At 63.1% G+C, this 112,811-nt stretch carries 108 protein-coding genes, 1 tRNA gene and 2 pseudogenes (1 of these 111 only partly in view); 60 read left to right on the top strand and 51 right to left on the bottom strand.

The genetic code is table 11. The annotated features are described in order from the left end of the window. From GKZ68_RS00960 to GKZ68_RS00935, 6 genes are all read left to right on the top strand, one after another. A protein-coding gene (locus GKZ68_RS00960) for a cupin domain-containing protein (protein ID WP_173109879.1) crosses the window boundary here: on the top strand, positions 1 to 79 show its 3' end. It extends 305 nt beyond the left edge of the window; the window shows 79 of its 384 coding nt (coding positions 306-384); its start codon lies off the left edge, out of view; its stop codon occupies positions 77 to 79. A 7-nt stretch (positions 80 to 86) separates the two neighbouring features. Beyond that, positions 87 to 878, top strand: coding sequence for an SDR family oxidoreductase (locus tag GKZ68_RS00955; RefSeq protein ID WP_173109877.1), 792 nt, complete (start codon positions 87 to 89; stop codon positions 876 to 878). A 152-nt stretch (positions 879 to 1,030) separates the two neighbouring features. After that, entirely contained in the window at positions 1,031 to 1,558 is a 528-nt protein-coding gene (locus GKZ68_RS00950) for an NADPH-dependent FMN reductase (RefSeq protein ID WP_173109875.1), read from the top strand. 147 nt (positions 1,559 to 1,705) lie between these two features. Beyond that, positions 1,706 to 2,452 (top strand): MbnP family protein, encoded by a 747-nt coding sequence (locus GKZ68_RS00945; protein ID WP_367949240.1) that lies wholly within the window; start codon positions 1,706 to 1,708, stop codon positions 2,450 to 2,452. 9 nt (positions 2,453 to 2,461) lie between these two features. After that, on the top strand, positions 2,462 to 3,553 hold the full coding sequence (locus GKZ68_RS00940; protein ID WP_173109871.1) for a cytochrome-c peroxidase: 1,092 nt from the start codon (positions 2,462 to 2,464) through the stop codon (positions 3,551 to 3,553). Between the two features lie 90 nt (positions 3,554 to 3,643). Then, entirely contained in the window at positions 3,644 to 4,774 is a 1,131-nt protein-coding gene (locus GKZ68_RS00935) for a cytochrome-c peroxidase (RefSeq protein WP_173109869.1), read from the top strand. Between the two features lie 142 nt (positions 4,775 to 4,916). Here the strand turns inward: GKZ68_RS00935 and ftsZ are convergent, their stop codons facing one another. The 13 genes from ftsZ to mraZ form a co-directional block, all read right to left on the bottom strand. Beyond that, entirely contained in the window at positions 4,917 to 6,443 is a 1,527-nt protein-coding gene (gene ftsZ, locus GKZ68_RS00930; RefSeq protein ID WP_173109867.1) for a cell division protein FtsZ, read from the bottom strand. A gap of 118 nt (positions 6,444 to 6,561) precedes the next feature. Beyond that, on the bottom strand, positions 6,562 to 7,983 hold the full coding sequence (ftsA, locus tag GKZ68_RS00925) for a cell division protein FtsA (RefSeq protein ID WP_173109865.1): 1,422 nt from the start codon (positions 7,981 to 7,983) through the stop codon (positions 6,562 to 6,564). Between the two features lie 85 nt (positions 7,984 to 8,068). Beyond that, positions 8,069 to 8,827 carry a cell division protein FtsQ/DivIB gene (locus GKZ68_RS00920; RefSeq protein ID WP_173109864.1) on the bottom strand — a complete coding sequence of 253 codons (759 nt, stop codon included), beginning with the start codon at positions 8,825 to 8,827 and terminating at the stop codon, positions 8,069 to 8,071. 75 nt (positions 8,828 to 8,902) lie between these two features. Then, entirely contained in the window at positions 8,903 to 10,306 is a 1,404-nt protein-coding gene (gene murC, locus GKZ68_RS00915; protein WP_173109862.1) for a UDP-N-acetylmuramate--L-alanine ligase, read from the bottom strand. A 39-nt stretch (positions 10,307 to 10,345) separates the two neighbouring features. After that, on the bottom strand, positions 10,346 to 11,434 hold the full coding sequence (gene murG, locus GKZ68_RS00910; RefSeq protein ID WP_173109860.1) for an undecaprenyldiphospho-muramoylpentapeptide beta-N-acetylglucosaminyltransferase: 1,089 nt from the start codon (positions 11,432 to 11,434) through the stop codon (positions 10,346 to 10,348). A 58-nt stretch (positions 11,435 to 11,492) separates the two neighbouring features. Further along, positions 11,493 to 12,689: an FtsW/RodA/SpoVE family cell cycle protein gene (locus GKZ68_RS00905; RefSeq protein ID WP_173109858.1), complete on the bottom strand. Its 1,197-nt coding sequence runs from the start codon at positions 12,687 to 12,689 to the stop codon at positions 11,493 to 11,495. A 19-nt stretch (positions 12,690 to 12,708) separates the two neighbouring features. After that, on the bottom strand, positions 12,709 to 14,100 hold the full coding sequence (gene murD, locus GKZ68_RS00900) for a UDP-N-acetylmuramoyl-L-alanine--D-glutamate ligase (RefSeq protein ID WP_173109856.1): 1,392 nt from the start codon (positions 14,098 to 14,100) through the stop codon (positions 12,709 to 12,711). A 3-nt stretch (positions 14,101 to 14,103) separates the two neighbouring features. After that, positions 14,104 to 15,324, bottom strand: coding sequence for a phospho-N-acetylmuramoyl-pentapeptide-transferase (mraY, locus tag GKZ68_RS00895; protein WP_173109854.1), 1,221 nt, complete (start codon positions 15,322 to 15,324; stop codon positions 14,104 to 14,106). A gap of 110 nt (positions 15,325 to 15,434) precedes the next feature. Continuing rightward, the gene (locus GKZ68_RS00890) at positions 15,435 to 16,955 is read right to left on the bottom strand and encodes a UDP-N-acetylmuramoyl-L-alanyl-D-glutamate--2,6-diaminopimelate ligase (protein WP_173109852.1); all 1,521 of its coding nucleotides are present in this window, start codon (positions 16,953 to 16,955) and stop codon (positions 15,435 to 15,437) included. Further along, complete coding sequence (locus GKZ68_RS00885; RefSeq protein WP_173109850.1) at positions 16,955 to 19,480, bottom strand: penicillin-binding protein; 2,526 nt, start codon at positions 19,478 to 19,480, stop codon at positions 16,955 to 16,957. The genes GKZ68_RS00890 and GKZ68_RS00885 overlap by 1 nt, the downstream gene beginning before the upstream one ends. Continuing rightward, a complete protein-coding gene (locus tag GKZ68_RS21630) occupies positions 19,464 to 20,174 on the bottom strand; it encodes an FtsL-like putative cell division protein (RefSeq protein ID WP_217275291.1) in 711 nt (236 codons plus the stop codon). Before GKZ68_RS21630 ends, GKZ68_RS00885 begins: the two co-directional genes overlap by 17 nt. 264 nt (positions 20,175 to 20,438) lie before the next feature. Then, a complete protein-coding gene (gene rsmH / locus GKZ68_RS00875) occupies positions 20,439 to 21,380 on the bottom strand; it encodes a 16S rRNA (cytosine(1402)-N(4))-methyltransferase RsmH (protein ID WP_254244108.1) in 942 nt (313 codons plus the stop codon). Continuing rightward, positions 21,377 to 21,847: a division/cell wall cluster transcriptional repressor MraZ gene (gene mraZ / locus GKZ68_RS00870; protein ID WP_173109848.1), complete on the bottom strand. Its 471-nt coding sequence runs from the start codon at positions 21,845 to 21,847 to the stop codon at positions 21,377 to 21,379. Before mraZ ends, rsmH begins: the two co-directional genes overlap by 4 nt. Positions 21,848 to 22,315: 468 nt before the next feature. Between mraZ and GKZ68_RS00865 the strand changes: the two genes are divergently transcribed. Then, positions 22,316 to 22,870, top strand: a complete 555-nt coding sequence (locus GKZ68_RS00865; RefSeq protein WP_173109846.1) for an RNA polymerase sigma-70 factor — start codon at positions 22,316 to 22,318, stop codon at positions 22,868 to 22,870. Between the two features lie 244 nt (positions 22,871 to 23,114). On the opposite strand, the gene GKZ68_RS00860 is transcribed toward GKZ68_RS00865, so the two are convergent. Continuing rightward, complete coding sequence (locus tag GKZ68_RS00860; RefSeq protein WP_173109844.1) at positions 23,115 to 25,286, bottom strand: family 43 glycosylhydrolase; 2,172 nt, start codon at positions 25,284 to 25,286, stop codon at positions 23,115 to 23,117. 125 nt (positions 25,287 to 25,411) lie between these two features. Then, positions 25,412 to 27,061, bottom strand: a complete 1,650-nt coding sequence (locus tag GKZ68_RS00855) for an alpha-L-fucosidase (protein WP_173109842.1) — start codon at positions 27,059 to 27,061, stop codon at positions 25,412 to 25,414. Positions 27,062 to 27,662: 601 nt separating this feature from the next. Here GKZ68_RS00855 and GKZ68_RS00850 point away from each other — a divergent pair. The 16 genes from GKZ68_RS00850 (at position 27,663) to rlmF (ending at position 50,241) form a co-directional block, all read left to right on the top strand. Then, positions 27,663 to 29,048 carry a GDSL-type esterase/lipase family protein gene (locus GKZ68_RS00850; protein ID WP_173109840.1) on the top strand — a complete coding sequence of 462 codons (1,386 nt, stop codon included), beginning with the start codon at positions 27,663 to 27,665 and terminating at the stop codon, positions 29,046 to 29,048. 128 nt (positions 29,049 to 29,176) lie between these two features. Further along, positions 29,177 to 30,181, top strand: coding sequence for a FecR family protein (locus GKZ68_RS00845; protein ID WP_173109838.1), 1,005 nt, complete (start codon positions 29,177 to 29,179; stop codon positions 30,179 to 30,181). Positions 30,182 to 30,209: 28 nt separating this feature from the next. Continuing rightward, entirely contained in the window at positions 30,210 to 33,668 is a 3,459-nt protein-coding gene (locus tag GKZ68_RS00840; protein WP_173109836.1) for a TonB-dependent receptor, read from the top strand. Between the two features lie 23 nt (positions 33,669 to 33,691). Beyond that, positions 33,692 to 35,191 (top strand): RagB/SusD family nutrient uptake outer membrane protein, encoded by a 1,500-nt coding sequence (locus GKZ68_RS00835; protein WP_173109834.1) that lies wholly within the window; start codon positions 33,692 to 33,694, stop codon positions 35,189 to 35,191. 219 nt (positions 35,192 to 35,410) lie between these two features. After that, a complete protein-coding gene (locus GKZ68_RS00830) occupies positions 35,411 to 36,832 on the top strand; it encodes a glycoside hydrolase family 30 beta sandwich domain-containing protein (RefSeq protein WP_173109832.1) in 1,422 nt (473 codons plus the stop codon). A gap of 53 nt (positions 36,833 to 36,885) precedes the next feature. After that, positions 36,886 to 38,004 carry a T9SS type A sorting domain-containing protein gene (locus GKZ68_RS00825; protein WP_173109831.1) on the top strand — a complete coding sequence of 373 codons (1,119 nt, stop codon included), beginning with the start codon at positions 36,886 to 36,888 and terminating at the stop codon, positions 38,002 to 38,004. A 127-nt stretch (positions 38,005 to 38,131) separates the two neighbouring features. Further along, positions 38,132 to 39,628 carry a glycoside hydrolase family 30 beta sandwich domain-containing protein gene (locus tag GKZ68_RS00820; RefSeq protein ID WP_173109829.1) on the top strand — a complete coding sequence of 499 codons (1,497 nt, stop codon included), beginning with the start codon at positions 38,132 to 38,134 and terminating at the stop codon, positions 39,626 to 39,628. Positions 39,629 to 39,675: 47 nt separating this feature from the next. After that, the gene (locus GKZ68_RS00815) at positions 39,676 to 41,130 is read left to right on the top strand and encodes a glycoside hydrolase family 30 beta sandwich domain-containing protein (protein ID WP_173109827.1); all 1,455 of its coding nucleotides are present in this window, start codon (positions 39,676 to 39,678) and stop codon (positions 41,128 to 41,130) included. Positions 41,131 to 41,244: 114 nt separating this feature from the next. Further along, positions 41,245 to 42,540 (top strand): glycoside hydrolase family 5 protein, encoded by a 1,296-nt coding sequence (locus GKZ68_RS00810; protein WP_173109825.1) that lies wholly within the window; start codon positions 41,245 to 41,247, stop codon positions 42,538 to 42,540. A 26-nt stretch (positions 42,541 to 42,566) separates the two neighbouring features. Then, positions 42,567 to 43,616, top strand: coding sequence for an esterase family protein (locus GKZ68_RS00805; RefSeq protein WP_173109823.1), 1,050 nt, complete (start codon positions 42,567 to 42,569; stop codon positions 43,614 to 43,616). A gap of 46 nt (positions 43,617 to 43,662) precedes the next feature. Beyond that, a complete protein-coding gene (locus tag GKZ68_RS00800; protein ID WP_173109822.1) occupies positions 43,663 to 44,610 on the top strand; it encodes an SGNH/GDSL hydrolase family protein in 948 nt (315 codons plus the stop codon). 114 nt (positions 44,611 to 44,724) lie between these two features. Next, the gene (locus tag GKZ68_RS00795) at positions 44,725 to 45,741 is read left to right on the top strand and encodes an NAD(P)-dependent alcohol dehydrogenase (RefSeq protein ID WP_173109820.1); all 1,017 of its coding nucleotides are present in this window, start codon (positions 44,725 to 44,727) and stop codon (positions 45,739 to 45,741) included. Between the two features lie 120 nt (positions 45,742 to 45,861). Next, entirely contained in the window at positions 45,862 to 46,350 is a 489-nt protein-coding gene (locus tag GKZ68_RS00790) for a hypothetical protein (RefSeq protein ID WP_173109818.1), read from the top strand. Positions 46,351 to 46,471: 121 nt separating this feature from the next. Continuing rightward, the gene (locus GKZ68_RS00785) at positions 46,472 to 48,748 is read left to right on the top strand and encodes a TonB-dependent receptor (RefSeq protein WP_254244107.1); all 2,277 of its coding nucleotides are present in this window, start codon (positions 46,472 to 46,474) and stop codon (positions 48,746 to 48,748) included. 159 nt (positions 48,749 to 48,907) lie between these two features. Further along, a complete protein-coding gene (locus GKZ68_RS00780) occupies positions 48,908 to 49,174 on the top strand; it encodes a heavy-metal-associated domain-containing protein (RefSeq protein ID WP_173109814.1) in 267 nt (88 codons plus the stop codon). Between the two features lie 107 nt (positions 49,175 to 49,281). Continuing rightward, positions 49,282 to 50,241, top strand: a complete 960-nt coding sequence (rlmF, locus tag GKZ68_RS00775; protein ID WP_173109813.1) for a 23S rRNA (adenine(1618)-N(6))-methyltransferase RlmF — start codon at positions 49,282 to 49,284, stop codon at positions 50,239 to 50,241. Between the two features lie 19 nt (positions 50,242 to 50,260). On the opposite strand, the gene GKZ68_RS00770 is transcribed toward rlmF, so the two are convergent. The 12 genes from GKZ68_RS00770 to GKZ68_RS00715 all read right to left on the bottom strand — a co-directional run bounded on the left by GKZ68_RS00770 (position 50,261) and on the right by GKZ68_RS00715 (position 62,795). Further along, complete coding sequence (locus GKZ68_RS00770; protein ID WP_254244308.1) at positions 50,261 to 50,938, bottom strand: fatty acid desaturase; 678 nt, start codon at positions 50,936 to 50,938, stop codon at positions 50,261 to 50,263. 188 nt (positions 50,939 to 51,126) lie between these two features. Beyond that, a complete protein-coding gene (locus GKZ68_RS00765; protein WP_173109811.1) occupies positions 51,127 to 51,981 on the bottom strand; it encodes a 4-hydroxy-3-methylbut-2-enyl diphosphate reductase in 855 nt (284 codons plus the stop codon). Between the two features lie 79 nt (positions 51,982 to 52,060). Next, positions 52,061 to 52,528, bottom strand: coding sequence for a hypothetical protein (locus GKZ68_RS00760; RefSeq protein WP_173109809.1), 468 nt, complete (start codon positions 52,526 to 52,528; stop codon positions 52,061 to 52,063). 174 nt (positions 52,529 to 52,702) lie between these two features. Next, positions 52,703 to 53,545, bottom strand: coding sequence for a phytoene/squalene synthase family protein (locus tag GKZ68_RS00755; protein WP_173109807.1), 843 nt, complete (start codon positions 53,543 to 53,545; stop codon positions 52,703 to 52,705). Then, complete coding sequence (locus GKZ68_RS00750; protein WP_173109805.1) at positions 53,545 to 55,035, bottom strand: NAD(P)/FAD-dependent oxidoreductase; 1,491 nt, start codon at positions 55,033 to 55,035, stop codon at positions 53,545 to 53,547. Before GKZ68_RS00750 ends, GKZ68_RS00755 begins: the two co-directional genes overlap by 1 nt. Before the next feature lie 255 nt (positions 55,036 to 55,290). Then, positions 55,291 to 55,845, bottom strand: a complete 555-nt coding sequence (locus tag GKZ68_RS00745) for an RNA polymerase sigma factor (RefSeq protein ID WP_173109803.1) — start codon at positions 55,843 to 55,845, stop codon at positions 55,291 to 55,293. A 163-nt stretch (positions 55,846 to 56,008) separates the two neighbouring features. After that, positions 56,009 to 56,929 carry a MerR family transcriptional regulator gene (locus tag GKZ68_RS00740; protein ID WP_302052002.1) on the bottom strand — a complete coding sequence of 307 codons (921 nt, stop codon included), beginning with the start codon at positions 56,927 to 56,929 and terminating at the stop codon, positions 56,009 to 56,011. Between the two features lie 169 nt (positions 56,930 to 57,098). Next, positions 57,099 to 57,575 (bottom strand): sterol desaturase family protein, encoded by a 477-nt coding sequence (locus tag GKZ68_RS00735; protein ID WP_173109799.1) that lies wholly within the window; start codon positions 57,573 to 57,575, stop codon positions 57,099 to 57,101. Between the two features lie 135 nt (positions 57,576 to 57,710). After that, complete coding sequence (locus GKZ68_RS00730) at positions 57,711 to 58,517, bottom strand: enoyl-CoA hydratase/isomerase family protein (RefSeq protein WP_173109797.1); 807 nt, start codon at positions 58,515 to 58,517, stop codon at positions 57,711 to 57,713. Positions 58,518 to 58,695: 178 nt separating this feature from the next. Further along, complete coding sequence (locus tag GKZ68_RS00725) at positions 58,696 to 60,999, bottom strand: ComEC/Rec2 family competence protein (RefSeq protein ID WP_173109795.1); 2,304 nt, start codon at positions 60,997 to 60,999, stop codon at positions 58,696 to 58,698. Between the two features lie 128 nt (positions 61,000 to 61,127). Further along, positions 61,128 to 61,562 (bottom strand): GNAT family N-acetyltransferase, encoded by a 435-nt coding sequence (locus tag GKZ68_RS00720; RefSeq protein WP_173109794.1) that lies wholly within the window; start codon positions 61,560 to 61,562, stop codon positions 61,128 to 61,130. 159 nt (positions 61,563 to 61,721) lie between these two features. Continuing rightward, positions 61,722 to 62,795, bottom strand: coding sequence for a PhoH family protein (locus tag GKZ68_RS00715; RefSeq protein WP_173109792.1), 1,074 nt, complete (start codon positions 62,793 to 62,795; stop codon positions 61,722 to 61,724). A 209-nt stretch (positions 62,796 to 63,004) separates the two neighbouring features. Here GKZ68_RS00715 and GKZ68_RS00710 point away from each other — a divergent pair, with 209 nt between their 5' ends. Then, entirely contained in the window at positions 63,005 to 63,838 is an 834-nt protein-coding gene (locus GKZ68_RS00710; RefSeq protein WP_173109790.1) for an S-adenosyl-l-methionine hydroxide adenosyltransferase family protein, read from the top strand. An 88-nt stretch (positions 63,839 to 63,926) separates the two neighbouring features. On the opposite strand, the gene GKZ68_RS00705 is transcribed toward GKZ68_RS00710, so the two are convergent. Beyond that, the gene (locus tag GKZ68_RS00705; RefSeq protein ID WP_173109788.1) at positions 63,927 to 64,118 is read right to left on the bottom strand and encodes a hypothetical protein; all 192 of its coding nucleotides are present in this window, start codon (positions 64,116 to 64,118) and stop codon (positions 63,927 to 63,929) included. 126 nt (positions 64,119 to 64,244) lie between these two features. Between GKZ68_RS00705 and GKZ68_RS00700 the strand changes: the two genes are divergently transcribed. The 4 genes from GKZ68_RS00700 (at position 64,245) to GKZ68_RS00685 (ending at position 66,761) form a co-directional block, all read left to right on the top strand. After that, complete coding sequence (locus tag GKZ68_RS00700; protein ID WP_173118078.1) at positions 64,245 to 64,541, top strand: putative quinol monooxygenase; 297 nt, start codon at positions 64,245 to 64,247, stop codon at positions 64,539 to 64,541. Between the two features lie 80 nt (positions 64,542 to 64,621). Continuing rightward, positions 64,622 to 65,170, top strand: coding sequence for a Fe-S protein assembly co-chaperone HscB (gene hscB, locus GKZ68_RS00695; protein ID WP_173109786.1), 549 nt, complete (start codon positions 64,622 to 64,624; stop codon positions 65,168 to 65,170). Positions 65,171 to 65,193: 23 nt separating this feature from the next. Continuing rightward, positions 65,194 to 65,275 (top strand) — tRNA-Leu (locus tag GKZ68_RS00690). 193 nt (positions 65,276 to 65,468) lie between these two features. Continuing rightward, positions 65,469 to 66,761, top strand: a complete 1,293-nt coding sequence (locus GKZ68_RS00685) for a site-specific integrase (RefSeq protein WP_173109666.1) — start codon at positions 65,469 to 65,471, stop codon at positions 66,759 to 66,761. 115 nt (positions 66,762 to 66,876) lie between these two features. Here GKZ68_RS00685 and GKZ68_RS00680 read toward each other — a convergent pair whose 3' ends face one another. Then, positions 66,877 to 67,071, bottom strand: coding sequence for a hypothetical protein (locus GKZ68_RS00680; protein ID WP_173109664.1), 195 nt, complete (start codon positions 67,069 to 67,071; stop codon positions 66,877 to 66,879). 75 nt (positions 67,072 to 67,146) lie between these two features. On the opposite strand from GKZ68_RS00680, the gene GKZ68_RS00675 reads away from it, so the two are divergent. From GKZ68_RS00675 to GKZ68_RS00650, 6 genes are all read left to right on the top strand, one after another. Beyond that, positions 67,147 to 67,800: a thermonuclease family protein gene (locus tag GKZ68_RS00675; RefSeq protein ID WP_254244096.1), complete on the top strand. Its 654-nt coding sequence runs from the start codon at positions 67,147 to 67,149 to the stop codon at positions 67,798 to 67,800. A 59-nt stretch (positions 67,801 to 67,859) separates the two neighbouring features. Beyond that, positions 67,860 to 68,606, top strand: a complete 747-nt coding sequence (locus GKZ68_RS00670) for a hypothetical protein (protein ID WP_173109662.1) — start codon at positions 67,860 to 67,862, stop codon at positions 68,604 to 68,606. A 90-nt stretch (positions 68,607 to 68,696) separates the two neighbouring features. After that, the gene (locus tag GKZ68_RS00665; RefSeq protein WP_173109784.1) at positions 68,697 to 69,365 is read left to right on the top strand and encodes a hypothetical protein; all 669 of its coding nucleotides are present in this window, start codon (positions 68,697 to 68,699) and stop codon (positions 69,363 to 69,365) included. A gap of 87 nt (positions 69,366 to 69,452) precedes the next feature. Beyond that, positions 69,453 to 69,968 (top strand): hypothetical protein, encoded by a 516-nt coding sequence (locus GKZ68_RS00660; protein ID WP_173109782.1) that lies wholly within the window; start codon positions 69,453 to 69,455, stop codon positions 69,966 to 69,968. A gap of 30 nt (positions 69,969 to 69,998) precedes the next feature. Continuing rightward, the gene (locus tag GKZ68_RS00655) at positions 69,999 to 70,241 is read left to right on the top strand and encodes an integrase core domain-containing protein (RefSeq protein WP_173109656.1); all 243 of its coding nucleotides are present in this window, start codon (positions 69,999 to 70,001) and stop codon (positions 70,239 to 70,241) included. Positions 70,242 to 70,253: 12 nt separating this feature from the next. Next, positions 70,254 to 70,391 (top strand): hypothetical protein, encoded by a 138-nt coding sequence (locus tag GKZ68_RS00650; protein ID WP_173109654.1) that lies wholly within the window; start codon positions 70,254 to 70,256, stop codon positions 70,389 to 70,391. A gap of 131 nt (positions 70,392 to 70,522) precedes the next feature. Here the strand turns inward: GKZ68_RS00650 and GKZ68_RS00645 are convergent, their stop codons facing one another. The 6 genes from GKZ68_RS00645 to GKZ68_RS00620 all read right to left on the bottom strand — a co-directional run bounded on the left by GKZ68_RS00645 (position 70,523) and on the right by GKZ68_RS00620 (position 74,315). Next, positions 70,523 to 70,750 (bottom strand): hypothetical protein, encoded by a 228-nt coding sequence (locus GKZ68_RS00645; protein WP_254244106.1) that lies wholly within the window; start codon positions 70,748 to 70,750, stop codon positions 70,523 to 70,525. Positions 70,751 to 70,805: 55 nt separating this feature from the next. Then, positions 70,806 to 71,039 carry a universal stress protein gene (locus GKZ68_RS00640; protein ID WP_173109780.1) on the bottom strand — a complete coding sequence of 78 codons (234 nt, stop codon included), beginning with the start codon at positions 71,037 to 71,039 and terminating at the stop codon, positions 70,806 to 70,808. Further along, entirely contained in the window at positions 70,958 to 71,731 is a 774-nt protein-coding gene (locus GKZ68_RS00635; protein WP_173109779.1) for a hypothetical protein, read from the bottom strand. Before GKZ68_RS00635 ends, GKZ68_RS00640 begins: the two co-directional genes overlap by 82 nt. A gap of 155 nt (positions 71,732 to 71,886) precedes the next feature. Beyond that, positions 71,887 to 72,717, bottom strand: a complete 831-nt coding sequence (locus GKZ68_RS00630) for a universal stress protein (RefSeq protein WP_173109648.1) — start codon at positions 72,715 to 72,717, stop codon at positions 71,887 to 71,889. Positions 72,718 to 72,780: 63 nt separating this feature from the next. Further along, the gene (locus GKZ68_RS00625; RefSeq protein ID WP_173109777.1) at positions 72,781 to 73,407 is read right to left on the bottom strand and encodes an amidohydrolase family protein; all 627 of its coding nucleotides are present in this window, start codon (positions 73,405 to 73,407) and stop codon (positions 72,781 to 72,783) included. A gap of 98 nt (positions 73,408 to 73,505) precedes the next feature. Next, a complete protein-coding gene (locus GKZ68_RS00620) occupies positions 73,506 to 74,315 on the bottom strand; it encodes a hypothetical protein (RefSeq protein WP_173109775.1) in 810 nt (269 codons plus the stop codon). Between the two features lie 220 nt (positions 74,316 to 74,535). Here GKZ68_RS00620 and GKZ68_RS00615 point away from each other — a divergent pair, with 220 nt between their 5' ends. The 3 genes from GKZ68_RS00615 (at position 74,536) to GKZ68_RS00605 (ending at position 77,242) form a co-directional block, all read left to right on the top strand. Next, positions 74,536 to 74,808: a UBP-type zinc finger domain-containing protein gene (locus tag GKZ68_RS00615; RefSeq protein WP_173109642.1), complete on the top strand. Its 273-nt coding sequence runs from the start codon at positions 74,536 to 74,538 to the stop codon at positions 74,806 to 74,808. 392 nt (positions 74,809 to 75,200) lie between these two features. Continuing rightward, positions 75,201 to 76,253, top strand: coding sequence for a response regulator (locus GKZ68_RS00610; protein WP_173109773.1), 1,053 nt, complete (start codon positions 75,201 to 75,203; stop codon positions 76,251 to 76,253). A 152-nt stretch (positions 76,254 to 76,405) separates the two neighbouring features. Beyond that, positions 76,406 to 77,242 (top strand): universal stress protein, encoded by an 837-nt coding sequence (locus GKZ68_RS00605; protein WP_173109771.1) that lies wholly within the window; start codon positions 76,406 to 76,408, stop codon positions 77,240 to 77,242. A gap of 52 nt (positions 77,243 to 77,294) precedes the next feature. On the opposite strand, the gene GKZ68_RS00600 is transcribed toward GKZ68_RS00605, so the two are convergent. Continuing rightward, positions 77,295 to 77,621, bottom strand: a complete 327-nt coding sequence (locus GKZ68_RS00600) for a hypothetical protein (RefSeq protein WP_173109769.1) — start codon at positions 77,619 to 77,621, stop codon at positions 77,295 to 77,297. A gap of 250 nt (positions 77,622 to 77,871) precedes the next feature. Here GKZ68_RS00600 and GKZ68_RS00595 point away from each other — a divergent pair, with 250 nt between their 5' ends. The 7 genes and pseudogenes from GKZ68_RS00595 (at position 77,872) to GKZ68_RS00560 (ending at position 85,639) form a co-directional block, all read left to right on the top strand. Then, entirely contained in the window at positions 77,872 to 78,858 is a 987-nt protein-coding gene (locus GKZ68_RS00595; protein WP_173109767.1) for a 2-hydroxyacid dehydrogenase, read from the top strand. A gap of 54 nt (positions 78,859 to 78,912) precedes the next feature. Further along, positions 78,913 to 80,379: a L,D-transpeptidase family protein gene (locus GKZ68_RS00590; RefSeq protein ID WP_173109765.1), complete on the top strand. Its 1,467-nt coding sequence runs from the start codon at positions 78,913 to 78,915 to the stop codon at positions 80,377 to 80,379. A gap of 206 nt (positions 80,380 to 80,585) precedes the next feature. Beyond that, a pseudogene (locus tag GKZ68_RS00580) lies at positions 80,586 to 82,516 on the top strand (Na+/H+ antiporter). A gap of 212 nt (positions 82,517 to 82,728) precedes the next feature. Beyond that, a complete protein-coding gene (locus GKZ68_RS00575; RefSeq protein ID WP_173109759.1) occupies positions 82,729 to 84,168 on the top strand; it encodes a BON domain-containing protein in 1,440 nt (479 codons plus the stop codon). A gap of 249 nt (positions 84,169 to 84,417) precedes the next feature. Next, complete coding sequence (locus tag GKZ68_RS00570) at positions 84,418 to 84,630, top strand: hypothetical protein (RefSeq protein WP_173109618.1); 213 nt, start codon at positions 84,418 to 84,420, stop codon at positions 84,628 to 84,630. A 179-nt stretch (positions 84,631 to 84,809) separates the two neighbouring features. Continuing rightward, on the top strand, positions 84,810 to 85,424 hold the full coding sequence (locus GKZ68_RS00565) for a universal stress protein (RefSeq protein ID WP_173109757.1): 615 nt from the start codon (positions 84,810 to 84,812) through the stop codon (positions 85,422 to 85,424). Then, complete coding sequence (locus GKZ68_RS00560; RefSeq protein WP_173109755.1) at positions 85,337 to 85,639, top strand: universal stress protein; 303 nt, start codon at positions 85,337 to 85,339, stop codon at positions 85,637 to 85,639. Before GKZ68_RS00565 ends, GKZ68_RS00560 begins: the two co-directional genes overlap by 88 nt. A gap of 144 nt (positions 85,640 to 85,783) precedes the next feature. On the opposite strand, the gene GKZ68_RS00555 is transcribed toward GKZ68_RS00560, so the two are convergent. The 4 genes from GKZ68_RS00555 to GKZ68_RS00540 all read right to left on the bottom strand — a co-directional run bounded on the left by GKZ68_RS00555 (position 85,784) and on the right by GKZ68_RS00540 (position 89,990). Continuing rightward, positions 85,784 to 86,623 carry a universal stress protein gene (locus GKZ68_RS00555; protein WP_173109753.1) on the bottom strand — a complete coding sequence of 280 codons (840 nt, stop codon included), beginning with the start codon at positions 86,621 to 86,623 and terminating at the stop codon, positions 85,784 to 85,786. 327 nt (positions 86,624 to 86,950) lie between these two features. Continuing rightward, positions 86,951 to 87,157, bottom strand: coding sequence for a hypothetical protein (locus GKZ68_RS00550; protein WP_173109751.1), 207 nt, complete (start codon positions 87,155 to 87,157; stop codon positions 86,951 to 86,953). A gap of 192 nt (positions 87,158 to 87,349) precedes the next feature. Further along, entirely contained in the window at positions 87,350 to 88,402 is a 1,053-nt protein-coding gene (locus tag GKZ68_RS00545; protein WP_173109749.1) for a response regulator, read from the bottom strand. Beyond that, positions 88,380 to 89,990, bottom strand: a complete 1,611-nt coding sequence (locus GKZ68_RS00540) for a PAS domain-containing sensor histidine kinase (RefSeq protein WP_173109748.1) — start codon at positions 89,988 to 89,990, stop codon at positions 88,380 to 88,382. Before GKZ68_RS00540 ends, GKZ68_RS00545 begins: the two co-directional genes overlap by 23 nt. A 188-nt stretch (positions 89,991 to 90,178) precedes the next feature. On the opposite strand from GKZ68_RS00540, the gene GKZ68_RS00535 reads away from it, so the two are divergent. From GKZ68_RS00535 to GKZ68_RS21825, 7 genes are all read left to right on the top strand, one after another. Then, positions 90,179 to 90,937 carry an ABC transporter permease gene (locus GKZ68_RS00535; protein ID WP_254244105.1) on the top strand — a complete coding sequence of 253 codons (759 nt, stop codon included), beginning with the start codon at positions 90,179 to 90,181 and terminating at the stop codon, positions 90,935 to 90,937. Positions 90,938 to 90,952: 15 nt separating this feature from the next. Beyond that, positions 90,953 to 91,729, top strand: a complete 777-nt coding sequence (locus GKZ68_RS00530) for an ABC transporter ATP-binding protein (RefSeq protein ID WP_173109746.1) — start codon at positions 90,953 to 90,955, stop codon at positions 91,727 to 91,729. A 101-nt stretch (positions 91,730 to 91,830) separates the two neighbouring features. Continuing rightward, positions 91,831 to 92,823, top strand: a complete 993-nt coding sequence (locus GKZ68_RS00525; RefSeq protein ID WP_173109744.1) for an MlaD family protein — start codon at positions 91,831 to 91,833, stop codon at positions 92,821 to 92,823. Between the two features lie 149 nt (positions 92,824 to 92,972). Beyond that, a complete protein-coding gene (locus tag GKZ68_RS00520) occupies positions 92,973 to 93,326 on the top strand; it encodes a thioredoxin (protein ID WP_217275289.1) in 354 nt (117 codons plus the stop codon). 140 nt (positions 93,327 to 93,466) lie between these two features. Then, a complete protein-coding gene (locus GKZ68_RS00515; RefSeq protein WP_173109742.1) occupies positions 93,467 to 93,859 on the top strand; it encodes a BLUF domain-containing protein in 393 nt (130 codons plus the stop codon). Between the two features lie 226 nt (positions 93,860 to 94,085). After that, on the top strand, positions 94,086 to 94,340 hold the full coding sequence (locus GKZ68_RS21830; RefSeq protein ID WP_254244104.1) for a general stress protein: 255 nt from the start codon (positions 94,086 to 94,088) through the stop codon (positions 94,338 to 94,340). Between the two features lie 26 nt (positions 94,341 to 94,366). After that, on the top strand, positions 94,367 to 94,585 hold the full coding sequence (locus GKZ68_RS21825) for a general stress protein (RefSeq protein WP_254244103.1): 219 nt from the start codon (positions 94,367 to 94,369) through the stop codon (positions 94,583 to 94,585). Between the two features lie 43 nt (positions 94,586 to 94,628). On the opposite strand, the gene GKZ68_RS00505 is transcribed toward GKZ68_RS21825, so the two are convergent. The 4 genes from GKZ68_RS00505 to GKZ68_RS00490 form a co-directional block, all read right to left on the bottom strand. Continuing rightward, positions 94,629 to 95,537 carry a nitroreductase gene (locus GKZ68_RS00505; RefSeq protein ID WP_173109740.1) on the bottom strand — a complete coding sequence of 303 codons (909 nt, stop codon included), beginning with the start codon at positions 95,535 to 95,537 and terminating at the stop codon, positions 94,629 to 94,631. Beyond that, positions 95,525 to 95,755, bottom strand: coding sequence for a hypothetical protein (locus tag GKZ68_RS00500; protein WP_173109738.1), 231 nt, complete (start codon positions 95,753 to 95,755; stop codon positions 95,525 to 95,527). Before GKZ68_RS00500 ends, GKZ68_RS00505 begins: the two co-directional genes overlap by 13 nt. Before the next feature lie 11 nt (positions 95,756 to 95,766). Next, positions 95,767 to 95,973, bottom strand: a complete 207-nt coding sequence (locus tag GKZ68_RS00495; protein WP_173109736.1) for a hypothetical protein — start codon at positions 95,971 to 95,973, stop codon at positions 95,767 to 95,769. An 84-nt stretch (positions 95,974 to 96,057) separates the two neighbouring features. Beyond that, positions 96,058 to 96,369 carry a hypothetical protein gene (locus GKZ68_RS00490; protein ID WP_173109735.1) on the bottom strand — a complete coding sequence of 104 codons (312 nt, stop codon included), beginning with the start codon at positions 96,367 to 96,369 and terminating at the stop codon, positions 96,058 to 96,060. A gap of 261 nt (positions 96,370 to 96,630) precedes the next feature. Here GKZ68_RS00490 and GKZ68_RS21820 point away from each other — a divergent pair, with 261 nt between their 5' ends. Next, positions 96,631 to 96,960, top strand: coding sequence for a hypothetical protein (locus GKZ68_RS21820; RefSeq protein ID WP_254244102.1), 330 nt, complete (start codon positions 96,631 to 96,633; stop codon positions 96,958 to 96,960). A 132-nt stretch (positions 96,961 to 97,092) separates the two neighbouring features. Here the strand turns inward: GKZ68_RS21820 and GKZ68_RS21815 are convergent, their stop codons facing one another. The 6 genes and pseudogenes from GKZ68_RS21815 to GKZ68_RS00460 all read right to left on the bottom strand — a co-directional run bounded on the left by GKZ68_RS21815 (position 97,093) and on the right by GKZ68_RS00460 (position 102,393). After that, on the bottom strand, positions 97,093 to 97,716 hold the full coding sequence (locus GKZ68_RS21815; protein WP_254244307.1) for a hypothetical protein: 624 nt from the start codon (positions 97,714 to 97,716) through the stop codon (positions 97,093 to 97,095). Between the two features lie 81 nt (positions 97,717 to 97,797). Further along, positions 97,798 to 99,494, bottom strand: a pseudogene (locus GKZ68_RS00480) (phosphoketolase); the annotation flags it as partial. Positions 99,495 to 99,502: 8 nt separating this feature from the next. Further along, a complete protein-coding gene (locus tag GKZ68_RS00475; RefSeq protein WP_254244101.1) occupies positions 99,503 to 100,759 on the bottom strand; it encodes an acetate/propionate family kinase in 1,257 nt (418 codons plus the stop codon). Beyond that, positions 100,756 to 101,052, bottom strand: a complete 297-nt coding sequence (locus GKZ68_RS00470) for a hypothetical protein (protein WP_173109733.1) — start codon at positions 101,050 to 101,052, stop codon at positions 100,756 to 100,758. Before GKZ68_RS00470 ends, GKZ68_RS00475 begins: the two co-directional genes overlap by 4 nt. Before the next feature lie 31 nt (positions 101,053 to 101,083). Further along, a complete protein-coding gene (locus GKZ68_RS00465) occupies positions 101,084 to 101,566 on the bottom strand; it encodes an SDR family NAD(P)-dependent oxidoreductase (RefSeq protein ID WP_254244100.1) in 483 nt (160 codons plus the stop codon). A gap of 443 nt (positions 101,567 to 102,009) precedes the next feature. Further along, complete coding sequence (locus GKZ68_RS00460; protein ID WP_173109731.1) at positions 102,010 to 102,393, bottom strand: hypothetical protein; 384 nt, start codon at positions 102,391 to 102,393, stop codon at positions 102,010 to 102,012. 645 nt (positions 102,394 to 103,038) lie between these two features. On the opposite strand from GKZ68_RS00460, the gene GKZ68_RS00455 reads away from it, so the two are divergent. After that, positions 103,039 to 103,854, top strand: coding sequence for a universal stress protein (locus GKZ68_RS00455; RefSeq protein WP_173109729.1), 816 nt, complete (start codon positions 103,039 to 103,041; stop codon positions 103,852 to 103,854). A gap of 255 nt (positions 103,855 to 104,109) precedes the next feature. Then, positions 104,110 to 105,384 (top strand): transposase, encoded by a 1,275-nt coding sequence (locus tag GKZ68_RS00450; protein WP_302052022.1) that lies wholly within the window; start codon positions 104,110 to 104,112, stop codon positions 105,382 to 105,384. 182 nt (positions 105,385 to 105,566) lie between these two features. Here GKZ68_RS00450 and GKZ68_RS00445 read toward each other — a convergent pair whose 3' ends face one another. After that, on the bottom strand, positions 105,567 to 106,676 hold the full coding sequence (locus GKZ68_RS00445; RefSeq protein WP_173109725.1) for a Fic family protein: 1,110 nt from the start codon (positions 106,674 to 106,676) through the stop codon (positions 105,567 to 105,569). Positions 106,677 to 107,181: 505 nt separating this feature from the next. Here GKZ68_RS00445 and GKZ68_RS00440 point away from each other — a divergent pair. The 6 genes from GKZ68_RS00440 (at position 107,182) to GKZ68_RS00415 (ending at position 112,614) form a co-directional block, all read left to right on the top strand. Beyond that, entirely contained in the window at positions 107,182 to 107,580 is a 399-nt protein-coding gene (locus GKZ68_RS00440; protein WP_173109723.1) for a hypothetical protein, read from the top strand. A gap of 436 nt (positions 107,581 to 108,016) precedes the next feature. Further along, on the top strand, positions 108,017 to 109,651 hold the full coding sequence (locus tag GKZ68_RS00435) for an ATP-binding protein (RefSeq protein WP_173109721.1): 1,635 nt from the start codon (positions 108,017 to 108,019) through the stop codon (positions 109,649 to 109,651). Between the two features lie 15 nt (positions 109,652 to 109,666). Then, positions 109,667 to 110,077 carry a response regulator gene (locus tag GKZ68_RS00430; protein WP_173109719.1) on the top strand — a complete coding sequence of 137 codons (411 nt, stop codon included), beginning with the start codon at positions 109,667 to 109,669 and terminating at the stop codon, positions 110,075 to 110,077. A 516-nt stretch (positions 110,078 to 110,593) separates the two neighbouring features. After that, positions 110,594 to 111,112: a VIT family protein gene (locus GKZ68_RS00425; protein WP_173109717.1), complete on the top strand. Its 519-nt coding sequence runs from the start codon at positions 110,594 to 110,596 to the stop codon at positions 111,110 to 111,112. 303 nt (positions 111,113 to 111,415) lie between these two features. Next, a complete protein-coding gene (locus tag GKZ68_RS00420) occupies positions 111,416 to 112,081 on the top strand; it encodes a DUF1345 domain-containing protein (RefSeq protein ID WP_173109715.1) in 666 nt (221 codons plus the stop codon). Between the two features lie 155 nt (positions 112,082 to 112,236). Beyond that, positions 112,237 to 112,614, top strand: a complete 378-nt coding sequence (locus GKZ68_RS00415) for a hypothetical protein (RefSeq protein ID WP_173109713.1) — start codon at positions 112,237 to 112,239, stop codon at positions 112,612 to 112,614. Positions 112,615 to 112,811 lie beyond the last annotated feature (197 nt).

Here is a 112,811-nt window from a genome sequence, read left to right as displayed (position 1 = left end):
CGACGTGGACGTATTCAGCCCGCCGCGCCAAGACTGGCTCGACGGCAGCGACAACTACCTGCGTCAAAACCCAAAATAGCGCCGCGATGGACCTCGGACTAAAAGGAAAAGTAGCCCTGGTGGCGGCGGCCAGCAAGGGCCTGGGCCGCGCCACCGCCGAAGAGCTGGCCGCTGAAGGCGCCAGCCTCATCCTGTGCGCCCGCACCGACGCCACCCTGCAGCAAGCCTGCGCCGCCATTCGGGCGGCCACCGGCGCGCGGGTGCTGGGCGTGGCCGCCGACGTGGCCAACCCCGCCGACGTGGCCCGCCTGGTGCAGGCCGGGCTAGCCGAGTTCGGGCAGATTGACATTCTGGTGACCAACGCCGGCGGGCCGCCGGCCGGCACCTTTGCCCAGCACGACGCCGCCACCTGGGATGCCGCCACCCGCCTGCTGCTCACGAGCGTGGTCGAGCTGACGCGCGCCGTGCTGCCCGGCATGAAGGCGCGCGGCTGGGGCCGCATTCTCAACGTCACGTCCATTGCCGTGAAGCAGCCCATCGACGGGCTTTTGCTGTCGAATAGCCTGCGGGCGGCCGTTACGGGCCTGGCCCGCACGCTGGCCAACGAGGTGGCCGCTGATGGCATCACGGTCAATAATATCCTGCCCGGCTACACCCGCACCGAGCGCGTCGAGCGCCTGGCCAGCGCCGCCGCCACCCGCGAGGGCATCACGCCCGCGCAAGCCAGCGAGCGCTGGACCAGCGAGATACCCATGCGCCGCCTCGGCGAGCCCCGCGAGTTTGCGGCGCTGGCGGCCTTTCTGTGCTCCGAGCGGGCTAGCTACATCACCGGCACCTCCACGGCCGTGGATGGCGGCTGGCTCAAAGGACTTTTTTAGTAGTTACTGGTTACTAGTTAATCAACTCTGTCATTGCGAGCCCGCGAAGCAATGGCACCCGGACGACTCGCTAGGGTGTTGTTCTGATGCGATTGCTTCGCCGGCTCGCAATGACAAGAAGTCTTATAGTCGCAATTTTATTTCGTAGCTTCTTGATTACCATTATTGTCGGCACCAACCGCCCCCAGTCGCGCGCGCGCATCGTGGCCGACTTCTACGCCACACTGCTTACCGAGCTGGGCGCCCCGTATCAGTTGTTGGATTTGACGGAGCTGCCGGTCGATTTTCTCAACGTGGCCCTCTACCACAACGCCGGCCAGCACCCTGATTTCAATCGCTTTATTGCCCCGCTCGACCACTCCGATAAGCTCGTTATTATCGCGCCCGAGTACAACTGCTCCATTCCCGGCGCCCTCAAAGCGTTTATCGATGCGCTGCCCTACCCCGGCGGCATTCGGGGCAAAAAAGCCGCGCTCATCAGCCTGAGCAGCGGCGGCATGGGCGGCGCACTGGCCCTGAGCCACCTCACCGACATTCTGTTCTACTTGGGCACCAGCGTATTGCCGCAGCGCGTGCGCCTGCCCGGTATCAGCCAGCACCTCTCGGCCGAGGGCGAGCTGGCTAGTCCCCTTTTCCGGCAGCTGCTGCGCGAGCAGGCCGAGGCGCTGCTAGCGGCCTAGCGGCAGAAAAGCCCCCAACCAGCGGTTAAACCAGCCCATTGAGCGTTTTCCTCATCGGCCGCTAACCTAGGCAGTGCTACCTTTAGAAGAGTACGGCTACTTTTTTCTCTGCTCATGATGCGCCGCCCCCTTCTGCCTTTTCTTTTGGTGTTGACCACCGCTATTTTACTGCTCAGCGGCTGCAAAAAAGACCCGGACAGCCAGCCCACGGTGGGCACCGTGGCGTTTGAGCTGGCAAACGTGGTGGGTACCAAGCTCCTCGCGCTCGATGGCACGGCCTACACCACCGCCAGCGGCGAAACCTTCACGGTGAGCACGTTTAAGTATTATATCTCCAACATCAAGTTTGCCAAAGCCGACGGCAGCACCTACGCCGCTCCCGGCGAGTACCACCTGATAGACGCTTCCAAAGCCAGCACTACCAGCTTCACTATCAGCAATGTGCCTGGCGGCAGCTACACCGGCGTGAGCTTCGTGGTGGGCGTCGATTCGACCACTACCAAAGCCGACCCGCTCGCGCTCGCCGGCGACCTGAACCCGGCCAATGCCATGTACTGGGTCTGGGCCACGGGCCATATTTTTCTGAAGTTGGAAGGCACCGTGACCTCGGCTAGCCCCAGCAAGGCCCTGACCTGCCACATCGGCGGCTACCGGCAGCCCTACAGCGCCATCGTCACGGCCACGCCCTCGCTCAATGGCAACCCGCTGCGGGTGAGCGCCGGGCAGGCCCCCAAAATCAGCTTCTCGGCCGATGTGCTGAAAATGTTTGACGGCCCTACGCACTTCACGCTCAGCACCTTCCCCACTACCATGATGCCGAGCGCGTCCTCGGTGCAAGTGGCCCAGAACTACGCAGCCGGCATGTTTTCGGTCACGGGTATTCAGGCTAACTGACGAGCGGCTATGCGCACCACGCCCCAGCTGCGCGCCCGGCACCGGCCGCTGGCCCACTGGCGGCTGGCGGCCCTGCTGGCGCTGGGCGGCGCGGTGGTGGCCAGTGCCAGTTGCAGCCAGGTAGCGGGCCTGGCGCTGGCCGTGCCCGGCACCGAGCAGCCCGCCAACTTCCCCGCGATGGTGTACGGGCTAGCGAAGAATCAGCCCGATGCGGCCGCTTTTGAGCTGGGCAAAACGCTGTTTTATGATGCCCGGCTGTCGCGCGACGGCACGGTATCGTGCGGGTCGTGCCACCAGTCGTTCGCGGCGTTTGCGCACCCCGGCCGCCGCTTCAGCCCCGGCGTGGGGGGCCAGCCCGGCGCCCGCAACGCCCCGGCCCTGCAAAACCTGCGCTGGCGCCAGCATTTTATGGCCGACGGCGGCGTGCTGGGCCTGGAGCTGCAAGCGCTGGCCCCGCTCACCGACGCGCACGAAATGAACACGCCGCTGGCCGATGCCCTGGCCCGGCTCAATGCCGACCCGGCGTACCAGCGGCGCTTCGCGGCTGTTTACGGGCCCGGCAAGATTGATACGCCGCAGTTTCTGCGGGCGCTGGCCCAGTTCACGGCTAGCCTCACCTCGGCCAATGCGCGCTACGACAAGTACGTGCGCCACGAGGCGGGCGGCGCACTCAACGAACAGGAGGTAAGTGGCTTAGCCGTGTTTAAAGCCAAGTGCAGCGGCTGCCACGCCACTGACTTATTCACTGACGAGAGCTTTCGCAACAACGGCCTCGACCGCGCATTTGCGCGCGATTCGGGCCGGGCGCACGTCACCGGCCGGGCCGCCGACCGGGGCCGCTTTAAGGTGCCGAGCCTGCGCAACGTGGCCGTAACGGCGCCCTACATGCACGATGGGCGCTTTGCCACGCTGGCCCAGGTGCTGGCCCATTACGACCACGGCGTGCAGCCCTCGGCCACCCTCGACCCACTGCTGCGCCAGGCCGGTGGCCGGCTCGGCATCCCGCTCACCGCCCCGGAGCAGGCCAGTCTGCTAGCCTTTTTGCATACCCTGACTGACCAGGAGTTTCTGACTGACCGCCGGCTGCTGCCACCTCATTAGGCCTTTACCTGGTGGCTGGCCCCCAGAAACTAACCTGACTATCTTCGTCGTTGTCGGCCCAGCGCTCTTGCTTTTTACCTGCTTGCTTCCATGGCTTTTCGTGTTACTTCTGCTTCGTGGTTGGGAATGACGCTGAGCGCGGCGGCGCTGCTGCTGGCGGCTAGCTGCGGCAAAGGGGGCGCGGGCGGCGAAGACCCTACTCCCACGCCGGCCAAGCCCACGGCCTACGCGCTCACGGTGCCGGCGGGCTTTCCCACGCCCGTTATTCCGGCCGCTAACCCGCTCACCAACGAGGGCGTGGCGCTGGGCCGGCAGCTGTTTTACGAAAAAACCCTGTCGCGCACCGGCACCATGAGCTGCGGCTCGTGCCACCAACAAAGCAAGGCCTTCACCGATGGCCTGCCGCTGGCCGTGGGCGTCGATGGCGTGGCCAACCCACGCGGCACCATGTCGCTCACCAACGTGCTCTGGAGCACCCAGCTCACCTGGGATGGCGCCTTCACCACCCTCGAAACCCAGGCCCAGAAGCCGCTCGAAAATACTATTGAGCTGCACCAGCCGCTCGCCACCAGCGTGGCGAAGCTTCAGGCTACCACCAACTACCCGCCGCTGTTTCTGGCGGCGTTTGGCACCCAGACGATTACGACCGACCTCGTGCTCAAGGCGCTGGCGCAGTTTGAGCGCACGCTCATTTCGGGTAATTCGCGCTATGACAAGTATATGCAGACGCGCGCCGGCTTCTCGGCCGATGAGCTGGCCGGCTTGCAGCTCTACACCACGCACATCGCGCCGGGCTCGGTGCGCGGGGCCGAGTGCTTTCACTGCCACTCGCAGCCGCTGATGTCGTCGGGCTACGTCGGCACTTTTTTCAATAATGGCCTCGACCTCACTTTTGCCGACCCCGGCCGGGGCGGCCTCACCAAGCTAGCCGTAGACCAGGGCAAGTTTCTCGCGCCCACGCTGCGCAACATCACCCTCACCGCGCCCTACATGCACGACGGCCGCTTTAAAACCCTGGAAGAAGTGCTCGACCACTACTCCGACCACGTGCAGATGGCTAGCCCCAATCTGGATAATAACCTCATTCAGGGCATCAACGACCCACCCTTCGGCACGCACATGGACCTCACAGCCACGGAAAAGAAACAGGTTATCGCCTTTCTGAAAACACTAACCGACTCGACGTTTATCGCCGACAAGCGGTTTTCGAATCCTAATTAATCCTATACCAAGGACTTATCAGATTTTGTGGACGATTGATTGCCGGCTAGGGTCCAAAAAGAAAGGCCACCCAATGGGTGGCCTTTTTATCGCCTACAAAATTTTAGTAATCCGATGAATCCACTAAAGTCCTGGTTCAGACTTAGTCCACATTGTCGTGCAAAAACCGGTTATCGCCCAGCAGCTCATTATCATCGCTCAGGTTAAAGCGCGAGATATTCTGGGCGCTGCTCGGCGTCACGGGTTCCAGCTTCTGGCCGCGGCGCAGATAGGCGGGCGTGTCGAGGTGCGTAGTCGCCTCGGGCGACAGTCCCTGGTTCTGACTCAACTGCTGCAGGCGGCGGCGGCGCTCCTCGGCTTGAGCTTCCAGCATAGCCGGACGCGGACGGGGTGCGGGCGCGGGCTGGCTAGCCCCCGGCGTCTGGCCCTGGCCGGTCACCAGCACCGGGTCGCCGGGCGCGGTGATGGGCGCACCGGCTAGCCCCGTCTGGGTTACGGGCGTGGCCGGGCCGTTTAGCTCGTAGGTTACGCGGGCCGGCTCGGGCGAGGCAGGCGTGGTAAAAGTGGGGACTACCGGCGCGGCGGGCGCCGAATGGCTCGGCCGGTCCTGAGCAAAGCTGGAAGCAGCCGTCGGCTCAGGTGCGCTAGCGGCCGGCTCGGGCGTGGTTTCGGCGGGGCGGCTATTGGTCGAGATGGTGTGCGCCTCGCGGGCAAAACCGGTGGCAATAACCGTGACCCGGATGCTCTGGCCCAGCGTGTCGTCGGTGCCGTGACCGAAAATCATCTCGGCATCCTCGCCGGCCTTGTCCTGGATGTACTCGGTAATTTCCGACAGCTCATCCATTTCCAGCTCGGCCTGGTCGCCCGACATAATGCTGAGCAAAATGCGCTGGGCGCCTTTAATGTCGGTGTTGTTGAGCAGCGGCGAGTTGAGGGCCTCCTCGGCGGCGCGGCGGGCGCGGTTCTCGCCCTCCGTGATGGACGAACCCATCACGGCGGCGCCCGAGTCCTTCATCACCGTTTTCACGTCTTCAAAGTCCACGTTCACGTCGCTGGTTACCGTAATGATTTCGGCAATCGACTTGGCGGCCGTCGTCAACACGGTGTCGGCTTTGGCGAAAGCCTGGCCCATGGTGAGGTTGCCGTAGAGTTGGCGCAGCTTGTCGTTGAGAATCACGAGCACCGTATCGCAGTGCTCGCTCAGCTCCTTGATACCCTGCTCGGCCTGGTCGCGCTTCTTCTTGCCCTCAAAAAGGAAAGGCGCCGTCACGATACCCACCGTCAGAATATTCAGTTCCTGGGCCACCTGCGCAATAACCGGCGCCGCGCCCGTGCCCGTGCCGCCGCCCATGCCGGCCGTAATAAACAGCATTTTGGTGCCGTTGCTCAGCAGCTCGCGGATTTGCTCGCGACTTTCCAGGGCCGCCTGGCGGCCGCGCTCGGGCTTAGCACCCGCCCCTAGCCCCTCGGTCAGGTCAACCCCAATCTGAAGCTTGTTGGGCACCGTGGAGCTCTCCAGCGCCTGCCGGTCGGTGTTGCAGATAATAAACTCCACATCCTTGATGCCCTGCTTGTGCATGTGCTTCACGGCGTTGGAGCCCCCGCCCCCTACCCCAATCACCTTAATGATGGAGCGGCTCTGGGCAGGAATGTCGAAGGTAAAATTCATAATAGTAACCTGTCATGCTGAGCGCAGCGAAGCATCTTATCACGTCCGCGCCGCCTGAGTTAGTAATTCTGACGAGAGGGCGTGATAGGATGCTTCCTTCGTCAGCATGACAACTTAATTAATACTGTTTATCGTCAAAATCATCAATCAGAATTCCCTTCAGCTTGCGGGTGATGTCACCCAAAAACTTCAGGCCCTTCTGCTCTTTTGGGGGCTTGGGCGTCTCAGGGGTGCTAGCGGCCGGCGCCACCGGGGCGGCGGGAGCCGCCGCCGGAGCAGGCACAAAGCTGGGCACTACCGGCGCCGGGGCGTGCGCGGCGGGCTGGTAGCTGTAGGGAGCTGCGGCCATTTCCTCTTCCCCGTAGCCGGGGCGGGCCAGGCGCTCGTCCTGGGCCTGGTAGCCGGCCAGCACGAGGCCCACGCCGGTGGCGTGCATCGGTGACTTTACGGCTTCGATTTTGCCCTTGCCCAGGTGCTGGTTGGGGTAGCCGATGCGCGTGTCGAGGCCGGTGAGGTACTCGGTAAGCTGCTCCAGGTTCTGGAGCTGCGAGCCGCCGCCCGTCAGCACAATGCCGGCCGAAAGGTGGTCCTGCAAGCCCATGCGGTAGATTTCGGCATATACCAGCTCGATAATTTCCGACATGCGGGCTTCGATGATGTACGCCAAGTTTTTGAGCGACACCTCCTTGGGCGGGCGGTTGGGCAGGCCGGGAATGCTCACGATTTCGTAGTCGCTAGCCTCCTCGGCAATGGCTTTGCCAAACTTCACCTTCAGCTGCTCGGCCTGGTTAGGCGTCACGTTACAGCCCTGCTTGATGTCCTGGGTAATAATATTGCCCCCAAATGGCAGCACCGCCGCGTGGCGAATAATGCCATCCTTAAACACGGCCAGGTCGGTAGTGCCGCCGCCAATGTCAATCAGCGCCACGCCGGCTTCCTTCTCCTCGTCGCTCAGCACCGATACGCTCGACGCCAGCGGCTCCAGAATGAGGTCGGCAATGGCTAGCCCGGCCTTGGTTACGCACTTGTTAATATTATTGATAGCTGCGCTTTGCGCCGTGATAATGTGGAAGTTGCCTTCCAGGCGCACGCCGGCCATGCCAATGGGGTCCGTCACGCCACCTTCAAAGTCAACTTTGTAGTCCTGCGGCATCACGTGGATAATCTGCGAGCCGGGCGGGGTTACTAAGCGGTACATGTCGGCCGTGAGGCGGTTCACGTCGTCCTGGGTAATCTCGTTGTCGCCGCTAGGCCGCGTGATGGAGCCGTTGTGCTGCAAGGACTTAATGTGTTGCCCGGCAATGCCCACGTTTACCACGCCAATATCGATGCCCGATTGCTCTTCAGCCTGCCGGATGGCCCGCTTGATGGCGTCCACGGTTTTGTCGATATTGAGCACGACGCCGCGCTGCACGCCTTCCGACACGGCTTTGCCCATGCCCAGAATTTCGAGCTTGCCATACTCGTTTTTACGGCCCACCAAGGCGCAGATTTTCGTGGTGCCAATGTCGAGACCGACGACGATTTTATCTTGTTGCATAAGAGCGGAGTGGGCAGTGAAAGAGCAGTAGCTAAACTAATTAGCAAAAGGTGTGAAAATCAGATTTTTGATTGCCAAGCAGTTACTACTCGCAAATTATTTGGTTTTGGTATTCTACGTTGACGCGATGGTACGTATCCCAGCCAAGCACCGAAGGAATTTGTCGGTAAAATACCATCAATTTCGCGAATTTTTCTGAAATATTCTCCGGTGTGCCAAACTCGATACGTTGGTCGCCCACTTGCTGAGTAAAGCTGAGCTTGCCACCGGGCTCCACAAAAACCTCGGCTACCTGCGCCTTCCAAAAGGGGTGCTCATCGACGTAGCGCAGAAAGTCAAGGTAGCCGCGACTGGTGCTATCCTGAAAAAAAGTGGTGGGCAGCGTGCCGCCACCGGCCCGGCTCACCGTGGCTACCCTGGCCGTGTAGAGCGGCGAGAGGGGCAGGCGCTGGCCATTAGCATCAACGTAGCTGTCGAGGCGGTCGTCGGGGTGCACGAGGCGGGCAATGGGGCGGTTCTGATGCACATCGGCGTGCAGGTTGCCGGCCAGGTCGCGGTATACCTGCGCATCGCGCACAAAGGGATGCTTTTTAAGGCGGTTTTCCAGCTCGCGCAGGCGCGGCCCCTCGGGCACGGTGCCGATTACGGGCTCCTTGCCGCCGTTGGTAAGTAGCGCCGTGACGCCGCGCTCGCTAATAAAATAATTATCAAACTCGTTGGCCACGTTCACCACAATATTCTGCACCGGGCGATGCGCCTGCCGCAGGGCCGCAAACGTAGCCATCCCCCCTAGCCCAAGCAGGCAGGCAAGCGCGACCAGCAAATTGCGAACAGACTTATCCATTTTTTAAGCGACTCAATAATTTGGGGCAGAAAGTAATGTATAAAAGGCAATTACAGTCTTCATACTCCCTCATTTTCATTTCTTTACACCCTCATGTTCTAAAATCTTTCTCAACTGCGGCACCAGCGTATCAATATCACCGGCTCCTACGGTGGCTAAGATGTCAAATGTAGAATTATTTTTGGTATTTTCCAATACTTGCTCCTTGGTTTGCAAGGATTTAGCTGGCGACGTAATAGCATCGAGCAGCATCGCGGCCGCAACGCCGGGTAACGGTAGCTCGCGGGCCGGATAAATATCCAGCAGCACCACTTCATCGGCTAAGCTTAAACTGCGCGAAAAGCCCTCGGCAAAGTCACGAGTGCGGGAAAATAAATGGGGCTGAAAAATAACGCGCAACTTCTTGTCCGGATACAGCGCCCGCAGCGAGCGCAGGAAAGCCTCAATTTCGCGCGGGTGGTGAGCGTAATCGTCTACGTACACCTTAGCGGGGCCGGTTACGATAAATTCGAAGCGTCTTTTCACGCCCTGATAGGCCGCCACGGCCTCAGACAGTTGCGTTTCAGTCACGCCGAATAATTGCGCGGCGGCCGCGGCCGCCAGCATATTTTCGACGTTGTGAAAACCCGGCACCGCCAGTTTCAAGCCCGGCATCACCCCTAGCGGGCCGTGCAAATCGAAGTGAAACTGGTGGCCTTCGGCGGTAATATTCGCGGCAAATAAATCGGGACCCTGCGCGGCCGTGAGGCCATAGCGCAGCACCCGCGTGCCGGGCGGCACGGCGGCAGCCACGCGCGGGTCGGCAGTGTGGTTGAGCAGCAGCGTGCCGCCCGGCTTTATCTGGCTAACGAACTGACAGAAAGAGTCTACCAGCGCGCTTTGCTCGCCGTAGATGTCGAGGTGGTCGGCATCGGTGCTCGTGACGATGGCCACATCGGGGTACAGGGTCAGAAAGCTACGGTCGTACTCGTCGGCCTCCACCACCACGGGCGAGCCGGGGCTTTGGGGCAATAATAAATTCGACCCCAAATTTACGGAAATACCACCTAAAAAGGCACCGGCGTCGAGGCCGACGTGGTGTAGCAAATGAGCCACCATGCTGCTGGTAGTGGTTTTGCCGTGGGTGCCGGCTACCGCAATAGTGGGCCGTCCTTGCGTGAGCACGCCCAGTACCTGGCTGCGCTTGCGAATATCGTAACCCTGCTCGCGCAGCCACGCCCACTCCAGGCTGGTGGCCGGAATGGCGGGCGTGAGCACCACCAAAGTGAGGGCTTTATTTTCCCGAATTTCCAGCGGAATATTTTCGACGGCATCGGCATAATGCACAGCAATTCCCTCGGCCCGCAAGGCTAGTGTAAGGGGCGTTTCGGTTTTGTCGTAGCCACTGACCTGGTGACCATTAGCCTTAAACCAACGCGCCAGTGCCGACATGCCAATGCCACCGATACCGAGAAAAAATATGTAAGGAAATTGCTGCATCTTTTATTAGTAGAACATCGCGCTTGCTTGACGTTTCTTTTATTTTTTTATTAGCTTAAATAATTCGTTTACAATAGCTGTGGTGGCATCGGGGCGGGCCAGCTCGCGCACGCGCTCGCTGAGCTGCTGCTGGCGGTCGGGGGCGGCCAGCAGGCGCAGGGCTTCGTCGTAGAGGCGGGTGGGCGCGTGCTCGTCGGTAATAAGCACGGCGGCGCCTTTGCCCACCAGGGCCAGCGCATTTTTGGTTTGGTGGTCTTCGGCCACGTTGGGCGAAGGCACCAGGATGCTCGCCTTACCAGTAAGGCAAAGCTCTGATACTGAGAGGGCACCGGCACGGCTAATAACCACATCAGCCGCCGCGTAGGCCAAGTCCATACGCTGGATGAACTCCAGGGCTTGCAGGCGGTCGGCGGCGTAGGACTGGGCTTGCTGCCGGGCCTCGGGAAAATAAATTTTGCCGGTTTGCCAGAGCAGCTGCACGCCGGCCTCCCGCAGGCGCGGCAGCGCGACAGCGGTAGCCAGGTTGAGCGTGCGGGCGCCCAGGCTGCCGCCGATGACGAGCAGCGTTTTCTTGCTGGGGTCAAGGTTAAAAAATTGCAACGCTTCGGCGCGACTGCCGTGCGCAATTTCGGTACGCACGGGGTTGCCGGTGAGCACAATTTTATCGGTCGGAAAAAATTTCTCCATGCCGTCGTAGGCCACGCATATTTTACTTACGCGGCGGCCCAGCAATTTATTTACCAGGCCCGCGTAAGAATTCTGCTCCTGAATCAGGCTCGGAATGCCGCGCGAAGTAGCCGCTAGTAATACTGGTGCCGAGGCGTAGCCCCCCACGCCCACCACCGCGTTGGGCCGAAATTCCTGAATTAATTTTCCCGCCTTGCGCACCGAGCGAAATACCCGCACCGGAAATAAAATATTCTGCGGCGTGAGGCGGCGCTGCAAGCCGGTAATATCCAGCCCCACAATTTTATAGCCGGCCTCCGGCACGCGCGTCATTTCCATGCGGCCGTTGGCCCCGACGAATAAAATTTCGGCGTCGGGCTGGCGCCGCCGAATTTCATTCGCAATTGCCACCGCCGGGAAAATATGCCCGCCTGTGCCGCCGCCGGAAATAATGAATTTCATTTTTTAGTCGATTAAAATAGTTCGGCATTGCGCGCCTGCGCCGCAACGATAAGTAGCATTAAGCATACTGTACCCGCTTGCTTGTGATGCGCGCGGTGTCGGCGGGCTCACCGGTCATGGGGCGGGTTTCGCGCTCGCCCCGGCTCACGGCCAATACAATACCCACGCTTAAGCCAGTGAAAATGAGGGAGGTGCCACCCATGCTCAGCATCGGCAGCGGCAGGCCGGTAACCGGGCCTAGCCCCACGGCCACGCCCATATTTACCATTGCCTGCAACACCAAACTGAAACACAGCCCCGCCGAGAGCAGGCCGCCGAAAGCGCCCTGGCTATTCATCACGGTTTTTAATCCTCGATATAAAAAAGCCAGGTAGAGAAACAGCACCAATAGGCCGCCAATCATGCCGTATTCTTCGATAATAATGGCGTAGATAAAGTCGGAATACGGGTGCGGCATGATATTGCGCTCGGTGCTTTTGCCGGGGCCTTTGCCGGTAAGGCCGCCCGTGGCAATAGCAATGCGGGCGTGCTCCGACTGAAACGAGAGCTTTTTATTGGGGTCGGTGAAGGTGGACAAGCGCGATATTACCGTGCCCAGGCGCTGGCCAGCCGCTAGCCCGGCACCACCTAATACAGCCCCGATGGCTACCATCACCAGCATCTGCTTGATGGGCACGCGACCAATAAACATGAGCAGCAGGCAGGTGAGAAACAGTAGCAGTGCCGTGGAGGCGTTGGAGAGCACAATGAGTCCGCAAATAACTCCTACCCAGAGCATTACCGGAAACAGGGTACTCCAGAAATCGTGCAGGTGCTGCTGGCGGCGGCTCAGCATGCTAGCCAGGTGCGTAATGAGCGCCAACTTGGCCAGGTCGGAGGGCTGAAAGGTCTGATTGATAACCGGAATGGTGAGCCAGCGCGAGGCGCCGTTGAGCTCGCCGCCCATGAAATAGGTGAATAGCAGCAGCGGCACCGAGAGCAGCAGCGCGTAGAGCGACAGGCGCGAATAGTGCCGGTAGTCGATGCGGTGGGCTAGCCACATCAGGCCCAGACCAATAAATATTAAGCTGCTGTGCTTAAGCACGATAAGCTCGACCGAGCCGGTGCGGCCATGCAGCTCGTTGCGGTAAGCCAGCGTGCCGGTGGCCGAGTACACTACCGCAATGCTGATAAGCGAAAACAGGATGACGATGGCCCACAAAATCGGGTCGCCCTTGAGGTTGCGCTGGAGCCAAGTGAGGCGGTGGGTTTCCATAAATCGCAGAGTTGGAAGATTAAACTGATGGCGCAGATTCGGTCGGGGCTAGGGCCTGCACGGCGGCGGCAAATTGCCGGCCCCGGTCCTCATAGTTTTTAAATAAATCGAAGCTGGCGCAGCAGGGCGAAAGCAGCACCACGTCGCCGGGGCTAGCCAGGGCGGCGGCGCGCTGCACAGCGTCGGCCATACTTTGGGTTTCTGCCACGTGCGGCACCTTGCCATCAAACGCGGCGCGCAGCTTGGCATTATCCACGCCGAGGCAAATAAGGGCTTTTACTTTTTGCTCGGCCAGGGGCTGAATCGTGGTGTAATCGTTGCCCTTGTCGGTGCCGCCCGCAATCCAGACGATGGGCCGCTTGATGCCGTCGAGCGCATACCAAGCGGCTTCCACGTTGGTAGCCTTGCTGTCGTCAACAAATTGAACGTCATTCAATTCACGCACCAGCTGCAGGCGGTGGTCGGCGTTCTTGAACGTGCGCAGCGCGGCTTCAATCTGGGCGGGCGAGACCCCGGCCACGCGCGCGGCCAGGATGGCGGCGGCCATATTCTGGTGGTTGTGCTGGCCGATGAGCGGCGAGCTTTTGATACTCACTTTATCGGGGTGCCGGTCTTCGATGGGCAAGTGTAAGCGCAGCGTGCAATCATCTTCGTAGTAGGCCGCCAGGTGGTAATCGGGCCGGTGGTGCAGGCTGAACGGCAGCGTGAACGCTGTCATAAACGCCGTTTTCAAAAAGCGCTCTATGTTCTCATCATCCGCGTTGTAGATGAGGTAGTCGTCGGTAACCAGGTTTTCGGCGATGCGCAGCTTGGCCTCGGCGTACTTTTCGAGCGAGTACTCGTAGCGGTCGAGGTGGTCGGGCGTAATGTTGAGCAGCAGCGCAATCCAAGGGTGAAAATCCTTGATATCGTCGAGTTGGAAGCTACTCAATTCCAGCACGTAATACTTGTGCTTGTCTTCGATTACCTGCTCGGCCAGCGAATAGCCGATGTTGCCGGCTAGCCCTACGGGCAGCCCGGCGCTTTTCAGCAGGTGGTAAGTGAGCAGCGTAGTAGTGGTTTTGCCGTTGGTGCCGGTGATGGCGATGAAGCGCGCCTTGGTGTAGCGGCTAGCAAACTCGATTTCGGAGTAAATCGGGATGTTCTTCTCGCGCAGTGCCTTAACAACGGGCGCTTTCTCCGGAATGCCGGGACTTTTGATAACCTCGCTAGCCTGCAAAATACGGTCGAGCGAGTGCTGATTTTCCTCAAACTCGATGCCGGCTTGCGTCAGCTTATCCTTGTATTGGGGCTGAATGGCGCTCCGGTCCGACACGAACACGCCGAAGCCCTTGGCCTGGGCTAGCAGGGCGGCGCCCACGCCACTTTCGGCGGCCCCCAGAATGACGATATGTTGAGCGTGCTCGGTCATTTTTTAACGCAATTTCAAAGTAACCAACGTAATGACGGCCAGCATAATACCCACAATCCAGAAGCGCGACACGATTTTGGATTCGTGGTAGCCGAGCTTCTGGTAGTGGTGGTGCAGCGGCGACATGCGCAGCAGGCGGCGGCCCTCGCCGTACTTGCGCCTGGTGTATTTAAACCAGCTCACCTGCACGATAACCGACAGGTTTTCAATCAGAAACACCCCGCACAGCACCGGAATCAGCAACTCCTTGCGCACAATGAGGGCTAGCACCGCGATGATGCCGCCCAGCGCCAGTGAGCCGGTATCGCCCATGAAAACCTGCGCCGGGTAGGAGTTATACCAGAGAAAGCCGATGCAGGCGCCCACGAAAGCCGTACAGAAAATAACTAATTCTCCAGAATCAGGAATGAACATAACATCCAGGTAATCAGCCAACAAGGCATTACCACTCACAAAGGCAAAAATGGCCAGCGTGAGGCCGATAATGGCCGAGGTACCGGCGGCCAGCCCATCGAGGCCATCGGTAATATTGGCCCCATTACTCACGGCCGTGATAATGACGATAACCAGCGGGATGTAGAGCAGGCCGTAGAAGTCCTTGAACACGAGCTGCGCATTCGAGAAGAAGTCACCGTAGTTCAGCTCGTTGTTTTTCATAAATGGCACGGTGGTCAGGGTCAGGTGCACGTCTTTCCAGATTTTGGTGGCATCGATGGCCGAGTACTGGCCGTTGGGCAGCAGGTATTCGCGCACCGTCACCTCGTTGCTGTAGTAGAGCACCCAACCCACCGTCAGGCCCAAACCAATCTGGCCCAGCACCTTAAAGCGGCCACTCAGTCCTTCTTTGTTTTTGCGAAAGACCTTGATGTAGTCGTCGAGAAAACCGATGAGCCCCAGCCACACGGTGCTGAGCAGCATGAGAATGATGTAGATATTGCGCAGCCGGGCGAATAGTAATACCGGCACCAGAATAGCCAGCAGAATAATGAGGCCACCCATCGTGGGCGTCCCTTTTTTCTCGTTCTGGCCTTGCAGGCCCAGGTCGCGGATAGTTTCCCCGACCTGCTTCTTTTGCAGCACACGAATGAGGCGCGCACCAAAAAACTGCGCAATAAGCAGCGACACAATAACCGAGAGCGCGGCGCGAAAAGTAGTGTACTGAAACACGCCCGCGCCGGGGAGGTGAAGGTGTTCGTGCAGGTAGCGAAAGAGATAGTAGAGCATACGGTAAACCTCACCCCTAGCCCCTTCTTCAAAAGAGAGGGGGGACTAGTTTCTAGTTTTTAGGCCAGCTAGGTTGTGAAAGATGAAGTTGTGAAAGACAAAAATTAAGGCTAAAGGCTAGGCCCTCCCCTCTTTTGGAGCGGGGCTAGCCCCGGAGGGGTTCCGTGAGGTGCCGCTAGCAACGCGGCGCGCAGCTCTTCGCGGTCGTTGAAGTGGGTTTTGACGCCTTTTATTTCCTGGTAGGTTTCGTGGCCTTTGCCGGCCACCAGCACGAGGTCGCCGGGGCGGGCCAGGGCCACGGCGGCCCGGATGGCGGCCCGGCGGTCGGCGATGGTTTGGGTGTGGGCATCGACGGGCGGCGTGAGGCCGGCCTGCATCTGCTGGAGGATGGCTAGCGGGTCTTCGTCGCGCGGGTTGTCAGAAGTCAGGATGACTTCATCGGAGAGCTGGGCGGCCAGCCGCGCCATGATGGGGCGCTTGGCAGCGTCGCGGTTGCCACCGCAGCCCACCACCGTGATGATGCGCTGCTCGGGGCGGCGCGTCTGGTGCAGGGTTTGGAGCACGTTTTCGAGGGCGTCGGGCGTATGAGCGTAGTCCACCAGCCCCGAAACTGGCTGGCCGGGCACTGTCACTGGCTCGAAGCGGCCGGGCGCGGTAGTCAGGCCCGAGAGGATGGTGAGCACCTCGGTCGGGTCTTCGCCCAGCAGCACGGCGGCGCCGTACACGGCCAGCAGGTTGTAGGCATTGAACACGCCAATGAGGCGGAAATGCACCTCGCGGCCATCCAGTTCGAGCAGCAGGCCGTGCATCTCATTGGCTACCAGCCGGGCGCGGAAGTCGGCGGCCGAGCGCAGCGAGTAGGTAGCGCGGCGGGCTAGGGTATTTTGCAGCATCACCGGGCCGCGCTTGTCGTCGGCGTTAGTGAGGGCAAACGCGGTGCGGGGCAGCGCATCGAAAAAGCCTTTCTTAGCTTTCAGGTAATTATCGAAGGTGCCGTGGTAGTCGAGGTGGTCGTGGGTGAGATTGGTAAACATCCCGCCCGCAAAGCGCAGCCCCCCTACCCGGTGCTGGGCCACGGCGTGGCTGCTCACTTCCATGCAGGCGTGGGTGCAGCCGGCAGCCACCATCCGGGCCAGCAGCTCGTTGAGCCGGATGGCGTCGGGCGTGGTGTGGGTGCTCGGGATAACGGTTTCGTCAATCTGATTTTGCACCGTGCTCAGCAGGCCGGCGTGGTAGCCCAGCTCGCGCAACAGCTTGTGCAAGAGCGTAGCGCAGGTGGTTTTGCCGTTGGTGCCGGTCACGCCCACCAGCTTGAGCCGGCGCGAGGGGTGGCCGTAGAAGGCGCTGGCAATCGGCCCGAGCGCGGCGGCGCTGTCGGCCACCTGCACGTAGGTGGTGGCGGGGTTCAGCTCGGCCGGCAGCTCTTCGCAGATGATAACGGCCGCCCCCTGCCCGACCGCTTTGTCGATAAACTTATGCCCATCGGTGGCCGTGCCGCGCAGGGCGCAAAACAGCAGGCCCGGCCCAGCCTGGCGCGAATCGAGCGTGAGACCGGTTACGGGCGCGTCGGGGCGGCCGTGCTGGGCTAGCACGGGCGTGTCGGCGAGCAGGGAGAAAAGGGGCAGGTTCATCAGGCGCGCTTGGATGGTTTGGCAACGATTTTTCCCGCAGAGGGCGCTGAGGTTGGCGCTGAGGTGCGCTGAGTCGTTCGGCTGTCGGCCTTGTTGTCGGTGGCCGGTTTTTTGGGCTTGGCTGATTTTTCTTTGGCAGAAGGGCTAGCCGGCTTTTTAACTGCTTTGGCGGAAGCCTTGGCCAGCGCTGCTGGTGCGGGCTTGGCGGCTGGGGTAGCGGGCTTGGCGGTAGCAGCTTTGACTTTGGCAGTAGTCGGCTTTGCCACCGACTTGACGGGCGCGCTCGGCTTCGTCGCTTTCACGTGGCTAGGCATCTCGGCCGGGATGAGCAGTGTGTTTTCTGCCACCTCCGTGTGCACGGGTGCGGGCAGGGCTAGCGGCGCGGCCGTGGGCGCGGCGGTGGGCGCCAGCACCAGCCCTACCAAGAGGCCGCGCTTGGCAAAGTCGCCAGGCGCCACCGACTGCTCGCGCACCCGGCCCGAGCCGCTGGCTTGCACCTTCAGGCCCCGGTTTTCGAGCAAAAACAGCGCGTCGCGCAGCGTGAGGCCGCGCACGTCGGGCATGCGGCCGGGGTGGGCCACGCTGGCATCGGGACGCAGCGACACGGTGCGAGCTACGAAGGCCGTATCGGCGGCGGCGGTGGCGCGCACCCATTCCTCGCCGCCGGTGGCGTGCGTCTGGCCGGGCAGGCCGATGCGGTCGCACACCAGCGCGATTTCCTGCTGCAAGCCGGCGCGCACCAGCGGCACGGGCGTGCGGCGGGCGGGCACCCTGGCCAGCATGGGCCGCTGGCTAGCCTGGTCGCGGGCCATGCAGCGGTCGGCCACGTCGCGGAAAACCGGCGCGGCCACGTCGCCGCCGTAGATGCGGCCTTTGCTCGGCGAGTCAATCACCACGATGCAGCTGTACTTGGGCTTATCGGCCGGAAAAAATCCGCAGAAGCTGGTCGAGTACGTCTTGGTGTAGCGGCCGTTTTTGAACTTCCAGGCCGTGCCCGTCTTGCCCGCGATGCTGTAGTCCTTGGGCCGAATGGCTTTGGCCGTGCCTTCCAGCACCACGCCTTCGAGCATGGCGTGCAGCTTGCGCAGGGTGGCATCGGAGCAGATTTTGGGGTTCAGCACCTGCGTATCGAAGTGCTCTACCACCTGGTCGGCCTGCTTGATTTCCTTCACAATCATGGGCGCCACCTTCACGCCGCCGTTGGCCACGGCGTTGTAGAAAGCCAGCGTTTGCAAAGGCGCCAGCTTCAACTCGTAGCCGATGGCCATGGTCGAGAGCGAGGTGCGGCTCCAGCTGCGGTCTTTAGGGTCCTTCACGTAGGGCAGCGCCTCGCCGCTCATCTGAAAGCCCAGCGGCTTATCCAGCCCAAATTTCTTGAGGTAGTCGGTATACTGAGTGGGGTTGCCGGCAAAGTGCTCCTGCACCAGCCGCGCCACCCCGATGTTGCTCGACTTCTCAAACACCTGCTGCACCGTGATGCGGCCGTTGGCGTGCGAGTCGGTTTTCACGGCCCCACCGATGAACATCCGGCCGGGGCCGGTATCCACCTTGTCATCGAGCTGCAGGTTAGGGTCGGCTTCAAACACCGCCGTCATGGAGGCCAGCTTGAAAGTCGAGCCCGGCTCGGTACGGCCCTGGTCGGCAAAGGCGTAGTTATAATCCTCCTTATACGTGCCGTCCTCGGCCTTGCCCAGGTTGGCCACGGCCTTGATTTCGCCGGTTTTCACCTCCATCAAAATCACGCAGCCGTACTTGGCGTCGTTGGCCACGAGAGCTTTGTAAAGCGCATCCTCGGCCCCGTCTTGCAGGTTGATGTCGAGGGTGGTTTTCACGTCGTAGCCCGGCTGGGGCTTGATTTCGGTGCCGTCGTACACGGGCTTGAAGCCGCCCGGCACGCGCTCAAACAGCGCCTCGCCCGGCTTGCCCGCCAGCTTTTGCTGGAAGGTAACTTCCAGGCCCGCGCCGTTCTTATCCTCGTTCACGAAGCCTACCGTGCGCTGGGCTAGCCCCCCAAAAGGCCGGAAGCGCTTATCAACCTTCTCGAAAATGACGCCGCCCTTGCGCTTGGCCCGGAAGATGGGCCAAGTGGCTAACTCCTTCTTTTCCTGGAAGTTAATCTGCCGCGAATTCAGCCGGATGTAGCGCGCGCCGTCTTTGCGGGCGTCCTGAAGCTTGCGGCTGTACTCGCCCACGCTACGGTCCTGGAAGAAGTGCGCCAAGTGCCAGGCCAGCGAATCCACGTTAGCCTTGAATACCTGGTCGTCAACCACCGCCGGGTCCCAGGCCACCCGATAGAAGGGCAGCGAGGTAGCCATAATACTCTCATTATCAGAGTAAATATTGCCCCGCGTGGCCGGCACCGGCTGGTAGCTGATGCGGCGCTCCTGCTCCAGGGCTCGCCACTTGGCGCCTTCCTGATACTGGATGTGCGAGATTTTCCAGGCGACGGCGCCGGAAAACAGCGTCACCCCCAGAAACGCGAGCCGCACCCGCGTGACGATGGATTTCTTAACGCTGCCTTTCATGGGACGACTTTTTAGAAGCGGTAGCTTTGGCCTTCTGACCGCCTACGCCTTGAACTGGTTTGTACTTTTTTGTACTATTAGATTTACTTTCTGCCTTGCCAGCGCCAGATTTCCTGTTTGTAGTCAGTGACTTACCTACGCCAGCAGTAGCGCTAGCCGAATCTTCGGGCGACAAGCCAGGCGGTGGCGCGCCAAGCTCCAGCGCCTCATCATCAACGGGCAGGCCGAGCTGCTGGCGGCGGGCCCGGCCCTGAATAGAATCGGCTTTGGCCGAGGCGACCGAGTCGCGGGCGGCGCGGGCGGCCAGGGTGTCGGCCGTGAGCACGGGCATGGTTTCGAGCTGCGCCTCGTCGAGCCGACCGGCGGGCACCGCGATGCGGAAGGGGGGCGACGAGCTTTCAATCAGCCCAATGGCGGCCACCTTGCGGGCCACTTCGCTCTGCTTGCTCGCCTCCATGTAGTCCGATTTCAGCGTCGTGTAGTCGGCGCGCAAATCCTCCGTTTCTTGCTTGAGCCGCTGAATGTTACGGTTCATGCGGTTGCCGTAGTGGGTGTTGCCGATATAAAGCAGCACCAGCAGCATCCCAAAGAGCAGCTTGGGCAGGTAGCGCACCGGCAGCCCCTCCCGAAACAACCCATCGAGCCCGGTGAAGCGGTCGAGTAGCGAGAACAGACTCCACCCGGTGGCCGTCACGCCCTCGTGGCGGTCCCAGGCCGGCGCCGTAAAATCGGCGGTCGTGGGGGCCGGCTTGCGGGCTTTGGGAGGCGCAGCCGGCTTAGGTTCCGCAACTGGCGCGGGGGGGGAACGGGCGTAGCTACGGGCACCGCCGCTACGGGCGCCGGCTCGGCTACCGCCGCCAGGGCCTCGTTTACGGGCTCGGGTGCCCGCGGGGGGCGCACGGTGTTGGCGCGGGGCGGACCAGCCGCAACGGGACGTATCGTATTACCGGCCATAGCGTTATGCAGGATTATCGGTTCGGACGCCAATGCGCAGCTTGGCACTGCGGGCGCGGCTGTTTTCAGCTGTTTCCTCGGCCGAAGCCTCGGTGGGCTTGCGCGTGAGCGCTTCAAAAGGCAGGCTGACGCGGCCGTACAAGTCCTTCTCGGCCTGGCCAAAGAACTTGCCCTGACTCAGAAAATTCTTCACCAGCCGGTCTTCCAATGAGTGGTAGCTCATCACTACCAGCCGGCCGCCGGGGCGTAGCACCTGGGCCGTTTGCACCAGCATCTCCTGCAAGGCAGTCAGCTCATCGTTCACTTCAATACGCAGGGCCTGAAATACTTGCGCCAGGTATTTATTTTCCTTGCCGCGCGCCACTACCGGCTGAATAGCCTGCTTCAGCTCCTGAATAGTGCGCAGCGGGCGCTGGCGGCGGGCCTGCACCACGGTGGCCGCCAGGGTGCGCGCATTGGTGACCTCGCCGTACATGCCGAAGATGCGGTGCAGCGCGGCCTCGTCGTAGTCGTTGAGCACGTCGGCGGCGGTGGCCACGGTGCTATCGTGCGGGTCCATGCGCATATCGAGCGGGCCGTCGAAGCGGGTGCTGAAGCCCCGCGCGGCGGTGTCGAACTGGTGCGACGACACGCCCAAATCGGCCAGCAGGCCATCGGCGAGCAGCGCGTCGCGCCGGGCCAGCTCGGCCGTCAGGTGTCGGAAATTAGCCCGAATAAAAGTAAACTGCGGGCTAGCCAGCTCGCTGGCCTGGCGCTCGGCGGCCTCGTCCTGGTCGAAGCTGTACAGGTGGCCATCAGTCAACCGCTCCAGAATGCGGGCCGAGTGGCCGCCGCCGCCGAAGGTCACGTCGACGTAGCGGCCGCCGGGCACGAGGGCTAGCCCGGCCAAGCACTCAGCCAGCATCACCGGGCGGTGGTAGGCAATATCGTTGGGGCGGGTGCTCATGCGGCCAGGGGCGTTTCGGGGGTGGCCGATAAGAACTTCTGGGCCAGCTTCGAGAAGGTGGGCTGGTCCTTGATGAGGTATTCGTCGTAGCGGGTGGGGTCCCACACCTCGCAGCGGTTGCCGAGGCCCACGATGACGGCCTCCTTTTCGAGGCCAGCGTAGCGGCGCATGGAGCCCGGCAGGCCAAAGCGCCCGATACTGTCGAGCTCCACTTCGGTCATGCCCCGAAAAAAATTGCGCTGAAACTGCCGGTACTCTTCGTTGAATTCGTCCAGGGCCATCACTTTAGCGTGAATCAGCTCCCAGGCCGAGCGCGGGTAGAGCACCAGGCAGGGCTCGAAGCCGCGCACCAGCACCAGCTGGTTGGCGTAGGCATCGGGCAGGCTAGCCTTCACCTTGGCAGGCAGCACCAGCCGACCTTTAGGGTCGAGCTTGCAGTCATATTCGCCAGATAAAAGCTGATGCATGAGGGAAAGAAACCTGCCCGGCAGCAGCGCAGGCTAGGATAACAAAAGTACGAGTGGTTTCAAAAAACTCACCACTTTCTACCACTTTCTACCACAAGCCGAAAAATGCCTTTGCGAGCCAGAATCAAGGATTTATCATTTTATGCAGCGTTGTTGCATAGGTGAATTAGTCTTTTAGAGCGGGGTTTGGGTTAGAAATCGGTGCCTACAACCAGGACGATAATTTTTTATTTTTTGCGAAACATTGTTGCATATAACCCTGCTTCAGGTAGCCTCCGACTGCTGCGGCAGGCTAGCACCGCCGTTTTCGCCGAGCGGCTAATTCGTAGAGGCGGAGTATTTGGCAGGGCCGGTTGCCGCGCAAACGCCCGGCGCGAACAAGGTCTGTCATTTTTCTGTTAATTTTCGGCGTAATCCCATCAGCTCTCTGTTTTGCCCGCCTCACCCGCCTTTTCGGAACCGGACTGCTTGCGCCGCCTGAAGCAGGATGACGAACGGGCATTTGATGCGCTGTTTCGGCACTACAGCGCGCTGGTGTACCGCTTCGCGTATAGCTACCTGAAGTCGCGCCCAGCGGCCGAGGAGATTGTGCAGGAGTGCTTCATTAAAATCTGGGAAAAGCGCGAGCAGCTGCGCGACGACGTGCCGCTAAAAGGCTATCTCTTTACCACGGCGCACCACGCGGTGCTCAACGAGCTGCGGCGCGACCAGCACCACCTGCGCCTACATGGGCAGGTGGCGGCCGCCGGCCCCGCCAGCGTGGCTAATGAGGCCGAATACCAGGAAATGGAAGCGCTGTACCTGGCTGCCCTCGACCGACTGCCGCCCAAGCAGCGCGAGGTATTTGTGCTAAGCCGGCAGCAGGGCCTCTCTTACCCCGAAATTGCCGAGCGCCAAGGCGTGTCGGTAAAAACAGTAGAGGCGCATATTATGCAGGCGCTTAAGACCTTGCGAAAATATTTCAACCTGCACGGTGGCGGTGTGCTTGGTCTACTACTGCTCCTGGCGCTGCGTAAGCATTGATTTCTTAGCGCACTTTTGGCTACGCTCTCGCCGGGTTTATCCGCCTGTTTTGACCCGCTCACCAATTACCCACCCGGCGCTTGTCAGCCCTTTTACAGCCACCGCGCCAAGCGTATTGCCCATCTATGGGCACGCCTGGTGTCCGGAAAGCCGCCCGGCCCGGCTCATCCCAAAGCTGCCGCTGGCTAGCCCACCTTATTCGGCAGGGGGCTAGCCAGCGGCAGTTTAGTTTCTTAACAGGATGCTACTTTACCCGCACCGGCTGAATGCCGGCGTGGGTCGGCTTCACGGGCTGGATTCTGCCGTCGGGATTAAACGCCAGCTTATCGATGCACACCTCGCGGTGAAAGCCCGCGTCGCCGCCCATCTTGATGCCCTGAGGGTAGGTAAAGCGGTGATACACAATATACCACTCGTCGCGGCCCGGCACCTGAATGACCGAGTTGTGGCCCGTGCCGTAGATGCCCGCCGCAGGGTCTTTGGCGATAACCGAGTTGCTGGCCGGCACCGTAATGGGGCCCAGCGGCGCGTTGGTGGTGCCGTAGCGCACTTGGTAATTGGGGCTGCGCGTGTCGTCCTCGCTCCACATGAAGTAGTAGGTGCCGTTGCGGAAAAACACGTAGGCGCCCTCGCGAAACGTCTGGTCGGGCGTCAGCACCCGCGTGGTGCCGGGCTTGAGGCTCGTGAGGTCGTCATTAAGCTCGGCGCCCGCCAGATAGCCGTTGCCCCAGTAGAGGTAAAGCTTGCCGGTTTTGGGGTCGCGGAAGGCGGCCGGGTCAATCTGCTGGCCGCCCTTCACGCCCTCGGGCAGCTTGTCGAGCAGGGGCTGGCCCGAGTCTTTGAACGGCCCGGTGGGGCTGTCCGACAAGGCCACGCCAATCTTGGCGCCCGCGCAGAAATAGTAGGCGTAGCGGTAGCCCGTGGCCATTTTTTGCTCGATGATGGTGGGCGCCCAGGCGCTTTTCTTGGCCCAGCTCACGTCTTTGGGCAAGTCCAGAATCACGCCCTCGTCCTGCCAGCTCACCAAATCGGGCGACGAAAAGGCCTTGAAATACGTGCCCGACCAGCTCGTGAAGCCGTCGCTCGTGGGATAGAGGTAAAACTTGCCCGTCTTCTGCGAATACAGAATGTCCGGGTCGGCGTAGTAGCCGGGCAGCGCGGGGTTGTGGGTTTCGGTCACGCTTACTTTGTAAGTACGCTTGGCCGCGCCCTGGCCCACGGTGTAGGTGACGGGGCCGGCCGCGAAGTTTTGCGGGCCGCTGGGCGTCACGAGCAGCGCCGGATTGCTGAGTTGAAGGTCAAACGCCTGCACGTTGGCACCCGGCAGCGCCAGGAAGGCCACCTTACCGGCGGCGCTGTCCACCACCGTATTCAGCTTGCGCAGGGCCGGGTTGGCGGCCGTCAGCAGCACATCGGCGGTCGTCATCCAGCGCTGGGCCAGCCGGCTGGCCTCGGCCGCCGTGATGGGCAGCACGGTGCCGTGGCGCGGGTGAAAATTCATGCTCACCTCGCCATCCACCACCGCAAAATGCTCGAGGTCGTGGGTGCGGGTAAACTGGTACTTGCCGCTGGTGTACATGTCGTACATCAGAATGTAATCGTCTGAATTATTGAGCTTAAACGTGCCCGCGCCCTCCACCGGGCTGGTGGTTTGCTGCACGTAGGGCGCGCGCAGCACGTAGCCGCCGGTAAGCTGGTCCGACACCGCGACTTTGATGCCGTTGCCCTGGCCTTCGGTCTTGAAAAACAGGTAGTACTTGCCGCCCTTGGCCACGATGTCGCCGTCGATGCACGAGCCGTTGGTGGGCGAAAAAAACAGCTGCTTGGGTTCGCCTTCCAGGTCAGTAAAGTCCTTGTTGGCGTAGGCGTAGTAGATTTTGTCGGGCTGCTTGTCGTACTGCAACGAGAAGTACACTAGGTATTTGCCGGCCTTGGCGTCGTAGATGGTTTGCGGCGCCCACACCCGCTTCAGCATCTCCTGCCCCGCATAGCGCGTGGGGAAATGGATGGCGCTGTGCGTCCAGTTTATCAAATCCGTGGATTTGAGCAGCACCAGCCCCCGATTCGAGTCCCAGCCCTTGGCCGACACCATGTCGGTGGCAGCCATGTAAAACGTTTTGCCATCGGCTCCGCGCAAAATGTGCGGGTCGCGCACGCCCCCGGTCTGGCTGATGGCGGCCGAGCTGATAACCGGCCGGTTGCCGTTGAGGGCCGTGTAGTGGTAGCCATCGGGACTGAGGGCGAAGCGGATAGCCTCCTCGGCTTTGTCGTTGCCGGTGAAGTACACAAACAGGTAGGCGCTAGGCTTGGCCGGCGGGGCAGCGGCGGCCGGCGCGGCTAGCCCCAGCAGAAGCAAACAGGCCTGGCCGCTGCGCTGCAAGGCCGTGAAAAAAGAACACAATCGATTGTGAATCATAAATAAGTGTGAGGGTAAGGCCCCCGCCTGCCACAAACTGCTGCTGAGCAGCTTCCGGCAGGCGGGCCAGTTAGCCGGGTAAGTTAACGCAAGCAGCCAGCAGCTACCGCGCTTTAGCCCTGCCGCTAGGCCGGCATAATCCTGAGGGCGTAGGCAATGGCGTTAGGCTTTTGGGCGGGCAGCACCACGGCTAGCCCGTCCTGGGTGTGCTCAAACTGGAGCTTGCCCGGCGCCCCCAGCAGCTCCACTTGCCTGACCTTGCCGGCAAAGTGGGGTCCGCCCACGGCCAGCGCCTTGAGCAGCAGGCGGCCACTGGCGGGCCAGCCCAGAGCGGTGGCGTAGAGGGTTTTCTTCTTCGTCACGTAGCGAATATCCTCGGCCCCAAACGGCTTGCCCTTGCCTTCGTTGAAGCCCTGCGCGCTGAGGGCGGCAGCGGCTTGCTGGGCCGGGCCTTCGCCAAAAATCTTCCAGGGCCGGGTGCCGTAGATACTCTCGCCATTCACCTGCATCCAGGCGGCGATGCCCTCCACGATGGCGCGCTCCTGGTCGTCGATAGTACCGTTGCCGCGCACGGGCACGCTCACCAGCAGGTTGCCGTTTTTGCTCACCACGTCCACGAGGGTGTGGATGACCGTCTGGGCGCTTTTGTAGCCGCGATTAGCATAGATGCGACGGTCGTAGTGCCACTGGCCCAGGCAGGTATCGGTTTGCCAGGGCAGGGGCTCAATCTCGTTGCTTTGGCCGCGCTCGATGTCCCACACCAGGCACTTGCGCTGGTCGGGCGTCAAGATTTTACCGGTAATCACGGCCTCGTTGCGGCCGCCGTGGCGCTGGGTGCTGGCGTTGTACATGTGCGCCGCAATGCGCAAACCCGCGTCGCTCACCGGCCACAGCGGCAGGGCCGTATCGTCGAAGTACACCAGGTCGGGCTCGTACTTGTCCAGCAGTTCAATAGTGCGGTTGTAAAACTTTTCGCAGTACTCCCGGCTGGGCGGCGTCACGCCGTTGCCCCAGTCCCACTGCCGGTGTATCATGCCATTATCCAGGCTGTTCTGGCTCAGCGGGTGGTTTTGGGCGTAGAGCGCCTGCGGGTCGTAGCCCTGCCACCATTTGCCCTGGCCGGCTTCGGCGGTCACGTTGCCGTCGTAGGGCACGCCGGCCAGCGGGCCGTTTTTGTCGGCGCGCTGGGCTACCTCCAGCCAGCTCCAGGTGTGGGCGGCGTGCACACTCACCCCAAAGCGCAGGCCCTGCTTTTTGGCCGCCTTGGCCCAGCCGCCCACCAGGTCTTTCTTGGGGCCCAGCCGGGTCGAGTTCCAGGGCTGATGCGTGCTGTTGTAGAGGTCGAAGTTGTCGTGGTGGTTGGCCAGGCACACGAAATACCTGGCACCGGCTTTCTTGTACAAAGCCAGCAGCTCATCGGGGTTCCACTCCTCGGCCTTCCACTCGTTTAGCACGTCCTTGAAGCCAAACTTGGACGGGTGGCCGTATTTCTCGCAGTGAAACTTATACTGGTCGCTGCCCTCCTGGTACATGCCGCGGGCGTACCAGTCGCCGCGCTCGGGCTGGCACTGCGGCCCCCAGTGTGCCCACAGGCCAAACTTGGCATCGCGAAACCACTCGGGCGTCTGGTACCGGGCCAGCGAATTCCAGGTGGGCTGAAAGGGGCCGGCGGCCGCAGGGGCCAGCGGGCTCCAGTTGAGGCCGGCCACCACGCTGGGCAGCCAGGCGGCCGGCGTAGCCAGGGCCAGGTTTTTTAGGAGGGCTCTTCTATTCATAAGTCAAAGGAGAGGGGGGCAAAACAAAATTGGGGCGTGACGACGTGAATCTACTTGGGGAAGCGATTGATGCGCTGGCTGAAAGTCGTTCAATGCCCTTACAACAATACTGAACCAGCTGGCTTTGCGCGCCGTTTGCTGGGGGCTGGCCGTGGCCTCCTGGCGCTGGCCCAGCCGCTAATTACCCTCGAAGAAACGGGCCGCCGCGGGACGGATGAGGGTGAGCCACCCATCGCGCAGGCAGTAGCCTTGTTCTCAATCAGAGGAAACCCGGAAAATCGCCGGTCCTGCTGAGCTTGTCGAAGCAGGACGTTTTTTGACGGGAAGTTTACTTCCGGAACAAGGCTAGTATATTGCGGCGGGCTGTTTGTGCAGGGTCCGCAAGGGCAGAGGGCCTAAACCTAGCATGTTCACACCAAACATAGCCTTTGCATTCTTCCATTGCGTGCGCCGCGGGTTGAATTAGGCTATGCTTTGGCAGCGGCCTACGGCAGCCCCGTCTAAATATGCTGCCCCACTCCCGCTACCACTAAGGTGCGGGGTGGCCGGCGGCATCCGTAGCCAGGCAGCCGGCATAATTTCTCTTTCCGACGTTAGGTTTATGCTTCGTTCTTCCTTGCTGAGCCTGGCCTTGGCCGGGCTGGTGGCCGCCACTGGCTTTGCCACCGTGGCCCGGCGGCCGGCGTTTGGCACTGGCTCACGGGCTAGCCAGCCCCTCGCCCCGGTGCCCGCCGACACGCTGCCTAACGACCTCAAAATTGTATTCTTCGGCTCTTCGGTGCCATTTGGGCAGGGCGCCACCAACAAGTATGGCTACCCGGCGCGCTACGCGGCACTGCTGGCTCAGCGCGCGGCCCGCGGCCAGGGCGCCGCCTGGACGGTAGCCAACATCTCGGTGCCGGGCGACAATACGGTCAAAGTAGCCGCCCGCTGGCCGCGCGACCTGCGGCCCCAGCACGGCCGCTACGTGGTGCTGGCGCTCTCGCTGGGCAATGAGGGCATTCACGGCGGCGGCCAGCGGGTGTTCGAGCAATTCAACACCAACCTGGCGCAGCTGGTGCAGCGGGCGCGCGCCGAGGGCCTGGTGCCGGTAGTGGCCAACTGCTACACCCGCAACGACTACACGCCCGAAGACTACGCCTTCATCCGGCAAATGAACCTGCTGCTGCACGCCTGGGCCGTGCCTAGCCTCAACCTGCTCGGGGCCGTGGACGATGGCGCCGGCCACTGGGCGCCCGGCTACTGGGACGACGCCCTGCACCCCAACGACCGTGGCCACGCCGAGCTGGCCCACGCCCTGGTGCCCTCGCTGTTTGATGCGCTGCGGGCGGGCAAACCCATTCCGCATAAAACAGCGACTTCCTACGTGCGGCTCGGCCCCGGCCCGCGCGGGGCGACCGGCCTGGCGCTGCGGCCCGAGGCGCTATTGCACCCGTTTACCCAGGTTGTGAGCTTTCGCACGGCGGGCACGGGGCAGCTGGTGGCGCTGCAAGACAGCACGGCCACGGGCAGCCTCGCCATCGGGGCTAGCGGCGGCCTCACCTACACCTCGGCCCAGGGCGGCCACCTGGCTAGCCTACGGCGGGTAAATGACAACCGCTGGCACCAGCTGGCCCTTACCCATTACTACGCCTGGGGCCAAACGGTGCTCTACCTCGACGGGGCCGAGGTGGGCCGCCTGCCCGAACGGCTGCTGACCCGGCAGCTCAGCCTGGGCGGCCGCCGGGCGCCGCGGGGCGGGCAGTACCGCAACTGGCTTTTTTACCGCGCCGGTATGAATGCCGATGAGCTGCGCGCCCTGGCCGCCGACTCGCTGCTCAAGTCGAGCCTCGAACTGTATGCCCCGCTCGACGGCCACCGCGCTCACGCTTCCGATTCGCTTGGCAACCTGGCCCAGAGCACCAACCGCCTGCTGCGCCTGGCTAGCCCGGCCCCACCGGTGGCACCCCACTCCAGCAAAAAAACAGGCAAAAAAGCACTGCGCTAATTTTTTTTAGGACCTGACTAGGGGGGAAGCCCTGGCCGCTGTGTAGTACTGCAAAACGATTGGGAGCTTCGGCGCCCAGCGCCGGCCTTGCGGCTGGCTTTATTGAGCAGTACTCGCGGCGCCCGCCTATGTCCCTAGCTATTACCCAAGAACTTGTTTCGGCCTATACTGCCGGCACTACCACGGCGGCCGAGGCTGAGGTGGTGCGCGCCTGGCTAGCCCAGCCGGCCAACCAGCTGCTGGCCCAGCACTGGATGCAGCTGCACTGGGAGGCCCTGGCGGCGGCCCCTACCTTAGCCACCTTCGACGACGAGCCCGACTACGAGGCGCTGCTGCGACGCACGCGGCTGCACCTCGTGCCCGCCGCGCCGCGCTACCAGGCGGCGCCTACCTGGCGGCGCTGGGCGGCCGCGGCCGGCCTGGCCGCTACGCTGGCTGGCGGCGGCTGGCTGTTTTACAGCGCGCACCGCGCCCCGGCCCCGCTGGCCGTGGCCACCGACTTTGGGCAGACCCGCGGCCTGACGCTGCCCGACGGCTCGCAGGTGACGCTCAATGGCCATTCGACGCTGCACTATGCCACCACCTGGCAGCCCGACCAGCCCCGCGAGGTGTGGCTCGATGGCGAAGGGTTTTTCTCGGTGCAGCATATGGCCAATAACCAGCGCTTTCTGGTGCACACCACGGCGGGGCTGCAAGTGGAAGTGCTGGGCACCAAGTTCGTAGTAGCCCGCCGCCGCGACCAGACGCGCGTGGTGCTGCTCCAGGGCAAGGTGCGCGTGGAGTTTGACGACCACCAGCAGCCCGATGTTATTCTGCATCCCGGTGAGCTCGTCGAAACCCACGACGACCAGCCGGCCCTGGTGACGCACAAGAAGGTGCACACCGCCCCCTACGCTGCCTGGAAAGATGCCCAGCTCGTGCTCGACGAAACCACCATTGCCGAGCTAGCCACCCGCCTGCACGACACTTACGGCCTCGACGTGGAAGTGACCACGCCCGGACTGAACCGCCGCCGCGTGACGGGCACCGTGCCCGTGAGCGACCTGCCTACCCTGCTCCAAGCCTTAGAAGAAACCTTCCACCTGCAAGCCAGCCGGCAGGGCAACCGCCTGACCCTGGCTGAACAACAATAATATTTTTCACTCTTTCCCCCACCCGTTTATGCGTTCACTCCTTACTCCCGTGGGTAAGCACTACCGCCGGCCGGCCTCGCTCGCGGCAGGCGTATTGCTTCTCCACGCCCTGGCCACCCCGGCCTCGGCCCAGCTGCTGGCAGCCAACCTGCCGGTGCAGAGTACGCCACCTACCCGGGCGGCGAACGCGGTTTCGCTCAAAACCCTGCTCAAGCAGTGGGAGAGCGAGTACCACGCCACTATTTTCTACGAAAGCAACCTCGTCGATAATAAGCGCGTGCTGGTGCCCACTGAGCTAGCTCCTTCGCTGGCCGAGCGCCTGGCTGCGGTGCTACCGCCCGCCAACCTCCAGTTTAAAGAGCTGCGGGATAACTACTTCGTGGTAACGAGCCGCCCCGCGCCGGCCACCGGCAGCGCGGCGGCCGTGGCCCCGCAAAACGTGCCCGTATCGGGCCGCGTCACCGATGCCAAGGGCGAGGGCCTGCCGGGCGTAACGGTGCTCGTGAAGGGCACTACCATCGGCACTTCGACCGGGGCCGATGGCAGCTTCTCGCTGAGCGCGCCCGAAAACAGCACCTTGGTATTCAGCTCTATCGGCTATAAAAACCAGGAAGTAGCGATAACCGGCGCCACCAGCAGCATTGCCATCCGGCTGAGCGACGACCAGCAGAGCCTCAACGAAGTAGTAGTAGTGGGCTACGGTACCCAGACCCGCCAGGACCTGTCGACCTCGGTAGCCTCGGTGGGCGCGGCGGCCCTGGCGCGGCAGCCCGTAGCCGGCTTCGACCAGGCCTTGCAGGGCCAGGCGCCGGGTGTGCAGGTGACTACGCCCTCGGGCTCGCCGGGTGCGGGGATTAATGTGCGGGTGCGCGGCTCAGCGACGCTTAGCCTTAACGCGTCGCCGCTGTACGTGATTGACGGGGTGCCCGTACTCCCTGACTACCAGCAGGAAATCACGAATAATAACCAGCGCCTCAACCCGCTTAATACCATCAACCCCGACGACATCGAAAGCATTGACGTGCTGAAGGATGGCGCGGCGGCGGCAATCTACGGTGTGCGCGCTGCCAACGGCGTGGTCGTCATCACGACCAAGCGCGGCAAGGTGGGCCAAGCCCAGGTGGGCCTCACGGCCTACTTCGGGCGGCAATACCTGCGCAAGAAGCTCGACGTGCTCAATGCCCAGCAATTTGCCTCGGAGTACAATCAGATTCAAACCAACGCGGGCCTGGCCCCGGCTTTTGCTGACCCCAACAATCCTCTTAACCCGGACCCCGCGGCCCCCGGCCCCTACAACACTGACTGGCAAGACGCAGTGTACCGCCCGGCCAACATTCAGAACTACCAGCTGAACGTGAGCGGCGGCACGGAGAAAACGCGCTACTACGTGAGCGGCGGCTACTTCAACCAGCAGGGTATTAGCCTCAATTCGGGCTTCGACCGCTACAATTTCAAAATCAACCTGACCCAGGAGCTGAGCCAGCGCTTCCGGGTGGGCACCAACCTCAACCTAAGCCGCTCGCACACCAACAGCTCGGTGCGCTCGGAGGCAGCCGGCGCCAACGGCGGCACGGTACTCGGGGCCCTGTCGCAGATTCCGACCATCCCGATTTACAAGCCTAGCGGCATCTACGGCACTAACCCCTTCAACCAGTCGGATAACCCGGTCGGCAACCTGCTCGAAACCAACAACCAGGCCGTAGTGTACCAGTCGGTGGGCAACCTTTACGGCGAGTTCGACATCCTGAAGAACCTGCGCGTGCGCTCCAACCTGGGTATTGACTTCCGCAGCCAGGACGAAACCTACTTCCAGAGCACCAACTACCCGGGCACCAGCAACTCAGACCCCAGCACTAAGGGTGTGGCGCGAGCGGCGGCCAACACCCAGGTTATCTGGCTGAACGAGAACACGATTACCTGGAACCCGACTTTCGGCGATAAGCACCACCTGACGCTGCTAGCGGGCGAGTCGATGCAGGAATCGTTCCGCAATACGCTGGGGGCCACGACGCAGGGCTTCAACTCCAACGTTGTGCCCAACCTGAACGCCGGTTCGGCGGCGCAGGGCATTCCGTACAGCTACCGCGACTCGTGGTCGCTGCTAAGCTATTTTGCCCGCGCTAACTACGACTACGACGGCAAGTACCTGTTGCAAGCCAGCATCCGGGCCGACGGCACCAGCCGCTTCCCTACGAGTAACCGCTTCGGCTACTTCCCGGCCGTGAGCGCGGCCTGGCGCATTTCGAAAGAAAGCTTCTTCCCGCAAAACAATACCGTGAGCGACTTGAAGCTACGGGCTAGCTTCGGGGCCAACGGCAACCAGGAGATTTACACCTACCAGCGCTTTGCGCAGTACGGGGTAGGCTACAACTACCAGAGCACTGGTTCGGCCATTGTGGGCGGCACTACGCAAAGCACCATCGGCAACGATGCCTTGCACTGGGAAACCACCTACCAGTACAACGGGGGCCTCGACATCGGGATGTTTAATAACCGCCTGACCCTGAACGTGGACGTGTACAACAAGCGCACCCACGACTTGCTGCAGCTGCTCCCCATTGCAGTGAGCACGGGAGCCGAGAGCCTATCGGTGCAGCAAAACCTGGGGACTATTGAAAACAAGGGCCTGGAAATTGGCCTGACTACTACCAACGTGGAGGCCAGCAACGGCGGCTTCGGCTGGACGACCAGCCTGAACGTGAGCGGCAACCGCAACCGCATTCTGGACCTGGGCACGCAGGTGAGCGATGCCGGCGTGAGCTCGCCGCGCACCATTATTAGCGGCAACCAGATTTCGCAGGCCGGCCATCCGCTGGGTGCGTTCTACGGCTACATCTCGGAAGGCATTGTACAAAGCGATGCTGAAGGGGCGGGCCTAGCCACCCAGAACGGGGCCAGGCCCAAGGCGGGCGACATCAAGTTTAAAGACCTGAATGGCGATGGCGTTATCAATGGCTCGGACCAGACTATTATCGGCAACCCCAACCCGAAGGCCTTTGCGGGCGTGACCAACAACTTCGCCTACAAAGGCCTGGAGCTGAGCGTATTCTTCCAGGGCCAGTTTGGCAACGAGATTTACAACCAGACGCGCCAGATTCTGGAGTCGCAGTCGGACCCCAACAACCAGACTACGCGCGTGCTCAACCACTGGTCGCCCACCAACACCAACACCGACATTCCGCGGCCCGTGCGCTACGACCCGGCCGGCAACAACCGCTTCTCGAACCGCTGGCTGGAGGATGGCTCCTACGTGCGCCTCAAGAACGTGACGCTGGCCTACACCATCCCGGCGGTCCTTAGCCGGCACGCCGCCATTCAGAACCTACGCGTGTACGTGACGGGCCAGAACCTGATAACCTGGACCCACTACCTGGGCTACGACCCCGAGGTGAGCGCCAACCCCTTCTCGACCACTAACCCGGGCGTAGACTATGGGGTGTATCCGCAGTCGCGCACGTACACCGTGGGCCTCAACGCTACTTTTTAAGCACCTGCCAGCTCAGAATTCCCATGAAAAAATATCTTCTTCCGGCGCTCGGCGCGCTTTCGCTGCTGGCGAGCTGCACCTTCCTCGATAAGCAGCCGCTCGACACCATCACCTCTTCCAGCTTCTTCCAGAACGCCAACGATGCCGAGGCTAGCCTCACGGCCGCCTACGATGCCTTGCAGCAAGTGGGCACTTACGGCCAGGACCTCATCGTGATGGGTGAGATGCCCTCCGACAACTGCACCAGCACCAATGGCGACGTAAACGCCATGGACAAGATTATCTGGAACTCTACTACCAGCCAGGTATACAATGTGTACCGGAACAACTTCCAGGGGGTGAACCGGGCCAACATTGTTATTAAGTATGTACCCACGGTGGCCATGGACACGGCCCGCCGCAGCCAGATTGTGGGCGAGGCCAAGTTTCTGCGCGCACTCTACTACTTCAACCTGGCCCGCGCCTACGGCGGAGTGCCGCTGCGCCTGGCGCCCAGCGAAAGCGGCGCGGCCAGCGATGTAAACACCGCCCGCTCGACCCAGGACCAGGTGTATGACCAGGTGGTCACCGACTTGCAGCAGGCCATCGGGCAGATGGCTAACAAACAGGACAACCGCGCCACCAAGAACTCGGCCCGCGCCCTGCTGGCCCGCGTGCAGCTCACGCGCCGTAACTGGCCCGCCGCCCTGGCCGCCGCCAACTCGGTAACGGGTGCCGCGCTAGCCACCACGCCCAATAGCCTGTACCCGGCCGAGAATAGGGGCAGCGAGTCGCTGTTTGAGGTGCAGTTTGCGGGCAATGCCGACGGCGGCAACTTCCTGCCCGACCTGCTGCTGCCTTCGCCGCTAGCCACGTACTCGTTTCCTAAGTTCAACATCCCCACGGCCGAGCTGATTGCCTACGCCGACACCAGCACCGCCAATGGCGACAAGCGCTGGAGCTACAACGGCGCGGTAAACGCCAGCAATGGCAACCGCGTGGGCCGCAGCTACGTGAGCATGATTGTGGGCACGGGCAGCAACAACAACGACCAGGGCCCCTTCGTGTACAAGTGGCGCAGCATCGGCAACGGCTTCAACTCGACCGACAACACCTACGTGCTGCGCTACGCCGAAGTGCTGCTGACGGCCGCCGAGGCCAGCAACGAGCAAAACGGCCCCGCCACCGCCCTCGGGCCCCTCAACCAGGTGCGGCAGCGGGCTGGCCTAGCCGCCCTCACCGCCGCCTCGCCCCAGGCTGCCAGCAAGCAGGCGCTGCGCGCCGAAATTGACCGCCAGCGCCGCCTGGAGCTGGCCTTCGAGGGCGAGCGCTGGTGGGACCTGACGCGCTACGCCCGCCACACGCTGGCCGACCCCTCAGCTACGCACCCGGTCACAGCGCTGGACTTGATTGCCACGCAACACAGCACCGGTACTGCTCCCAATATCGTTCCCGGTCCCCGCGACCCGAACTACCTGCTCTTCCCCATCCCGCAGGCCGAGCTGAACACCAACCCGCTCATCGCTCAAAACCCTGGCTACTAGGGAAACTAGGAATTATGAATAAAGAAGTTTCCGGGTAATTCCTCAAGCCCAAAGCCATTTCGGGGCGGGGGTGGGAAAAGTGAAATAGTCATACTTTCCGCCTCGGAACGGCTCTTGGCCGGGTACTGGCGCTGCTTGTAGGCACGCCGGGCCCGGCTTTGGCGGTGCCGGGCAGGCCGTAGGCCATACGGTAGTGCCAGGACCTTACTACTCTACCTCATGAAACCCACCCGCATTGCTACGCAGTTCATCTTGGCTACCTGCTCGGCCTTTATGCTGCTGCCGGCCCACGCCCAGCGCCAGCCGGCGGCCGGCGGCATCACCGCCTGGGTCACCACGCCCGACCAGACGCAGCAGCTGCGCCGGCAGCCCGGCCAGCTAGCCTTTGGCAAAGCGGCGCCGGCCGGCGCCGTCATTGAGATTGACGACCGCCAGCGCTTCCAGACGATGGATGGCTTCGGCTACTGCCTCACCGGGGGCAGTGCCGAACTGCTGCACGCCATGAGCGCCCCGGCCAGGGCCAAGCTGCTGCGCGAGCTGTTTGGCACCGGGCCGGCTGACATCGGGGTAAGCTACCTGCGCCTCAGCATTGGGGCCTCGGACCTCGATGCGACGGTGTTCAGCTACGACGACCGGCCGGCGGGCCAGGTCGACCCCACGCTCGCCCACTTCAGCCTGGCGCCCGATGAAAAATACCTCATTCCGGTGCTCAAGGAAATCCTGGCTATTACTCCCGGCATCAAGCTGCTCGGCTCGCCCTGGAGCCCGCCGGCCTGGATGAAAACCAACGAGGCTACCAAGGGCGGCTCGCTTAAGCCCGAGTACTATGGCGCTTATGCCCAGTATTTTGTGAAATACATTCAGGGCATGAAAGCGGCCGGCATTACGATTGATGCCGTAACGGTGCAAAACGAGCCGCTGCACCCCGGCAACAACCCGAGCCTGCTGATGCTAGCCGAGCAGCAGGCCACGTTTATCGGCCAGCACCTGGGGCCGGCCTTTCAGAAAGCGGGGCTCAAAACCAAGATTATCTGCTACGACCACAATGCCGACAAGCCCGAGTATCCGCTCACGGTACTGGGCAACGCGGCGGCTAGCCCCTTCGTCGATGGCGCGGCCTTTCACCTCTACGCCGGGCCCATTGAGGCGCTGAGCAAGGTGCACGAGGCTTATCCGCAGAAGAACGTGTACTTTACCGAGCAGTGGACGGGCTCGAAGACGACCTTCGCCAGCAACCTGGACTGGCACGTGCAAAACCTGGAAATCGGGGCGCCCCGCAACTGGGCCAAGGCCGTGCTGGAGTGGAACCTGGCCGCCGACCCTAGCCAGAACCCGCACACGCCCGGCGGCTGCACCGAGTGCCTGGGCGCCCTCACGCTAGCCCCCGGCGACCAAGTGACGCGCAATGTGGCCTACTATACGGTGGCCCACGCCAGCAAGTGGGTGCGCCCCGGCGCGGTGCGCGTGGGCTCCACGAGCCAGGGCGTGCTGCCCAACGTGGCCTACCGCACCCCTAGCGGCGGCCACGTGCTGCTGGTGGTCAACGACCAGGCCACGCCCCAAACCTTTGGGCTGCGCTACCAGGGCCAGGCGGCCGTCGCCACGCTGCCGGCCGGGGCCGTGGCTACCTACGTGTGGTAGCTGAGTTTGCTTTTCCCTTTCACCATTTTTCCCACTTTTTCATTTTCCCACCAATGCAAAAAATCTTTACGCTCTCGACCCTAGTGGCCCTCACGGCCGCTTCGCTCAGCGCACAGGCGCAGTTTACGGTAGATGGTACGCTCTCGCCGGCGGAAATTGGTACCGGCACCGGCAAGTATCAGCTGGTAGGCACCTACACCGGCACTACCACCCACTCGGTAGCCGACCGCGGCCTGAAGGCACTGTACGTAGGTACTACGGCTACGACGCTCAATATCATGGTAGTTGCCTCGCCCGAAACTACTGGCTACAACGCGCTGGCGCTGTATCTGGACGTGCCCAATAAGACGGGCGTGGCCGCTGGCACCCGCCTGGGCGGCGGCGACGATGCCTCGTCGCAGCTGCGCAGCCGGCCTACCCTAGACATGCAGGTGGACTATGCCTTCCGGGTCACGACTTCGCCGCTCGCGAATACTGCCGACCAGAGCTACTACAGCAAGCTCGACTACACTGCGACGCCGAACGCTACGGGTCAATACCCGGATAAATACCTGGGGCCGACCAATAAAACGGGCACCCCCCTCGTCATCACCGACGCTACTACCAATTTTGTGGCTGCCCGCTTCGCTTTTCAGAGCAGCGCCTCGGGCAGCGTAGCGGCCAACACCACTACTGGCTGGGAGATGGAGCTGCCGCTAGCCTCCCTGGGTGGGGTGGCCACGGGTAGCAATATTAATATGATGGTGGCTTACCTTAATGACGGGGCCGATTTTAACTCCGACGTGCTGCCCCAGATTGCGGGCCTGACCACCGCCCTCGGCACTGACCCCAATTTCACCACTATTCCTGGCAACCAGTATTATACCTACCAAGTAGGCACGGGCGTGCTGGCTAGCCGCGCGGCCGCCAGCACGCTGCCCACCAGCCTCTACCCCAACCCGGTAGCCGCCAGCAGCCGACTAAGCTACACCCTGACCGGCGCGCAGCCGGTGACCGTAACGGCCTATAACAGCTTGGGGCAAGCTGCCCTCACCCTGCTCGACGCGGCCGCCCAGCCAGCCGGCGAGCACAGCCTGGCGCTGGCGCCCTTGCAGCAGCTGGCCGCGGGCGTGTACCTGCTGCAGGTGCGGGCCGGCAGCCAGCTCACCAGCCAGCGCGTGGTAGTGCAATAAAAGGTGGCTGGGCCGGCCGGAGTTTCATTTCTCTGGCCGGCCCGGCTTTCTTCTTGCAATACTACCGCCTAGCCAGCTTGCGCCCCGGGCGCACTTACGAGCCAGCATTTTCCTTTTCTACCTAACTATGTCTACCCTCCTTTCCTATCGCTGGCCCCGGCTCACGGGCCTGCTGGCGCTGCTCGTACTGCTGGCTACCGGTTGCAAAAAAGACGATGGCGGCGGCTCTTCGCCGGCGCCCACCCCGACGCCCACCCCCACCCCAACACCGACGCCCACCGCGGCTTCGCAGGTGGCCGTGTGGCTGACCATGCCCGACAAGTCGGCCCTGTTTTACCGCCAGAAGGTGAGCCTGCAATTTGGGGCCAACACCAACTCGGACCCTACCATCGTGGTCGATACCACCCAGACCTACCAGACGATGGATGGCTTCGGCTACTGCCTCACCGGGGGCAGCGCGCAGGTAATGAAACAGATGTCGGCATCGGCGCGCGCCGCGCTCATCAAGGAGCTGTTTGCTACCGACAGCACCTCGCTGGGCGTGAGCTACTTGCGCGTGAGCATCGGCGCTTCGGACCTCGATGCCTCGGTGTTTAGCTACGATGACGGGCCGGCCGACCCCACGCTGGCCAATTTCAGCCTGGCGCCCGACCAGACGGCGCTCATTCCGGTGCTCAAGGAAATTCTGGCCGTGAACCCGGCCATTAAAATCCTGGGCTCGCCCTGGAGCCCCCCTACCTGGATGAAAACAAACAACAACGCCGTGGGTGGCAGCCTGCTGCCGCAGTACTACGACGCTTATGCCCAGTATTTTGTGAAATACATTCAGGGTATGAAGGCGCAGGGCATTACGATTGATGCCGTGACGCTGCAAAACGAGCCGCTGAACCCCTACAATAACCCTAGCCTGTCGATGACGGCTACCGAGCAGGCCAACTTTATCAAGAACAACGTGGGGCCGGCCTTCAAGGCGGCGGGCATTGCCACCAAGATTATTGCCTACGACCACAACACCGACCGCACCGACTACCCGCTGGCCGTGCTGGCCGATGCCGGGGCCAACCCCTACGTCGATGGCTCGGCGTTTCACTTCTACAGCCCCAACGTGCCCATCACGGCCCTGAGCCAGGTGCACAACGCCTATCCCAATAAGAACGTGTACTTCACCGAGTTCTGGACCCAGGCGCCGAGTGCCAGCCACCAGGTTGATTTTGGGGGTGAGCTGGCCTACCACGTCGGCAACCTCGAAATCGGGGCCGTGCGCAACTGGTCGAAAAACGTGCTGGAGTGGAACCTGGCCAGCGACCAGAACTTTGGGCCCCACACGCCCGGCGGCTGCTCCGAATGCCTGGGCGCCGTCACCATCAGCGGCGATATCGTGAGCCGCAACCCAGCTTACTACAACATTGCCCACAGCAGCAAGTTTGTGCGCCCCGGCTCGGTGCGCGTGGCCACCAACGTGCCCGGCAACCTGCAAAACGTGGCCTACAAGACGCCCAACGGCAAGCGCTGCCTCGTAGTACTGAACACGGGCACCACGCTGCAAAGCTTTAATATTCAGTACAAAGGCAAGGTCGTGAGCACCTCGCTCTACGGCGGCGCGGTAGCTACCTATATTTGGTAGGCGCTTCGGTGCTGGCCCTTCCTTTTTCCCACCCGGTTTTCTTTTTGATGACTACTAAGCTTTTGCCGGCCGCGCTGCTGGCTTCGGCGCTCGGGCTAGCCCCGGCCGCTGCTCAAACTACCGCCTACTCGGCCGCCGGCAAAAAGGCGCAGGTATTTACTACGGCCCAGGGTACCACGCAGCGCATGGCCGCCGGCCCGGCGCTCAGCTTTCAGCCCGCCGGCCAGCCCGTCGAAACGCAGGTGTGCGTGTTTGTGGACCCTAGCCACTCGTTTCAGACGCTGGTGGGTATTGGCGGGGCACTCACCGACGCGGCGGCCGAAACCTTTGCCAAGCTGCCCAAGGCCCAGCAGCAGGAATTGCTGCAAGCGTATTACAACCCGACGACTGGTATCGGCTACTCGCTGGCGCGTACTAACATCGGCAGCTGCGACTTTTCGAGCGACAGCTACACCTACATCGCCGACAACGACGCCAGCCTTAAGTCGTTCAGCGTCAAGCACGACGAGCAGTATAAGATTCCGCTCATCAAGCAGGCCACGGCGGCGGCGGGCGGCAAGCTGCCGCTCTTTGTGAGCCCCTGGAGCCCGCCGGCGTTCATGAAAACCAACCACGACCTGCTGCACGGCGGCAAGCTGCTGCCGCAGTTTCGCCAGCCCTGGGCCGACTACTTCGTGAAGTTCATCCAGACCTACGAGAAAATGGGCCTGCCCATCTGGGGCCTCACCGTGCAAAACGAGGAAATGGCCACCCAGAAGTGGGAGTCGTGCCTGTACACGGCCGAGGAGGAACGTGATTTTATTAAGGAATACCTCGGCCCGACGCTGGCCAAAAACGGGCTGGGCAGCAAAAAGCTTATTGCCTGGGACCACAACCGCGACCTGGTATACCAGCGCGCCAGCACGGTGCTCGACGACCCTAGCGCGGCCAAGTACGTGTGGGGCATCGGCTATCACTGGTACGAAACCTGGACCGGCAGCGGCATGGAGTTCGACAATGTGCGCCGCGTGCACGAAACCTATCCCGCCACCAACCTCATGCTGACCGAGGCCTGCGTGGAGAGCTTTAAGTTTGACCAGATAAACGAGTGGCGCCTGGGCGAGCGCTACGGCCACTCGATGATAAACGACTTCAATGCCGGCACCGTGGGCTGGACCGACTGGAACATCCTGCTCGACGAAACCGGTGGCCCCAACCACGTGGGCAACTTCTGCTTCGCGCCCATTATTGCCGATACCAAGGCTGGTAAGCTACTCTATACCAACGCGTACTACTACATCGGGCACTTCTCGAAGTTTATCCGCCCCGGCGCCAAGCGCGTGGCTACCACCACTACCCGCGACTGGCTGCAAGCCACCGCCTTCCGCAACCCCGACGGCAAGGTGGCCGTGGTGGTGATGAACAGCGCCGACAAGCCCCAGGAATTTCTGCTCTGGATAAAGGGCCAGGCCGCCAGCACCACCGCCGCCCCGCACTCAATGGCGACGTATGTTATCAACTAGCTTTTTCGCACGGAGTTGGGCGGAGTGACAAGGAGTTTCACGGAGGTAGCTTTTACTCCGTGAAACTCCTTGTCACTCCGCCCAACTCCGTGCGCAATTCTTTTCCTACCCACCATGAAAAGTCTGATATTCTGCCTGCTCGCCCTGCCCACCCTTGCCCAAACCACGGCTAGCCCCCTGCTCCGCGCCGAAGGCCCCAAAATCGTGGATGCCCAGCACCACGAGGTGCTGCTGCAAGGCATGAATCTGGGCGGCTGGCTGTTGCAGGAAGGCTACATGATGAAGCCCGGCTACGGCGGCACCCAGGGCTCGGTGAAGAAAGTATTGTACGCGGCCGGCCTGAGCGATGCGCAGGTGGAGAAATTCTACCAGCAGTACCGCGATAATTTCATCACGAAGGAAGACATTGATTTCATTGCGCAGCAGGGCTTTAATTGCATTCGGCTGCCGCTGCACTACGACCTGTTCTTGACCCCTAGCCAGCGCGCCGTGCGCAACGGCGTGCTACGGGGCACCGTGCCCTACCCCGACTACGTGGCCAAGCTCAAGGAGTGGCAGCAAAAGGGCGAGCTGTTTAAGGAGCCCGCTAAGCTCGAAGCCATCCGCCTGATTGACAAGATGCTGGCCTGGTGCGCGGCCAATAAGCTCTACGTGGTGCTTGACCTGCACGCCGCGCCCGGCGCCCAGGGCACCGACACCAATATTGCCGATGCGCTGAAAGCCAACGACTTCTGGCAGGAGCCGGTATTTCAGGAAATGACCAATGGCCTGTGGGAGACCCTGGCCCGGCGCTATAAGAACGACGGCCGCATTGCCATGTATGACCTTATCAATGAGCCGAATAACGTGCCCGGTGGCAACCCGCCCATCCAGGCCATGTTCGAGAAGCTCATCAACACGGTGCGCGCCGAGGGCGACCAGCATTTGCTGCTGCTCGAAGGCAACGGCTTTGGCAATAATTATAACGGCATCGAGAAAAAGACTTTTACCCATCAGGAGAATTTGGTGTATAACTCGCACCGCTACAGCATCTTGCCTAAGTATCCGCTTAGCAACGCCGTGGATGCCAGCAACCCCGACGCCAACCAGCTCGGCGCCATCGCCAACCTCGTGCAGTTCCGCCAGGCGCAGCAGGTGCCGGTGTGGGTGGGCGAAACCGGCGAAAACTCGGCCCAGTGGATGGGCGAGGCGGCCCACAACCTCAACAGCGTGGGCATCGGCTGGTGCAACTGGACCTATAAGCGCTTCAACGACAAGCCGATTGCCGCGCTGCTCCGCATCAAGCCGCCCTACCCGGTAGATGTGAAAAGTGCGGCTGATTTGCCGGTTATTCTGGAGAATATCAAGTTTAAGAATTGCATCCAGAATCCCGACGTGATTTCGGCGCTGAAGGCGGAATTGAAGAAGTAGGCTTTATTGCCCTCCGCGTATCTGCAATGAAAAACCTGCTTTTATTCATTTTCCTGCTGGCTAGCCTCCGCCTGGCCGCCCAATCGGCGCCGGCTGCCGGGCGCGTGGTCGTCACGCACCTCGACTCGAAGCTGCTGCGCGGCAACCCCGGCGGCGAAAACCCGCGCCGCCGCGTGAGCGTGTACCTGCCCGCCGGCTACGAGGCTAGCCCCGGCCAGCGCTACCCGGTGCTGTACTACCTGCACGGCTTCACTTGGAATGACAGCTTGATTTTTAATAAGGACGGCATGAAGGAGTTGCTCGACCAGGCCATTGCGGCCGGGCAAATCCGCCCGCTCATCGTGGTGGTGCCCGACGAGCAGACGCGCTACGGTGGCAGCTGGTACGCCAACTCGGCCACCAACGGCCCCTGGGCCGACTTCACGGCCCGCGAGCTTATTACCTTCATCGACAAGCAGTTTCGCACCCTGGCCAAGCCGGGCAGCCGGGGGCTGGCCGGCCACTCGATGGGCGGCGGCGGCACCGTGCGGCTGGCCCTGGCCTACCCCGGCACCTGGGCCGCCGCCTATGCCCTGAGCCCGGCCTTTCTGGGGCCGCACCCCAGCTACCTGCCCGGCCCGGGCGTGGGCCCGGCCCTGCGCGCCACCAGCGCCGCCGAGGCGCAACGCAGCCACACGACCCTGGCGGCGGTGTCGCTGGCCCGCGCCTTCTCGCCCAATCCCAAGGCTGCGCCCTTCGGGGCTAATTTCCCCGGTTCGCTGGGGGCCGACAGCCTGGCCCGGCGCGATGCCGTGCTGGCGCGCTGGGTGCTTGCCTCGCCCCTCTACACCCTGCCGATTCACCCGACCGCCCTGCGCCAGCTGCGGGCCTTTGCTTTCGACTGGGGCGCGCAAGACGAGGTGAAGCACATTCCGCCCACCTGCCGCCAGTTCAGCAACATGCTCACGGTGTACGGCATCCGGCACTCGGCCGAGGAGTACGAGGGCACCCACGGCAGCCGCATTATGGGTTCCACCGGGCGCATGTATCAGCAGGTGCTGCCGTTCTTTGATAAGCACCTGGATTTTGCGCCCTAGCCGAGGCGCTGAAAAGCTTTTCTTTCATGGAATGAGATTCTGTTTTATGCGCGCTTTCTTACCATTGCTCGGGCTGCTAGCCACCGCTACCGCCGGCCGCGCCGCCGCACCCAAGCCCGACCCGGCCAAAAAGCCCACCGTCATTCTCTTCGTGGGCAACAGCTTCTTCCACGGCGCTTTTGAGCCGGTACTGAGCTACAACGCGGCTGCCATCACCGACGAGAATTTTAAGCCCGACCGCAGCGGCCAGCGCCGCCGGCAGTACGAGCACGAGCAGGGCCCATGGGGCGGCATCCCGGGCATTTTTAAGAAGCTGACCGACGAGGCGGGGCTCCACTACGAAGTGCACCTGGAAGCCATCAGCGGGCAGACACTGCAGTTTCACTACGACAGCGCGCTGGCCGTGATTCAGCAGCCGAAGTGGGATAAGGTGATACTGCACGACTACAGCACCGGGCCGGTGCCCGCGCGCCACGGCGGCCAGCCCGCCCGCTTCTACGAGTATGCCACCAAGCTGGAGCAGGCCGTGCACGCGGCCAGCCCCCGCGCCAAGGTGTACCTCTACCAGACCTGGGCGCGGGCCGACCAGACCTATCCGGCAGCTAAGGGCTACACCGGCCTGCCCCTCGATTCGATGACCACCGACCTGCACCGCGCTTATTATCAAGAAGCTGCGCAGGACAAGAATTTCGCGGGTGTGGCCCCGGCCGGCGATGCCTGGCTGCGCGCCGTGCGCCAGGGCGTGGCCGACCCCAACCCCTACAATGCCGCCGAGCCCGGCAAAATCGACCTCTGGGGCCGCGACCACTATCACCCCAGCCCCTACGGCGCCTACCTCAATGCCTGCGTGGTGCTGGCCGAAGTAACCGGCTACGACCCGCGCAAGCTCGGCGCCCGGGAGCAGGCCGCCGCCGCGCTGGGCATCGCGCCCGAGGTAGCCGTGCAGCTTCAAAAAATAGCCTACGAGCAGGTAAAGGCCGGGCGCCGGGGCTAGCCGGAAGCTCAACAGATGCTAAACCCGAAGGGTCGGGTAGCGGTTGGGGGAGACGCGGGCCCGCACAGGCGCGCCGCATTTTCTCCTTTTTACCAACCCAAACCCCTTCGTATAATGGCTGAAGTAAAAGCCCTTGCCGCCCAAACGGCCCACGGCCCGCTCGAACCGTTTAGCTACGACCCCGGCCCGCTGGGCGCCGAAGAAGTAGACATTTCCGTGGAATACTGCGGCATCTGCCACTCCGACCTCTCGATGCTCGACAACGAGTGGGGCATTTCGGCCTACCCGTTCGTGCCGGGCCACGAGGCCATCGGCCGCATCGTGGGCCTGGGCGACGTGGCGGCCCAGAAAGGCCTGACCATTGGCCAACGCGTGGGCGTGGGCTGGAGCGCTAGCAGCTGCCTGCACTGCGAGCCCTGCCTCCACGGCGACCAGCAGATGTGCACCACCTTGCAGCCCACCATCGTGGGGCGGCACGGGGCCTTTGCGCAGCAGGTGCGCAGCCATTGGGTGTGGGCGGTGCCCATTCCAGAGGGCGTAGACCCCGCCGAGGCCGGCCCGCTGCTGTGCGGCGGCGTCACGGTATTTGCCCCCATCATGGACCACGTGCAGCCCACCGACCGCGTGGGTGTATTCGGCATCGGTGGCCTGGGCCACATGGCCGTCATGTTCCTCAGCAAAATGGGCTGCGATGTCACCGCCTTCACCTCCAGCCCGCGCAAAATTGAGGAAGCCCACCAGCTCGGGGCCACCCGCACGGCGTCGAGCACCGACAAGGCCGAGCTGAAAAAGCTGGCCCGCACCTTCGACCTGCTGCTCATCACGGCCAACGTGTCGCTCGACTGGAACGACATCATCGCCATGCTCAAGCCCAATGGCCGCCTGCACATCGTGGGTGCCGTGCTGGAGCCGATTCCGGTCTCGGTGTTCCCGCTGTTGCTCAACAACCAGTCGCTCGGGGCCTCGCCCACCGGCAACCGCGCCCAAATCGACAAGATGCTGCGCTTCTGCGCCCAGCACGACATCAAGCCGCTCACCGAGCACTTCCCCATGAGCGAGGCCAACGCTGCCCTCGACCACCTTCGCTCGGGCAAAGCCCACTACCGCATCGTGCTCGATAATAACCTGTAGCGCACCTCCCCCCGGCCCCGCTCTAAAAAAGAGGGGCCGGGGGGGAGGTACCCCGCCTGGCAAATCCTATACGCTTACGGCTGAATTTCATACCTTGACCGGCCGTATCTTTGCGGCGTTATGTCGCGCCCCCTTCCCTACCACCATCGTTTGCTGAGCGCCCTGCTGGCGCTGCTGGTGCTGGCTACGTCGGTGGGCCTCACGGCCGAGCGGCACCGCTGCCGCATTAGTGGGCGCAGCACGGTAGCCCTTAGCCTGCCGGGGCTGGCTAGCCACGAGGGCGATGCTCCCGGCCGCAAACCCGGCCGCCTCTGCGGCAACCAAAAATCGGCGTCAGCCAAGCGCCGCGCCGATGGCTGCTGCGATGTCAGCCACCTGCACCACAAGCTCAGCGCGCAGAGCGCCGACGCGGGGCTAGCCAAGTGGCTGCCCGCGCCGCCCGCGCACCTGCTGCCGGCTTTGCTGCCCGCGCCGGTGTGGGCGGGCTGCGGGGCGTCGGCGCCGCTGGCGGCCGGCGTGGCCGTGGGCACGGCCGCCAACTCGTCGCCGCCCGGCGTGCCGCGGGCGGGGCGCGTGCTGCTGGTGCGGCACTGCACGCTGGTAGTCTAGCTTTTTCTGAAAACCGCAAGTCCGGGCGGCGAAGCCTGGCCGTATGTTTTTCCGAAAATGCTAACTTTCAGACCAAATGAGCTTACCTGGCGGGATTAGCCCGCGTTTCATCCTATTATTTTTGGGTAGCTTGCCGCTGCTGGCCCGTGCCCAAAGCGGCGCCGCCGTGCGCGGCGAAGTGCGCGAAGCCGGCGGCGCGGCTAGCCCCGTGCCCGGCGCCGTGGTGCGCTGGCTGCTGCCGGGCGGGGCTAGCGGCCCCACCACTACTACCGACGGCGCGGGGGCGTTTACGCTGCCCTTTCCGGCCCAGGCTCGGCCGCGCCTCATCGTGAGCGCCGTGGGCTACGCGGCCGATACGCTGGCCGTGCCCACCAGCGGCACGCCTTACCTACGCGTGAGCTTGCGCGGCGGCGCGGCGCTGGGCGAAGTAACCGTGACGGCCAAGGCCCTCGCCTACTCGGCCAAGTCGGTGGGCAGTATGCAAACCATCAGCGCCCGCGACCTCACCAAATCGGCCTGCTGCAACCTGGCCGAGAGCTTTGAAACTAACGCCGCCGTGGAGGTGAGCACCGCCGACGCCGTGAGCGGCGCCAAGCAAATTCAGCTGCTGGGCCTCGACGGGGCGTATTCGCTGCTCACCATCGATAACCAGCCGGCCCTGCGCGGGCTGTCGGCGCCCTACCGGCTAGGGTACCTGGCGGGCCCCTGGATTGGCAGCATCGACATTATCAAGGGCACCGGCTCGGTGGTGAACGGCTACGAGGGTATTTCGGGCCAGGTGAACGTGCAGCTCAAGGAGCCCGACCTGACGGACCAGCTGCTGCTGAATGCCTACGTAAACGACCTCGGCAAATTTGACCTCAACGCCGTGGCTTCGCAGCGCTTCACCAAGAAGTGGAGCAACGTGCTGCTGCTGCATACCGACCACCTCGGCAACCGCGTGGACCGCAACGGCGACGGGTTTCTCGACCTGCCGCTCGCTACCCAGTTCAACGGCTACGACAAAATCAAGTACAAGTCGGGCACCGGCCTCGTGGCCGAGCTGGGCGTGGGCGCCATCCGCGAAACGCGTCAGGGCGGCCAGCTAGCCTTCCGCGAAAGCGAGGCCGACGCCTACCGCACGGCCTACGGCACCACCCAAACCACCGACCGCTACACGGCCCAGGCGCGCACTTCCTACACCTGGCCCGGCCGGCCCTTCCAGAGCCTGGGCCTGCTGGTGAATGGCACAAGCCACGACTTCACCTCGGCCTACTCGTTTCGGCAAGACAGCGGCCCGCGCCGCTACGACGGCCACCAGAACACCGGCCAGGCCACGCTGCTGTTCCAAAGCGTGATTGGCGACACCCGCCACACCTACCGCACGGGCCTGAGCTTTCTCTACGATGATTACAAAGAGCAGCTGACTAACGGCGACACGCCGGCCCTAGTGGCCGCCAGCTTCCGGCTGCAGCGCACCGAGCGCGTACCCGGCGCCTTTGCCGAGTACACCTACGCCAACACCCGCAACCTGACGGTGGTGGCTGGCCTGCGCACCGACTACCACAACCTCTACGGCTGGCAGGTGACGCCGCGCTTCAACCTCAAGTATGACCTGCGGCCCGCCACCGCGCTGCGCCTCTCGGCCGGCCGCGGCTTCCGGGTGCCCAACCCCATCGCCGACAACGCGGCCATGCTAGCCAGCGCCCGGCAGTACTACCTCGCGCAAAACCTGCAGCCCGAAAAAGCCTGGAACCTGGGTGGTTCACTCACGCAGTATTTCCAGGTGCTGGGCCGGCCCGCCACGCTGGTGGTTGACTACTATAACACCATCTTCCAGAACCAGCTGGTGGCCGATATGTACACCACGCCGCAGTTTATCATTCTGGATAATCTGACGCCCGGCGCCCGCTCCTTCGCCCGCAGCGCGCAGGCCGAGGTGCAGGCCGAGCCACTCAAAGGCCTGCAAGTGAAAGCTGCCTATAAATGGCTCGATGTGCAAAGCACCTACGCCGGCCAGCTCCTACCCAAGCCCCTCACGCCTCAAAACCGCGCCTTCCTGAACCTGGGCTACGCCTCGGCCTTCGATAAATGGCGCGCCGACCTCACGGTGCAGTGGTACGGCGAGCGCCCGCTAGCCCACCTGCCCGCCGACGGTGTGGGCGGCGGCCACGCTCATGGCACTGGCACCGCCGGCCTCGAGTATGCGCCGCGCTTTGCCACGGTCAACGCCCAACTTACCCGCGCTTTCAAGCGCCTCGAAGTGTACGTGGGCGTCGAAAACCTCACCAACTTTCGCCAGCCCGACCCCATTCAGAACGCCGCTACCCCTTTCAGCGCCGGCTTCGACGCGGCTATGGTGTGGGGCCCAGTGTATGGCCGCCTCACCTACGCCGGCCTGCGCTACCGCATCGAGTAGGACACCGTTTTTTCGCAACTTATTTTCCAATTAATTCATTTTCGTCTTTATGAAAGCTTTTGCATTTTCTCTGCTCGCCCTGTTGAGCTTCGCCGGCACTGCCGCCCAGGCCCAGACTGCCCCCTAGCCGCCGCTAGCCCCGCCAAAAAAGGCACCGAGATGGTGCAGTTCAAGACTTCGGCCGTGTGCGACATGTGCAAGGCGCGCCTTGAAAAAAGCCTGGCCTACGAAAAAGGCGTGCAGGCTGCCAACCTCGACGTGCCCAGCAAAGTCCTTACCGTGACCTATAACCCGGCCAAAACCAGCCCCGAAGTGCTGCGCACCGCCGTGCAGAAAACCGGCTACGATGCCGACAACGTAACGGCCGACGCCCGCGCCTACGAACGCCTGCCCGAGTGCTGCAAAAAAACCGCCAGCACCCACTAATCCCCGGCTAGCCTTTTCCTACCGACTTTTGTGGCTGGTTTAGCTGCCGGCTGCTGCCCCAAGCAGGCCGCCTACCCGGGCGGCCTGCTTGCTTTTTTGCCCATCTCATGAAAAAACCACTCCCCGCCTCGCCCGCCGCCAAAGACCAGTTGCACCCGCGCAACCGCCACCGTGGCCGCTACGATTTTGCGCAGCTCGTGCAAGCCAGCCCCGCGCTAGGCCCCTTCGTGCAAGTCAATGAGCACCAAGATGCCTCTATCGACTTTGCCGACCCGGCCGCCGTGAAGGCGCTCAACCAGGCGCTGCTGCGGCAGTTCTATGGCGTAGAAAACTGGGATATTCCGGTCGGCTACCTGTGCCCGCCCATTCCCGGCCGGGTCGATTACCTACACAACCTGGCCGACTTGCTGGCCGAGCACAACGGGGGCGTGGTCCCCACCGGCCGCACCGTGCGCGTGCTCGACATCGGCGTGGGCGCCAACTGCATTTACCCTATTCTGGGCCACCGCGAGTACGGCTGGCGCTTTGTGGGGGCCGATACCGACCCCGTGGCCCTGAACGCCGCCAAGCAGCTAGTGGCCGCCAACCCCGGCCTGACCGGCGCCATTGACTGCCGCCTGCAGCCCGACCCCAAGCACATGCTGGTGGGCATTATGAAATCCGGCGAAGTCTTCGACGCGACTATCTGCAACCCGCCCTTTCACGCCTCGGCCGCCGAAGCGGAGGCAGCCACCCAGCGCAAAACGGTTAACCTCAGCGGCAACCGCCGGGCCGCGCCTAATCGCAATTTTGGGGGGCAGAGCAACGAGCTGTGGTACCCCGGCGGCGAAGAAGCGTTTCTGCGCCAGCTCATTGCCGAAAGCCGCCAGCTGCCGCGGGCCAGCACCTGGTACACTTCGCTCATCTCTAAAAAGCCCAGCCTGCTTAGCGCACACTATTTCCTCAAGCAGGCCGAAGCCGTGCAGGTCAAGACTATCGAGATGGCGCAGGGCCAGAAAAAAAGCCGCTTTGTGGCCTGGTCCTTCCTCACCGAGGAAGAGATAACGGCCCGGCTAGCCAAAAAGTAGCGCGGGCTGCAAGTCTGCCCTACTTGGTTTGCCACAGGCGCCACCACGGCAGGTAAGGCTGGTCGTGGTGCTCGTAGTGGTAGCCAAAAAAGTAGCAGCTCACGAAGGCCCACACGTGGTGCCGCAGCTGGCTGCGCGACTTGTGCTTATTGTCGGGCTCGTGCTCGCCGCGGTGCGGCAGGTAGGTGCCAAAGAAGAATAATTGCAGCGTGGCCAGCACGGCCGGCACCATCCAGAAGGCAATGACATTGACCTGCGGAAGCCAGACTTTCAGCACGTTATACGTCACGGCCATGAGTAGCACCTGCCACCAGGTCACGTAGTTCCAGGCGAAGCGGGCTAGCCAGGGCAGAAAGCCAGGGTGGTCGGTGGGGTGAAAATCGGGGTCGGCCTCGGTGCCTACGTGGCGGTGGTGGTTGTGGTGCTTGGGCAGCTGCCGCGGAAACCAGTTGTAGGCAAACAGCAGCGCGCACACCGTGCCGATGGCATTATTTAGCCGCTTATCAGGGCTTACCACGCCGTGCATGGCATCGTGCGCCGTAATGTAAAGCCCGGTGTATAAGTGCGTTTGCAGCAGCACCAGCAGGTAAGGCGCCGGCGAGTGCCAGTCGGGCCGGTAAAAGCCCAGCAAGAACGTGAGTAGCCCCGCCCACGCCGCCAGAATGAGCAGCGCCGAAACCACGCCCTTGCGGCCAATTGGTACAGGCGCTACTTTCTGAACCACAAATTCGACGGATTTTTCGGATGTCACGGGTTTTGCAGGCGATTCGCTAATGAGGCAACGACCAGTTTTGCAATAAACAGGCCGGCGGTCTACTTAACCCTAAAATAGGTTAAAAAGTCGTGCACAAAATCCGAAAAATCCGTTTAAATCTGCGGTCCAGACTAGAGGCGTTCCAGCGCGTCGCGCACCTGCTCCATCAGCCACATGGGCGTGCTGGTGGCCCCGCAAATGCCCACCGACTGGCCCGGCGCAAACCAGCTAGGGCACAGCTGCTCTACATTGGACACGAAATGCGTCTGCGGATTGGTGTCTTTGCACACCTGGTAGAGTACTTTGCCGTTCGAGCTTTTGGTGCCCGACACAAACACAATCTGGTCGAACTGGGCCGCGAAGCGCCGTAGCGCCTCATCGCGGTTGCTCACCTGCCGGCAGATAGTATCGTTGGCATTTACTTGGAAGCCCCGCTCTTGCAGCTCATTCTTGATGCGATAGAAAGAATCGGTGCTCTTGGTAGTCTGGCTGTAGAGCGTGATATTTTCGGGCAATTCGTGGCGCAGCAGCTCGTCGAGGTTTTCAAACACGACTGCCTCGCCGCTGGTCTGGCCGAGCAGGCCCACCACTTCGGCGTGGCCGTGCTTGCCGTAGATAAAGATTTTTTCGCGGCGGTCGAAGCTGGCCTTGATGCGATTCTGGAGCTTGAGCACCACCGGGCAACTGGCATCGATGAGGGTCAGGTTGTTTTCCATCGCCTGCTGGTAGGTGCTCGGCGGCTCGCCGTGCGCCCGAATGAGGACGGCCTCGTTGCGCAGCCCGGCAAACTGCTCGTGGCCGATAATGCGCAAGCCCTTGTTTTCCAGGCGTTGCACCTCCTCGTCGTTGTGCACGATATCACCCAGGCAATAGAGATATCCCTGCTCCTCAAGCAGGTCTTCGGCCATCTGAATGGCGTAAATCACGCCAAAGCAGAAGCCCGAGTTAGGGTCAATACGAACGCTGAGGTGCAAACCGGACTGCATACCGCGAAGCTAACTCCGAACTACCGTATAAGGTTATCGGTAAGCCCCCAAATTCTGAACGTTACGTCCAGAATTCTGCCTAGCTTTTTACCTGGGCTAGGCGCTGAGCATCGGCCTCGCTCACGTGCTTGCGCCCCACCAGGAAGCCGCGCACCGTTTGGAAGGCCTCCGCATCCATCCCTGAGCCGGGATGCTGGAGTGCGGCCTGCAGCAAGAACGCCTTGTCTTCATCCACGTGTTTGCTCAGGCCCAGGAAGGGCGGCAGGTTGCTTTCCACTGAGAAGCGCAGGAAGCGGATTTCGGCGTTGTCGCTAGCCAAGGCTACGGCTTGGTCAAACGTTTTGGCCGACTGCTGCACGTAAGTGAGCTTGTTGAGCATCGACGCATCGCGCGCCTTAATAGCCTCAGAAGCAGCCTTATACCCTAGCACCAAGGCATCTTGGCCGGCGTAGTCGCGCAGCAGGCTGTAGAATTTTTCGCCGGCCTGCTTGTCGGCGGCGGCTTGCTCGTAGTGGCGGCGCAGGGCAGCCGGCTGAAGAGGCGACATAGAGGAGATAGGGGGGGAAAGGCGACTCGTTACCGCGCCGGAAACTGCCGGCAGCGCGCTCAGCAAGGCAAGAACAAGTAGTCGTTTCATGGGCGCAAAGCTAGGGCCGCCCGGATTTTGCCGGGGGCTGGCCCACTCCAACGCCGGTCTGGCACCGGTAGTGCCCCGGCCGCGCTACACCGCCCGCAGGCGGTAGCGCAGCCACGAGCCGGCCAGTAGCAGCAGCTTGGTATTGTCGGGCAGGCGCACGCGCTCGGCCAGCACCTGGGTAGCCGGGGCGCGGCGCAATTTCTGAAACAGCTTAAGGTAGTAGATATAAGCCAGGTACACCCCTAGCCGCGCCTGACGCGGCAGCTGCTGAATGCCCGCGTAGGCCGCCTCAAAATCGGCCCGGATGTCGGCTTCTACTGCCCGCTTGGCTTCGTCATCAAACTGCTCATAGCGCAGGCCGGGAAAATATACCCGGCCGCGCTCTTCGTAGTCGGAGCGGATATCGCGCAGAAAATTCACCTTCTGAAACGCGGCTCCGAGCCGCCGGGCCGGCGCCTTCAGCTGTTCAAACAGCACCGGCTGACCCTGGCAGAACACGCGCAGGCACATCAAACCTACTACTTCGGCCGAGCCATATATGTACTGCTCGTAGAGCTCCTGGCGGTAGTTGCGGTCCTCCAAGTCCATTTCCATACTCCGCAGAAAGGCATCAATAAACTCGTGGTCAATCTGATACGTATTCACGGCCCACTGAAAGGCGTGCAGCACCGGGTTCAGGCTAAAACCCGCGGCAATGGCGGCGTAGGTGTCGCGCTCAAAGCTAGCCAGCAGCGCCGCCTTATCGCGGCTGTGAAAGGTGTCCACGATTTCATCGGCCCAGCGCACAAAGCCATACACCGCATAAATAGCCCGGTGCAGCGCCTTATCGAGGGTGCGGATGCCCAGCGAAAACGACGTACTGTAGCGCCGCGTGATGAGCTGCGCGCACGCCAGGCTGGTGTCGGTAAAAAGCTGTTCGTGGTCCATTACTTGTTGATTTCCTTCAAAACTTCGCCGGCCACCACCTGGCCCGAGATGAGTGAGGGCGGCACGCCCGGCCCTGGCACCGTGAGCTGGCCCGTAAAGTACAAGTTATCAACTTTTTTACTCTTCAGAGTAGGCTTGAGAATGGCAGTTTGCTTCAAGGTATTGGCTAGTCCGTAGGCATTACCCTTGAAGGAATGATAGTCGGCCACAAAGTCGCGGTGGGCATAGCTGCGCTTGTACACCACGTGCTCGCGGATGGGGTGGCCGCAGTGCTTTTCCAACCGGTCCATTAAGAGGTTATAGTACCTCTCGCGGGTGGCCTCGGGGTCGTCGAGGCCAGGGGCTACCGGAATGAGCAGAAACAGGTTTTCCTGGCCTTCGGGTGCCACTGTGGGGTCGGTTTTGCTGGGCACCGAGGCGTAGAACAACGGCCGGCTCGGCCACTGCGGCGCCTCGTATATCTCGTGGGCGTGCTGGCTGAAATCCTCGTCGAAAAACAGGTTGTGGTGCAGCAGCTTGGCCAGCTTGCGGTTCACGCCCAGGTAAAAGAGCAGCGACGACGGCGCCATGGTGCGCGCATCCCAGTAGGCCGGCGAGTAGTGCCGGTATTCGGGGGCCAGCACCTGCTGCTCAATGTGATGGTAGTCGGCCCCGGCTACCACCGCGCGGGCTGGCCAGAAGCTGCTGGCGGTGCGCACGCCGGTGGCGTGGCCGCGCTCAACCACAATTTCACGCACTTCCTGGTCGTACTCAATTTTGACCCCTAGCTCCTCGGCCAGCGCTACCATGCCGCGCACTATCTGGTGCATGCCGCCTGTAGGATACCAGGTGCCGAGCGCCAGGTCGGCGTAGTTCATGAGCGAGTAGAGGGCGGGCGTATTTTCAGGCGTGGCGCCCAGAAACAGCACCGGAAACTCGATGAGCTTGAGCAGCTTGGGATGGCTGAAGAACTTGCGCGCGTGCTTGGCCATGCTTTGCAGCAGGTCGAGCCGCACGGCGCCTTTCACGATTTCCCAGTCGATAAACTCGGTGATGGAGCGACTGGGCAGGTGCACAAATTTGTTGATGCCGACGTCGTACTTGTACTTGGCCTGAGCCAGAAACTCGTCGAGCCGCGCCGCGCTGCCGGGCTCCAGGTTTTCAAAGAACTGGCGCAGCGCGGGCAGGCTAGCGGGGACACCTACCGCGTCATCACCTTCGAAAACAACTTGGTACGAGGGGTCGAGGCGCACCAGCTCGTAGTAGTCGGCCACGCGCTTGCCAAAACGCCGAAAATACTGCTCAAATACGTCGGGCATCCAGTACCAGCTCGGGCCCATATCGAAGGTAAAGCCTTCCGCTTCAAACACCCGCGCCCGGCCGCCGGGGCCACTGTTCTTTTCGAGCAAGGTAACCTGCCAGCCGGCCTGGGCTAGCGTGGTAGCCGCCGCGAGGCCGGCAAAGCCCGCGCCAATGACAACGGCGGCGGGAGTAGCGGTGGAAGAAGCCAACGGAGGAAAGGTCGAGGTAAAGTCTCGCAAGCTACAATACGGCCCCAGACTTTGTTTCGGCAGGCAACCGGGGCCAAAACGCGGCTAGCATCTTCTAGCGGGCCTACGGCTGCGTTTTACCACATGCTCGCTGGCGGTGCCACAGCACGCACAACTTGCTGGAGCCTGACAACCTTTGGAAACAACAAAACGCAAAAACGCCCGCTGCTTCCAGGTTGGAAGCAGCGGGCGTTTCTACTTTGGTTTTGCCAATGCTTAGTCTTCAGCTACTTCGGCCTCGGCACCAGCACGGTCGGCGCCGGCAGGAGCGTATACTTTGAGAGCAGCTTTAAGGTCTTTACGGGCAATATGAATGCGGTTTTTTACGGTACCAATCGGAATCTGGAGCTTCTCGGCGATTTCGAGGTATTTGTAGCCGATGTAGTACATCATGAAGGGCGTGCGGTAGTCGGTGCCCAGGCTGGCGATGGCCTCATTGATATCGCGCACCACAAAATCGGTGGTAGCGCCATTGTGCGTAATGTAGTTCTCATCGGTGTTGAAGTACTGGAAGTACTCCGTCGAATCGATGTTGGAGCTACGCTTGGTAATCTTATTATAATTGTTAATGAAGGTGTTGCGCATGATGGTGTACAACCACGCCTTCAAGTTAGTACCCGCTTTAAACTTGTCCTTGTTGAGCAGCGCCTTCAGCAGCGTTTCCTGCACCAGGTCTTTCGCATCATCCGCATCGCGGGTGAGGTTCATGGCCACGGGGCGGAGCGAAGACGATATTTTCTGCACTTGGGAGGTGAATTCCAGAGAAGTCATGTTGTAGAAGGGTTCGTAGCAGAATCTTAAACAAAGATAGACCACTAGCAGCAAATCCGGCTCGCTCGCCGATAGTTTTCTCCGCTTTTGTATCTTGGTCAGCTAGCCTGAACAGGGCGCACCCATGTACGTACAACGGTAAATCTCAGACGATAGTCTGGCTTTATTTTTCTATTAACTCTCCCTCAACTGGCTGATTTACAAACGGAATTAAATCACGAAATTCGTGCAGGCAGGCCAGCGGCAGGCAGCCCTCGGGCAGCCCGATAGTCTGCACGGCCAGCGACCCGAATAAAACGACCGATGCCCCAGGGCACTGCCCCCGCAGTTCTTCGGCAAAGCTCTTGACCTGGCTGCGGGCGGGCGCCGACGTAAGCACCGTGGCCAATACGTTGGGCTTGAATGCGTGGGCGGCGGCCACCACATCGGCTAGCGGCAGGTTGGGGCCCAGGTAAAGCACCTGCCGGCCCCTAGCGCGCAGGGCGTAATTCATAAACAGCAGGGCCAGCTCTTGCCATTCGCCTTCGGGCAAAAACAGCAGCCAGCGCGGTGCCTCGGCCTGCGAGAGCGGAATGAGCGGCAGCGCGTCGGCCGAGGCCATCAGCTCCTGGCGCAGCAGCTGGGCCACAAGCCGCTCTTGAGCCAGACTCAGCGAGCCGGCTTTCCACGACACGGCCAGGCGCTGGAGCAGCGGGTAGCCTAGCCGAAGCAAGGTTTCTTCGGTACCCAGCTCCTCGATAGCTTGGTCGAAGAGGCGGTGCAGGCCCGGCTCGTCGAGGTCGAGCGTGGCGGCGAGCAGCGCGTTAAGGCGCGGGCCGTCGGCAGGCTTTACCTCGTTGCAGAGGGCTAGCGCGGCGGCCTGGCACTCTTCTTCGCTCAGGCGCACTACCTGCGAGATGCGCTGGCCCCGGCTACAGAGCGTGGCCACGTTGAGCAGGCGGCGCAGGTCAGCCTCACCGTAGGTACGGATGTTGGTCGTAGTGCGGCTGGGTTTCAGCAGGTTGTAGCGCTGCTCCCAGATGCGAATGGTATGCGCCTTCACCCCGGAAAGCTGCTCCAAATCGCTGATAGAATAATGAGCCACAGTCTGTTTTGTTGGGAAGGATAGATAAAATTCCCGTCACTGACCGAGAGCCAGCGGCGGGAAACGCATAATTCAATAGCTTATAAGTAACTAAGTAGCTGCTGCACGTTTTCTAAATTAGAAATTCGGAAACCCCTCAAATAGTTTGCCAGCGTGTGGCTAGCGCTGCTCACTGCGCCTTGCGGGCGGCCTGCTGGCGGGCTAGCCGCAGGTATTTGGGCGACACCCAGAGTAAGCCAAACTCCTCGGAATGGTCGCGCTCCTGGGTTTTGTGGTGCATTTTGTGGGCCATATTCAGGGCCCGCAAATACACACTGTCCGTTTTTTTCCAGAAGGGCAGGCGGCCGTGAATTAGGCCGTCGTGCACAAAAAAATACACCGTGCCGTAGGTCGCAATGCCCACGCCCACCCAAAACCACCAGTGGGCGCCATTATCACCAGTGATAAAAAGAACGGCCGAAATAGCCCCATAAATCACAAAAAACCAGTCGTTTCGCTCAAATGGACGCGGGCTGGGCCGCACGTGGTGCGAGCGGTGCAGCACCCACAGCGGCCCGTGCTGCACGTACTTGTGCATAAACCACGCCCAGAACTCCATGAAGGCGAACGTAGCGAGGGTGATGGCTAGGGCAAGGAAGAGGCTCATAACGTAAAAACTGCTCGTTATGCTGAGTCCCGCGAAGCATCTCGCTCAATTCGGCAGGAAAGTACCCTAGCGGCGCGGGCGAGATGCTTCGTTCGAGAACTCAGCATGATGTTCTTGATTTTGCTAGTAAGTAAGTTACCAGTCAATCTTTTCTTTGTTCAGAAACGCGGCGATGCCACGGCGGCAGTCGTCGGAGGCGCGGGCGGCGGCGTTGCGCTCGGCGGCGTAGCGCAGGCCGTCTTCGAGGGCTAGCTCGGGCAGGCGGGCCAGGATTTCCTTGGTGATTTCGATGCTGTGGGCTGAGTTCTCGCGGGCTAGCCGCAGGGCGTAGCTACGCACAGTATCGGCCAGCTGGTCTTTGTCGGCAATAAACGTAATGAGCCCATAGTCAAGGGCTTGCTGGGCCGTGATAGTATCGCCGCTGAGCAGCAGCTGCTTGGTGCGGGCCTCGCCAATGCGGCGCAGCAGGAACACGCTGACCACGGCGGGCAGGAAGCCAATTTTGACTTCGGTGTAGCCAAATTTGGCTTCGGGCACGGCAAAGGTGATGTCGCAGAGGGCGGCCAGGCCGCAGCCGCCGGCCAGCGCATGGCCCTGCACCTGCCCGATTACCAGCTTCTTACCCGTATAAATCTGGTGAAACAGCTGCATGAGGTGCGTGCTGTCGGCCAGGTTTTCCTGGTAGGTATTGTCTTGCAGCTCTTGCAGGTACTTGAGGTCGGCGCCGGCGCAGAAGACCTCGCCGGCGGCGCGCAGGATAATAACCTTGACCTTATCGTCGGCTTCGGCCTGCTCAAATGCCTGCTTTAGCTCGGTTACTACATTGGCACTAAGTGCATTGCGCTTGGCCGGGCGGTTGAGCGTGATGTAAGCCAGGCGGTCCTGCACTTCATAGAGCAGAAAGCGCAGCGTGTCCAGTTCCGGGGAGAAATAGTCGGTCATAGTGAACAAAATACGGCGAAAGCCGCCGCCCAGATTAAACGGCCCAAGTTAGGACGATATTTTAAAGACTCGCCGGGTTGGGGCACTGGTTGCTTTTGCAGCTAAATTCTTACGTAAGCGGGGCGGGAAGTTCCCGCTGAGGTACGCGGAGAAACTCCGCAGTGGTGCGCCGAGTCGTTCAGCGGCCGGGCGGCAGCGCGTAGCTGAAGGCGCCCTGCTCGTTTACATCCCAGGTGCGGAAGCCGGCGGCGCGCAGCGCCGAGTCTTGCCGGGCCACGTACCAACGCTTGCACGACGAGTCGAACACCACCTGCGCACCGGCGCCGAAGTGCGCGGCCAGCGCGTCGGGGTAGAGGTAGGCATTGCGGCGCAGCACAATGATGTCGGCCCGGAGGGCAGGCGCGGGGCTAGCCAGCCGGCGCAGGCTGCCGCTCACGAAGGCCACGCGCAGGCCGCGCCACTGCGCCAGCACCAGCGGCGCGGGCGGGTAGCGGAAGGTTTGCGCCAGGCTATCGGGCGGGGCTAGCCGGCGGGCGGGCACGCGGGTACCTTGCCAGCCCACGCAGTAGCGCGGGGCGCGGGTGCGGCGCAGTATCAGGCTGGGCTTGAGGCGGTAGGTGCGCTCAGTTTCGGAGAGCGGCAGCGAGTCGGCGGTGACAAACTCGGGCGCCGCGCCCTGCCAGAAGCCCACCACCGAGCGGCGGGGAATGCTGTAGACCACAAACTCACGCAGCGGCGCCACGGCCCGCGCCTCGGCCACCCGGCTGCCGGCATACAGGGCGAGCAGCGCTACGCACCAGCCTGCCCAGGCTAATCGCCGCGAGGCTAGGAATACGCAAAATGCCCCTATCAGCAAGAAAATCAGCAACGTTTGGGCCTGGCTAAGGTGCACGCTACCTACCACCGCGCCCGGCAGCCAGCGGCCAATGAGGAAAATGTATTCGTTGAAAAGCCAGATTAGGCCTTGAAATACCCAGCCGATGGCTTTCGGCAGGTAGCCGAGCACGGCATTGACGGCGGCCGGCAGGGCTAGCCCGACGCAAGCCACCAAGCCTTTCGCCAGCAGCAGCACCACGCCTACGTACACGGCCAGGCTGGAAATGGGTACCGCAAGGAGATTAGACAGCAGAAAGCTAAACGGGAACTGGTGAAAATAATATAGCCCCAGTGGAAACGTGGCCACCTGCGCCGCCAGCGACAGCGCCGTGAGCTGCCAGGCGGCATCGGCTAGCCCGGCGGCGGCGCGCCAGGCTTTTTGAATGGCCGGGGTGTGCCAGCTGCGCTGGCGGTCGAGCACAGCATTGCGCACATCGAGCCAGCGCACGATGGTAGGCTGCAGGTACACAATGCTCAGCACGGCCAGAAACGAGAGCTGAAACCCGACGTCGCAGAGCAAATACGGATTATACAGGAGCAAACAAAACGCCGCCGCGCTCAGCGTGTTGAAGAGACTGCTCTGCCGCTCCCAGGCCTGCCCAATGATGACGAGCGTAAACATGACCGTGGCCCGCAGCACCGAGGCCGAAAGACCCGTCAGCAGGGCGTAGCTCCAGATGAGGGCTAGCCCCAGCCCGGCCGTGAGCAGCCGGCGGCGCAGCGGGGAACCGCCCAGCGGCACCCGCGCCAACAGCCACCGCAGGGCCGCAAACAGCAGCCCCACCTGCAAGCCGCTCACGGCCATGATGTGCGTGGTGCCGGTGTCGGCGTAGGCCTGCTTGGTATCGTGGTCGATATCGTCTTTGAAGCCCAGCACGAGCGCCGTGCCCAGCGCGTACTCGCGGCGGCTGGGCACGTAGCGGCGCAGCACACCGTCGAGCACGGCCGCGGCCCGCTGGCTAAGGGCCACCGGCCAGCTTAAGGGCGCGTAGCCCAGCACTTTATACTGGCCCCGGTGCACAAACTGCGCGTAGTAGACCTGGTGCGTTTGGAGGTAGCGGCGGTAGTCAAACTCACCCAGGTTGGCGGGGCCTTTGCTCAGCTCGGGGCGGCCCTGCACCAGCCACACCTCGCCGTAGCGCGGGGCCGGCACCGAGTCGGCGGTTTCGTGGCGCGGCAGGCTGAGGCGGATGCCGCCGCTCGCCCGCTGCCAGCGCCCGGCCACCCGCACGGCCTGCACCCGCACGGTGGTGGCGAAGGTATTGGCCCGCACCACGGGCGCCTCGTCCACGGTGGCGCGGTAAAACTCGATGCGCGGGGCTAGCGGGCCGAGGTGGTCGGGCCAGCGGCTTTCCGTCACGGCCTGGCTGCGGGCGAAGCCCAGGGCCACTACGGCCAGCAGGCCCACAATGCCCACGGCATCGTGAGCCGCCGGGCTAGCCCGGCGCCGGCTCCAGAACCAGCCTAGCCAGTAGGCCAGCACCAGCCCCGCCGCCCAGGGCGCGGCGCTGCCCGCCCAGGCCGGCCCCAGGTAGAAGTAGCCCACCACGCCCAGAATAAAAGCCAGCGCCACGCGCAGAAAAGGAGCCGAGGACCACTGTAGCATGCGGCAAAGATGGCAGCAGAAGGCTGATAAAATCTCCTAATACTTAATAATTCAGCCACGACACTACTACGGCCCCCAAAAGCCCCCGCGATGGTCGCCCCGGGCTTTTAATTTCTCAAAGCGCTGCCCTAGCCCAGCACCATTTTGTAGTGCTGAATGTCGCACTCCTCAAACATCAGCCCTTGTTTGCTGAAGCCGGTGCGCTCGTAGAGCGGGATGGCGCGCAGCTGGGCGTGCAGGTACACCTGGGCCGCCTCGGGGGCTTCGGCGCGCACATCGGCCAGCACGCGGTGCACGAGGGCCTCGCCCACGCCGTGGTTGCGGAACTCGGGCAGCACGGCAAAGCGCTCCAGCTTCACGCCGTGGTCGGTGGGGCGCCAGCGGGCGGCGCCGGCGGGCTGGCCCTCTACCCTAGCCAGGTAGTGACGGGTGGTGGCCGCGCGGTCGTGGGCGTCGTATTCGGCCTCGGCGGGCACATTTTGCTCGCCCACAAATACTTTTTCGCGGATGGTAAAGGCCGCGTCGAGGTCGCGCAGGTCGGTTACTTTTTCAACGGTGGTCATGGGGCTGGGCGGCTACTATTATTCTCACAAAGAAAAGAACGTCATGCTGAGCTTAGCGAAGCATCTCTACCGCATCATTGGGTTAGTACCCTAGCGACCCGGTAGAGATGCTTCGCCAAGCTCAGCATGACGTTCTGAATTTTTACTTACGGCGCTATTTTACAGCGACTGCTCATGATTAACGGGCAGCTCGGCGTCCTCTCTTTCGGCCGGCCGGTGGCCGTTGTGGCGCTCGTTGCCATCGCGGCGGCGCTGCTTGAATTCGGCCTCGCGGCGCTGCTCGGCCACGTCAAATTTGTCGTAGGCCTGCACGATTTCCTTTACCAGGCGGTGGCGCACCACATCGTCGGCAGTCATCTCCACGAAGCCGATGCCGCGCACATCGCGCAGAATATCAAGCGCCTGCATGAGGCCCGACTTCTGGCGGGTGGGCAAGTCAATCTGGCTGCGGTCGCCGTTTACCATCACCTTCGCACTCGGGCCCATGCGGGTCAGGAACATCTTGATTTGCGAGGGCGTGGTATTCTGGGCCTCGTCGAGCAGCACGAAGGCATTGTTGAGTGTGCGGCCGCGCATGTAAGCAAGCGGGGCGATTTCGATAATCTTATTTTCCTGGTAGAATTTCAGCTTTTCGGCCGGAATCATGTCCTCCAGGGCGTCGTAAATCGGGCGCAGGTAGGGGTCAACCTTCTCCTTCATGTCGCCGGGCAAGAATCCGAGGCTTTCGCCGGCTTCCACCACGGGGCGCGAGATAATAATTTTCTTAACCTCCTTATTCTTAAGGGCTCGCACGGCCAGCGCCACCGAAATATAGGTTTTGCCGGTGCCGGCGGGACCGAGCGTGAAGGTGAGGTCGTGCTTCATCACGGTATCCACCAGCTTCTGCTGGTTGGGCGTTTTGGCCTTGATAACGCCGCCCTTGGCCCCGAAGAGAATAACGTCGGGCGAGGCGGCCAGCACGCGGCCCTCGGCTTCCTCGGAAGTAGCTGATAAGTATTGGTTTACATCACGGTCGGTGATGGCGCCGTACTGGTGGTAGTGCTCGATGAGCGAGCTGAGAATATCATTGACCCGCGAGATGACTTCGGCAGGGCCTTGGACTTTGATTTCGTTGCCCCGGGACACGATTTTACTGCCCGGAAAAGCAGCCGCAATACGACGAATATTCTGGTTATCGGCCCCTAGGAAGTCAACCAGGGACACATTTTCGAGGGTGATGACTTTTTCGACCAAGCTAGGTGGGCAGTGGGAAAAGAAGAAAAAAGAAACAAAAAGCTAACCGACTGCCGCACTGGGCGGGCAGCTGGCATCATTTTTACTGTCAGCCCGACGGGCTGAAATCTCCCGGCCGACTACCGGGAAATCAGGCTACTTTTGCAGCCGCGCCGGCCAGCTGGCCGGCCAACTAAACAATACTACGAAGAACCTGGCAACTTGCGGGCATGGGGGTACTGACGCTGCTTACGGATTTTGGCTACCGCGACCACTACGTGGCCGCGCTCAAGGCCCGTTTGCTGCACCTGGCCCCCACGCTGCCGGTGCTGGACCTTACCCACGGCGTCGAACCCTATAACATCGCCCACGCCGTTCACGTTCTCCGGGCCGTGTTTCGCGACTTTCCGCTGGGCACCACGCACCTCATTACGGTGAGCGACTACGGCGCCAGCGCCGCCGGGGCCGTGGCCACGCCCGCCTGGCACGCCGCCGAGCATGAAGGCCACTTTTTTGTGGCTGCCGACAACGGCCTGCTGCCGCTGCTCTGCGATGGCGTGCCGGCCCAGCTCGTGCGCCTCGAAGCGCCGGCCCTGGCCGCGCCGGCTAGCCCCACCCTGGCGGCCGGCAATCTCCAGCCGGTATCGCTGAACCCCACGCGCGACATTCTGGCGCCGGCCGCCGTGCGGCTAGCCCTGGGCCAGCCCTTGAGCAGCCTGGGTACGGCCGTGACAGACTTATACCTACTCACCAACCGGCAGCTGCGCCTGCAAGACAACCGCATTACGGGCCACGTGGTGCACGTAGACCACTACGGCAACTTGATTACCAACATCTCGCGCGAGGCGGTGGAGGTAGTGGGGCGCAGCCGGCCGGCCACCGTGCACTTCGGCCGCGAGGTGGTGCGCGAGCTGCGCCCGCACTTTGCGGCCGCCCCACCCGGCGAAATCGTGTGCACCTTCAACCCCCAGGGCTGCCTGTCGATAGCCATCAACCAAGGCCACGCCAGCGAGCTGCTAGGGTTGTATTTCGACTCGCAGGTCGATGTGCGCTTCGCGGAGTAAGTCGCGACTATTGCTGAAACAGCTCAACGTAAAACGCCCGGCTACTGGAAAGTAGCCGGGCGTTTTACGTTGAGCTGACGCTGACTCCCTATTTGGGAGCTACGGTCGAGTCAGTTTTCATCTTGGCCGTGCTGTCGGCCGCCGAATTGGCATTGCTGGGCACCACAACGGCCGTTTTGCTGGTATCGGTTTCTTTGGGTTTGTCGCTGCAAGAAGCCAGCAGCGAGAGGGCCGTCAGGGCCGGAGCGGCCAGCCAGAAGGCACGGGGAGCGTAACGCATGATAAAATTGACAGTAAATGATGAAGTAGAAGCCCCGTTGTACGCCCAGCCCGCCCGTGGGTTAAGCCTGAGCTTACTTCTGCCCGTATTTTTTTACTTGATACTCAGCCCTAATCCCTTTTGCCCGTGCTGCTCCGCATTGTTCGCCTCCCGCTCGACCCCGCCCGCGTAGCTGATTTTCTTCACCTATTCCGGCAGTCCGAAAACCGGATTCGTCAGCAGTCCGGCTGCCGCTACCTCGAGCTGTGGCAGGATGCCGACGAGCCGCACATTTACTGTACCTACAGCCACTGGGACGATGCCGCTGCCCTCGATGCCTACCGCCGCTCGGCGCTGTTTGGGGAGGTGTGGCCGGCCACCAAGCGCCTGCTGGCTAGCCCCGCGCAGGCCTTTTCGGTAGTGCGCGCCGCCGGGGGCGCCTGATTCTCGCCCGCTCTTGCCAACCAATACCGGGCGCTGGCTGTACTGCTACTCTACTGCCCCGGCTCCGGCCAACTCCTTACATGCCCGATACGACCAATTATTTCGCCTTCTACGGCCTGCCCGAAACCTTTTTGCTCGACGAGGCGGCCCTCAAAACCAAGTACTACCAGCTCAGCCGCGAGCTGCACCCCGACTTCCATGCCCAAGGTACCCCCGCTGCCCAGGCCGAAGCCCTGCGCCTGAGCACCCTCAATACCGACGCCTACCGCACCCTGGCCGACCCCGATGCCCGCATGGCTTACCTGCTGGGCCAGCACAGCCTGCTGGAAGAAGGCAGCGCCCAAAACCAGCTGCCCGCCGACTTCCTGATGGAAGTAATGGAGCTCAACGAGCAGCTGATGGAGCTTGAATTTGAGCCCGACCCGGCCGCCACCACCACCCTGGCCGCGAAGGTAACCGCCCTGGCCGATACTCTCGACGCAGGCATTCGTCCGGTGCTGGCCGGCTACGCGGGCCTGCCCCAGGACCACCGCCCGGCGGCGCTAGCCCAGGTCAAGACCTATTACCTAAAGAAGCGCTACCTGTTGCGGCTTCGCCAGCAATTGGCTACCTTTGCGGCCCGCTCGTGAGCTACCGGCCGCGCGGATAAATTGCCCAGATGGCGGAACCGGTAGACGCGATGGTCTCAAACACCATTACCGCAAGGTGTGCCGGTTCGACTCCGGCTCTGGGTACGACCCTCTAAGATGGGAGGGAAAGGTTAAGCCCCGAAAAGCCGTAAATCACTGATTTAACGGTTTTTCGGGGGCTTTTTTCGTGCGGTGTGCGGCGTGAGCCGTGCGCTTTGTGGCGGGAAGATTGCTCCCAATTCTGCCCCCACCCTGCCCCCAATGCGCCCCCACACGCCACCTCACTTCTCATCTTTTCATGAACATTCATTTTGAGCGCCGGTCGGACCGGCCAGACACCCAGGGACGGTGTGTTATCCACTTGCGGGCTACCTTTGACGGGCAACGGCTGCGGCTAGCTACTGGGGAGCGCTGCATAGCAGCGGATTGGAATGACAAACAGAGCTGGTTCCGCAAGTCGTTTGCCGACCTGGACAATGCGACGCTGCGCCTGAAAGCACTACGCAATAAGCTGGAGGATGCCTACAGCGACCTACGCGCCCAAGGTGTGTTGCCCACGGTGGCGGCGTTAAAAGCAGCAATGGCTACCGCCAATGCACCAGTTGCCCCCGCACCGGGGCTAGTCGAGTTGCTGGACGAATACTTAGGCGTACTAGTGGCGCGCGGCTTTCGAGCCAATACGGTAAAAGGCTATAAGACCACACGCAATGCCGTAACAGAATGGGTGGCTACGGTACCGGGTGGAATGACAGCGGCCGGCTATGACGCCACCGCGCACGATAGTCTGCTAGGCTGGCTGCGTGCGGAGAAAGAGCACGGTCAGAATACGATTGCGGGTATCGTCAAGCACCTGAAGCCGTTTCTGGCCTGGGCACGAGACGACCGGAAACAGACACTAAGTGTAGACCCAGCCAAGCTGGCGGTAGAGTGGGAAGACGTAGAAAAGTGCTGGCTGACGGCCGATGAGCTGGACCAAATGGCCCGGACCTTACTGCCCAACAACTTGGCGCTGGTGCGGGATGCCTTCGTATTTTGCTGTTATACCGGCCTGCGCTACTCGGACCTGCACGACCTGCACGCGGGTAATCTACACGAGTGGGACGGGGCAAAGGTGTTGCGGCTCACGCAAACGAAGACGCGCACAGGCGTGAGCATCTACCTGACGCCCCCGGCGCTGGCGCTACTAGCCCGATACACTGATACGCGGGCTCAACTATTGCCCGTGATGGCCAACGCCGTGATGAATCGCTACCTGAAACGCATTGCCCGGCTAGCCGGCGTGGAGCGGCCGGTAGAGGTCGTGGAAACGATAGCGGGCAAGCTACTGAAGCGGGCAGTGCCAAAGTGGGAGTTGGTGACCATGCACACGGCCCGGCACACCTTCGCTACGCAGAGCCTGATGCGTGGAATGCCGGCGGAAGTGCTGCAAAAAGTACTGGGCCACGCGAAGATTCAAACGACGCTAATTTACGCGAAGGTGGTGGAGGACTTTCAGCACCAAACTATGCGGCGCGTATGGGAAGGACTGCCCACCAGCGGCCCAGTGGCAAATCCAAGTACAGTCTGTGCCGTCGAGTTGGGGGCAGCGTAGCGGTCCTCCGGTAGCACTATAACTCCCCCGCCGTTGGGATTTCTAATCAACGGCGGGGGATGTAGGTGCCTTATGCATGCCTTTTGGGTGGGCTTTGCCTGGGTTCAGGCTAGGCTTAGCGCTCGTTCAGGGCGGCGCTCACCTCGCGCTCGGGCAGGCCGGTATACTGGCAGAACTCGCCGAGGCTTACGTAGGCGCGGGCGTCTTTACCCAGCCGGGTGCGGATGCGTTGGAGCAGGCGCTTGCCGGCCTCGTAGCTGTTGCCGGTGAGCGTGGCGGCCTCTTTGGGGTAGATGACGACCTGGGGCATGAAACTTGGTTACTTCGGGGTATAGTTGGGTAAGCGAATATACAGCGCAGCCTAGATACCGGTAGGTTTGCCGGCATGATACGACTGAGCGACTATTGGAGGGGGCTGCTGAAAATCACGGTAGCGGCTTCGGGGGTGGGCATGGTGGCGCTGGGGCTAGCCCCCGGCAGCTGCGGCCGGCGCGTGGACCGGGCGCTGCTGGCACCGGCCGGCCCTCCTCCCCTGCTGCGCACGCTGGCGCTGACGGGGCCGGCCTGGGAGCTGGGGCGGGTGGTGCGCGTCCTCGACGGCGACACCTACGAAGTGCTGACGGGCGGGCAAGTGGTGCGGGTACGGCTGCTGGGCGTGGATGCGCCGGAAGCCAGCCAGCCCTTCGGGCACCAGGCGACCAACTCGGTGCGGGCCTACCTGAGTGGGCGGCTGGTGCGTTTGCAGCGGCAGGGGGTGGACCTGTACGGGCGCACGCTGGGCGTGCTGCGGGTGCCGGTGGCTAGCCCGTGGCCCGCGCCAGCGGCCGTGGCGCTGGACAGCGTGCTGGTGGTGCGGGGCTGGGCCTGGGCGTTTGACCCTAGCCATGTAGTAGCGGCGCGGGCTAGCCAGCAAACCGAGGCACAGCGGACCGGGCGGGGCCTGTGGAAGTGCGGCACCGAGGCACCGGTGCCGCCCAAGCTGTGGCGCTCTTTCAATTCAGCCATTAAACGGCGCTACCTGGGGGGCTGTACCTGGTAGCAAAGCCGTTAGCGCAACACAGCGAGAGTACATTTTTCAACCTTCTTATTTTCTATTTTATGGGTCAGCTTACTGGAGCAATCCAATTTTCGGGCACCGTGGGTAATGTCACGGTATCCAAAACCGGCCAGGTGCGCCTGAAGCCGCAGAGCAACAAGGCGATGTACGCCACCTCGGCCACGATGCAGCGCACCCGCGAGAACGGCAGCGAGTTTGGCCGCGCCGCCAAGGCCGGCAAGCTGCTGCGCGAGTCGCTGCGCGGCCTCCTGCTCTCGGCCAGCGACAGCACGCTGGTAGCGCGGGCAACGCAGAAGATGCGCTATATCATCGGCATGGACGATGCCAACGACCGCGGCGAGCGGGTAGTGGACAAGGACAATGCCCTGACCGAGCTGCTGGGCTTCAACTTCAACGCTGGCGCGTCTATCGGGCAGTCGCTGCACGCGCCCTACGGCATTGCCCAGAACGGCGCCGACGTAACGCTGAGCCTGGCCAGCCTGAACCCGCAGACCGACATCGTAGCCCCGCAGGGCGCTACCCACTTCGAGGTGGTGCTTGGGGTGGCCGCGCTCAACTTCGAGACGGGCACTTACGCGGTGGCTAACGTAGCCGCGCCGCTGGGCGCTATCGCCCTGAACTCGGCGGCGGCGGCCCGCTCGGTTGTGGCTAGCCTGCCGGCGGCGCCCGGGGCCGATGACGTGGTAATCGGGGCCGTGGGCATCAACTTCTACCAGCAGCTCAACGGCAAGCTCTACCCGCTGAACAACAACGCGAGCAACCCGCTGGCAATTGAGTTTGTGGGCTAAAGCCAGGGCCTGCACACCTGAGGCGGCCGGCTCCCTACCGGGGCCGGCCGTTTCTATTTTCCCTTCTTTAAAACGCTACTTTTTAGCATAATGGCTTCTAAATCTCTTTTCCAGAAACAAGCGAACAAGCGCACGAAAACGGCGCTGAAGCTGCGCGCCCGCTACGATGCGAAGGTGCGCAAGTATGCCACGGCGCTCGTGGGCGCGCTAGCCGGCGCAACCGACGCCAAGGCGCGGCTCGACCGCCTCAACCTGCTCTACGGCGTGGACCTCTCGACGGAAACGCTGCTGGTGCATGCGCTGCGCACGGCGGGCCTGGCGGGCACACTTACTGGCACGATGGGCGCCAGCACGCCGGGCGAGGAAGTGCAGCTGTTCAACGCAACGGCCGACGGCAACGGCGGCGCGGCGCTGGCCCTGGAAGCGCTGTTTGGGGAGCTGGTGCTGGCGCCGGCCACCCCCGGCAGCGGCACGGGCGCTGGTACGGGCGGCCTGGGCACCGGGCAGAATTTTGATACCTCGCTGAGCGGCCCGAGTGGGGAAGGCGGCGGCGTAACGCTGGCGGCTAGTGCGGGCGACCGGCTCAGCTTCACTGCGCTGGCTAGCGGGGGCTCGGCTCCGGCTTCGATGGATATCGCTATCGGGGGTACGCAAGTGGCCTCGGTGGCGTACCTGGACCGCTACAACGGGAAGCCGTTCAGCTTCACCCACGCCGGGGTAGCCCATGCGGGCAGCTTTGCGGCGGCGGTGAATTTCTAAGCCTGGCGGCTTAGGAAAAACAACTGGGCCGGCCCTGGCGCGCTGCCGGGGCCGGCCTTCTTTTTTCACTTCTACTTTTTTACGCCAATGAGTACGATTAATAAGAGCCTGATGGGCTTCATTTTTAACGGGGCGGCGCTAGCGCTGGCCTCGGCGCCGTGGAAAAACAACGTGCGGGCCATTTATGGCTTCAATGCCGCGGGCAGTGGCTATCAGGTATTCAAGCCGGCCAGCGCGTTTAACTCACTCACGCAGCTCAGCCAGGACGGGGTGTATATCGTGGAGGCGGCCACGCCAGGCTTTGAGCTACCGGGGGCTACGGTACAGGCTAGCCCCCCGGCGGTGCAGACTAGCATTAGCCTCAACACCTTAGATGCCAGAATTAAGCCCAACGGCTACGTTACTATTTCTGTAAATGCGGATGGGGCGGACCAGTTGCGCATCGGGTCGCTGCTAGTAGACCTAAATGCCACTGAGCAGGCAATTGATACCGACCCGACCGGTGTACTGTATGAAACTATGCTGGACGAGGGCGGTATCCCGCTGGAGTTTCTAAAAAATGGGCAGGTACTGCTGAGTTATCCGTTTTACGCACGACGTTGAATAACTACCTAGTTTGCAAAAAGCCGGCCCTTGGAGAAGGCCAGCCTAAGCCGGCCCGGTAACCCCTACGATAATGCCCTGGCCGAGAGCGGCTGGAGCACGCTCAAAACCGAGCTACTGCCCCGCGGAGCTTGCTTTGCCAATCTAGAGGAGGCCCGGCTTGAACTGGCCGAGTACCTCGACCACTACTACAACACGCAGCGCCTGCACTCCGCCCTGAGCTACTGTACCCTGCTCGAAATTGAACTCCATTACCTTTTCAACCTACCTTAGCTCACTGTCCATTTGCACCCGACCACCTCAATACTGGTACTAGTGGCCCGGCCGCACACCCTGTTCGGCAGCTTGTGTCACCGCAGCGTCACGGCCCAGGTGCTGCGCGTAAGCCCCATCCCGGTGCTCGTGCGGCCCGTCGAGGCCTAGCGCCCTGCCGCCCGGCGTGCGGGCCGCACCGGGCGGGCGGCTTCATTTGGCACTGTATGCAGGGCTGACTTTGGCGTGCAGGGCCTTAACAAGCTCATTGGCCACGCTATCACTATACAGGCCGTAGCCGTTCACCAGGGTGCCCTTAACCTGGTATTTGACCGAGGAAATGGCATAGACCACGGCCTCGTCGTCGGGCTGGAATCACCTTCGAAGCGAAAGTGCTTGTCCACCACAAAATCATCGGCAAAGACCCGAATGGCAAAATTGCGGCCTTCGAGGTAGTTCTGCTTCAGGTTAAAATCTTCGGTGTAGCCCTCTTTTTTGAGCGCAGTGAGGGTTTGCGAAAGGGTTGTCATGGCATCCATGCGGCAGGGGCTTTAGAAGAAAAATAAGCGAAAGGGGGCTAGCCGCTCAGGCGGCGGGCGCCAGGCCGGCTAGCATCGTGTTGGCCCAGTGGGCCACGCTGGCCACGCGGCGGGAGGGCGGGGCAGTGGGCGCGGTGCCCGCCACGGCCACGGGTAGCACCAGCACTGGCACCGGGCTGTGCGTGAGCAGCTGGCCGGTTACGCTGCGGTGAAACAGGCCACCCCAGTAGCTGCGTTGGCGGGCCAGCACCACCACCAGGTCGGCCTGGGTGTCGGCCACGGCAGCCAGCAGGCCGGCGCCGAAGTCGGCGTGCTCGTAGCCGCGCAGCTCGGGCGGGGCAGGCCCGCCAGCAGGCCGCTGGCCTGCACGGCGCGCAGGGCCAGCGCACAGCCTTCATCGTCCTCTATGCCACTTGATATGTGAGCCACCACCACCTCGGTGCCGGGCAGCGCGCACAACTCGCGCAAAAACCCAGCTTCGGGGCCGGGCACAAAGGGCTCGCGGTCGGCCGCCAGCAAAATGCGGCGGGGCGCCTGGCCTGCCGGGGCGGCGGGCGGCAGCACCAGCAAGGGGTAGTTGCCGGCCCGCAGCAGCTCGGCGCAGGCGCTGGCCATGCTGGCCGTGGCGGGGTAGGCCGGGTCGGGCTGGCTGAGCACAAACAGCGCCGGGCGGTGCCGGCTGGCTATATCCTCGGCCACAACGGGCAGCAGGTCGGTAGCGATTTCGACGGTGGTGGGGCTGTGGAGCCCGGTGGCCAGCTGGCTGAGCGCGGCCCCGGTGCCGGCCTGGCGCTCCAGCTCCTGGCGCTGGTAGCCGGCCGCGATAAATTCGTAGGGGTCAAACAACGACGCCCGGTTGACGTGCAGCAGCACCAGGCGCCCGTGCAGGGCCTGGGCCACGGCATCGGCGTAGTGCACGGCGTGGCGGGCGGCCGGGTAAAAGCTAGCGAAAACAACGAGGGTGAGCGGCATGGACAAAGAGTATTTAGTGAGCTATAAAAAGCCGGCCGCGGGCCCGCGCCGGGTAGTCGGGCAATTCTCAAGCTGGTTTACCCGCGTGCCAAAACGGCCCTGGGTAGTCAGGGCCTTTTTGGCACGCAGCGGGTGGCTAAGGCAGGCTGCGCCCGCTACTCCTGCACCGGCAGCACGAGCACCGGAATGGGGCTATCGCGCAGCAGCCGGACCGTTGCGCTGTGGTGAAACAAGTTGCCGAGCAGGCTGTGGGGGCGGGCCAGCAGCACCAGCATATCGGCGTGCAGGCGGGCGGCTTCGGCCAGCACGCCGGCCGTTACCGCCGGCTGGTACACCTGGTGCAGCCGGCGTGGGGGCAAGTCCGGCACCAGGTCGCTGGCGCGCAGGGTAGCCAGCAGGTGCTCGGCATCGGTGGCGGCGTGCGCATCGTCGGTGATGTGCACCACGTCGAGCGTACCCTGGGTGGCTTGCAGCAGCCGGCGCAGCACATCCTGGTGCGGCCTGAGGCGGAAGGGCAGTCCATCGATGGCCAGCAGCAGGCGGCGGGGCGGAAAAGCATCGAGGCCCCGTAGCGGCACCAGCAGCAAGGGGTAGGCTACCCGATGCAGCAGGGTCATGGCCATGGTCGTCATTAGTTCGGCTGGCAGTGCGGTCGAGCCGGGCTGGCCCAGCACCAGCAGCAAGGGGCTAGCGGCGTGAATGGCGCTGGTGAGGCTATCGGGCAGGTCATCTTCGGGCGCGGCCCCGTCGATGAGCACGGGCGGGCCGGCCGCCAGTAGCTGCAGGGCATAGGAGGTTTGGCGCCGATTGGGCGGGGCCTGATAGCTGCCCGCCGGCTCGTAGGCGGAAGGCGCCAGCAGTTCTGGCTGCGGGATGTGCAGCAGCGTCAATTGGGCGTGCAGCGGCAAGGCTAGTCCCGCCGCATACGAAAGGGCATGGTTGGAGACGGCAAAAAAATCGGTCAGCACAACAAGCGAGGGCATCATGGCAAGGAGATTAAAGCGTTTAGGTTAAGTAAATTTTAATATTTATAATTATTTATCAATCAATTACTTGCTTGCCGCTGGGCTAGGCACTGGCGGCCGCCGGGCTACTTTGCGCACCGCCGCCGTGGGCGGCAAGGCCCCGGCCCGGGCAGCTTGGGTGGCCTGGGCTACCAGCGCCGCCAGCGCGCCCCGGTCCAGGAGGTAGCCGCCCTGCAGTACCGACGCTACCTGGCGCAAGTGGCGGATGTCGGTGAGGGGGTTGGCGGCCAGCAGCACCATATCGGCCCGGTAGCCGGGCTCAATGCGGCCCAGGTCCGAGTAGTGCCCCGTTATCATGGCCGGGGCTACGGTGGCGGCGCGCAGAGCCTGGGCCGGTGTGAGGCCGGCGGCCACCAGCAGCTCCAGTTCCGTCACAAGGCCGGTGCCGTAAAGCAGGCCCGGAGTGGCCGCGCCCGCGTCGGAGCCCGCCACGATAGTTACGCGCTGCCGCAGCAGCTCGGCCAGCAGCCGGCCACGCACCGAGTCGAGGGCCGGCCGGCTAGCTCTGCCGGCCGCCGACGCGCGCTGCTGGCGCCCGGCCGCTTCGGTCCACTGCTGCCGCAGCCCGGCGGGCGCCAGGCAGCGCAGCGAGTCGGGCAGCGCCCAGGTAGCGGCGAGGGTCGCCGCGTGGGCCGCCAGCGCGGGCACCACATAGGCGTGCGCCCGGGCCAGCGCCTCGGCCAGGGCAACGCAACGAGCCGGGCTAAACGACGCGGCAATGAGGGCCTGCTGCCCGCTAATGCAGGCCGCTAGCCGGGCGGTGGGCTGGGGCCGGCCAGGCAGGCGGCGCGGGCGGCCACCAGCTGAGCTTCGTGGGGCGAGCAGGCCAGCAGCAGCTTGTCCAGGTCCTCAAACCCGACCTGGCCGGCCGCCAGCGCCTCGGCTAGGGTCACGCTCTCGGGCACGTGGCCCCCGAGCGGCAGTTGGGCCGCAGCCACGGCGGCAGCCACCCCCAGGTAGGCCTCGCGCGGCAGCAGTGCCCCCACCAGCGGGCGCTGCCCGCCGGCCCCGGCCAGCCGGGCAGTGGCTTGCGCCCGCCCTTCGGCGCGGGTGCCGGCGGAGGCTAGCGGGCCGGCTAGCAGCGGGCCGGCTAGCATCAGGCGCGGCCCGGCGCAGGCCCCGCTCGTAACTAACTGGCTGGTAGCCGTTACCTCACCCGGCGGGCGCTGGCTAGGCATCTCGCGGATGCTGGTGATGCCACTGGCCAGGTACAGCGGCAGCGCCACGCGCTCGGCGGCGGCCGTAGCCAGCGCGTTGGCGCGGCCATCCCAGAGGCCGGGCACCAGGTAGAGTCCCTGGCCATTCAGGCGCGGCACGGCCCGCCCGGCCGGCACCCACTTGCCCACTGACACGATAAGTCCGTCGCGCACTACCACCATGCAATCGCGCACCACTTCGGCGGTGCTCGGGTCAATGAGGTTCACGTGGGTGATTACCAGCAGGTCGAGCGGGTATCCGGTGCCCACCGGGCGCGGCCCGGCGGGGGCAGCTGGCTGCCCGTTCGCCGGGCCAGGAGCCAGTAGCAGCCCGCTCACCAGCAGGAGCCAAAGCGTTTTCATAGCCAGAAGATGTAGAGAGTAAGGCCGCTAGCTCGCCCGGCAGCCGAAGGAGCATGCTGCAAGGTAGCCGCCGCACCCAGGCCAAACTATGATAAAAATCACCCCATACGCCTGCGTTTGCTTATACCAGCAGCCGGCGCAACGTGGCGCGGCTAGCCTGCTTCCCGGCCAGGTAATTTCCCGTAGCTTCGCTGGCTCACTCCTGCCCTGCTTACCGCTTATGGCTGTTCTCTGCGCCCACCTCACCGCCCTTGATATCGCTCATCTGAAGCACGATACCCAGCACGTATGCCCCGAGTGCGTGGCCTTGGGCGACGATTGGGTACACCTGCGCATCTGCCAGCAGTGCGGCCACGTGGGCTGCTGCGACGACTCGCTGAACAAGCACGCTACCAAGCACTTCCACGCCACGCGACACCCCGTTATCACGTCGGCGCAGCCGGGCGAGCGCTGGGCCTGGTGCTACCCCGACGAGCTGCTGGCCGAGTACTAGGGCAGCCAAACTACAATCGGCCCCCTAGCGAGCTGCTTATGACCCCGCTGGCCCTGGGGCCGGGCGCCACCAACGGCCTGTCGAGAGAAATTTTATTGTTTCTTGTCAGAAAGCCAGTACCTTAAATGAGAAGTAGGCGGCGCAAGCTACCTATGCTAGCCGGGCAGGCCCCCGGCCGCGCGCCGCGCCCAGGCGCAGCGGCGAGGATATTGTGCAGAGAACGGAACCTGAATTCTTCGGGACCAGAAGCCGGGCGGCACCCCTATCGTGAAGGTTACCCCCTAGCCGTAACCCTGGCCGGGGCGGCGCCCTGCTGGCTATTCAGCGATACCAGGCCAGCATTGGCCTGCTCATGCTACCCAGCGGGCCGGCCGCTACTTCCTTGTTTTCCAATGAAAACGATATTACTGATGGAGGACGACGCCGGCATGCGGGAAGCGACCGCCGAGCTGCTGGAGCGGGCGGGCTATGGCGTGCACGCCGCCCCCAACGGCCAGGTGGGCCTGGCGCTGGCCCTGGCCCACCCGCCCGATTTGGTGCTCTGCAACGTGCTGCTGCCGGTGCTCGACGGCTACGGCGTGCTGGCGCACTTCACCCAGCACCCGCGCCTGGCCGGGGTGCCCTTCATCTTCCTCACTGCCCAAGCTGACCCTGCCGACCAGCGGCGGGCCATGGCGCTGGGGGCCGACGACTACCTCACCAGGCCCCTGGCCGAGGCCGAGCTGCTAGGCGCCATTGCGGGGCGGCTGGCCCGCTTCCGCCACTTGCAGTCTGACCACGACCTGGCGGCCACCGGCGGGCTAGGTGAGTTTTTGGCCGATGCCCGCGCCACCGCCCGGCTCGACCACCTGGCTGGCGACCGCAAAGCCCACCCCGTGCGCAAAAAACAGGATGTGTACCTGGAGGGCGACGAAGCCACGCGCGCCTACTTCGTGCAAAGCGGGCGGGTGAAAACGGTGAAGGCCACCGCCGCCGGCAAAGAGCTGATTACTTGCCTCTACGGCCCCGGCGAGTTCTTCGGCTACCTGCCCCTGCTCGAGCACACGCCCCACCGCGACTCGGCCGTGGCCCTCGACGATGCGGAGCTGGTGTATATCTCGCAGGATGATTTTACGCTGCTGCTGCACCACGCCGAGGTGGGCCCGCAGTTTATGCGCCTGCTGGCGGGGCGGGTGAGTGCGCGCGAGCAGCAGCTGCTGCACATGGCCTACCATTCCATCCGGCGGCGCGTGGCCGATGTGCTGCTGCACCTGCACGAGCAAGCCGGCGGCCTGCCCACCACGGCTATTCAGGTGGCGCGCGAAGACCTGGCCGCCCTGGTGGGCACGACTCCCGAATCGCTGACACGCACACTCAGCGAGTTTCGGCAGGACGGCCTGCTGGAGCTGACCCCAAAAGCCGTGCGGCTGCTGGAGCCCGAGAAGCTGCGCCACGCGCCCTGGTAGCGGCCACGCCCCCACACGGCTGCCATAAATCAAGTGGTGCGCTCTCATTCGTCATTTCGCGGGCGTACGGCCAAGCCGACTTTTATGGCTGCGGGCTGCCTGTGGTCCGCGCCCGGCGGCGGTTGCGGCCGGGTGCCGCCACCTTTTTAGCCATGAAACCAGCTTTTGTAGTGCTCACCGACCTGTCGGGGGCGGCCGAGTCGGCCCTGACTTATACCACTCGCCTGGCGGCGCACCTGCAAGGCCGCCTGGTACTCCTGCACGTGTACCTGAACGTGAATGCTTTAATACAGCCCGAGGCCGTGCTAGCCACCACGGCTGGCCAGCTGGCCAGCCGCCGCCAACTGCGCGCCGACCTGTGTCTGCAAGCCGAAATGCTCGCCGTGCCCGCCGATGCCGAATTGTCACTTGACACCTTGACTATGGCCGTGCGCGGGGCCGTGCAGCGCCACCAGCCGCTGCTGCTGGCGCTAGGCCGCGAGCAGCCGCACGCCCCGCTGAATTTGGGCTGGCTTATTCCGCACCGCACGGTGTCGGTGCTGCGCACGGCCCGCTACCCGCTGCTGGTGGTGCCCGAAGGCTGCGCCGAAACCGAGCTGCCGCACCGCATCATGGTGGCCGCCGATGGCTATTCGTTCTCGCTTACGCCGCCCTCGCTGGCCTTGGGCAACCTGCTGCTGGCCCTGCAGCCCACCACCTCAGTGGTGCACGTGGCTAGCCAGGCACACGGACCCTCGCACGCCGACGTGGCCCTGGAGTCGGTACGGCGCACCGGGCTGTTTGGCACCATCACCAGCAGTAGCCTTTATGAAGTGCGCGAAGAAACTGCAGCGAACGGTATTTTGCTGGCAGCCAGCGAGCTGCACACCCAGCTGATTGTATTGCTAGCCCGGCCGCACTCGTTCTTAAGCGGGCTGTTTCACCGCAGCGTCACGGCCCAGGTGCTGCGCCTCAGCGCTGTGCCCGTGCTGGTGCTGCCCACCAATTAAGTGGCTAAGTACAACCGAAACCAGCTGTCGAAAATCAACCAAGTAGAAGCACTCAATCCCCAAGTACCACCTCGCCCGGCTCATACGGCTTGCCAGCTTCAAACCGGGCGAAGGCCAGCAGCTTGGGTTTGGCCCCGGCCGGGGACAGCAGCTCGAAGGGTGCCGCCGGGCTCTTGGTGCTATACGCTATGATGGATTCGATAAGGTCCTGCGCTTCGGCCGGCGTGGCAAACTCGACCGTGAGGTCGGCTTCGGGCCGCGTGGTGAAGATGTTCACCGCCGGCAGGTTGCTGGGCACCGTCACCAACTCCAGGCGCACAATGTGGTCCACGTTGAGATGCGGCGAATTGTGCTCATTCTTAAACGAAACGAAGGGCATGGCGCAGGAAATTAGTGTGAATAAAATATTTATAATCAGCAGGATATTGGCGAATGGGGCTAGTCCCCACCCGGCCTACCCAACCCCTAAGTAACGCGGGCCACCTCGGGCTAGCCTTGCCAAACATCACGTTTTTGCCTGACTAATATCATGGGGCCAGCCCAGGCTTTTCACGAATCTTACGCGGTAGTTGCGGCAGGCCCTAGCCGGGCATTTTCAGCCCGCCAATTTCTTCCTTCGCTATGAAGCCATGAATGCCACCATTTTCAGCACCCAATCGTTTGAGCGCAGTTTTTTGCAGCAGGCTAATGCCGACCGGCATCAGTTACACGTGCTGGCGGCCGGGCTGGGCCCGCTCACGGCCCCGCTGGCGCAGGGCTCGGCGGCCGTGAGCGTGTTCACCACCGACAAAGTATCGGCTCCACTGCTGGCGCAGCTGTGGGCGCACGGCGTGCACTACCTGCTGCTGCGCGCCACGGGCCACGATAACGTGGACCTGGCGGCGGCCCACCGGCTAGGCCTGCGCGTGGCCAACGTGCCCGACTACTCGCCCCACGCCACCGCCGAATATGCGGTAGCCCTTATCTTGGCCTTGTGCCGCCACCTGCGCCAGGCCGACCTGCAGGTGCGGGCCAACGATTTCTGTCTCGACGACCTGGTGGGCTTCAACCTGCACGGCAAAACGGTGGGCATCGTGGGTGTAGGGCGCATCGGGGCGGCGGTGGCCCGCATTCTGCACGGCTTTGGCTGCCAGGTGCTGGGCTGCGAAGTACTGCCCGATGCGGAGCGCGGGCAGCAGGAAGGCCTGCGCTACGTGAGCCTGCCCGAGCTGTGCGCCCAGGCCGACGTTATCAGTGTGCACACCCCCCTCACCGAGGGCACCCATCACCTGATTGACGACCAGCTGCTGGCCAGCATGAAGCGCGGCGTACTGCTCGTGAACACCGGTCGGGGCGGCGTGCTCGACACCGCGGCAGCCTTGCGGGCGCTGGCCAGCGGCCAGCTCGGCTACCTGGGTATTGATGTGTACGAGGCCGAGGAAGGGCTATTTTTTGCCAATCACGCGCTCGACCAACTAAGCGATAAAACGTTTGCGCAGCTACTCACCTACAAAAATGTGCTGGTGACCGGGCACCAGGCCTACCTCACGCGGGAAGCTCTCACCAATATCGCCGACGCCACCGTAGCCAGCCTCGATGCCTGGGACCAGGGCCGCGCCGCCGCGCATGAGCTGTAGGCCATAACCTCAATTTTAATTAATATCTCCTTGATGACTGTTGCTTTGCGTTGTTTGTGTGCCTGTCTGCTACTGGCTAGCCCTGGGTGCGGCCCGACGCCCGCAACGCACGTGGCCGCCGCTGGCCTGCCGGCACCATCGCCCAAATCCCCGCCCCTGGCAGTGCCGGTGGCCCCGCTCATTCGGGCGTTGCTCGATACCCTCGCTACCAGCCGCGCCCACCCGCGCTTACAGGCGGAGGCCGAGGTGCGCGCCTTCTACGGCCCGGCCAGCGCGCCGGCCTGGACACTGCCCGCCGACAGCGCCGATATAAGCCCCAACGCCACGGTGGCCCTGGCTCTGCTGGGCCGCGCCGCCGAGTACGGCCTGCGCCCGGCCGACTACGGCCACGCCCGCCTGCGGGCGCTGCGCGACTCGCTCGCGCAGCCTGCCTCGCTAGCCCTCCCGGCCCGGCGGGCCCGCCAGCAGGCGCAGTTGGAGGTGTACCTCAGCGACGCGGTGCTGACTTTCCGGCGCGACCTCGACCGGGGCCGACTGCGGGCCTACACACCTTCGGGGCGCGAAAGAACTGCTCTGGCCGCGCCGCCGGCCGCGCTGCGCGCGGCCCTGGCCAGCCGCACCGTGCCCGCCGCCATGCTGGCCGGCCAGCCCACCAACCGCGAGTATCGCCAGCTGCAGCAGGCACTGGCGCGCTGGCTAGCCTGGCCCTTCGTCCCCGATTCGGCCCGGCAGCACCAGGCGCGCTACGAGCTGGCCGCCCTCAATCTGGAGCGCTGGCGCTGGGAAATGGTGACGCAGTCAGCTGACTATTTGCTGATTAACATTCCGGCCTACGAGCTGCACGTGGTAGCCCGCGACTCGGTGCTGCGCCGCTACCGCGTGGTAGTGGGCAAGCCCACCACGCCTACCCCTACCCTGAGCAGCGCTATCCGCTACTTCACGCTGGCCCCCGACTGGCACGTGCCCCACTCCATTGCCGTGCGCGAAATGCTGCCCCGCCTCCAGAAAGACCCCGGCTACCTGGCCCGCCACAACTACGCCCTCTACGACGAGCGGGGCGAGCTGCTCGACCCGGCCCATATCAACTGGGCGCACGTAACGGCCCGGCAGTTTCCCTACACCATTCGCCAGGCTACGTGCTGCGATAACGCGCTAGGCAACATCGTTTTTCGGTTTAATAATCCCTACTCGGTGTACCTGCACGACACGCCGCAGCGCCAGCTGTTTGCCCAGCCCATGCGGGCGCTCAGCCACGGCTGCATCCGGCTAGAGCACCCCCTGGCGCTGGCCGCCTACCTGCTGCGCCGCGCGGGCCAGCCCGTGAACCTGCCCAGCGACGACGCGTGCGCCCGCCAGCCCAGCCCCCGCGATGTGCGCCTGACCCAGCCCCTGGCCCTATACGTGCGCTACGCCACCTGCACCGCCGAAAATGGCCACCTACGCTTTTTTGCCGACGTATACCAGCGCGACGAGGCAGTGCGCCAAGCGCTGTTTGGCCCGTTGGCCCTGGCTAGCCAGTAGCCTGTGGCTGCGCAGGCGGGAATAGGTAGGTGGCCCTTAATGTCTAACCCCACCACCGGCCCTAGTAGTGCGCGAATCAAGACCAGTACCTGCCTTGGCAAGTTGATGAAAATCAACTGCGCCCAGCCTGCTGGTCATAGCCGCGCGGCGGCGAAAGGCGGACTTTTGCAGCAGACTTTCCTTTCTGTTATTAAACCGCGCTTGGTATGGATTTTATGACTGCGCTGCTGGCCACCATCACCAAGCTTAGAAAGGAGGGCTACACGGAGAATTTTGACCTCCGCAAGCACCTGCTGACCGGCCAGCGCTCGGCCCTGCAGCTGACGCCCGACGAGTTTGTGGTAGACAGTCAGCACCACTTCGGCGAGGCCGGCGACCCGGCCGGGACCGAAGTGGTGTATGCCATTTCGTCCCTCAAGTTCAACGTGAAGGGCACCCTAGTCAACGGCCACCACGTGTCGAGCAACGGCGTGAACGCGGCCTTTATCCGGGTGCTCACCGAAAAAATCAGGGTTAGCCTGCTGCCCGCCCCACCCCCATTTTGCGTTAAGCCAGCCGCCGGGCGGCCCGCCCCGATGCACAATCTCGAACTGCTTATTGCCCTGCTGGCCGTGGCCACGGCCGTGGCCGAAGTAGCGGAGCGCCTGCGGCTCTCCTACCCCATCTTATTGATGCTCACAGGCATTGTACTCGGACTGATGCCGGGGCTGCCGCGCTTCGAGCTGGACCCTAGCCTGGTGTTTACCCTGTTTTTGCCGCCCTTGCTGTATGCGGCGGCGGGCAGCACCTCGTGGCCCGATTTTAAGGCGGCGCGGCGGCCCATCGGGCTACTGGCGCTGGGGTGCGTGCTCTTCACCACGCTGCTGGTGGCCCTGGCCACCCACTGGCTGCTGCCGGGCTTCGACTGGCCCTCGTCGTTTTTGCTCGGGCCATTGTAAGCCCGCCCGATGCCGTGGCGGCGGCATCCATCACGCAGGGGCTGGGGCTGCCGCGCCGCGTCACGGCCATTATCGAGGGCGAAAGCCTGGTAAACGACGCCACCGGCCTTATTGCCTACCGCTACGCGCTGGCCGCCGTGGCCACGGGCCACTTTGTGCTGTGGGAAGCCAGCCTGCAGCTGGTGTGGACGGCCACGGCCGGCGTGGTCATCGGGCTGGCCGTGGGCTGGCTTATCCTGCACGTGCACCGCCTCACCGAGAGTCCGGTAGTGGGCACCAGCCTCACGTTTTTGACGCCCTACCTCGCCTTTTTGCTGGCCGAGGAACTGCACGTGTCGGCGGTGCTGGCGGTGGTCACGGTGGGGCTGTTTCTGGGCCGGCGGGTTATCTACGGCTCGCAGGCGCGCCTGCGCAGCGATGCCGTATGGACGTCGGCCGTTTCGCTGCTCAATGGATTGGTTTTTAGTCTTATGGGCCTGGAGCTGCCGGCTATTCTGCACGGCATCCGGCCCGGCTTTATTTGGGCGGTGCTGGGCTACGGCGTGCTCATCAGCGGCACGGTGGTGGCCGCCCGGCTGCTGTGGTGGTACCCCAGCGCCTACGCCCCGCGCTGGCTCAGCCACGATATTCGGGCCGAGGAGCCGGTGCCGCCGCTGGCCCTGGTGAGCGTGGTGGCCTGGACGGGCATGCGCGGGGTGGTGTCGCTGGCCGCCGCGCTAGCCCTACCCCTTAGCCAGCGCCACGGCGCCCCATTCCCGCACCGCGATGTCATTTTGTTGGTCACGTTCGTGGTTATTTTCTGCACGCTCGTGTTGCAGGGCCTGAGTTTAGGGCCACTCATTCACTGGCTGGGCATCCGGCCCGACCCGCTGGCCGGGCGCGAGGAGGTGCACGTGCGCGTGCAGCTGGCCGAGCGCATTCTCGAATACCTTGACCGCCCCGCCACCGCCCACTGGGTACCCGCCGACGTGCTTCAACGCATGAAGCTGAGCTACGGCGTGCGCCTGGCGCTGCTGCGCAGCTGGACGGCCGCCCTGAAGGAGCGCCCCCCCACGACCTGCACGAGAAACCCTTTACCAAGTCGCAATTTCTTCAGGAAGAGCTTATTAAATTTGAACGCGGCGTACTACAGGAGTTGCAGCAAAAGGAGCGCACCAGCGACGACCTCTTGCGCAAGCTCGAAAACGAGCTGGATTTAGAGGAAGCCCGCCTGGAACTGGACAAAGGCCTGTTTTAGCGCCGGAGGCCGGCCGGGGGCTAGCCCTCAGCCGGGCGCGCCCTGCCCCCGGCCACCTGACAAACGTCATACTTTCAAGGAATTGTTGTCAGCACTACGGCGGGGCTAGGGGGCGACTTTTACGGGTGAATTCGCGCTCACCGGGAGCCGGAATAACCTAGCCCTTGTGACCCCATGCAAACCCTCGAAACCTTCGAACAGACCATTGAGCACGTGGTCGATGCAGACATTACGACCGCCATTGAGCTGTTTTTTACCACCAAGAAAGGCGTAGCTGCGCACCTCATCGACGTAGCCACCCACGATGGCATTGTGCTGCTGACCGGCATTACCGACAACCTGCTCTCGCGCGAGCGGGCCGAAGAAATTGCCCTGGCCCTGCGCGGCGTGCGCGGCGTGGTGAATGAGATTCTTATCAGCACGCCCGACGTGGCCGACCACGAGCTGCAAGCGCACGTAGCCAGCGCCCTGGCCGCCGACCCCGCCACCAGCGACTACAACGTGCAGGCCACCGCCGCCGATGGCCACCTTACCCTAGCGGGCACGCTCCAGAGCTGGGCCGAGAAGGAACTGGTGCTGCGCGTGGTGCGCGGCGTGAAGGGCGTGCGTAGCCTTGGAGCCGACGACCTGCTTATCCGCTGGGGCAAAATCGAGAATTCGGACGAAGAAATCAGCACCCAAATCCGTGAGCTGCTGGCCTGGGACATTCGGGTGAACAGCGCCCTGGTGCAAGTGCGCACCACCGACCGGGTAGTGCGCCTGAGCGGCACGGTGGGCACCGCCGCCGAGAAAAACCGCGTGGAGGCCACCGCTTACCGGGCCGGCGCGGCGCGCGTCGATGCCCGCGACCTGGCGGTGGCCTACTGGGCGCTGGGCCACGAGCTGCGGCGCGACAAGCTAGCCCCGCGCTCCGACCAGGACATTGCCCAGGCCGTGGTCGATGCCTTTCGCTTCGACCCGCGCGTGCTCTCGTACCAGCCGCTGGTGGCGGTGCACAACGGCGTGGTGACGCTGAGCGGGGTCGTGAGCAACCTGCGCGCCAAGCAGGATGCCGAGCGCGACGCCCGCCACGTAGTGGGCGTCTGGGACGTACATAACCTGCTGAAAGTACGCACCAAGCGCTTCATCCCCGACCTGCACATCGGCCAGACCATCCGCGAGGCGCTGGCCCGCGACCCCTACGTGAGCGGCTGCGACTTCAGCGTGTACGTGCGCAACGGCAAGGCCCAGCTGTATGGGCAGGTGAGCACGCACTTTGAGCAGGAGCAGGCCGGGGCCGTGGCCTCGGGCGTGAATGGCGTGGCAGAGCTGGACAACTGGGTGAGCGTGCCCGGCAGCCCCGATTTCAACGCCTACCAGACCGCCGCCTGGAAGCCCACTATGCCCCGCCCCAACCCCGACTTCGCCCTGGCCGAGCGCATCCGCAACCGGTACTTCTGGTCGGCTAGCCTCAATAATCAGGAGATAGAGGTGCTGGTAGAGAAAGGCCACGCCACGCTCACGGGCACCGTCGAAACCTGGCTCGACCGCGAACAGGCCACCTACGCGGCCTACGACGCCGGCGCCAGCTTCGTGGACAACGACCTGCTCATCTCGCCCGACCACGGACTGTAAGACTGGGCAGCCCGCCCCCGCGCCGCCCGGGTGGGTGGCGGGCTGCTTTTTACCCACTTCTCTCCTTTCTGAGCTATAACTACTTCACACGCATTATATTGACTAATTTCTACTCTGTTTTCAAGCGGGTTCGCACTTTACGCCCAGCGCTAATTAAGACGCGGCGCGCTGGCTTCTGACGCAAACTCGCTAGCCCTCGTGCCCAACCCCACCCGTGCCAACTCCGGCGCGCTTTAATTCCCCCACCCCATGTCGAAGAAAGCTGCTGAAAGCCACAAAAAGGCTGCCACCCACCATACCGAGGCCGCCAAGCATCACACCGAAGCCGCCAAGCACCAGGAAGCCGGCAGCCACGAGAAGGCGGCGCACCACGCCCACACCGCCGCCGCCCACACTGAGCACGCCGCCGAGCACGCTACCCACGCGCGCAAGAGCCACGCCGAAGAGTACGGCACCAAGTAGGCCGCCTGACAAATCCCGGTTTTCGGCAGCGAAAGCCGGGATTTTAAGTTCAGTTAATTTTTGCACAGGTCACCTCATGGGCCATATTTCTTTTCAATCAGGGCGCTTCCGATAGGGCTGGCTTGGCTGGCAGCTAGCGATTTTCGCCGGGCCGGATTTCCGGCATTTTTTTATTTACTATGAAAACCGACTTTATTGTTTTCACCGATGGCACGCCCGCCAACGAGTTCATGCTAGCCTACGCCGCCGTGCTGGCCGCCCCGCTGGGGGCCACGCTGCACCTGGTGCACGTGCTGGCGCAGCCGCTGGTTGCCCTAGAATTTGGGCCGCCGCTACTCGATACGGATTACGTGCCGGCCGTGCGCGCCGGGCTGCTAGAGGCGGCGGCCCGCTTGCCGGTGCCGGCCACCGTCGAGCTGCTGGAAGACGACAACTGGTATTCGGCCCTCGACCAGCTGCTGGCCGCTTACCAGCCGGCGCTGCTGCTAGCCGGCCTTTCCGCCACCGATGGGCCGCTGGACGAGTGGCTGAGCAACCGCGCCCTACCGCTGGCCCACCGCACGGGCTACCCGCTGCTGCTAGTGCCCGAGTTTCTGGCGGCTATGTATCTGCGCCCGCCCCGCCGCCTGGTGCTGGCCGTGGAGGACCGCCCGTTTACCCTCACGCCCGAGGGGCGGGCCCTGGCCCCGCTGCTCGCCCGGCTGAGTTGCGCCGTGGTGCCCGTCACGGTCCTCCCCCCCACCGGGCCCACAAGGGCGGCGCCGGCCTGCGGGCCGCGCAGCGCTGCGGGCTAGCCCCCACCCTGGCCGGCAGCGCGCTGCACCGGGTGGTGGATGCGCGGCCCGCCGCCGGCATCTGGCAGGCCACCGACGAGCTGGAGGCCGACATGCTAGCCTTGCTCGACCAGGGTCACGGCTGGATACATAAGCTCTTTAGCGGCAGCGTGATTGCCGATGTGCTGCGCTACTCGCAGGTGCCGGTGCTACTACTACCCCTCGCGGCGGAGTAGCGAATGGCTAACGTGCTTTTGGCGGCTAGTTGATAATCTATCGACTAGCCGCCACCGGGCTCCTGCATTTTTCCTTTATGGCGCATGCATTGACACGGCACGCCGGCCTTAGTGGTAGCGGGCAAGTATGGTGGGCACCTGGCGTCAGGCCGCCATGCGCGCCGAGAGCAGCAGCACCGGCACCTGCGAAAACCGCACAGCGTGGGCAATAACGCTGCCGCTGAACATCTTATGCATCCAGCCGTGGCCCTGGTCGAGCAAGGCCAGCATGTCGGCCTCCAACTCGTCGGTGGCCTGCCAGATGCCGGCGGCGGGCCGCGCATCCACCACCCGGTGCAGCGCACTGCCGGCCAGGGTGGGGGCTAGCCCGCAACGCTGCGCGGCCAGCCAGCCCGCCTCGCCGCTCGTGGCCTGCTGGGGCGGAAATACGGTGGTCGTGACGAACGCGCAGCCCAGCGCCTGCAGCAGCGGCGCCAGGGCCAGCGCCTCGGGCGTGAGGGTAAACGGGCGGTCCTCCACGGCCAGCACCAGGCGGCGGGGCGGGCGCAGGGCGGCGGCGGGCAGGTGCTCGGGTACCAATAGCAGCGGATAGCCCGTGCGGTGGGCCAGCGGAAGGGCGCGGTTATTGAGCCACTCTTCGAGGCGGCCGTGGGTGGCCGTGAGGCCAGCAATTAGCAGCAGCGGCCGATAGGTATCCAGGGCCTGCTCCACGGCCGTGTACCACTCATTTTCAATTACTTCGGAGGTAGTGGGCACGGATAGACCCGCAGCGGCACTGGCGAGGGAATTACGGAGTGCGCGCACATAGTCCACGTCCAGCATGGGCATCGTAAAGCCATATTCCAGGGTGGTTACGGCCATTGGGGCAAATACATGCACCAGGTGCAGCTCGGCCCCCAGCGGCGCGGCCAGCGCGGCGGCGTAGGCTTGCGCCCGCTCGCCGGCAGGCGAAGAATCGGTGAGGACAACGAAGTTAGGTTTCATGGGATGAGGGGGTTTGTCACGTGTTTGGCAGGTTGATAGACATTGTTCTGGCGCCGGCGCCGGCTCCTTCCTTTCAGGAAAAGGGCCGGGGGCCGGCGCGGAGGGCAACTTGGTATATCATTCTGACAAGGCACGCTGAGCAAATCATTAGCGCCCCATACCAACGCAATCAAGCAGCCCGCAGCAGCACCGGCGCTATCTTGACCACCCGCTCCGCTCCACTGCTGGCAGCGCCACGCGGCGGGTCAGGGTCCATGGAAACAAGCGGTTAGCAGGCGTTGCCAGGGCTGTTTCAACGTCGGCCCGCCCTGCTCTTCCTAAGCGGCGCTAGGTGCCCGGCGCGGTCACGGGCGCACTACCGGGGCTAGCGGCTGCGGGCACCGGGCCGGCGTAGTAGCCCCGCTCATCGGGCGACATACTGGCATCGGCTTCCCGCATCACGCGCAGGCTGTCGGCGCTGATGGTGCGGCTGGTGTGGGCGGGGCTTCGGTCGTCGGGGCGCGGCCGGGCGGGGCTAGCGGGGCGCCAGCTCATCGGCGAAAGCCGTGGGCTAGGGTGGGAAATGCGGCAGCAGCAGGCATATGCATAAGAGCGGAGGGAATAGAGAGTGGAAGCCGGCCGCAAGGGCAAACCGACCTGCCGCAAAGGTCTGGCCGCGCCCCGGCCCCCTGGCTGACAATAATCGCCTTGCTACCTGACGTTTGTCAGGGCTGCTTGGCGCGGCCCCTACCAATGCGCCCGGCGCAGCCTCTCTGGCTGCAGCACCCGAATATGTTTGGGCGTCAGGGCAATTAAGCCGTTCTGGTTGAATTCGCTAAGGGTGCGAATGAGCGACTCGGGGGCCGTGCCGACCATAGCGGCCATGTCATCGCGCGAGAGCTGGATGCTGGCGGTGGGGTCGGCGCTGATGGGCTCGTGCAGGCGCAGCAACGTATCGGCCACGCGGCGCCGGATGGAGCTGTAGGCCATGGTCAGGAGCTGCTGCTCGCGCTCGCGCACGCGGCCCGCCAGCAGCCGAATAAACTGCTGGCTCACCGCCGAATTGCGCAGCAGCAACTGCGAAAAGTCATCCTGCGGAATGTACACCAACTCCGCATCGTCGAGGGCCACGGCCGAGTCGCTGTGCAGGGTGTGCTCCAGCAACGGCAGGTAGCCAAAAAACTCGCCGGGGCCATAAAAGCCCGTAATCAATTCTTTGCCGCCTTCGGTCGTTTTCACGGTTTTTACCCGGCCGGCCTGCACGAAGTAGCCCCGCGTGACCTCGTCGCCTTCCAGGTAGATGGTCTGCTTGCGGCGCACCGCGTGGGTTTTGCGGTCGCCCGACAGGCCAGCCAGGTGGCCCACGGCGCGGGCATCGTCCAGAAACTCGCCCAGGCCGCCGGCGCGCAGGTCATAGTCGGGCTTGAGGTGCCGAAACCGGGCTAGCCGGCCGCTGATGGCGCTCAGCAGCTCGTTTTCGCTGAAGGGTTTGGTGAGGTAGTCGTCGGCCCCCAGCTCCATACCGCGGCGCTGGTCGATGCGCTCGGTTTTGGCGGTGAGGAAGATGAAGGGCACGCCCGCCAGCTGCGGGTTCTGGTTGAAAATATGCAGCACGCCGTAGCCGTCGAGCACCGGCATCATAATGTCGCACACCACCAAGTCGGGCTTCTCGGCCAGAGCCTGCTCCACGCCAAGCTTACCGTTTTTGGCGGCGTGCACGGCGTAGCCGGCCAGCCCGAGCAGCTCGGCGGTGTTTTCGCGGATAAACGCGTCGTCCTCAATCAGCAGAATGGTTTTCATAGGGAAGGGTGACCGTGACGGTAGTGCCCTGGTCGGGGGCGCTTTGCAGGTCGATGGTGCCGCCCATCAGCTCCAGATAGCGGGCAATGATGTAGAGGCCTAGCCCGGTGCCGGGCACCGTCGAAACGTTGCGGGCCCGAAAAAACCGCTCGAACAAGTGGGTCTGGTCTTCCTTGGAAATCCCCACGCCCTGGTCGGCCACGCTGACGGTCAGCTGGCTATCGTGGCACGCCGCCTGCACCGTCACTGTGGCGTTTTCGCCCGAATACTTGAGGGCATTGGAGAGCAAATTCACCAAAATCTTGCGCAGCAGCGACGAGTCGAGCCAAAACGGGTCGGGGCACGCCACCTGCCGCACGAAGGTTTGGCCGGTCTTGCGCAGGCTCTGCACGTCGGCCAGGGTTTCGTCGAGCAGGGTATTCAGGTCGAAAGCAACTGGATTGATTTCCACCTTGCCTTCCTCGATGCGCCCGACGGAGAGAAACTCTTCCAGAATGGCATTCAAGTGGTTGACCGAGATATTGATGCGCTCCAGGTGCTTGAGGCGCTGGGGCTGCTGGTCGCCGTCGGGGTATTTGCCGATGAGCGCGGCCGAGCTGAGCACGGCCGTGAGCGGCGTGCGAAACTCGTGCGAGGCCATGCTCACGAAGCGCGATTTTAATTCGCCCAACTCCTGCTCGGCGGCTAGGGCCTGGGCCAGCTCCTGGCCCCGCTTTTCGAGCTGCTCCAGGGTGCTGAGCAGGGCGTGGGTGCGGTCAGCCACCTTCTGCTCGAGCTCGGCGTTGAGGCGGGCCACCTGCTGGTGCTGGTCGTGCAGCTCCTGCTCAGCGGCCTTTTTGCGGGAAATGTCGAGGACGTAGGCCACTACGTACAGCTCCTCATCAAGGTAAAAGTAGCTCAGGCTGACTTCGACCGGAAACACCGAGCCATCCTGGCGCTGGCCCTGCAAGGCGCGGTGCCCGCCCATGCTGCGCACCTGGGGCTGGGCGTTGAATGTTTTGCGCAGCTGCTCGTGGCGGCGGCCGGCGGCACCCGGTACCAGCACTTCGATGCGCTGGCCCAGCAACGCGGGCTGCGAGTAGCCAAAAAGCTCGCCCGCCAGGCCATTGGCCGACACGATACTGCCGGTTTTATCGCAGACGATAATACCGATGGTGGCGTTGGTAAACACGGCCTCGAAGCGGCGCACGCTGTGGGCCAGCGCGCGCTCGGCGCGCTGCAGCGGGCTTTGCTCGGCCAGGCACACCAGCAGCGAGGGCCGGCCCTCGGCCTCAAAGTACGTGAGCCGCAGGTAGGCCGGGAACGGCTCGCCGGTGTGGCGCCGAATGATGGCGTCCAGCTCGTGGTGGCCTTCGCGCTGGGTCAGCTCGCACAGCACCCGCCACTCGTCACTCGTCCAGGGCGGCGAGCGCAGCGAGTGGTCGGGGTCGGCCAGAAACTCGGCCTCGGAGGCGTAGCCCAGCAGTTGCACCGCCACGGGGTTTACCTGCGTAAACCAGCCCAAGGCCACATCATAAATACCCACAAACTCGCGCGAGTGCGTGTAGAGCAGGTTGGCCAGCACGGTGGTGTAGGAAGCGGACAGCATGGGTAAGCAAGGTGCTGGCAAGGCAGAAGTAGCGCCAAAGGTCGGCCGTAAGTTACCGGCAAAACCTGATAAAAATCAGCTATTTGAGCTACTACTTGTCATGCCGGGCGGCTAGGTAGTGCCAATACTTTTGCAGCTTCTTTAGTGGATAATTTCGCCGTAAGCAGCCCTACTCCTACGCCCCTTCCGTGTCCGCCACCTCTATGCTCGCCGCCACCGGCACCCTGGCCCGGTTTGCGGGGCGGTTTTTCCGCGAGGGGTTTCGGCCGCGCTACGAAGTGTCGGAGTTTCTGTACCAATGCTACGTCGTGGGGTATCAGTCGCTGCCGCTGGTGGGTATCACGGGCTTTATTATGGGGCTGGTGCTCACGCTGCGGCTGCGGCCCACGATGGTGCAGTTCGGCGCCGAGTCGTGGATTCCGGTGATGGTGGGCCTCACCATCATTCAGGAGCTAAGCCCCATCATCACGGGCCTGATGGTGGCCGGCAAGGTAGGCTCCAACATCGGGGCCGAGCTCAGCTCGATGCGCGTAACCGAGCAGATTGACGCCATGGACGTATCGGGCACTAACCCCTTCAAGTACCTAGTAGTCACGCGGGTGCTGGCCACTACGCTCATGGTGCCGGTGCTCACGCTGCTCTCCGATGCCATCGGGCTGCTGTCGGCCTTCGTGGGGGTTAATATGCAGGGCTCGACCTCGCTGGCGCTGTTTATCAACCACATTCTGGGCCGCCTCACCTACGGCCAGGTGCTACCGGCAGTCATTAAAACCTTCTTTTTCGGCTTTGCCATCGGCCTCATCAGCTGCTACAAAGGCTACTACGCCAGCAACGACACGGCCGGCGTGGGCCGCGCCGCCAACTCGGCCGTGGTGGCCGGCTCGCTGGCCGTATTTCTGCTCGACCTGGTGGCCGTGCTGGTCAGCACGGCGTTTGGGCTTATTTAAACAGCCTCTCAACCCATGCTCCCTACCCCTGCTCTAGCCCCCGCGCCTACCCCACCCGCCGGGGCCGAGCCTGTGCTAGCGGTGGCCGGCGTGAGCCTGGCGTTTGGCAGCAACCACGTGCTGCACGACTTTTCGCTCACGCTGAATCGGGGCGAGAACATCGTGGTGCTGGGTAAGTCGGGCGCGGGCAAGTCGGTGCTTATCAAGTGCGTTATTGGCTTGCTGCGGCCCGATGCGGGCACCATCACGGTGCTGGGCCAGGACGTGGGCACCCTCGACCACGCCGGCCTCGACCGGCTGCGCACCCGGCTAGGCTTCCTTTTTCAAAGCAACGCGCTCTACGACTCGATGACGGTGCGCGAAAACCTGCTTTTCCCGCTGCGGCGGCAGTGGCTCACCCACACCCCGGCCCAGGAAACGGAGCTGGTGCAGCAAGCCCTAGCCGACGTGGGCCTGGCCGACACCGCCGGGCTGCTGCCGGCCGCCCTCTCGGGCGGCATGCGCAAGCGCATCGCACTGGCCCGCACGCTCATTCTGCGGCCCGACATCATTCTCTACGATGAGCCCACCACCGGCCTCGACCCCATTACGGGCCGCGAAATCGACCACCTCATCCGGGCCGTGCAAGCCAAGTACAATACCTCGGCCCTCATTATTTCGCACGACCTGGCCTGCGTGCGCCTCACCGCCGACCGCGTGGCCCTGCTCGCCGAGGGCCGCTGCTACGCCGAAGGCACGTTTGCCGAAGTGAGCGCGAATGCGGACCCGAAGGTGCACGACTTTTTTGTTTGATTATGAACTGCTTATTGCTAAAAAAGAACGGTCATGCTCATCTGGTATCCGCTTAAAACGGACTGCCTTTTTAAATAAAAACTGCCTTCCCTACCCCCGTCATGCCCCAAAACTCCCCTGGTAATACCGTGCGTCTCGGCCTGTTTATGGTGCTGGGCGTGGGCTTTCTGCTGGCGATGCTCTACCTCATGGGCCGGCAGCAAAGCCTGTTCGGGCGCAGCCTGGTGGTGCAGGCCGATTTCCGCAACGTGGCGGGCCTGCTCACTGGCAACAGCGTGCGGCTAGGGGGTATTGCGGTGGGCAACGTCAAGGAAATTAAGCTGCTGAACGACAGCACGGTGCGCGTAGCCATGAGCCTCAACAAAGACGCCCAGGCGTTTGTGCGCCAAAACGCGGTGGCCTCGGTGGGCACCGATGGGCTGGTGGGCAACACCATTATCAACCTCACGGCGCAGGCCGCCCCGGCCCCGCCCGTGGAGCCGGGCGATGTGCTGCGCACCAAAGCCCCGCTAGGCCTCGATGCGATGCTGGGCACCCTCGACATCTCCAACAAGAACCTGGTCGTCATCACGCAGCGCCTGCGCCAGATGGCTACCAAGCTCGACACCAGCGCCATCTGGCAGCTCCTGAGCGACAAGCAGCTGCCGGCTAACGTGCGCCAAAGCCTGGGCCACGTAGCTGCCGCCAGCACCCAGCTGCAGCGCGCCGCCGCCGATGCGGCGCTGCTCACGCAGGGCGTGCGCCAGGGCCGGGGCCCACTAGGCTACCTTTTCACGAACAAGCAGTTGCCGGCCCAGCTGGGGCACGCCGGCCGGCAGCTGGCCCGCACCACCGATACGCTGGCCGCCACTGTGGCGGGTCTCCGGCAGCAGGTGCTGGCTGGCCAGGGCCCCGCCCACACGCTGCTGGCCGATACGGCCGCCGCCCGGCAGGTGCGCCAGAGCCTGCACAACGTGGAGCAGAGCACGGCCAGCTTCAGCCAGAGCATGACGGCCCTACAACACAATTTCCTGCTGCGCGGCTATTTTAAGAAGCAGGCCCGAAAAAAAATGCAGGCTACCACCGATTCGGTGGCCCGCCTTGGGCGCTTGTAGGAAGCTGCTTGTATGAAGCTGTGGTTAACTTTAATTCGATTAGTATGATACATATCAGCTACTTATACCCGCATACGCATGTTGGCAGCCGGGGAAAGGCAGTAGTTTTACCACTGTTTAGGTTCTCTGCTATTTGCCGCCTATCCCTTATGCACTCACCTACCCCTGCGTCAACTTCCCAGCAGCCCGCCGAGGCGGCGGTACTGCTGGTGCTGCTGCCGCCCGTGGGCACGGCCCAGCCAGTGCGGGCGGCTACGCTGACGGCCCTAAAGGCGCTGCAAGCGCAGCTGGGGCCAGCCATCCGGGTGCTTACGGTGGATGAGGGCACCAACCCGGTGGTGGTGCACAGCTTCCCTCCCCTCGATTTGCCGGCCTTCGTGCTGGTGCGGCAAGGCGTCGAGCTGTGGCGGCAGCAGGGCCTGCCCGAAGGCGAGTTCATCGTGGCCCAGCTGCTGGACAAGCTCGCGGTGCCTCCTGCTCGGGCGGGGGCCGGCAGCTGCTAGGGGGTATTCACTTAAAAACGGCTTGATACTCAACTTATCAGCGTAACTTACCTATTCCTAAGCGCCACTTGCTAAGCGCTGCCTGGGCCGGCCTGGCCACCGGCCCCTTTTGGTGGGCTCTCCTTCACGCTGCTGCCGCTATGGGCCTCTATCACTTATTTTACCACAGCCAGGCGCGGCTGCCCTTCGACCAGGCTGCCCTTACGGCCCTGCTGCACCAGGCCCGCGCCTTTAACCGCGAGCACCGCCTCTCGGGCCTGCTGCTGCACACGCCCGACGACCGCTTTTTTCAGATTCTGGAGGGCGAAGAAACCGTGGTGCGGGCCTTGTACTACGACCACATCGTGGCCGACCCGCGCCACCAGCACTGCCGCCTGCTAGGGCCGGGGCCTGCGACGAGCGCAGCTTTGCCGACTGGAACATGGGCTTCCGGGTGGCCAACGCCCAGGAGCTGCGCGCGCTACTGGCCGCCGCCACGCCCCATACGCTGGTGCTGTTTGCCCCGCAGCCCCGCGTGCGCCCCCAGCTGCTGAAGCTGCTGCTGGACTTTGTGGCCAACCACGAGGTTAAGCTCACCCATTCCTTATAAGAAGCTGTTGGATAGCCGATTACTAAGAACTGTAAATCATCAGCTGTTAGCCTGACTTCCGTCATGGGAGGCCTGCCAAGGAGCGCGTACTCTTGTAGTGCTACCCCCGCACCGAGCCCGCTGGGCCGGGCGGGGCGCACTTCTTCACGCACACCCAGCCTTCCTTTCTGATGAATAATGACCCCGTACTATCGGCCCTCTACGATACCCACGCGCAAGCCGAGCAGGCCGTTAAGAAGCTGCAAGCCAGCGGCTACAACCTGCAAAATCTCTCGATTGTGGGCCAGGAATACCACACCGAAGAAAAGGTAGTGGGCTACTACAACCTCGGCGACCGGATGCTGAGCTGGGGCAGCACCGGCGCGTTTTGGGGCGGCATCTGGAGCCTGCTGTTCGGCTCCGCCTTTTTCCTGGTGCCGGGGTAGGGCCGCTGCTCATTGCCGGGCCGCTGGTGGCCGCGCTGGTGGTGGTCCTTGAGGGCGCGGTGGCGGGCGGCACAATTAGCGCGCTGGCCGGGGCGCTGGCCAGCATTGGCATTTCCGAAAACAGCGTGCTCGACTACGAGACGGAAATCAAGGCCGGCAAATTTCTGCTCCTCGCCCACGGCACGGCCGCCGAGGTAGCCAGGGCCCGTGAAATCCTGGGCGTGGGCGCGCTTGCCACAGCGTAGCCCCCTGGTGAGGACCTGGGCCGACCGCTGGCGCCCGCTATTCTCAGGTGCGCACAAACCACTCGACGGGGCGGCGCGGGCTCACGGGAGCGTCGTAGCTCTCCACGTAGCCCAGGCGCAGCACGAATTGCACCGGCGCGCCCAAACCCAGATACTGGCCCAGGCCGGCGGGGCCGGGCGCTTCTTCGAGCACCTGCGTCATGGGATGAATACCGATATTCAAAGCCTTGGCCCGCAGCCAAATGCGCGCCAGCCGGCGGCCGGCCGCCAACAGCGCGGGCACCGACTCGCCGGGGCTGGTGAGCACGAGCCAGCCGCCGTGGGTGGCTAGCTGGCCGGTTATTTTGGCTAGCCCGCGGGCCCGAAAATCGGGCGTTAGCACGCGGGCACTGTCGTAGAAATGCCGCACCAGCCAGCCGGCGGGCCCCTCGATGCCCATGCCGGCGGCCGTAAGGCCGTCGCGGTGGCGCAGCACGGCGGCGGCATCCCAGCGCACCCAGTGGGCCAGCTCGCACTGGGCGGGGTCGCGGGCGGTTTGGTGCTGGTTGGCGGCCAGCGTGGCGGCCGTGAGGTCGCGGCCCGGCCCCGAGGCGGGAGCCAGAAAACGGCAGTGCGCAGCTTCGCCGCCGGTCAGCTGCTGCACATCGGCGGGCTGAATAGGCACGGGCGAAAAATCGGTGCGCAGCGTGCGCCGGCCCAGCAGCCCCGTGAGGTCAGGGTAAGCGGGGCCGGGCCGGCGCTCGAGCCGCACCTCCAGCACGTCGGCCGCCTGCCGGGTAGTGGCCCGCACCCGCCAGCGGCACTGGTAGCCAAAGTGAGCGGCGGCATACTCCAAACACTGCGCAAAGGCCCCCAGCGACAGCATGGTTTCGCGCTGGGTGGGGTCTACCACCGGCAGCCAGCCGCGCGGGTCGTTGCCGATAACCCAGTGGTAGGGCCCTAGCAGGCGCACGGTCCAGGGCTGGGTATTGTGGCCGCTCGGGCCAGCGAGGCCAGGTACAAAATTCGGCGCGCATCGGCGGGCAGCTGCGCCGGGGCCGGCGGGCGCGCGGGCGCCTCGGCCCGCCGCTGGGCCGAGCTGGCGGCGGCCTGGTCCCAGGCGTAGTAGCCCAGCAGACCAGTGCCGGTGGCGGCCACGGCGGCCACCGGCAAAAAATGGCGGCGGTTCATTCCCATGCGGCCTACAGCTCGGTTTGCTCGTGGCTGAGGTCGTAGACGTTGCCGCCGGCGGCTCGGTAGTCGGGCGCGGGCGGCGCATCGGCGGCGGCTGGTTGGCCGTAGTCGCCGTAGGCGGGCGTGCCTTCGTGGGCTTTCATGGCCAGCTCGGGGCTAGCGGGCCGGTCGGCAGCGGGCAAGGGGGTAGGCGCCGGCAAGGGTTTCTTTTTCATGCTAAAAGCTAAAAGGAAGTAAAAAGCTGAAAAGGACTAAGCGGCTGAGTAGGAGCACAAACAGGGCCGGCTGGAAGCCGGTGGTCAGGTCATGGGCAACGGCGGGCAGCAGGTCGCCACGGTGGCAGGCGTGCGCAGCCCGGTGGCCTGCCGGTGCAGGGCGGCCGTGGTGTCGACTTCGGTGGCTAACTCGGCCTGGCGGTAGCGCTCGCCCACTAGTTTACACGGGTCGAAAAGCGCGGCGCGGCGCACGTGCAGCAGTACCACCTTGCCGTGCAGGGCCTGGCCTAGGGTATCGGCGTAGCGCTCGGCGTGGCGGGCCGCTGGGCAAAAACCGACAAAAACAACGAGATAAGGGCCATCATCGGGGAAAGTGAGGAATAGACTGCCGGCCAATGCCTTAGCCTGATGCGCCCGGTTTACCCGGCTATCAGCGCGGCCAGAGACTAGCCAAGGGTACTCGGGAGTCTTTTCAAAACGCTGGTTCTACACTACCCAAAATTCGGCGCCACTTAGCCAGCAAAACCTGACGAACGTCAGACGCCGGCCTGACAGACGTCAGGGCCGGCCGGCCGGCCGCGACGGAACCTTTGCGAAACCCCAGCCGGCGCCGCAGCTGGCTGGCGGCTCATTCATCCCACCTTTAGCTCACTCCCCATGACGCCCGAATCGCCTAAAAACAAAACCGGTAAAGTATTGCTCACCGTCCTGGCCGGCGCCGGCGTAGGTGCCCTCGCCGGGGTCCTGCTCTATTCACAAAAAGGTATCGAGCGCCGCCGCAAATTCCGCAACCTGCGCGTCGACCACCGCCTGCGCCTACGTGGCGACTGGAACCAGCTCAAGGACAAGCTGCAACAAGCCTATACCCAGCTCACCGACGAAGACCTGACCTACGTGGAAGGCAAAGGTCACGAACTGGTGGGCCGCCTGCAAGCCAAGCTAGGCAAGCGCAAGCGCCAAATCGTCAAGCTATTGAATACCCTGTAAAACGTGGTAGCACTCTGCTTTTCGCCGCCTTATAGCATCCTGCGCTAAGCTCTCCGCACGAAGCGCCTCACCAGATTTCCTTTGGGAAACCTGGTGAGGCACTTTATTTTGGGCGAGTGGCGGTGGCCGCTGCTAGGCCGGCCACCGCCACTCCCGCACCTCGGGCATATCCTCGCCGTGGGTGGTGATATATTGGCGATGCTCCACCAGCTTATCTTTCAGATGCTGTTTGAGATACGCGCCTTTATTGCCGAGCTGGGGCACGCGGTCAAGCACGTCCATCGCCAGGTGGAAGCGGTCCATTTCATTGAGCACCGTCATGTCGAAAGCCGTCGTGATGGTGCCTTCTTCCTTGTAGCCACGCACGTGCAGGTGCTGGTTGTTGGCGCGATTATACGTGAGGCGGTGCACCAGCCAGGGGTAGCCGTGGAAGGCGAAAATTACCGGTTTGTCGCGGGTAAAGAGCGCGTCGTAGTCGGCGTCGGCCAGGCCATGCGGGTGCTCGGTGTGGCGCTGGAGCTTGAGCAAATCGACCACGTTCACAACCCGGATTTTCAGCTCCGGCAAATGCTCGCGCAGCAGGCTGGCGGCGGCCAGGGTTTCGAGGGTGGGCACGTCGCCGCAGCAGGCCAGCACGGCGTCGGGCTCCTGGCCGGCGTCGGTGCTGGCCCAGGGCCAGAGGCCGATGCCCTCGGCGCAGTGCGTGCGGGCGGCGTCGAAGGCTAGCCACTGCGGGGCGAGGTGCTTGCCGGCCACAATGACGTTCACGTAATGGCGGCTGCGCAGGCAGTGGTCCAGCACCGAGAGCAGGCAGTTGGCATCGGGCGGCAAGTACACCCGCACCACGCTGGCTTTCTTGTTGAGTACGTGGTCGATAAAGCCGGGGTCCTGGTGGGTGAAGCCGTTGTGGTCCTGCCGCCACACGGTGCTGGTGAGCAAGTAGTTGAGCGAGGCCAGGTTGCGCCGCCAGGGAATTTCAAGCGTCATTTTCAGCCACTTGGCGTGCTGGTTGAACATCGAATCGACGATGTGCACGAATGCCTCGTAGCTGTTGAACAAGCCGTGGCGGCCGGTGAGCAAATAGCCTTCGAGCCAGCCCTGGCACTGGTGCTCGCTCAGCATTTCCAGCACCCCGCCGCTGGGGCCAGGAACTCGTCGTTGCCTTCTACGGCGGCATCCCATTGCCGGTTAGTGACCTCAAATACCGCGTCAAGCTTGTTGGACAGCGTTTCGTCGGGGCCAAAAACGCGGAAGGTGCGCGGGGCAGCGTTCAGCCGCAGCACGTCGCGCAAAAACTTACCTACCGTGCCCGTGTCGCTAGCTTCCACCGCACCCGGCGCTGGCACGGCCACGGCATAGTCGCCGTAGTCGGGCAGGTGCAGGTCGTGGAGCAGTAGGCCGCCGTTGGCGTGGGGGTTGGCGCCCATGCGGCGGTCGCCGCGCGGGGCCAGCTCGGCCAACTCAGGCCGCAGGCGGCCAGTCTCGTCAAATAATTCCTCGGGCTTATAGCTTCTGAGCCAGGCTTCCAGCTCCGCCAAGTGCTCGGGCGGCGAGGTAGCCGATACGGCCAGTGGCACCTGGTGGGCGCGGAAGGTGCCCTCATTAGGCTGGCCATCAACTTGCTTGGGGCCCGTCCAGCCCTTGGGCGAGCGCAGCACAATGAGCGGCCAGCGGGGCCGCGTCAGGTCGCCGTGCGCGCGGGCGCGCTGCTGAATCTGGTGGATGTCGCAGATTACCTCCTCCAGCGCGGCGGCCATGGCCTGGTGCATCAGCTCCGGCTCGTGGCCTTCCACGTAGTAAGGCGTCCAGCCGTAGCCGCGCAGCAATTGGTCGAGTTCCTCGTGGGTGATGCGGGCCAGCACCGTGGGGTTGGAAATCTTGTAGCCGTTGAGGTGCAGAATGGGCAGCACCGCGCCATCGGTGGCGGGATTCAGAAATTTGTTGGAGTGCCAGGCGGTGGCCAGCGGGCCAGTTTCGGCCTCGCCGTCGCCAATTACGCAGGCCACTAGCAGCTCGGGGTTATCGAACACGGCCCCGAAGGCGTGGCTGAGCGAGTAGCCCAGCTCGCCGCCCTCGTGGATGGAGCCCGGCGTTTGGGGCCCCGCGTGGCTGGAGATGCCGCCGGGGTACGAAAACTGCGTAAACAGCCGTTTCAGGCCAATTTCGTCCTGGCTGATATTGGGGTACACCTCGCTGTACGTGCCTTCCAGGTAGGTACCCGCCACCACCGCCGGCCCGCCGTGGCCAGGGCCCGAAAGGTAAATCATGCTCAGGTCGCGCCGCTTGATAATGCGGTTGAGGTGGGTGTAGATGAAGTTCTGGCCCGGTGTGGTACCCCAGTGCCCCAGCAGCATTTTTTTGACGTGCGCCAGTTGCAGCGGCTCGCGCAATAAGGGGTTGTCGCACAGGTATATCTGGCCCACCGAGAGGTAGTTGGCGGCCCGCCAGTAGGCGTCGAGGCGCTGGAGCACTTCGGGGGCTAGCGGCGTGGTAGCGGGCCGGGCGATAGGTGGAGCGAGGAGGGTAGCTGGCATTATGGTAGTCAATTTATACTGCTGATTAATACTTCTTTACTTTCTTCTTCTACGGGAATCTCCCCCAGCACCCGGCCCACGGTTTGGGCAATAATCTGCTCCTCATCGGTCGGGATGACGTACACCATCACCCGGCTGGCGACGCTGGAAATCACGCCCGCGTGAACCGCGTTCCGGGCCTCATCCAGCTCCAGGCCCAGAAACCCTAGCCCCTGGCAGATGCGGGCGCGCACCTCGGCCGCGTGCTCGCCGATGCCGCCCGAGAACACGAGCGTATCGAGCCCGCCCAGCACCGCCGCAAACGAGCCGACCCACTTGCGGGCCTGGTAGCAAAACAGCGCCACGGCTTCGGCCGCCCGCTCGTCGGTGGCTTGCGCGGCCAGCAAATCGCGCATATCGGCGCTGGTTTCCGATATGCCGAGCAGGCCCGATTCGTGGTTGAGGAGGTGGTTGAGCTGCTTCGGCGTCAGGCCATCGGCTTGCAGCAGGTAGCTCACCACGCCGGGGTCGAGGTCGCCGGGGCGGGTGCCCATCACCAGGCCAGCGGCCGGCGTGAAGCCCATGCTCGTATCCTGGCACTGGCCCCCTAGCACGGCGGCCAGGCTGGCCCCACTGCCCAGGTGCGCCAGAATAACGCGGCCCCGCGTGGCCGCTAGCCCCGCCCGGCGGCCCAACTCGGCCAATAAGTAGGTGTACGACAGCCCGTGAAACCCATAGCGGCGCAGGCCCCGGGCCGCGTAGCGACGCGGCAGCGGCAGCTGCCGGGCCACCAGAGGCATAGCGCGGTGAAACGCCGTATCAAAGCACGCCACTTGCAGCAGCTGCGGGTGGCGGGCCTGGAAGGCCTCGATGAGCGCAATTTCGCCGGGCAGGTGGTCGGGGTCGTAGGCAGTAAGCTGCCGCAAATCGGCCAGCAGCGCGGGCGTAATCACCTCCGGCGCCTGGTGGGCGGGGCCGCCGTGCACCACCCGGTGCCCCACGGCTTGCACGGTGGGGAAAGCCGGCTGCCGCGCCAGCCAATCGAGCAGAAACCGGATGGCGGCGGGCTGGTCGGCGGCGTCCACCGGTTGGCTGCTGGGCTGGCCGGGGGCCGGGCCGGGCACCGTGAGGCAGGTGCCGGGCCGGCCGATGCGCTCGAGCTGGCCGGCTAGCCCCCGCTGCGGCTCACTGCCCGCTGCGCCCAGCGCATACACGGCAAACTTGATGCTCGACGAGCCGCCGTTGATGGTCAGCACCACTTGGTGGGCCCCCAGCCAGTGTATCACGCGGCCACCGCGCCAACTCGCCGCAGGTGAGCCGGCGCGGCGGCAGGCGAAGCGAGTAATTCGTGCAGCTTCAGCACCAGGCTCTGCACCGAGGCTTTGGTGGCCCGGCGCTGCTGCTTGGCGCGGGCACGCTGCTCTTTGGCCAGCAGGCGGGCGAAGTTTTTGGCCAGCTTTTTTACGCTGCCCGCCACCTTGCGGTGCATCTGCTGGGTGTGCTTTTCGGTGAGGCCTCTCAGGTTAGCTTCCAGGCTATCGGTCAGCTCCAGCGTGAGTTCGCGTTCGGCAATTTTCATGGGGATAGGGAAAAGTGGGTGAAAAAACTGCTTAGCGCGCCAGGTAGCCCCCCTCAACGGGGTAGTAGGCACCCGTCACAAACGAAGCTTTGTCGGAGCTAGCTCGGCTTCGGCCGAAAACGCCCCTGGCAGCGGCCTGTCGATGTAGCCCGGCCCCACGGCGGCGGATGCCCTGGGCGGCGTATCCCTGGGCGGCCGTTTGGGTAAGGTCGATAAGGCCGTGCTTGGCCGTGACGTAGCCCGCCGGCGTGGGCGTGCCCACCTGTCCCAGAATGGACGACATATTGATAATGGCGCCCCGGCCCTGCTTCAGCATCACTTCCAGCCCGTATTTGAGGCAGAAAAAGACGCTGTTGAGGTTCACGTTGATAATGTGCTGCCACCCTTCGAGCGAGTAGTCGGCCGGCAGGCTCAGCTCGCCCGTGATGCCGGCGTTGTTGCGGGCCACGTCCAGCGTGCTAAACACGGCCACGGCTTCCTGCACCAGTTGGCGGCACTGGGCGGGGTCGCCCATGTCAGCCTTGAAGAAGTGGGCCCTGGGCTTGGTCGATATCCGATACCATCACGTGGGCGCCGTACTGGCCGTAGCGCAGCACCACCGCCCGGTCAATACCCGCGGCCGCACCGGTAATCAAAGTTTTTTTCTTGCAAATTACTGTTCATCAAGCATATGTGTTACGCAGCACCAGCACCAGGTGGCGCTGCCCGGCCCCGCTATGGGCAGGCAATAAGCTGAGCTTAAAGGTCTGGGCCGGGGCCGCGCGCTACCCTGACAATAATTGCTTGACTAGATGATTTTTGTCAGGGTGGTAAGGCGTTGTTCACGGCGAAGGCTTCGGCCGCGTAAGCGGCCAGGGCCACTTGGTCGCAGTCGAGCCAGGTAGCGCTGGCGCCCATGGGGTAGCGCGGCCGTTTTCGGCCAGCCCCGGGAGTTTCGCCAAGGGCGGCCGCCCTCGGCTAATGGAGGCGGAGGCGAGGTATTTTTTGGCCGTTGGCCGTGAGCGTGATGGTGCGGCTGAACGCAGTTTCGCAGGTGGCCATTTCGTAGGTAAGGTCCCTAGTGCGAGCATTGGTCACCTCGATGGCGCGACAGATGGTGCGGGTGGGATAGTACGTGGTCAGGGTGTGCTGAATGGGAAGCGAGAGCGCACTGAGCGCCATATCCTGGCCCGTGGCTTCCACATCGCCGTTGCTGCTGAACCGCACCAGCCGGTGGGCCTGACTTTGGGTATAGCTGGCCTGATACCAGTCCTGATATCTGCGCCACGTCACCTGCCGAGCCAGCGGATACTGCTGGAACATCGCCCCGTAAGCCAGCGGCGGCACGTTTTCTACGGCCATGGCCTGCGCATGCACACCCTGGCCCGATAGCAGAATCGCCCAAGCTAGCCAAAGCAGACTCGCGGCCGCGCAGCTAGTGACCTTTCCGGTGCTACAGGCTACCGGTTGGTGCGGTGGCGCTACTTCCGGCGCCGGCCCTACCACGGCAGGGCCCACCGCATGGGCGAGGTTGGCCAACGAGATTTTAAGGCAATAAAGCATACGTGACAGGAAAAACAGGCACCCAAAAGTAGCGGCCCCTACCCCCGCCATTGTATGACAATACTCATTCCTGGTGGGTAACCTTTGTCAAGGGCCGCGTCTACCGCCCAGAGCAGCGGGCTGGACCTGGCCTCAAGTGCTAAAGGCGGGCAGAGCAGCGGCAGCCCTGTTCGCGAACGCCTCGCGGGCTGGAAAGCCCTAGCACTTGTTCATCAGCATGTTATCGCAAGTAAGAAGCTCGACAAAAGTAGTATCACGGAGCGGACTGCGGGCAATCTACTGAAAATCAACACAGAATCAAACTTATAACACAGCGTGACTCCGGTCGCTACGAGGCCGGAGCCATGACAAAAATCAGGTAAGAAGCTGACGGTTGGCAGCCCAGGCAACGGCCAGTGCTCGGTTCTTTACCGTTCAGTTTTACCCTATCCCTTTCTTTGTCTCATGGCGCTCTCGCTGCTTGTGCTAACCGATTTTTTTCAACCTGCCGACCACGCCCTAGCCTACGCCGATACCCTAGCCGGGGCCATTGGCGCGCAGCTGGTGCTGCTGCACGTGCGCCGCGATTCGGCGCTCGACCCCGAGTATCTCAGCGGCCGGGTCGATACCTTGAGCCAGGAAGTAATAGACCTGGCCCTGGCCAGCGTGACCCGGCAGCTAGCAACCCCCGTGGTGGCCGAAGTAGGGCACGGCCAGGTGGCCCAGGCGGTGGCCGCTGCCAGTAGTCACCACCAGCCGGCCTTGGTGGTGCTCGGCCACCGCAACACCGACAGTATGCCCGACGAGTTGGTATCGACAGCCGCGCTCGATATATTGCGGACTGCACCACAGCCCATGCTGGTGGTGCCGGAGGCCGCCGCGCTTACTGTGCCGCGCCGCCTGCTACTGGCCCTCGACGCCGAGCTTTTCAGCCTGGGCGGACACACGGGCTTGGTGCGGCATTTGTTTGATACGCTGGCTGCCGAGCTAACCGTGCTGCACGTAGCCCCCAATAAAGTCGATGCCAAGTCGGGAATGGCCGCCGCCATCGAGGCTATCGAGCGCACCGGGCTAGCCCTGGATTTAGGGTATGGGCTTCAGACACGCTGCCTAGTGCACGCCACGCCAGCCGGCGGCATCCTGGCGGCTACCGGCGAGTTTGATGCGGTTGTGCTGGTAGCGCGCCCGCGCAGCTTTCTAGGCGCGCTCTTTCACCGCAGCGTGACGGCACACGTGCTGCTGCACAGCCCGATACCAGTGCTGGTACTGCCGGCCCTGTAAATACCTTAGTTCACTAATTTGGCAACTGCGAGGCTATCTCTAATGAGCTGGTTTTCGATTTTTTTGAAAGAATGCTCAGTGCCTTATAGCTACTGGACCACTTGAGCGCATCAAAAATGTAGGGCAACTGCTATTACCAACCTATTTGCTTCGCCGGAGAAGTTGCAAGCATCGGGGCTGACCATGTCCCACCTAACTGCCGGTCCGTGACTGCCCCACACTTTTTGATGCGCTCTCTATGAGTAGACCCCTACCCTGTATAGCCACACGGGCCAGCCCTCGCTCGACCCGGTCGTGTTCTTCAAGCTTGTGCTGGTGGGCCGCCTGGAAAACATTGCCAGTTACCGCCGCCTCGTCGAGCACTACAGCCTGCGGCTCTGTGTTCTGTACTTTTTGGGCTACGAAGCCGACGAAGACTTGCCCTGGCACTCGACGATTAGTCGCACGCGCCAGCTTTACCCAGCCACTATTTTTGAGCACCTCTTCGACCACGTATTCGCCCAGTGCGTCGCCGCCGGGTTAGTGGCAGGCGACACTCAAGCCATGGATTCAGTCCCCGTCAAAGCTCGTGCTTCCCTCAACAGCCTGCGCTCTAAACAACCGCCTCTTGCGCCACCTACGCACCTAGCCAGTCAGCCAAGTACGCCGCTAGCTCCCGTGCACCACAGCCAGACGGCACCCGCCCACCAGCTGCACCGCGAAGCCGCCCGCCAAGCCAAGCGCCGCACCGAGGCGGGGAGCCTGGGCGCGCAGCATGCGAAAGCCAAGCTACTGAGTAATAAGACCCACTACAGCCCCACTGACCCCGAGGCCCGCATCTTCGTGAAGCCCGGTAAGGTCCGGGCTCTGAACCTACCTCTACAGTTTGGGGTGGACACGGCCGCGGGCGTTATTAGCCACATCCAAGCCGATTTCGCGGACGGCCGCGATAGTGCGCACTTGCCCGCCCTGGTTCAAGGGTTACGCGCTAGGTTCACGGCCAACGACTTAACGCTACGGGAGCTGGTGGCCGATACGGGCTACTCCACGGGCTTCAACTACGCGTTGTTGGAGCACTGCCACATCAAGCCGTGGATTCCTGCTTTTGGGGCCTACAAGCCGGAAGTGACAGGTTTTACCTACGCCCCCGCCCAGGATACGTACGGCTGCCCTGCAGGCAAGCTGCTGCGGTTTCGCGCTTACCGGGTGACGGAAGACGGCAATTGGTCTAAGCTTTACCGGGCTACCTACCAGGATTGCCAGCGGTGTCCGTTGCGCGCGACCTGTGTATCGGGAGCGCAGTACAAACAACTGATTGGCTCGGCTTTTGATGCGGTCTATCGCCGGGCCGGGCATTGGCAGCGCGCACGGGCTAGGCAGCGCATGCGCCGCGTCCGCCAGCGCACGGTTGAACCCGTCTTCAGTCACTTGCTGCACCAGTATGGCCAACGGCGCGTCGGTACCAAGGGCCAAGCAGCAGCCCACAAAGCCATGCTGCTCAGTGCCATTCCCTATAATCTCAGAAAGCTGCTCCGGCACCAACCAAAATAGCCCGCTAGCGTAGTTATCGCGCTGGCCACCGAAACAAGGGCGCTGCACGCCTCATTTTAGTACTCGGTTGGCCAGTCCGAAGCTTCTGCGAGTCAGCTTTCTAGCTAGGAGCATACCCAGCCTGAGTTCTGCAACAGCCACGCTCGTTTCTAAAACGTCTTTGCTGCCAAAAGCCTCCTTCGCTACTCCAGCGCTCCGACGGCCAAGCGGTAGCTCGTACTACGTCCGCCAGCCGCTTCTTTAACTAAGATACGCTGGTCCAGCAGGGCTTGTATGTCGCGGGTCGCCGTGTCCTGGGAGCATTTGGCAATCGTCGCCCACTTAGACGAGGTAAGCTTCCCTTGGAAGCCGTCGAGCAACTGGTTAAGCACGCGTTGCTGCCGCGCATTGAATGGGAACGCGGCGTGCTGCTCCCAAAACCGTGCTTTCGTGAGCACGTTAGCGAGCGTCTGCTCGGTGGCCTGCAAGGAGCGGCTCAGGCAGGTGAGAAACCAGTTTAGCCAAGTCGTAATATCGAGGTCCCCTTTTTGAGCGGCTTCCAACTGGGCATAGTAGGCATTGCGCTCCAGCCGCATCTGGGCCGAGAGACTATAGAAGCGCTGGGCCGAGGCATCGGCACGGGCGAGCTGCAGCTCCGTAAGGGCACGGGCTACGCGGCCATTGCCATCTTCGAAGGGGTGAATGGTGACAAACCAGAGGTGGGCAATGCCGGCTTTGAGCACGGCATCCAGAGGCGCGTTCGAGTTGAACCACTCAAGAAACTGCGTCATCTCCGCGGCTACCTGTTCCGCGGCGGGCGCTTCGAAGTGGACCTGCTCACGCCCCAGCGCACCCGAAACGACCTGCATCGGGCCCTTGGCGCCCGTGCGCCAGGTGCCAACCTGGATGCGCTGCAAGCTGCTACGACCCGCCGGGAACAATGCCGCCTGCCAGCTGCATAAGCGCTCGGCCGTGAGGGGCTGTGCAAAACCTTGGGTCGCATCAAGCAGCATGTCGACCACGCCCTCGACCCGGCGCTCCGCTGGCACTAGGCCGGCTACGTCCAGGCCCAAGCGGCGCGCCAGCGAGGAGCGTACTTGCTCGGTAGGCAGAAGCTCCCCCTCAATTTCGCTGGATTTGAGAGCTTCGAGCGTGAGCGTTTGCAGTAAAGCTTCCGCCTGCAGTGAAAAGCCCAGCGCCTCCATGTGGCCCAGCACCCGTCCTTGTTGGTGGCGAACCGCGCCCAGGAGCGGTTCTAAGCGTTCATGCTGCCATGTAAAGGCTGGCCAGGTAGGCTGCTGATGAATATACACACTAATCTCCGCTTAATATGCGGCGAATATAACACCTATTCTCCGCACGCCCTGTTTGTCGCACTTTTCAGCTCTTCGTAGCTATTGCCGAACTCGCACACTCGTCCAAGAAGTGGTCGCAGCTAGTACAGAAGCCTGCAAAAAGCAGCCATAGCCCCAGTTTCTAGGCCTAATTTAACCGCTCAAGCTCTCGTGCGAGGCATTAGACCGAGTTCTGCAACAGCCACTGCACATTTCGGGGCCGGCCTATTTAGGCAGCTGGCCTGGTTTGCTGGGCGTAAGTCACGGGTCGTAGCGAGGAACTGGAACGCGGGAGGCGTCGTCATTCCTAAGCGCTTACCCTTGCTACCCTTACGAAGAAAACTGCGCGCTCATCTTCCCCGCAACGCCCCCTCGTTAACGCGCAACGCGTAGCTTTAGCCCTGCTTAGCTACTGGCGCAGACTCGGTCAGGGTCAGCTCGTCTTTGGTTGGGTAAACGTGTTCTCACCACTTGAAGCTGATATATGAAGCCGCGCCCTGCTACTGCCCACTCGCGGGCTAGCCAACGCCTCTTTCGCTGGGGGCTGGTCGGCGTACTGGTCGCCTTTACTGCCTTCGAGGAACTCCACCTGCGGCCCCAGTTGCGCCACCACCACCTCACCCGCTTTGGCCAGGTTTTGGCCGACTCGCTGCCTAACTTTATCGCACCCCTGCTCTTGGTTGCCCTCTACATAACCCTGTTTCAGAAGCAGACGCGGCCGGAGATAACCCGGGCGTGTGGGAGTGCCGTGGCCGGCCTGGTGCTCTACGAGTTTGCGCAACGCTGGATGGCGAACCGGGTCTTCGACGTACAGGATATCGTCGCCACGCTGCTCGGCGGGCTGGTGGCCTGGGTAGTCTTACAGGTGGGGTGCCCCACGTAGACGAAGCTCACTAGGAGCGTTTCGCTGCTAGTGCGGACGCTTTGCCTGAGATTGGCTAGGCAAGGCAAACAGCGGGGGAGGATAGTTTCGGCTCGAATGCTATTGCTGAGCTCGGTCGAGGCCCTCATGGGAAGCCACTGGCAACCAAATTGGGCCTGTATACTAGCAATAAAGCTGCATTAGCCGCGACCGCTTCTCGAATGAGATTGATAGTTCTGCAACAGCTATAGCACCTTTCAGAAGCCAACTAGCTGTCCACACACTTTGGTGTATCTAACCGCATAGCCTCACGCGACCACTTCCTCTCAAAGGGGACAGTCAGAACCAGCATTGCGCAACTTGGGCCGAAGCCAGTCAGCGAAACCTTGCTGGCTCCAACTATGCGCACAAGCTAGCCATTATAAGTAGTTTCGCCTAGCTTTTCCGTTCCTACACTATGTCTTTAATTGCGCCCGCCAACGACCTATTCGAGGCCTTTTTTGACCTCTCGGCCCTGGGCGGTATTCTGTTCCGACCCGTGCAGGATGCCGCAGGCGAACTAATCGATTTGGCGTATGAGCGCCTCAATCCGGCCGCCCAGCAGATGCTGGCCTTGCCCGAGTGCCCCGCCGAAACCTTTCTGACCCTTTACCCGCACGCGCTGACTACGGGCATCTTTGCGTTCTACCGCGAAGCCTTTCGGACGGGCGAGGTGCGGCGCGGCGAGTTTAATTACCAATACGACGGGCTGGATAACTACTTTCACCTAGCGGCCCGACGCGTGGGCGAACGCTTGTTGGTCAGCTTCACCGACACCAGCGAACAGCCCCGCAGTGCCGTAGAACTGGCTTTACGGGAAAGCCAGGCCGCCGAGCAGGCCGCCCGGACGGAAGCGGAGCGCCAGCGCGGCGAACTGGAGCGCGTCTTTGAGCAGGCCCCGTTGGCCATCGCCGTGTATCGCGGGCCGACCTATACCATTGAGTTGGCTAACCCCACAGTGGCCCGCCTCTGGGGCCGCACCCGTGCGCAGCTGCTGGGGAAGGGGCTGTTTGAAGCCCTGCCCGAAGTGGCGGGCCTCGGCTACGAGGAACTACTCGACGGCGTGATGGCCACCGGCGTGCCCCACGTGGCCCACGCAATGGAGGCCCAACACGACCGCAATGGTCACCGCGAAACCGTATACTGGGACTTTGTGTACGTGCCCATGTACGCTGCCGACGGCCGCATCGAGGGAGCGATGGTGGTCGCCACCGAGGTAACCGAGCAGGTACTGGCCCGCCGCCAGGTGGAGCAGCTAAATGCGGCCCTGGAAACGCGCGTGCAGCAGCGGACGGAGGAATTGGCCGCCCTTAACCAAGAATTGATTGCCACGAATCAGGAATTACAGCAGAGCAACCGCCAGCTCACGCGCACCAATGTGGATTTAGATACGTTCGTCTACACGGCCTCGCACGACCTGAAAGCACCCATTACCAACATCGAAAGCATTGTGCAGGCCCTGCGTGATACGCTGTCCCCTGGCGTGCAACAGGACGAGGTGGTGGCGCACCTGCTAGGCCTGCTCGACACGACGGTGGCCCGCTTTCAGGGCACCATCACCCAGCTTACCGATATTTCTCGGCTGCAGCTAGCGCACGCCGGGCCCACCGAGCCGGTCATCCTAGCCCCGGTAGTCGAGCAGGTGCGCCTGGACCTGGCCCCCGCGCTGGCGGCCGCCGCCACGCAGCTCACCATCGCGGTGGCCCCGGACCTGGTGCTGTCCTTCTCGCCGGCTAACCTGCGCAGCGTCGTCTACAACCTGCTCAGCAATGCCGTCAAGTACCGCGCCCCGGACCGCCCCTCGCACGTGCAGGTGCGGGCCGCGCAGCAGGGCTGCGCAATTGTGCTCACGGTACAAGACAATGGCCTGGGAATGAGTGAAGTGCAGCAGCGCCAGCTCTTTGGCTTGTTTCAGCGCCTGCACACCCACGTCGAGGGCACGGGCGTGGGCCTCTACATTACCAAGCGCCTCATCGAGAATGTAGGCGGCACCATCCAGGTACAGAGTCAGCCCAATGTAGGAACCACCTTCACCGTTACGTTACCTGTTTAAGTACGCCCTTACGCTATGCCCCCCCTAACCAGTGTGCTGTTAGTCGATGACGACCCCACCACCAACTACCTCAATAAGCTGCTGCTGACCCGCATGGGCGTGGCCCAGCAGGTGCTGGTGGCCGAGAACGGCGAGCAGGCCCTACGCACGCTCGAGCAGACCTGCAGCGCCCCGCCGACGCCGGCATGTCCCCGGCTCATTTTGCTGGATATGAACATGCCCGTGCTCAATGGGCTGGCCTTTCTCGAAGCCTACGTGCAGCTGCCGTTGGCTCCTCAGCAAGCTCTTGTCATTGTCATGCTCACCACCTCGCTGCACCCCGTGGACCTCGCCCGCATCGAGCAGTTACCCATTGCGGGCTTTCTTAGCAAGCCCCTGACGCAGGAAAAGGTTAACGCGCTGTTGCAGCGGCATTTCGCCAAGTGAATACCGGTAAAGGGGGTGTTAGTAAACAACTAGGGCAAACCCTCCGCTTCAGGCGCACTGTTGCCTCATTTTTACGTTTAGTGTACTGTCTGACAACATATTATTCGGTACGTGGGCAAAAAGATAGGCTGAACGTTCGTTTTCGCTATTCTGCTTCGATGGCGTTAAGGGACGTGTAAAACAATCGTCTCACACTACTCTTATTGCGTTTTGTGCCTTAGCAGTAGCATTTAAACTAACTGGCCGCCAAGTCGGAGAGTTGGCCCTAGTTGTTCACTAACGCCCCCATAACGGCGGCGAGGCTTTCCCGACTCCCTCATCAACGGACGAGTTCGCCGCCCCGCGGTTTGGTTGTGACCGGTCAGCGGGCGTGGTAGTCGCCGCCGGGGGCTGGTAACGCTACGCGGGGGAGCACGTACAGGGCAGCGGCAGCCCCCATTGCCCCGGCTGCCCCGCTGTTGCCGCCCGGCTCCCGGTCCGCCTAGCCGGGCCAGCGACCCGCCCCTTTTCCTGCTTATGACGCCGACGCTCGACCCCACTCCGACTGCTCCTTCCGACGAAGCTACCTTTGTGCTGCAAAAAGTGCAGCCCGCCCTGCTCGGGCTCATGGACGGCTCGGTCTCCACCTTGGCCCCCCTCTTTGCCGCCGCCGGGCTCACGCATTCGCCCCACGCCGCTTTTTTCGTGGGGCTGGCCGCCTCCGTGGGGGCCGGCATTAGTATGGGGCTCGCCGAAGCGCTCTCCGACGACGGGGCCGTGACGGGGCGGGGCAATCCGTGGGCGCGGGGTCTGATTACGGGCGGGGCCACGACGGCCGGCGGGATGTTGCACACGCTGCCCTTTCTGCTCACCAACCTGGCCCTGGCCTTGCAGGTGGCCTACGTGGTGGTGGGTAGCGAGCTGCTGCTGATTGCCTACATCCGGTACCGCTTTATGAAAACGCCGCTGGCCAGCACCATCTTCCAGGTGATTGTGGGCGGCGGCATCGTCTTCGCCCTCGGCGTGTGGCTGGGCCGGTTCGGGGCGGCGGGGTAGACAGGCAACCTAACCAGGCCGCACGTGGTATCGGCAGGCAGCAGCAGCCCCAACAAGGCGCGGAATGACTGGGGCAGGATAGCGTCGGCCGGCTACCCCTTGCCTGTATAAAGCGAGCGTTTGCTCCGGCACGCGCAACTTGCGCGGCCAAACAGCCCATCGACTCCTCCCGGCCTGTTGCGCTCCCCGGCGGCTCTGGCCCCTGGGGAACCCACTGGCCGGCGTCGCGCCCCTTTTATGCGTCCGTTACCCTCCTCCCCGCCGGCCAGTGTCTCCGCCTCTGCGGCCCCACGCGCGCGGTCCTTGCACCGGGTCCTCGCCTCGCCGGCCCTGCACCGCTTTGGGGGGGCCATAGCCCTCGGGGCCGGGTGCGCCTGGCTGGCTCCGGCCGACTTTCGGCCCGCTACCCGTGGGGTCGTGGCCTGGGACGGGTTTTGCCTCAGTATCCTGGTCCTGACCTGGGCCACCATTTTCACGGCCGACGCCGCCTACCTGCGCCGCGTGGCCACCCGCCAGGACCCGGGCCGGACCGCCACGTTCGGGGCCGTCGTGCTGGCCGCCACCGCGAGCCTGTTGGCCGTGGCCCTGCTGCTGCACGGGCTCAAAGAACTGCCCCACCGCGAGCAACTCGAGCAAGTGGCCGTATCGGTGGTGGCCGTGTTGGGGGCCTGGTTCCTGTTGCACACGCTCTTTACCCTGCGCTACGCCCACGCCTACTTTAGCCCGGACCCCGGGGCCGAGCCGGGAGCCGCGCCGCGCGGCGGCCTGGCCTTTGCCGGGGCCGCCCCGACCACGTACTGGGACTTCGCCTACTACGCCTTCACCATCGGCATGACGGCCCAGACCTCGGACACCGGGGTAACCTCTCTGCAAATGCGCCAGCTCACCCTGGCCCACGGGCTGCTGTCCTTCGGCTTCAACACCGCCGTCATCGCCCTGGGCGTCAATGTCGTCTCCAGTATCCTGTAACGCACAGCGCCGGACAAATCTGGTGCTACGCACGCACGGAGCGGGGCTACTTACCCCAGGCCGGCTGCGCTAATTGTGGGTGGGAACAGGACTGGTCCAACTGCCACTCACTACCCGCCGCCACGGGCGCTTTGCTCGAAAAAGAGGTATCTGCCATGCCCGCGTCTTCCCCCCGCCGTCTTCGCCAGGCCGACCACGCGGCCGTCACCGCGCGTTGGCACCTTGGCCAGTCCATCGCGACAATAGCGGTCAAGCTAGCCTGCTCGCCCTACCAAGTACGGCGGGTGCTGGTCCAGTATGATTTGCTCGCCAGGCCAGCGGCCCCGCGCGTGCTGCCTGCGGCCCAGGTCGCGCTCATCGCCCAGTTTCAGGCCAGTCCGCTCTCTGTTGTGGCCGTGGCCAAGCGCCTGGGCGTGGATTGGCGCCGCGTCAGCCACGAACTGCGGGGCCTCAAGCTAATGAGCCCGCGGCGGCTCGTCCAGCTGGCGCGCGTGCTAACGCAGGCGAATACGCCTAAAACGCAGACGTCGTAATTGACTTGACCTCCTCCCATTTACTGGACCGACCAGAAGTAGCGCATCAGGCGTTCTTGACCTGTTCCGATTTTCTAGACCGCTTGAAAGTAGAACATCAGGCGTTCTGAATTACTACTTGATTTACAGCCAGTAAAGCTAATCAGCAGCATAGCAGCGAGTAGAATTTGCTTCATACCCAAAACTACTACCAAAAC

This window comes from Hymenobacter sp. BRD128, assembly GCF_013256625.1.
GTDB lineage: Bacteria > Bacteroidota > Bacteroidia > Cytophagales > Hymenobacteraceae > Hymenobacter.
The sequence above is the reverse complement of the archived record's forward strand: the minus strand, read 5'-3'. Positions and strand labels throughout refer to the sequence as shown.

What these genes read in the sequence shown, in the direction of transcription:
- GKZ68_RS00955 (WP_173109877.1), top strand. Translation starts at nt 87, where the DNA reads ATGGACCTCGGACTAAAAGGAAAAGTAGCCCTGGTGGCGGCGGCCAGC.
- GKZ68_RS00940 (WP_173109871.1), top strand. Translation starts at nt 2,462, where the DNA reads ATGCGCACCACGCCCCAGCTGCGCGCCCGGCACCGGCCGCTGGCCCAC.
- GKZ68_RS00935 (WP_173109869.1), top strand. Translation starts at nt 3,644, where the DNA reads ATGGCTTTTCGTGTTACTTCTGCTTCGTGGTTGGGAATGACGCTGAGC.
- ftsZ (WP_173109867.1), bottom strand. Translation starts at nt 6,443, where the DNA reads ATGAATTTTACCTTCGACATTCCTGCCCAGAGCCGCTCCATCATTAAG.
- ftsA (WP_173109865.1), bottom strand. Translation starts at nt 7,983, where the DNA reads ATGCAACAAGATAAAATCGTCGTCGGTCTCGACATTGGCACCACGAAA.
- GKZ68_RS00920 (WP_173109864.1), bottom strand. Translation starts at nt 8,827, where the DNA reads ATGGATAAGTCTGTTCGCAATTTGCTGGTCGCGCTTGCCTGCCTGCTT.
- murC (WP_173109862.1), bottom strand. Translation starts at nt 10,306, where the DNA reads ATGCAGCAATTTCCTTACATATTTTTTCTCGGTATCGGTGGCATTGGC.
- murG (WP_173109860.1), bottom strand. Translation starts at nt 11,434, where the DNA reads ATGAAATTCATTATTTCCGGCGGCGGCACAGGCGGGCATATTTTCCCG.
- GKZ68_RS00905 (WP_173109858.1), bottom strand. Translation starts at nt 12,689, where the DNA reads ATGGAAACCCACCGCCTCACTTGGCTCCAGCGCAACCTCAAGGGCGAC.
- murD (WP_173109856.1), bottom strand. Translation starts at nt 14,100, where the DNA reads ATGACCGAGCACGCTCAACATATCGTCATTCTGGGGGCCGCCGAAAGT.
- mraY (WP_173109854.1), bottom strand. Translation starts at nt 15,324, where the DNA reads ATGCTCTACTATCTCTTTCGCTACCTGCACGAACACCTTCACCTCCCC.
- GKZ68_RS00890 (WP_173109852.1), bottom strand. Translation starts at nt 16,955, where the DNA reads ATGAACCTGCCCCTTTTCTCCCTGCTCGCCGACACGCCCGTGCTAGCC.
- GKZ68_RS00885 (WP_173109850.1), bottom strand. Translation starts at nt 19,480, where the DNA reads ATGAAAGGCAGCGTTAAGAAATCCATCGTCACGCGGGTGCGGCTCGCG.
- rsmH (WP_254244108.1), bottom strand. Translation starts at nt 21,380, where the DNA reads ATGAGCACCCGCCCCAACGATATTGCCTACCACCGCCCGGTGATGCTG.
- mraZ (WP_173109848.1), bottom strand. Translation starts at nt 21,847, where the DNA reads ATGCATCAGCTTTTATCTGGCGAATATGACTGCAAGCTCGACCCTAAA.
- GKZ68_RS00860 (WP_173109844.1), bottom strand. Translation starts at nt 25,286, where the DNA reads ATGATTCACAATCGATTGTGTTCTTTTTTCACGGCCTTGCAGCGCAGC.
- GKZ68_RS00855 (WP_173109842.1), bottom strand. Translation starts at nt 27,061, where the DNA reads ATGAATAGAAGAGCCCTCCTAAAAAACCTGGCCCTGGCTACGCCGGCC.
- GKZ68_RS00850 (WP_173109840.1), top strand. Translation starts at nt 27,663, where the DNA reads ATGCTTCGTTCTTCCTTGCTGAGCCTGGCCTTGGCCGGGCTGGTGGCC.
- GKZ68_RS00845 (WP_173109838.1), top strand. Translation starts at nt 29,177, where the DNA reads ATGTCCCTAGCTATTACCCAAGAACTTGTTTCGGCCTATACTGCCGGC.
- GKZ68_RS00840 (WP_173109836.1), top strand. Translation starts at nt 30,210, where the DNA reads ATGCGTTCACTCCTTACTCCCGTGGGTAAGCACTACCGCCGGCCGGCC.
- GKZ68_RS00835 (WP_173109834.1), top strand. Translation starts at nt 33,692, where the DNA reads ATGAAAAAATATCTTCTTCCGGCGCTCGGCGCGCTTTCGCTGCTGGCG.
- GKZ68_RS00830 (WP_173109832.1), top strand. Translation starts at nt 35,411, where the DNA reads ATGAAACCCACCCGCATTGCTACGCAGTTCATCTTGGCTACCTGCTCG.
- GKZ68_RS00825 (WP_173109831.1), top strand. Translation starts at nt 36,886, where the DNA reads ATGCAAAAAATCTTTACGCTCTCGACCCTAGTGGCCCTCACGGCCGCT.
- GKZ68_RS00820 (WP_173109829.1), top strand. Translation starts at nt 38,132, where the DNA reads ATGTCTACCCTCCTTTCCTATCGCTGGCCCCGGCTCACGGGCCTGCTG.
- GKZ68_RS00815 (WP_173109827.1), top strand. Translation starts at nt 39,676, where the DNA reads ATGACTACTAAGCTTTTGCCGGCCGCGCTGCTGGCTTCGGCGCTCGGG.
- GKZ68_RS00810 (WP_173109825.1), top strand. Translation starts at nt 41,245, where the DNA reads ATGAAAAGTCTGATATTCTGCCTGCTCGCCCTGCCCACCCTTGCCCAA.
- GKZ68_RS00805 (WP_173109823.1), top strand. Translation starts at nt 42,567, where the DNA reads ATGAAAAACCTGCTTTTATTCATTTTCCTGCTGGCTAGCCTCCGCCTG.
- GKZ68_RS00800 (WP_173109822.1), top strand. Translation starts at nt 43,663, where the DNA reads ATGCGCGCTTTCTTACCATTGCTCGGGCTGCTAGCCACCGCTACCGCC.
- GKZ68_RS00795 (WP_173109820.1), top strand. Translation starts at nt 44,725, where the DNA reads ATGGCTGAAGTAAAAGCCCTTGCCGCCCAAACGGCCCACGGCCCGCTC.
- GKZ68_RS00790 (WP_173109818.1), top strand. Translation starts at nt 45,862, where the DNA reads ATGTCGCGCCCCCTTCCCTACCACCATCGTTTGCTGAGCGCCCTGCTG.
- GKZ68_RS00780 (WP_173109814.1), top strand. Translation starts at nt 48,908, where the DNA reads ATGGTGCAGTTCAAGACTTCGGCCGTGTGCGACATGTGCAAGGCGCGC.
- rlmF (WP_173109813.1), top strand. Translation starts at nt 49,282, where the DNA reads ATGAAAAAACCACTCCCCGCCTCGCCCGCCGCCAAAGACCAGTTGCAC.
- GKZ68_RS00765 (WP_173109811.1), bottom strand. Translation starts at nt 51,981, where the DNA reads ATGCAGTCCGGTTTGCACCTCAGCGTTCGTATTGACCCTAACTCGGGC.
- GKZ68_RS00760 (WP_173109809.1), bottom strand. Translation starts at nt 52,528, where the DNA reads ATGTCGCCTCTTCAGCCGGCTGCCCTGCGCCGCCACTACGAGCAAGCC.
- GKZ68_RS00755 (WP_173109807.1), bottom strand. Translation starts at nt 53,545, where the DNA reads ATGGACCACGAACAGCTTTTTACCGACACCAGCCTGGCGTGCGCGCAG.
- GKZ68_RS00745 (WP_173109803.1), bottom strand. Translation starts at nt 55,845, where the DNA reads ATGACTTCTCTGGAATTCACCTCCCAAGTGCAGAAAATATCGTCTTCG.
- GKZ68_RS00735 (WP_173109799.1), bottom strand. Translation starts at nt 57,575, where the DNA reads ATGAGCCTCTTCCTTGCCCTAGCCATCACCCTCGCTACGTTCGCCTTC.
- GKZ68_RS00730 (WP_173109797.1), bottom strand. Translation starts at nt 58,517, where the DNA reads ATGACCGACTATTTCTCCCCGGAACTGGACACGCTGCGCTTTCTGCTC.
- GKZ68_RS00725 (WP_173109795.1), bottom strand. Translation starts at nt 60,999, where the DNA reads ATGCTACAGTGGTCCTCGGCTCCTTTTCTGCGCGTGGCGCTGGCTTTT.
- GKZ68_RS00720 (WP_173109794.1), bottom strand. Translation starts at nt 61,562, where the DNA reads ATGACCACCGTTGAAAAAGTAACCGACCTGCGCGACCTCGACGCGGCC.
- GKZ68_RS00710 (WP_173109790.1), top strand. Translation starts at nt 63,005, where the DNA reads ATGGGGGTACTGACGCTGCTTACGGATTTTGGCTACCGCGACCACTAC.
- GKZ68_RS00705 (WP_173109788.1), bottom strand. Translation starts at nt 64,118, where the DNA reads ATGCGTTACGCTCCCCGTGCCTTCTGGCTGGCCGCTCCGGCCCTGACG.
- hscB (WP_173109786.1), top strand. Translation starts at nt 64,622, where the DNA reads ATGCCCGATACGACCAATTATTTCGCCTTCTACGGCCTGCCCGAAACC.
- GKZ68_RS00685 (WP_173109666.1), top strand. Translation starts at nt 65,469, where the DNA reads ATGAACATTCATTTTGAGCGCCGGTCGGACCGGCCAGACACCCAGGGA.
- GKZ68_RS00680 (WP_173109664.1), bottom strand. Translation starts at nt 67,071, where the DNA reads ATGCCCCAGGTCGTCATCTACCCCAAAGAGGCCGCCACGCTCACCGGC.
- GKZ68_RS00675 (WP_254244096.1), top strand. Translation starts at nt 67,147, where the DNA reads ATGATACGACTGAGCGACTATTGGAGGGGGCTGCTGAAAATCACGGTA.
- GKZ68_RS00670 (WP_173109662.1), top strand. Translation starts at nt 67,860, where the DNA reads ATGGGTCAGCTTACTGGAGCAATCCAATTTTCGGGCACCGTGGGTAAT.
- GKZ68_RS00665 (WP_173109784.1), top strand. Translation starts at nt 68,697, where the DNA reads ATGGCTTCTAAATCTCTTTTCCAGAAACAAGCGAACAAGCGCACGAAA.
- GKZ68_RS00660 (WP_173109782.1), top strand. Translation starts at nt 69,453, where the DNA reads ATGAGTACGATTAATAAGAGCCTGATGGGCTTCATTTTTAACGGGGCG.
- GKZ68_RS00645 (WP_254244106.1), bottom strand. Translation starts at nt 70,750, where the DNA reads ATGACAACCCTTTCGCAAACCCTCACTGCGCTCAAAAAAGAGGGCTAC.
- GKZ68_RS00635 (WP_173109779.1), bottom strand. Translation starts at nt 71,731, where the DNA reads ATGCCGCTCACCCTCGTTGTTTTCGCTAGCTTTTACCCGGCCGCCCGC.
- GKZ68_RS00630 (WP_173109648.1), bottom strand. Translation starts at nt 72,717, where the DNA reads ATGATGCCCTCGCTTGTTGTGCTGACCGATTTTTTTGCCGTCTCCAAC.
- GKZ68_RS00620 (WP_173109775.1), bottom strand. Translation starts at nt 74,315, where the DNA reads ATGAAAACGCTTTGGCTCCTGCTGGTGAGCGGGCTGCTACTGGCTCCT.
- GKZ68_RS00615 (WP_173109642.1), top strand. Translation starts at nt 74,536, where the DNA reads ATGGCTGTTCTCTGCGCCCACCTCACCGCCCTTGATATCGCTCATCTG.
- GKZ68_RS00610 (WP_173109773.1), top strand. Translation starts at nt 75,201, where the DNA reads ATGAAAACGATATTACTGATGGAGGACGACGCCGGCATGCGGGAAGCG.
- GKZ68_RS00605 (WP_173109771.1), top strand. Translation starts at nt 76,406, where the DNA reads ATGAAACCAGCTTTTGTAGTGCTCACCGACCTGTCGGGGGCGGCCGAG.
- GKZ68_RS00600 (WP_173109769.1), bottom strand. Translation starts at nt 77,621, where the DNA reads ATGCCCTTCGTTTCGTTTAAGAATGAGCACAATTCGCCGCATCTCAAC.
- GKZ68_RS00595 (WP_173109767.1), top strand. Translation starts at nt 77,872, where the DNA reads ATGAATGCCACCATTTTCAGCACCCAATCGTTTGAGCGCAGTTTTTTG.
- GKZ68_RS00575 (WP_173109759.1), top strand. Translation starts at nt 82,729, where the DNA reads ATGCAAACCCTCGAAACCTTCGAACAGACCATTGAGCACGTGGTCGAT.
- GKZ68_RS00570 (WP_173109618.1), top strand. Translation starts at nt 84,418, where the DNA reads ATGTCGAAGAAAGCTGCTGAAAGCCACAAAAAGGCTGCCACCCACCAT.
- GKZ68_RS00565 (WP_173109757.1), top strand. Translation starts at nt 84,810, where the DNA reads ATGAAAACCGACTTTATTGTTTTCACCGATGGCACGCCCGCCAACGAG.
- GKZ68_RS00555 (WP_173109753.1), bottom strand. Translation starts at nt 86,623, where the DNA reads ATGAAACCTAACTTCGTTGTCCTCACCGATTCTTCGCCTGCCGGCGAG.
- GKZ68_RS00550 (WP_173109751.1), bottom strand. Translation starts at nt 87,157, where the DNA reads ATGAGCTGGCGCCCCGCTAGCCCCGCCCGGCCGCGCCCCGACGACCGA.
- GKZ68_RS00545 (WP_173109749.1), bottom strand. Translation starts at nt 88,402, where the DNA reads ATGAAAACCATTCTGCTGATTGAGGACGACGCGTTTATCCGCGAAAAC.
- GKZ68_RS00540 (WP_173109748.1), bottom strand. Translation starts at nt 89,990, where the DNA reads ATGCTGTCCGCTTCCTACACCACCGTGCTGGCCAACCTGCTCTACACG.
- GKZ68_RS00530 (WP_173109746.1), top strand. Translation starts at nt 90,953, where the DNA reads ATGCTCCCTACCCCTGCTCTAGCCCCCGCGCCTACCCCACCCGCCGGG.
- GKZ68_RS00525 (WP_173109744.1), top strand. Translation starts at nt 91,831, where the DNA reads ATGCCCCAAAACTCCCCTGGTAATACCGTGCGTCTCGGCCTGTTTATG.
- GKZ68_RS00520 (WP_217275289.1), top strand. Translation starts at nt 92,973, where the DNA reads ATGCACTCACCTACCCCTGCGTCAACTTCCCAGCAGCCCGCCGAGGCG.
- GKZ68_RS00515 (WP_173109742.1), top strand. Translation starts at nt 93,467, where the DNA reads ATGGGCCTCTATCACTTATTTTACCACAGCCAGGCGCGGCTGCCCTTC.
- GKZ68_RS21830 (WP_254244104.1), top strand. Translation starts at nt 94,086, where the DNA reads ATGAATAATGACCCCGTACTATCGGCCCTCTACGATACCCACGCGCAA.
- GKZ68_RS00500 (WP_173109738.1), bottom strand. Translation starts at nt 95,755, where the DNA reads ATGAACCGCCGCCATTTTTTGCCGGTGGCCGCCGTGGCCGCCACCGGC.
- GKZ68_RS00495 (WP_173109736.1), bottom strand. Translation starts at nt 95,973, where the DNA reads ATGAAAAAGAAACCCTTGCCGGCGCCTACCCCCTTGCCCGCTGCCGAC.
- GKZ68_RS21820 (WP_254244102.1), top strand. Translation starts at nt 96,631, where the DNA reads ATGACGCCCGAATCGCCTAAAAACAAAACCGGTAAAGTATTGCTCACC.
- GKZ68_RS00470 (WP_173109733.1), bottom strand. Translation starts at nt 101,052, where the DNA reads ATGAAAATTGCCGAACGCGAACTCACGCTGGAGCTGACCGATAGCCTG.
- GKZ68_RS00465 (WP_254244100.1), bottom strand. Translation starts at nt 101,566, where the DNA reads ATGGGCGACCCCGCCCAGTGCCGCCAACTGGTGCAGGAAGCCGTGGCC.
- GKZ68_RS00460 (WP_173109731.1), bottom strand. Translation starts at nt 102,393, where the DNA reads ATGGCCGTAGAAAACGTGCCGCCGCTGGCTTACGGGGCGATGTTCCAG.
- GKZ68_RS00455 (WP_173109729.1), top strand. Translation starts at nt 103,039, where the DNA reads ATGGCGCTCTCGCTGCTTGTGCTAACCGATTTTTTTCAACCTGCCGAC.
- GKZ68_RS00440 (WP_173109723.1), top strand. Translation starts at nt 107,182, where the DNA reads ATGAAGCCGCGCCCTGCTACTGCCCACTCGCGGGCTAGCCAACGCCTC.
- GKZ68_RS00435 (WP_173109721.1), top strand. Translation starts at nt 108,017, where the DNA reads ATGTCTTTAATTGCGCCCGCCAACGACCTATTCGAGGCCTTTTTTGAC.
- GKZ68_RS00430 (WP_173109719.1), top strand. Translation starts at nt 109,667, where the DNA reads ATGCCCCCCCTAACCAGTGTGCTGTTAGTCGATGACGACCCCACCACC.
- GKZ68_RS00425 (WP_173109717.1), top strand. Translation starts at nt 110,594, where the DNA reads ATGACGCCGACGCTCGACCCCACTCCGACTGCTCCTTCCGACGAAGCT.
- GKZ68_RS00415 (WP_173109713.1), top strand. Translation starts at nt 112,237, where the DNA reads ATGCCCGCGTCTTCCCCCCGCCGTCTTCGCCAGGCCGACCACGCGGCC.